The organism is Marinococcus sp. LNSP9103-4, from assembly GCF_056034345.1.
In genome coordinates this window covers 1-115,343 of the sequence record NZ_JBQLIA010000008.1, presented here as the reverse complement: position 1 = coordinate 115,343, position 115,343 = coordinate 1, and the positions used below count along the sequence as shown (strand labels likewise).

Annotated in this window: 111 protein-coding genes, 2 tRNA genes, 1 other RNA gene and 1 other annotated feature; of the genes, 92 read left to right on the top strand and 22 right to left on the bottom strand. The window is 47.9% G+C overall.

Features of this window, described 5'->3' with window-relative positions; translation table 11 throughout:
* The first annotated feature begins 20 nt into the window (after positions 1–20).
* A complete protein-coding gene (gene yyaC / locus ACTRXG_RS07930) occupies positions 21–743 on the top strand; it encodes a spore protease YyaC (RefSeq protein WP_474261237.1) in 723 nt (240 codons plus the stop codon).
* Here the strand turns inward: yyaC and ACTRXG_RS07925 are convergent.
* Positions 681–1,391 carry a DUF554 domain-containing protein gene (locus ACTRXG_RS07925; protein ID WP_474261236.1) on the bottom strand — a complete coding sequence of 237 codons (711 nt, stop codon included), beginning with the start codon at positions 1,389–1,391 and terminating at the stop codon, positions 681–683. The genes yyaC and ACTRXG_RS07925 overlap by 63 nt on opposite strands.
* Before the next feature lie 277 nt (positions 1,392–1,668).
* Between ACTRXG_RS07925 and ACTRXG_RS07920 the strand changes: the two genes are divergently transcribed.
* Positions 1,669–2,127, top strand: coding sequence for a GNAT family N-acetyltransferase (locus ACTRXG_RS07920; RefSeq protein ID WP_474284536.1), 459 nt, complete (start codon positions 1,669–1,671; stop codon positions 2,125–2,127).
* Between the two features lie 75 nt (positions 2,128–2,202).
* On the opposite strand, the gene ACTRXG_RS07915 is transcribed toward ACTRXG_RS07920, so the two are convergent.
* From ACTRXG_RS07915 to rpmH, 9 genes are all read right to left on the bottom strand, one after another.
* Positions 2,203–3,051 (bottom strand): ParB/RepB/Spo0J family partition protein, encoded by an 849-nt coding sequence (locus ACTRXG_RS07915; RefSeq protein WP_474282716.1) that lies wholly within the window; start codon positions 3,049–3,051, stop codon positions 2,203–2,205.
* Positions 3,032–3,805: a ParA family protein gene (locus ACTRXG_RS07910; RefSeq protein ID WP_022792953.1), complete on the bottom strand. Its 774-nt coding sequence runs from the start codon at positions 3,803–3,805 to the stop codon at positions 3,032–3,034. Before ACTRXG_RS07910 ends, ACTRXG_RS07915 begins: the two co-directional genes overlap by 20 nt.
* Before the next feature lie 40 nt (positions 3,806–3,845).
* Positions 3,846–4,688 (bottom strand): nucleoid occlusion protein, encoded by an 843-nt coding sequence (gene noc, locus ACTRXG_RS07905; protein WP_474284535.1) that lies wholly within the window; start codon positions 4,686–4,688, stop codon positions 3,846–3,848.
* Positions 4,689–4,804: 116 nt separating this feature from the next.
* The gene (rsmG, locus tag ACTRXG_RS07900; protein WP_474284534.1) at positions 4,805–5,518 is read right to left on the bottom strand and encodes a 16S rRNA (guanine(527)-N(7))-methyltransferase RsmG; all 714 of its coding nucleotides are present in this window, start codon (positions 5,516–5,518) and stop codon (positions 4,805–4,807) included.
* A 130-nt stretch (positions 5,519–5,648) separates the two neighbouring features.
* Positions 5,649–7,529, bottom strand: coding sequence for a tRNA uridine-5-carboxymethylaminomethyl(34) synthesis enzyme MnmG (gene mnmG, locus ACTRXG_RS07895; RefSeq protein ID WP_474284533.1), 1,881 nt, complete (start codon positions 7,527–7,529; stop codon positions 5,649–5,651).
* A 46-nt stretch (positions 7,530–7,575) separates the two neighbouring features.
* On the bottom strand, positions 7,576–8,952 hold the full coding sequence (gene mnmE / locus ACTRXG_RS07890) for a tRNA uridine-5-carboxymethylaminomethyl(34) synthesis GTPase MnmE (RefSeq protein WP_322525348.1): 1,377 nt from the start codon (positions 8,950–8,952) through the stop codon (positions 7,576–7,578).
* Between the two features lie 219 nt (positions 8,953–9,171).
* Entirely contained in the window at positions 9,172–9,807 is a 636-nt protein-coding gene (gene jag / locus ACTRXG_RS07885) for an RNA-binding cell elongation regulator Jag/EloR (protein ID WP_474284532.1), read from the bottom strand.
* A gap of 227 nt (positions 9,808–10,034) precedes the next feature.
* Positions 10,035–10,397 (bottom strand): ribonuclease P protein component, encoded by a 363-nt coding sequence (gene rnpA / locus ACTRXG_RS07880; protein ID WP_474261229.1) that lies wholly within the window; start codon positions 10,395–10,397, stop codon positions 10,035–10,037.
* Between the two features lie 100 nt (positions 10,398–10,497).
* Positions 10,498–10,635, bottom strand: coding sequence for a 50S ribosomal protein L34 (gene rpmH / locus ACTRXG_RS07875; protein WP_079474470.1), 138 nt, complete (start codon positions 10,633–10,635; stop codon positions 10,498–10,500).
* A gap of 624 nt (positions 10,636–11,259) precedes the next feature.
* Between rpmH and dnaA the strand changes: the two genes are divergently transcribed.
* From dnaA to ACTRXG_RS07805, 14 genes are all read left to right on the top strand, one after another.
* Positions 11,260–12,600, top strand: a complete 1,341-nt coding sequence (gene dnaA / locus ACTRXG_RS07870) for a chromosomal replication initiator protein DnaA (RefSeq protein ID WP_474261228.1) — start codon at positions 11,260–11,262, stop codon at positions 12,598–12,600.
* Positions 12,601–12,746: 146 nt separating this feature from the next.
* A complete protein-coding gene (gene dnaN, locus ACTRXG_RS07865; protein WP_322525344.1) occupies positions 12,747–13,889 on the top strand; it encodes a DNA polymerase III subunit beta in 1,143 nt (380 codons plus the stop codon).
* A gap of 202 nt (positions 13,890–14,091) precedes the next feature.
* On the top strand, positions 14,092–14,316 hold the full coding sequence (gene yaaA / locus ACTRXG_RS07860; RefSeq protein WP_022792944.1) for a S4 domain-containing protein YaaA: 225 nt from the start codon (positions 14,092–14,094) through the stop codon (positions 14,314–14,316).
* Positions 14,317–14,326: 10 nt separating this feature from the next.
* Entirely contained in the window at positions 14,327–15,445 is a 1,119-nt protein-coding gene (gene recF / locus ACTRXG_RS07855; RefSeq protein WP_474284531.1) for a DNA replication/repair protein RecF, read from the top strand.
* A 13-nt stretch (positions 15,446–15,458) separates the two neighbouring features.
* Complete coding sequence (remB, locus tag ACTRXG_RS07850; RefSeq protein ID WP_022792942.1) at positions 15,459–15,743, top strand: extracellular matrix regulator RemB; 285 nt, start codon at positions 15,459–15,461, stop codon at positions 15,741–15,743.
* Positions 15,744–15,825: 82 nt separating this feature from the next.
* Positions 15,826–17,742, top strand: a complete 1,917-nt coding sequence (gene gyrB, locus ACTRXG_RS07845) for a DNA topoisomerase (ATP-hydrolyzing) subunit B (RefSeq protein ID WP_474284541.1) — start codon at positions 15,826–15,828, stop codon at positions 17,740–17,742.
* 119 nt (positions 17,743–17,861) lie between these two features.
* Positions 17,862–20,330 (top strand): DNA gyrase subunit A, encoded by a 2,469-nt coding sequence (gyrA, locus tag ACTRXG_RS07840; protein WP_474284530.1) that lies wholly within the window; start codon positions 17,862–17,864, stop codon positions 20,328–20,330.
* A 156-nt stretch (positions 20,331–20,486) separates the two neighbouring features.
* Positions 20,487–21,515, top strand: coding sequence for an HD-GYP domain-containing protein (locus ACTRXG_RS07835; protein ID WP_474284529.1), 1,029 nt, complete (start codon positions 20,487–20,489; stop codon positions 21,513–21,515).
* Between the two features lie 193 nt (positions 21,516–21,708).
* Complete coding sequence (gene guaB, locus ACTRXG_RS07830; RefSeq protein WP_474284528.1) at positions 21,709–23,166, top strand: IMP dehydrogenase; 1,458 nt, start codon at positions 21,709–21,711, stop codon at positions 23,164–23,166.
* 177 nt (positions 23,167–23,343) lie between these two features.
* Positions 23,344–24,618, top strand: coding sequence for a D-alanyl-D-alanine carboxypeptidase family protein (locus ACTRXG_RS07825; RefSeq protein ID WP_474284527.1), 1,275 nt, complete (start codon positions 23,344–23,346; stop codon positions 24,616–24,618).
* 143 nt (positions 24,619–24,761) lie between these two features.
* Entirely contained in the window at positions 24,762–25,646 is an 885-nt protein-coding gene (gene pdxS, locus ACTRXG_RS07820) for a pyridoxal 5'-phosphate synthase lyase subunit PdxS (RefSeq protein ID WP_091615168.1), read from the top strand.
* 24 nt (positions 25,647–25,670) lie between these two features.
* Complete coding sequence (gene pdxT, locus ACTRXG_RS07815) at positions 25,671–26,261, top strand: pyridoxal 5'-phosphate synthase glutaminase subunit PdxT (RefSeq protein WP_474284526.1); 591 nt, start codon at positions 25,671–25,673, stop codon at positions 26,259–26,261.
* A 2-nt stretch (positions 26,262–26,263) separates the two neighbouring features.
* Positions 26,264–26,484 (top strand) — a binding site (T-box leader).
* A gap of 62 nt (positions 26,485–26,546) precedes the next feature.
* Positions 26,547–27,827, top strand: a complete 1,281-nt coding sequence (gene serS, locus ACTRXG_RS07810; RefSeq protein ID WP_474284525.1) for a serine--tRNA ligase — start codon at positions 26,547–26,549, stop codon at positions 27,825–27,827.
* Positions 27,828–28,166: 339 nt separating this feature from the next.
* Complete coding sequence (locus ACTRXG_RS07805; protein WP_022792933.1) at positions 28,167–28,625, top strand: Lrp/AsnC family transcriptional regulator; 459 nt, start codon at positions 28,167–28,169, stop codon at positions 28,623–28,625.
* A 52-nt stretch (positions 28,626–28,677) separates the two neighbouring features.
* On the opposite strand, the gene ACTRXG_RS07800 is transcribed toward ACTRXG_RS07805, so the two are convergent.
* Positions 28,678–29,049, bottom strand: coding sequence for a DUF3899 domain-containing protein (locus ACTRXG_RS07800; RefSeq protein WP_474282200.1), 372 nt, complete (start codon positions 29,047–29,049; stop codon positions 28,678–28,680).
* Between the two features lie 271 nt (positions 29,050–29,320).
* On the opposite strand from ACTRXG_RS07800, the gene ACTRXG_RS07795 reads away from it, so the two are divergent.
* The 15 genes from ACTRXG_RS07795 to ACTRXG_RS07725 all read left to right on the top strand — a co-directional run bounded on the left by ACTRXG_RS07795 (position 29,321) and on the right by ACTRXG_RS07725 (position 41,763).
* Complete coding sequence (locus ACTRXG_RS07795) at positions 29,321–31,024, top strand: peptide ABC transporter substrate-binding protein (RefSeq protein ID WP_474261218.1); 1,704 nt, start codon at positions 29,321–29,323, stop codon at positions 31,022–31,024.
* 146 nt (positions 31,025–31,170) lie between these two features.
* Positions 31,171–32,097, top strand: a complete 927-nt coding sequence (gene opp3b / locus ACTRXG_RS07790; RefSeq protein ID WP_474284524.1) for an oligopeptide ABC transporter permease — start codon at positions 31,171–31,173, stop codon at positions 32,095–32,097.
* Between the two features lie 6 nt (positions 32,098–32,103).
* Positions 32,104–33,258 carry an oligopeptide ABC transporter permease gene (opp3C, locus tag ACTRXG_RS07785; RefSeq protein WP_474284523.1) on the top strand — a complete coding sequence of 385 codons (1,155 nt, stop codon included), beginning with the start codon at positions 32,104–32,106 and terminating at the stop codon, positions 33,256–33,258.
* A gap of 18 nt (positions 33,259–33,276) precedes the next feature.
* Positions 33,277–34,329: an ABC transporter ATP-binding protein gene (locus ACTRXG_RS07780; RefSeq protein ID WP_474261216.1), complete on the top strand. Its 1,053-nt coding sequence runs from the start codon at positions 33,277–33,279 to the stop codon at positions 34,327–34,329.
* A gap of 2 nt (positions 34,330–34,331) precedes the next feature.
* A complete protein-coding gene (locus tag ACTRXG_RS07775; protein ID WP_474261391.1) occupies positions 34,332–35,264 on the top strand; it encodes an ABC transporter ATP-binding protein in 933 nt (310 codons plus the stop codon).
* 126 nt (positions 35,265–35,390) lie between these two features.
* A tRNA-Ser gene (locus tag ACTRXG_RS07770) sits at positions 35,391–35,483 on the top strand.
* A gap of 83 nt (positions 35,484–35,566) precedes the next feature.
* Entirely contained in the window at positions 35,567–36,052 is a 486-nt protein-coding gene (gene tadA, locus ACTRXG_RS07765) for a tRNA adenosine(34) deaminase TadA (RefSeq protein ID WP_474284522.1), read from the top strand.
* An 86-nt stretch (positions 36,053–36,138) separates the two neighbouring features.
* Positions 36,139–36,309 carry a YycC family protein gene (locus ACTRXG_RS07760; protein WP_322525327.1) on the top strand — a complete coding sequence of 57 codons (171 nt, stop codon included), beginning with the start codon at positions 36,139–36,141 and terminating at the stop codon, positions 36,307–36,309.
* An 87-nt stretch (positions 36,310–36,396) separates the two neighbouring features.
* An RNA gene (gene ffs / locus ACTRXG_RS07755) (signal recognition particle sRNA large type) lies at positions 36,397–36,662 on the top strand.
* Positions 36,663–36,814: 152 nt separating this feature from the next.
* Positions 36,815–38,566, top strand: coding sequence for a DNA polymerase III subunit gamma/tau (gene dnaX / locus ACTRXG_RS07750; RefSeq protein WP_474284521.1), 1,752 nt, complete (start codon positions 36,815–36,817; stop codon positions 38,564–38,566).
* 18 nt (positions 38,567–38,584) lie between these two features.
* On the top strand, positions 38,585–38,896 hold the full coding sequence (locus ACTRXG_RS07745) for a YbaB/EbfC family nucleoid-associated protein (RefSeq protein WP_022792923.1): 312 nt from the start codon (positions 38,585–38,587) through the stop codon (positions 38,894–38,896).
* Positions 38,897–38,907: 11 nt separating this feature from the next.
* Positions 38,908–39,504: a recombination mediator RecR gene (gene recR, locus ACTRXG_RS07740; protein ID WP_091615138.1), complete on the top strand. Its 597-nt coding sequence runs from the start codon at positions 38,908–38,910 to the stop codon at positions 39,502–39,504.
* Positions 39,505–39,514: 10 nt separating this feature from the next.
* A complete protein-coding gene (locus tag ACTRXG_RS07735; RefSeq protein WP_474284520.1) occupies positions 39,515–39,745 on the top strand; it encodes a YaaL family protein in 231 nt (76 codons plus the stop codon).
* 93 nt (positions 39,746–39,838) lie between these two features.
* Positions 39,839–40,729: an ROK family protein gene (locus ACTRXG_RS07730; RefSeq protein ID WP_474284519.1), complete on the top strand. Its 891-nt coding sequence runs from the start codon at positions 39,839–39,841 to the stop codon at positions 40,727–40,729.
* A gap of 191 nt (positions 40,730–40,920) precedes the next feature.
* Positions 40,921–41,763 carry an aldo/keto reductase gene (locus tag ACTRXG_RS07725; protein ID WP_474261205.1) on the top strand — a complete coding sequence of 281 codons (843 nt, stop codon included), beginning with the start codon at positions 40,921–40,923 and terminating at the stop codon, positions 41,761–41,763.
* A 71-nt stretch (positions 41,764–41,834) separates the two neighbouring features.
* Here the strand turns inward: ACTRXG_RS07725 and ACTRXG_RS07720 are convergent, their stop codons facing one another.
* From ACTRXG_RS07720 to betB, 3 genes are all read right to left on the bottom strand, one after another.
* Complete coding sequence (locus tag ACTRXG_RS07720) at positions 41,835–43,043, bottom strand: iron-containing alcohol dehydrogenase (protein ID WP_474284518.1); 1,209 nt, start codon at positions 43,041–43,043, stop codon at positions 41,835–41,837.
* A gap of 102 nt (positions 43,044–43,145) precedes the next feature.
* Positions 43,146–44,831, bottom strand: coding sequence for a choline dehydrogenase (betA, locus tag ACTRXG_RS07715; protein WP_474284517.1), 1,686 nt, complete (start codon positions 44,829–44,831; stop codon positions 43,146–43,148).
* Between the two features lie 207 nt (positions 44,832–45,038).
* A complete protein-coding gene (gene betB, locus ACTRXG_RS07710; protein WP_474261202.1) occupies positions 45,039–46,505 on the bottom strand; it encodes a betaine-aldehyde dehydrogenase in 1,467 nt (488 codons plus the stop codon).
* 343 nt (positions 46,506–46,848) lie between these two features.
* On the opposite strand from betB, the gene cudC reads away from it, so the two are divergent.
* The 5 genes from cudC (at position 46,849) to ACTRXG_RS07685 (ending at position 54,287) form a co-directional block, all read left to right on the top strand.
* Complete coding sequence (cudC, locus tag ACTRXG_RS07705) at positions 46,849–47,418, top strand: choline uptake/conversion transcriptional regulator CudC (RefSeq protein ID WP_474261201.1); 570 nt, start codon at positions 46,849–46,851, stop codon at positions 47,416–47,418.
* A gap of 72 nt (positions 47,419–47,490) precedes the next feature.
* Positions 47,491–49,128, top strand: coding sequence for a high affinity choline transporter 1 (locus ACTRXG_RS07700; protein ID WP_474284516.1), 1,638 nt, complete (start codon positions 47,491–47,493; stop codon positions 49,126–49,128).
* A 383-nt stretch (positions 49,129–49,511) separates the two neighbouring features.
* Complete coding sequence (locus ACTRXG_RS07695; RefSeq protein ID WP_474284515.1) at positions 49,512–51,230, top strand: ABC transporter ATP-binding protein; 1,719 nt, start codon at positions 49,512–49,514, stop codon at positions 51,228–51,230.
* Between the two features lie 155 nt (positions 51,231–51,385).
* Positions 51,386–53,356, top strand: coding sequence for a methyl-accepting chemotaxis protein (locus tag ACTRXG_RS07690; protein WP_474284514.1), 1,971 nt, complete (start codon positions 51,386–51,388; stop codon positions 53,354–53,356).
* Positions 53,357–53,486: 130 nt separating this feature from the next.
* A complete protein-coding gene (locus tag ACTRXG_RS07685) occupies positions 53,487–54,287 on the top strand; it encodes a carotenoid biosynthesis protein (protein ID WP_474282224.1) in 801 nt (266 codons plus the stop codon).
* A gap of 135 nt (positions 54,288–54,422) precedes the next feature.
* Here ACTRXG_RS07685 and ACTRXG_RS07680 read toward each other — a convergent pair whose 3' ends face one another.
* Positions 54,423–54,689: a hypothetical protein gene (locus tag ACTRXG_RS07680; protein ID WP_474284513.1), complete on the bottom strand. Its 267-nt coding sequence runs from the start codon at positions 54,687–54,689 to the stop codon at positions 54,423–54,425.
* Between the two features lie 120 nt (positions 54,690–54,809).
* Positions 54,810–55,454: a DsbA family oxidoreductase gene (locus tag ACTRXG_RS07675; RefSeq protein ID WP_474261193.1), complete on the bottom strand. Its 645-nt coding sequence runs from the start codon at positions 55,452–55,454 to the stop codon at positions 54,810–54,812.
* A 186-nt stretch (positions 55,455–55,640) separates the two neighbouring features.
* On the opposite strand from ACTRXG_RS07675, the gene ACTRXG_RS07670 reads away from it, so the two are divergent.
* The 3 genes from ACTRXG_RS07670 to ACTRXG_RS07660 all read left to right on the top strand — a co-directional run bounded on the left by ACTRXG_RS07670 (position 55,641) and on the right by ACTRXG_RS07660 (position 57,129).
* A complete protein-coding gene (locus tag ACTRXG_RS07670; RefSeq protein ID WP_474284512.1) occupies positions 55,641–55,925 on the top strand; it encodes a YolD-like family protein in 285 nt (94 codons plus the stop codon).
* On the top strand, positions 55,922–56,104 hold the full coding sequence (locus ACTRXG_RS07665; RefSeq protein ID WP_474261191.1) for a hypothetical protein: 183 nt from the start codon (positions 55,922–55,924) through the stop codon (positions 56,102–56,104). The genes ACTRXG_RS07670 and ACTRXG_RS07665 overlap by 4 nt, the downstream gene beginning before the upstream one ends.
* 119 nt (positions 56,105–56,223) lie before the next feature.
* Positions 56,224–57,129 carry a Gfo/Idh/MocA family protein gene (locus ACTRXG_RS07660; RefSeq protein WP_474261190.1) on the top strand — a complete coding sequence of 302 codons (906 nt, stop codon included), beginning with the start codon at positions 56,224–56,226 and terminating at the stop codon, positions 57,127–57,129.
* Positions 57,130–57,177: 48 nt separating this feature from the next.
* Here ACTRXG_RS07660 and ACTRXG_RS07655 read toward each other — a convergent pair whose 3' ends face one another.
* Positions 57,178–57,942 (bottom strand): DeoR/GlpR family DNA-binding transcription regulator, encoded by a 765-nt coding sequence (locus ACTRXG_RS07655; RefSeq protein ID WP_474261189.1) that lies wholly within the window; start codon positions 57,940–57,942, stop codon positions 57,178–57,180.
* Positions 57,943–58,343: 401 nt separating this feature from the next.
* Here ACTRXG_RS07655 and ACTRXG_RS07650 point away from each other — a divergent pair, with 401 nt between their 5' ends.
* Positions 58,344–59,330 (top strand): endo-1,4-beta-xylanase, encoded by a 987-nt coding sequence (locus ACTRXG_RS07650; RefSeq protein WP_474284511.1) that lies wholly within the window; start codon positions 58,344–58,346, stop codon positions 59,328–59,330.
* Positions 59,331–59,344: 14 nt separating this feature from the next.
* A complete protein-coding gene (locus tag ACTRXG_RS07645; protein WP_474284510.1) occupies positions 59,345–61,612 on the top strand; it encodes a glycosyltransferase in 2,268 nt (755 codons plus the stop codon).
* A 92-nt stretch (positions 61,613–61,704) separates the two neighbouring features.
* Here ACTRXG_RS07645 and ACTRXG_RS07640 read toward each other — a convergent pair whose 3' ends face one another.
* Entirely contained in the window at positions 61,705–62,562 is an 858-nt protein-coding gene (locus ACTRXG_RS07640; RefSeq protein ID WP_474284509.1) for a YihY/virulence factor BrkB family protein, read from the bottom strand.
* 169 nt (positions 62,563–62,731) lie between these two features.
* On the opposite strand from ACTRXG_RS07640, the gene ACTRXG_RS07635 reads away from it, so the two are divergent.
* A complete protein-coding gene (locus ACTRXG_RS07635) occupies positions 62,732–63,004 on the top strand; it encodes a DUF3219 family protein (protein ID WP_474284508.1) in 273 nt (90 codons plus the stop codon).
* Between the two features lie 22 nt (positions 63,005–63,026).
* On the opposite strand, the gene ACTRXG_RS07630 is transcribed toward ACTRXG_RS07635, so the two are convergent.
* Positions 63,027–63,935, bottom strand: a complete 909-nt coding sequence (locus ACTRXG_RS07630; RefSeq protein WP_474284507.1) for a sulfotransferase — start codon at positions 63,933–63,935, stop codon at positions 63,027–63,029.
* A gap of 124 nt (positions 63,936–64,059) precedes the next feature.
* Positions 64,060–64,626 carry an LOG family protein gene (locus tag ACTRXG_RS07625; RefSeq protein ID WP_474284506.1) on the bottom strand — a complete coding sequence of 189 codons (567 nt, stop codon included), beginning with the start codon at positions 64,624–64,626 and terminating at the stop codon, positions 64,060–64,062.
* Between the two features lie 121 nt (positions 64,627–64,747).
* Between ACTRXG_RS07625 and ACTRXG_RS07620 the strand changes: the two genes are divergently transcribed.
* The 3 genes from ACTRXG_RS07620 to ACTRXG_RS07610 all read left to right on the top strand — a co-directional run bounded on the left by ACTRXG_RS07620 (position 64,748) and on the right by ACTRXG_RS07610 (position 67,349).
* Positions 64,748–66,181, top strand: a complete 1,434-nt coding sequence (locus ACTRXG_RS07620) for an aminotransferase class I/II-fold pyridoxal phosphate-dependent enzyme (protein ID WP_474284505.1) — start codon at positions 64,748–64,750, stop codon at positions 66,179–66,181.
* Between the two features lie 6 nt (positions 66,182–66,187).
* Positions 66,188–66,835 carry a dTMP kinase gene (tmk, locus tag ACTRXG_RS07615; protein ID WP_474284504.1) on the top strand — a complete coding sequence of 216 codons (648 nt, stop codon included), beginning with the start codon at positions 66,188–66,190 and terminating at the stop codon, positions 66,833–66,835.
* A gap of 88 nt (positions 66,836–66,923) precedes the next feature.
* The gene (locus ACTRXG_RS07610) at positions 66,924–67,349 is read left to right on the top strand and encodes a DUF948 domain-containing protein (protein ID WP_022792890.1); all 426 of its coding nucleotides are present in this window, start codon (positions 66,924–66,926) and stop codon (positions 67,347–67,349) included.
* Between the two features lie 35 nt (positions 67,350–67,384).
* On the opposite strand, the gene ACTRXG_RS07605 is transcribed toward ACTRXG_RS07610, so the two are convergent.
* Complete coding sequence (locus tag ACTRXG_RS07605) at positions 67,385–68,719, bottom strand: TolB family protein (RefSeq protein WP_474284503.1); 1,335 nt, start codon at positions 68,717–68,719, stop codon at positions 67,385–67,387.
* 265 nt (positions 68,720–68,984) lie between these two features.
* On the opposite strand from ACTRXG_RS07605, the gene ACTRXG_RS07600 reads away from it, so the two are divergent.
* From ACTRXG_RS07600 to rsmI, 11 genes are all read left to right on the top strand, one after another.
* Positions 68,985–69,314 (top strand): cyclic-di-AMP receptor, encoded by a 330-nt coding sequence (locus ACTRXG_RS07600; protein ID WP_322525299.1) that lies wholly within the window; start codon positions 68,985–68,987, stop codon positions 69,312–69,314.
* A 16-nt stretch (positions 69,315–69,330) separates the two neighbouring features.
* Positions 69,331–70,320: a DNA polymerase III subunit delta' gene (gene holB / locus ACTRXG_RS07595; protein ID WP_474284502.1), complete on the top strand. Its 990-nt coding sequence runs from the start codon at positions 69,331–69,333 to the stop codon at positions 70,318–70,320.
* A gap of 2 nt (positions 70,321–70,322) precedes the next feature.
* Positions 70,323–71,138, top strand: coding sequence for a PSP1 domain-containing protein (locus ACTRXG_RS07590; RefSeq protein ID WP_322525628.1), 816 nt, complete (start codon positions 70,323–70,325; stop codon positions 71,136–71,138).
* A gap of 32 nt (positions 71,139–71,170) precedes the next feature.
* Positions 71,171–71,539, top strand: a complete 369-nt coding sequence (gene yabA / locus ACTRXG_RS07585; protein WP_462868267.1) for a DNA replication initiation control protein YabA — start codon at positions 71,171–71,173, stop codon at positions 71,537–71,539.
* 98 nt (positions 71,540–71,637) lie between these two features.
* On the top strand, positions 71,638–72,117 hold the full coding sequence (locus ACTRXG_RS07580; RefSeq protein ID WP_474282244.1) for an N-acetyltransferase family protein: 480 nt from the start codon (positions 71,638–71,640) through the stop codon (positions 72,115–72,117).
* Positions 72,114–72,995 (top strand): aldo/keto reductase, encoded by an 882-nt coding sequence (locus ACTRXG_RS07575; RefSeq protein WP_474282246.1) that lies wholly within the window; start codon positions 72,114–72,116, stop codon positions 72,993–72,995. Before ACTRXG_RS07580 ends, ACTRXG_RS07575 begins: the two co-directional genes overlap by 4 nt.
* A gap of 126 nt (positions 72,996–73,121) precedes the next feature.
* Positions 73,122–74,840 (top strand): ABC transporter ATP-binding protein, encoded by a 1,719-nt coding sequence (locus ACTRXG_RS07570; RefSeq protein ID WP_474284501.1) that lies wholly within the window; start codon positions 73,122–73,124, stop codon positions 74,838–74,840.
* Positions 74,837–76,669, top strand: a complete 1,833-nt coding sequence (locus ACTRXG_RS07565; RefSeq protein ID WP_474261175.1) for an ABC transporter ATP-binding protein — start codon at positions 74,837–74,839, stop codon at positions 76,667–76,669. Before ACTRXG_RS07570 ends, ACTRXG_RS07565 begins: the two co-directional genes overlap by 4 nt.
* 40 nt (positions 76,670–76,709) lie before the next feature.
* Positions 76,710–77,450 carry a tRNA1(Val) (adenine(37)-N6)-methyltransferase gene (locus ACTRXG_RS07560; RefSeq protein ID WP_474284500.1) on the top strand — a complete coding sequence of 247 codons (741 nt, stop codon included), beginning with the start codon at positions 76,710–76,712 and terminating at the stop codon, positions 77,448–77,450.
* A complete protein-coding gene (locus ACTRXG_RS07555; RefSeq protein ID WP_474284499.1) occupies positions 77,437–77,724 on the top strand; it encodes a GIY-YIG nuclease family protein in 288 nt (95 codons plus the stop codon). Before ACTRXG_RS07560 ends, ACTRXG_RS07555 begins: the two co-directional genes overlap by 14 nt.
* On the top strand, positions 77,693–78,559 hold the full coding sequence (gene rsmI, locus ACTRXG_RS07550) for a 16S rRNA (cytidine(1402)-2'-O)-methyltransferase (RefSeq protein ID WP_474284540.1): 867 nt from the start codon (positions 77,693–77,695) through the stop codon (positions 78,557–78,559). Before ACTRXG_RS07555 ends, rsmI begins: the two co-directional genes overlap by 32 nt.
* A 41-nt stretch (positions 78,560–78,600) precedes the next feature.
* Here rsmI and ACTRXG_RS07545 read toward each other — a convergent pair whose 3' ends face one another.
* Positions 78,601–78,894 (bottom strand): AbrB/MazE/SpoVT family DNA-binding domain-containing protein, encoded by a 294-nt coding sequence (locus tag ACTRXG_RS07545; protein ID WP_022792877.1) that lies wholly within the window; start codon positions 78,892–78,894, stop codon positions 78,601–78,603.
* 452 nt (positions 78,895–79,346) lie between these two features.
* Between ACTRXG_RS07545 and ACTRXG_RS07540 the strand changes: the two genes are divergently transcribed.
* From ACTRXG_RS07540 to lysS, 36 genes are all read left to right on the top strand, one after another.
* Entirely contained in the window at positions 79,347–79,535 is a 189-nt protein-coding gene (locus ACTRXG_RS07540; RefSeq protein WP_474284498.1) for a hypothetical protein, read from the top strand.
* A gap of 8 nt (positions 79,536–79,543) precedes the next feature.
* A complete protein-coding gene (gene metG, locus ACTRXG_RS07535) occupies positions 79,544–81,535 on the top strand; it encodes a methionine--tRNA ligase (protein ID WP_474284539.1) in 1,992 nt (663 codons plus the stop codon).
* A gap of 18 nt (positions 81,536–81,553) precedes the next feature.
* A complete protein-coding gene (locus ACTRXG_RS07530) occupies positions 81,554–82,318 on the top strand; it encodes a TatD family hydrolase (RefSeq protein ID WP_474284497.1) in 765 nt (254 codons plus the stop codon).
* 88 nt (positions 82,319–82,406) lie between these two features.
* On the top strand, positions 82,407–82,973 hold the full coding sequence (gene rnmV / locus ACTRXG_RS07525) for a ribonuclease M5 (RefSeq protein WP_091615040.1): 567 nt from the start codon (positions 82,407–82,409) through the stop codon (positions 82,971–82,973).
* Positions 82,970–83,848, top strand: coding sequence for a 16S rRNA (adenine(1518)-N(6)/adenine(1519)-N(6))-dimethyltransferase RsmA (gene rsmA, locus ACTRXG_RS07520; protein WP_474284496.1), 879 nt, complete (start codon positions 82,970–82,972; stop codon positions 83,846–83,848). Before rnmV ends, rsmA begins: the two co-directional genes overlap by 4 nt.
* 120 nt (positions 83,849–83,968) lie before the next feature.
* The gene (locus ACTRXG_RS07515) at positions 83,969–84,223 is read left to right on the top strand and encodes a Veg family protein (RefSeq protein ID WP_022792872.1); all 255 of its coding nucleotides are present in this window, start codon (positions 83,969–83,971) and stop codon (positions 84,221–84,223) included.
* Between the two features lie 251 nt (positions 84,224–84,474).
* Complete coding sequence (ispE, locus tag ACTRXG_RS07510) at positions 84,475–85,338, top strand: 4-(cytidine 5'-diphospho)-2-C-methyl-D-erythritol kinase (RefSeq protein ID WP_027847189.1); 864 nt, start codon at positions 84,475–84,477, stop codon at positions 85,336–85,338.
* 59 nt (positions 85,339–85,397) lie between these two features.
* Positions 85,398–86,240: a pur operon repressor gene (purR, locus tag ACTRXG_RS07505; RefSeq protein WP_474261167.1), complete on the top strand. Its 843-nt coding sequence runs from the start codon at positions 85,398–85,400 to the stop codon at positions 86,238–86,240.
* Entirely contained in the window at positions 86,237–86,614 is a 378-nt protein-coding gene (locus ACTRXG_RS07500) for a RidA family protein (protein ID WP_322525282.1), read from the top strand. Before purR ends, ACTRXG_RS07500 begins: the two co-directional genes overlap by 4 nt.
* Positions 86,615–86,955: 341 nt before the next feature.
* The gene (spoVG, locus tag ACTRXG_RS07495) at positions 86,956–87,252 is read left to right on the top strand and encodes a septation regulator SpoVG (protein ID WP_091615031.1); all 297 of its coding nucleotides are present in this window, start codon (positions 86,956–86,958) and stop codon (positions 87,250–87,252) included.
* A gap of 185 nt (positions 87,253–87,437) precedes the next feature.
* Positions 87,438–88,826 (top strand): bifunctional UDP-N-acetylglucosamine diphosphorylase/glucosamine-1-phosphate N-acetyltransferase GlmU, encoded by a 1,389-nt coding sequence (glmU, locus tag ACTRXG_RS07490; RefSeq protein ID WP_474261165.1) that lies wholly within the window; start codon positions 87,438–87,440, stop codon positions 88,824–88,826.
* A gap of 16 nt (positions 88,827–88,842) precedes the next feature.
* The gene (locus ACTRXG_RS07485) at positions 88,843–89,793 is read left to right on the top strand and encodes a ribose-phosphate diphosphokinase (protein ID WP_091615026.1); all 951 of its coding nucleotides are present in this window, start codon (positions 88,843–88,845) and stop codon (positions 89,791–89,793) included.
* 126 nt (positions 89,794–89,919) lie between these two features.
* Positions 89,920–90,588: a 50S ribosomal protein L25/general stress protein Ctc gene (locus ACTRXG_RS07480; protein WP_474261164.1), complete on the top strand. Its 669-nt coding sequence runs from the start codon at positions 89,920–89,922 to the stop codon at positions 90,586–90,588.
* A gap of 233 nt (positions 90,589–90,821) precedes the next feature.
* On the top strand, positions 90,822–91,376 hold the full coding sequence (gene pth, locus ACTRXG_RS07475) for an aminoacyl-tRNA hydrolase (protein WP_474261163.1): 555 nt from the start codon (positions 90,822–90,824) through the stop codon (positions 91,374–91,376).
* A gap of 82 nt (positions 91,377–91,458) precedes the next feature.
* Complete coding sequence (mfd, locus tag ACTRXG_RS07470) at positions 91,459–94,998, top strand: transcription-repair coupling factor (RefSeq protein ID WP_474284495.1); 3,540 nt, start codon at positions 91,459–91,461, stop codon at positions 94,996–94,998.
* 25 nt (positions 94,999–95,023) lie between these two features.
* A complete protein-coding gene (locus ACTRXG_RS07465; RefSeq protein ID WP_474284494.1) occupies positions 95,024–96,586 on the top strand; it encodes a putative polysaccharide biosynthesis protein in 1,563 nt (520 codons plus the stop codon).
* Positions 96,586–98,070: a bifunctional methyltransferase/pyrophosphohydrolase YabN gene (gene yabN / locus ACTRXG_RS07460; RefSeq protein ID WP_474284493.1), complete on the top strand. Its 1,485-nt coding sequence runs from the start codon at positions 96,586–96,588 to the stop codon at positions 98,068–98,070. The genes ACTRXG_RS07465 and yabN overlap by 1 nt, the downstream gene beginning before the upstream one ends.
* A 2-nt stretch (positions 98,071–98,072) precedes the next feature.
* Positions 98,073–98,327 carry an RNA-binding S4 domain-containing protein gene (locus ACTRXG_RS07455; RefSeq protein WP_091615012.1) on the top strand — a complete coding sequence of 85 codons (255 nt, stop codon included), beginning with the start codon at positions 98,073–98,075 and terminating at the stop codon, positions 98,325–98,327.
* Positions 98,328–98,548: 221 nt separating this feature from the next.
* Positions 98,549–98,941, top strand: coding sequence for an FtsB family cell division protein (locus tag ACTRXG_RS07450; protein ID WP_474261159.1), 393 nt, complete (start codon positions 98,549–98,551; stop codon positions 98,939–98,941).
* Positions 98,942–99,070: 129 nt separating this feature from the next.
* The gene (locus ACTRXG_RS07445; RefSeq protein ID WP_322525271.1) at positions 99,071–99,508 is read left to right on the top strand and encodes a S1 domain-containing RNA-binding protein; all 438 of its coding nucleotides are present in this window, start codon (positions 99,071–99,073) and stop codon (positions 99,506–99,508) included.
* A 147-nt stretch (positions 99,509–99,655) separates the two neighbouring features.
* Positions 99,656–99,732, top strand: a tRNA-Met gene (locus tag ACTRXG_RS07440).
* Positions 99,733–99,898: 166 nt separating this feature from the next.
* The gene (locus tag ACTRXG_RS07435) at positions 99,899–100,660 is read left to right on the top strand and encodes a threonine/serine exporter family protein (protein ID WP_322525270.1); all 762 of its coding nucleotides are present in this window, start codon (positions 99,899–99,901) and stop codon (positions 100,658–100,660) included.
* A 24-nt stretch (positions 100,661–100,684) separates the two neighbouring features.
* Positions 100,685–101,137, top strand: a complete 453-nt coding sequence (locus ACTRXG_RS07430) for a threonine/serine exporter family protein (protein WP_022792856.1) — start codon at positions 100,685–100,687, stop codon at positions 101,135–101,137.
* Positions 101,121–102,491 carry a tRNA lysidine(34) synthetase TilS gene (gene tilS, locus ACTRXG_RS07425; RefSeq protein WP_474284492.1) on the top strand — a complete coding sequence of 457 codons (1,371 nt, stop codon included), beginning with the start codon at positions 101,121–101,123 and terminating at the stop codon, positions 102,489–102,491. Before ACTRXG_RS07430 ends, tilS begins: the two co-directional genes overlap by 17 nt.
* 218 nt (positions 102,492–102,709) lie before the next feature.
* Complete coding sequence (gene hpt, locus ACTRXG_RS07420) at positions 102,710–103,252, top strand: hypoxanthine phosphoribosyltransferase (RefSeq protein WP_027847186.1); 543 nt, start codon at positions 102,710–102,712, stop codon at positions 103,250–103,252.
* A 67-nt stretch (positions 103,253–103,319) separates the two neighbouring features.
* Positions 103,320–105,356: an ATP-dependent zinc metalloprotease FtsH gene (gene ftsH, locus ACTRXG_RS07415; protein WP_474277734.1), complete on the top strand. Its 2,037-nt coding sequence runs from the start codon at positions 103,320–103,322 to the stop codon at positions 105,354–105,356.
* Between the two features lie 215 nt (positions 105,357–105,571).
* Positions 105,572–106,465: an Hsp33 family molecular chaperone HslO gene (gene hslO / locus ACTRXG_RS07410; RefSeq protein WP_298786971.1), complete on the top strand. Its 894-nt coding sequence runs from the start codon at positions 105,572–105,574 to the stop codon at positions 106,463–106,465.
* Between the two features lie 109 nt (positions 106,466–106,574).
* The gene (gene cysK, locus ACTRXG_RS07405; RefSeq protein WP_474284491.1) at positions 106,575–107,507 is read left to right on the top strand and encodes a cysteine synthase A; all 933 of its coding nucleotides are present in this window, start codon (positions 106,575–106,577) and stop codon (positions 107,505–107,507) included.
* Positions 107,508–107,741: 234 nt separating this feature from the next.
* Positions 107,742–109,205 carry an anthranilate synthase component I family protein gene (locus ACTRXG_RS07400; RefSeq protein ID WP_474284490.1) on the top strand — a complete coding sequence of 488 codons (1,464 nt, stop codon included), beginning with the start codon at positions 107,742–107,744 and terminating at the stop codon, positions 109,203–109,205.
* A 27-nt stretch (positions 109,206–109,232) separates the two neighbouring features.
* Positions 109,233–109,820 (top strand): aminodeoxychorismate/anthranilate synthase component II, encoded by a 588-nt coding sequence (gene pabA, locus ACTRXG_RS07395; protein ID WP_474284489.1) that lies wholly within the window; start codon positions 109,233–109,235, stop codon positions 109,818–109,820.
* Between the two features lie 2 nt (positions 109,821–109,822).
* Entirely contained in the window at positions 109,823–110,659 is an 837-nt protein-coding gene (gene pabC, locus ACTRXG_RS07390) for an aminodeoxychorismate lyase (RefSeq protein WP_474261151.1), read from the top strand.
* Between the two features lie 27 nt (positions 110,660–110,686).
* Positions 110,687–111,529, top strand: a complete 843-nt coding sequence (folP, locus tag ACTRXG_RS07385; protein WP_474261150.1) for a dihydropteroate synthase — start codon at positions 110,687–110,689, stop codon at positions 111,527–111,529.
* Positions 111,522–111,884, top strand: a complete 363-nt coding sequence (folB, locus tag ACTRXG_RS07380; protein ID WP_474261149.1) for a dihydroneopterin aldolase — start codon at positions 111,522–111,524, stop codon at positions 111,882–111,884. Before folP ends, folB begins: the two co-directional genes overlap by 8 nt.
* Positions 111,884–112,399 (top strand): 2-amino-4-hydroxy-6-hydroxymethyldihydropteridine diphosphokinase, encoded by a 516-nt coding sequence (gene folK / locus ACTRXG_RS07375; RefSeq protein ID WP_474261148.1) that lies wholly within the window; start codon positions 111,884–111,886, stop codon positions 112,397–112,399. The genes folB and folK overlap by 1 nt, the downstream gene beginning before the upstream one ends.
* Positions 112,400–112,431: 32 nt before the next feature.
* Positions 112,432–113,421, top strand: coding sequence for a tRNA dihydrouridine synthase DusB (dusB, locus tag ACTRXG_RS07370; protein WP_322525259.1), 990 nt, complete (start codon positions 112,432–112,434; stop codon positions 113,419–113,421).
* A 127-nt stretch (positions 113,422–113,548) separates the two neighbouring features.
* Positions 113,549–115,051 (top strand): lysine--tRNA ligase, encoded by a 1,503-nt coding sequence (lysS, locus tag ACTRXG_RS07365; protein ID WP_474284488.1) that lies wholly within the window; start codon positions 113,549–113,551, stop codon positions 115,049–115,051.
* The last annotated feature ends 292 nt before the right edge of the window (positions 115,052–115,343 follow it).

Sequence of the window (115,343 nt, the reverse complement as noted above, 5' to 3'; positions counted from 1 at the left end):
CTGGAAAGGAGTTATCTGCTATGGGGAAAAAAGCTGTTTCACGTGAAGCCTACCGTACTCACTGCCACGTCAGCATGGATGAGCCCGGAAGTGCTGGAGAGCTGGCGGACTGCCTGACCGGTCACATCCGGGAGCGTGTCACAGATGAAGATATCATCCTGGTCTGTATTGGCACAGACCGCTCCACCGGAGATTCTCTAGGGCCTTTAACCGGAAGCAAGCTTCTTGAAAAGCAACTGGAAAACTTTTATATATACGGCACTCTCCAGTACCCGGTACATGCTGTTAATTTAGAAGAAACGCTTTCGATCATTGCTGCAGAGCATCCGCATGCTTTTATTATCGCTGTAGACGCCTGTCTTGGTTATCTTCAGAATGTAGGGAAAGTTACTTTGAATGAAGGAGGAGTAACTCCAGGAGCTGCCATGAAAAAGAAGCTTCCAATGGTTGGAGATATGCATATTAACGGCATAGTAAATGTCAGCGGAATGATGGAATACTTCGTACTGCAAAATACCAGGCTGTATACTATCGACACAATGGCTTCTTTAATAGCAGAAAGCTTCCTTCTTGCCGACCGGTCAATCTCAACGCAGCATGTCCTGAAGGAGGAAGAAGCCACCACCCCTCCGTTAACTTTCCATAACGAGGACGACCATGTCCGCTTCCTCCGGGAGGCTTCATCCGCCGAACAGACGGATAATAAACACAAAAAAAGCCACCATCGGTATCGCCGGAAGTAGATTTGCCACCCGGATTTCTAAAAGACCTGCCAGCTTTAAGCCGATAGCAATAATCATCACGCCGCCGGTAGCCGTCATTTCAGTAATAAAGGTATCCATGGCCTCCTGCGGCACCAGCCTATCAATTTGGACGGCAAAGAGGGCAATGGACCCCTGGTAAATAACGACTGGGATAAACGAAAATAACACCCCGATCCCCATCGTCGTTGTAAAAATAAGCGCTGAAAATCCGTCCAGCATTGATTTTGTAAATAACACATCGTGCTCCTGGCGCAGCCCGCTGTCCATTGCTCCAAGCACTGCCATAGCTCCCACCACATATACCAGCGTGGCAGTTACAAAACCTTTGGCTACTGTGTTCTCTGTACCGCTGTTTCCCATTCGTTTTTCCACCCACTGGCCGACCGACTCCAGACCATCTTCGATTCGCAGGCGCTCTCCTGCCCAGGCTCCAGTTACCAGACTGCCCACGACAATTAAAAATTGTTCTGTCTGCAGTCCCATCTGAATGCCAAGAAGAACAACCGCCAGCGCCAACGCCTGCATAATGGTTGTTTTCATTCTTTCCGGTATACGGTGAAACAATAACCCCATTAATGATCCAATAATAATAGTCACTCCGTTGACCAATGTTCCTGTCAGCACCATAAATGTCCGCTCCCTTTTCCCATTTGTTTCTTTATTTCTCTCTGTATATTCTTTTGAAATCCTTTGTGGATACGCTGATAAGTGCAGTCCAACTGCCGGAAGCAACGGTGAGTCTCTTCATCCTGTGCTTTTGGCTATTGATTTTTGTGCCTTTTGGGCTGGTTTTAAATATTTTACTATAAAATGAACTGGAGCGGGCTTGCCCTAAAAGGCAAAGGTTACATAGCTGATGTCTTTTATCGTTCTTTCTGCCCTTTCATTTTAAGGAGAGATTATAATGATCGTCCTTTTACCTAATCATAAATACAATACCGCTAAAAGTATACTTGCTCTGCAGCAGCAATCCTACCATACAGAGGCTGTGCTTATAGACAATTTTGATATCCCTGCTCTAAATGAAACGGTGGAAGCTATCCGGGCATCGAAGGAAACCTTTATTGGTTACTTTGTGGAGGGGGAGCTTTGCGCTTTTATTGCTTATGAATACCAGGAAAAAAAGCTGCAAATCACAAGACTCGTCGTCCACCCGGATTTTTTCCGGAGGGGCTTTGCCTCTTATTTACTGAAATATCTATTAAATCACCATCTGGATACTTTAATTTACGCTTATACAAGCGAAAAAAACCAGCCGGCTATCGATCTTTACCATTCATTTGGATTTGTCATTTCCCGCAAATTCAGCCTTTCCGACGGGCATCCCATGGTAGTACTTGAACGCCATTCCTCCTACGCCTGATACTTCGTCCCACCCTCCGCCTTTTAAGCCATGCAAAATAGAAAGGACTCCCGGGTAAAACCGGAAGCCCTTTCCTTATTCTTTTTCTTCACTCAGAAGCTGAAGAATCCGATCCAGGTCCTCATCCGAAAAGAATTCGATTTCAATCTTTCCTTTGTTTTTTCCCTGCTGAATAGAAACGGAGGTACCAAAATATGATTGGAGTTCCTCAGCTTTTTGTTCAAGGAAAGGAGAGGCCGGCTGTTTTGGCTTTGTTTCACGTGGAACACCCTCGTTCATCTGCTGAACAAGTGCTTCCGTCTGCCTGACATTGAGTGCCTGTTTAACAATCTGTTCGCTTACCTTCACCGCTAGCTCTTTCTTTTTCAATCCAAGAAGCGTTCTGGCGTGTCCCATGGAAATTTCCTTGGTCTCAACGAGCTTTTGCACTTCTGCCGGCAGCTGCAGAAGCCGGATATAATTGGCAATGTGCGGTCTGCTCTTTCCGAGCCGCTTGGACAGTTCATCCTGAGTAATGTCGAGTGATTCCACCAGACGCTGATACGCATGGGCTTCTTCTAATGGATTCAGATCTTCCCGCTGCAGATTTTCAATTAACGCGACTTCCATCATCCGCTCATCGCTTAAATCTTTTACAATCGCCGGAATTTCTTTTAGGCCTGCCGCTGAGGCAGCACGGAACCGCCGCTCTCCCGTAACAATATCGTACCCTTTAATACTTTTGCGAACGAGAATTGGCTGCAAAACACCGAACTCCGCCACAGATTGCTTCAGCTCTTCAATCGCTTCTTCTTCAAATCGTTTTCTCGGCTGATAAGGGTTCGGCCGTAATTCCTGTACTGGTACGGCAGTGATTTGATCTTCGTTGCCGCCTGTTTCTTCCGGGAAAAAAGCGTTCAATCCTCTACCTAGACCTTTGGCCACCAGCAACCACTTCCTTTGCTAATTCTAAATAGACCTCGGCACCCTTAGACTTTGCGTCGTACATAATAATTGGAAGACCGTGGCTTGGAGCTTCCCCAAGACGTATATTCCGGGGAATAATCGTTTCGAATACTTTTTCCTGAAAATATTTTTTTACTTCTTCTATAACCTGGAATCCGAGATTGGTCCTTGCGTCGAGCATTGTAAGCAGGACTCCTTCGATTTCCAGATCATGGTTTAAGTGCTTTTGCACAAGCCGGACGGTATTGAGCAGCTGGCTCAATCCTTCGAGGGCGTAGTACTCGCACTGCACAGGGATTAAAATCGAATCCGAAGCGGAAAGCGCGTTGATCGTTAAAAGCCCAAGGGAGGGAGGGCAATCGATTATTATGTAGTCGTACTGCGCCGCCACATCCTCCAATGCATTTTTCAGTCTGATTTCCCGGGAAATAGTGGAGACCAGTTCAATTTCTGCCCCGGAAAGCTGGATGGTGGCAGGTACTACGTCCAGTTGTTCCAAGGCTGTTCCCCGGACAATATCACGAATATCTGTGTCTTCAACGAGAACGTTATAAACGCACTTTTCAACGTCCCCTTTTTCAATGCCCGCCCCGCTGGTAGCATTGCCCTGCGGATCAATGTCCACGAGAAGCACCCGCTGTCCTACATGTGCCAGACAGGCACTAATATTTACTGCTGTTGTTGTTTTCCCAACGCCGCCTTTCTGGTTGGCGATAGCAACAGTTTTTGCCATCGATACACCTACTTTCCCAGTTCCATGCTGTTCTTCTTGTTTACTGCTTCGATTTTGGTATTCGAATGGTTACCTGATAATAACCATCATAGTCTTCTTCATCCGTATCAATTGCCATGCCGCTTTTCGTCACCATGTCTATCGACTCCCGGATCGTATTTAAGGCAATACGGGTATCTTTGGATACGTGCTTTTTCGGCTGCCTTGTCTTTTTTGGCTTTGGATCAAGCAAAGCAGCAATCCTGTCTTCCGTCTGTTTCACGTTCCAGTCCTTTTCAATGGCCTCGTCAACGATACGATCCTGGCGCTCCGCCTCCGGCAGCTTCAGAAGGGCTCTGGCATGCCGTTCAGTAATTTCTTTTTCTGAGAGCTTCTCCTGAACGTATTCAGACAGATGCAGCAGACGGAGCTTGTTAGCAATGGTCGACTGACTTTTTCCCAGCCGCTGCGCCAGACTTGCCTGCGTGAGCTGATTCATTTCAAGCAGCCTGGCGTATGCAGCTGCCTCTTCAAGCGCTGTTAATGCTTCCCGCTGCAGGTTTTCAATAAGCGCAATTGAGGCCGTCTGGGTATCATTAAATTCTTTCACCAGCGCCGGGATCTCTTTCCATCCAATCTTCTGCGAAGCGCGCCAACGCCTTTCGCCAGCAATAATCTCATAGCCTCCGGACTGCTTTCTGACCGTTATTGGCTGCAGAAGGCCGTGCGTCTGCAGCGATTGAGCTAATTCCGAAAGCTTTTCATCCGAAAAGATGGTCCGTGGCTGAAAAGGATTCGCCATGATTTGATGGATGGGAATCATTTTAACTTCGTGTTCATTAATGCCGCTTTTTTCAGCCTGGTTGTCTCCCAGACCGAACCATTTTTGAATCGACTGTTTCATACCCGTATATCACCTCACTTAAAAACTGCGGCCCATGATGTTTCACTAGTGGATTTCGTACATTTGCTCTTTCATTCTATCACGTTTCTAAGGGTTGTCGAATGAGCCATGGGTGATTATAAAGGATTTTTTGCCGGGGTACCTGGTTTTCTCGGATACGCTTTTGGGGTCTTTTTCCTTTTTTCGAATGCTAAAAGCACCCGTTCGCTCTCTTCTTCAGGCAGTTTCATTTTCTTCGGGGCCAATGCTTCTGCTTCTAATTTTAACAGGGCGTTTTCTGCCTCAAGCAGTTCTTCTTCCCCGCTGGCTCCCTTCCAAGCAATGAAAACACCTCCCGGCTTTACAAACGGCAGGCAGAGCTCGAGCAGTACTGGCAGCTTAGCCACAGCACGGGCACTCGCTGCGTCAAACTGATCCCGGTACGTCTTTTGACGAGCCAGCTGCTCCGCCCGGTCATGGATAAGGGTCACTCCTTCAAGCCCAAGCTCACTGACGATTTCCTCTAAAAAACCGATACGTTTTTTTAAAGAGTCGACAATCGTAACCTGAAGCTCCGGTAAGCAGATCTTAAGAGGCAGACTTGGGAAGCCGGCTCCTGAACCGACATCGATCAGGGTTCCTTCTGCCTTAAAGGCCGAAAGGGAAGCTCCGGTAAGAGAATCATAAAAATGTTTTTCATATACCTCCCGTTCTTCAGTAATGCCTGTCAGATTCATGCGCTCATTCCATTCCACTAGCAGCTGATAATACTGCTCAAATTGCTTCTTCTGTTTATCGTCCAAAGAAATATGTATGGCTTCAAGCCATTCCGGAAACGTTTCTTTACTCATTCTTTTCTTTCCTGCCCTTCACTGGATAATACGACAACGCTCACACTCCTGGTGTTTACCTCTTAGCAAAACGGCGTTGTCTTAAAAAAAGCCCCTGCTTTCAGTAAGCAGGGGCTTTTATCACGCACTGTTACGTTGTTGCCATACGGCCCTGTTCAATATACACAAGCAGTATAGATATATCGGACGGATTCACCCCGGATACACGGGATGCCTGTCCAACAGAAAGCGGACGTACTTCTGAAAGCTTTTGTCTCGCTTCAATCGCAATACCCGAGATGGAGTGGTAATCGATGCTCTCTGGAATTTTTTTCTCTTCCATTTTTTTCATCCGCTCGACCTGTTCAAGCTGTTTAGAAATATATCCTTCGTATTTTACCTGAATTTCCACCTGTTCGGCTACATCCGGCGCAATAGACGAAGGCGCGTCTGCAAATGGAGCAACGTCAGCATAACCAATTTCCGGCCGCTTCATCAGGTGGGCCGCCGAAGCTGCTTCCTTCATCGCTGTTGAACCGCGGGAAATGAGCATATCATTAATTTCTTCATGCGGCTTCAGGGTAAAGCTCTCCAATCGTTTTTTCTCAGCCTCGATCGATTCTTTTTTATGCACAAATCGTTCGTAGCGGGCCTCCGGAACCAATCCGATCTCATGACCGATATCGGTTAGACGCAGATCGGCATTGTCATGACGTAGAAGCAGGCGGTATTCCGCTCTCGATGTTAACAGGCGGTATGGTTCGTTGGTGCCCTTAGTGACCAGATCATCAATAAGTACTCCAATATACGCATCCGAACGGTCAAGGATGACGCCTTCCTTGCCCTGTGCTTTGCAGGCTGCATTGATTCCGGCCATAATCCCCTGCCCGGCAGCTTCTTCATAACCCGAAGTACCGTTAATCTGACCGGCCGTAAAGAGACCTTCCACGGTTTTTGTTTCAAGGGTCGGCCACAGCTGCGTCGGAACAATTGCATCGTATTCGATCGCATATCCCGGGCGCATCATTTTTACGTTTTCAAGTCCCGGGATCGTTTTGAGTATGCCGAACTGAATGTCCTCCGGAAGACTGGTTGAGAGCCCCTGCACATAAACTTCATCTGTATTTCTGCCTTCGGGTTCGAGGAAAATCTGGTGCTTCGGCTTGTCGTTAAAACGGACAATTTTGTCTTCAATTGAAGGGCAGTACCTCGGACCAGTTCCTTCGATCATACCGGAATACATTGGGGAGCGCTGCAGGTTGTTTGTAATCAGCTCATGCGTTTCTGCGCCGGTATAGGTGAGCCAGCACGGGAGCTGATCAGTAATGAATTCCACCGTTTCGTAGGAAAAGGCCCGCGGCTGCTCGTCGCCGGGCTGGATCTCTGTTTTGCTGTAATCAATGGAATTACTGTTCACCCGGGGCGGAGTGCCGGTTTTGAACCGGACCATATCGAGCCCGAGCGCTTTAATGCTGTCCGATAAATTGATGGCAGGCTGCATGTTATTCGGACCACTTTCATAAGCGAGTTCTCCGAGAATAATCTTGCCGCGCAGATAGGTGCCCGTTGTCACTACGACCGAGGAAGCATAATAGCTCGCACCAGTATTAGTGACTACGCCTTTACATACGTTATCTTCAACGATCAACTCCTCCACCAGTCCCTGGCGGATCGTTAAATTGTCTGTGTTCTCAAGGGTCCGCTTCATTTCCTGCTGATAGAGAAATTTATCAGCCTGCGCACGGAGCGCCTGAACAGCCGGTCCCTTTCCTGTATTAAGCATCCGCATCTGGATATGAGTTTTGTCAATATTTTTAGCCATTTCTCCGCCGAGCGCATCAATTTCGCGGACGACAATGCCTTTTGCCGGCCCTCCTACGGACGGGTTGCACGGCATAAACGCTACGGCATCCAGGTTCAGCGTCAGCATCAATGTATTGGCTCCCATGCGTGCAGAAGCAAGCCCTGCTTCTACGCCCGCATGTCCGGCGCCGATGACAATCGTGTCATAATTTCCTCCGTTGTAACTCATTACAGTTCCTCCTTCTAGTATTACCCTCCGCCTGCAGCGGGTGTATCTATTTTCCGAGACAAAACTGGGCAAACAGCTGATCAATTAATCCGTCGTGCACATTTTCCCCGACAATTTCTCCGAGCTGTTCCCAAGCCCGGGTAATATCAATTTGTACCATGTCTACTGGTACTCCCATTTCCACGGCTTCCAAAGCGTCATTCACCGAACGTTTTGCCTGATTCAATAACCCAATATGACGGGCATTGGACAAATAATTCATGTCCGCTGCCTCCACCCCTTCATCAAAAAAGAGGTGGGCAATTGCTTCTTCAAGACTGTCGATGCCTTCATCATTCAGAAAAGAAGCGGCAATAATCGGCCGCCCAGAGGTATACTCCCGGAGTTCTTCCTCATCGACCTGTTTAGGAAGATCCGTTTTATTCATTATAACAATAACATTCATGCCCTGAACTGCCTGAAATAATGCTCGGTCTTCATCGGAGAGCGGCTCTGCACTATTGATGACAAGAAGAATCAGCTCGGCTTCCTGCAGCACCTGGCGGGAGCGTTCTACGCCGATCTTTTCCACAATATCTTCAGTTTCACGTATACCGGCGGTGTCAATTAAACGAAGCGGCACCCCCCGGACGTTTACATACTCCTCGAGCACGTCTCTTGTGGTGCCGGGCACTTCCGTTACAATTGCTTTGTTTTCATGTACCAAATTATTCATCAGGGAGGATTTTCCTACGTTCGGCCGGCCGATAATCGCTGTGCCAAGTCCTTCACGCATGATTTTTCCCTGCCGGGCCGTTACGAGCAGCTGATCGATCTCTTCGCCGACAAACGAAACATTTTCTTTCAAAACATTTGTCGTCACAACATCAGCATCAAATTCAGGGTAGTCAATGTTCACTTCCACATTGGCTACTGTTTCAAGAAGCTTCTGGCGAAGCTTACGGATGCGTTCAGAAAGCCTTCCTTCAACCTGCTTTAAAGCACTCTGCATCGCCCGGTCGGTTTTAGCTCTGATCAGATCCATGACACCTTCCGCCTGCGTCAGATCAATACGCCCATTTAAAAATGCCCGTTTCGTAAACTCTCCAGGCTCCGCCAGCCGCGCTCCCTGACTTAATACATTATCAAGGACACGATTGACCGAAACCAGTCCTCCGTGACAGTTAATTTCCACGATGTCTTCTCTTGTAAATGTTTTTGGAGCCCTGAGGACAGAAATCATGGATTCTTCAATCACGGAGCCGTCCGCTGGGTCGATAATATGCCCGTAATGGATCGTATGGGTTTCCACGTCATGAAGAGATTTTTTGCCCTTATACACATGATCCGCAATATTTAGCGCTTCGTCTCCGCTCAGGCGGACAATCGCAATAGCCCCTTCCCCGCTCGGAGTCGAAATCGCGGCAATTGTATCTGTTTCCATTCATCAACCCTCCCTGGGTTTTTCTTCATCTATTAGACACACGAAAAGGACGACACCTTTTTCGGCATCGCTTTCGTCAGTTTCCTTATATGCTTCTAACTAAATAGAATATCATATGAAAGCAGTTCGAAAAAGGTTTTTATCCACATGTGGATAACCTGTGTACATCTGCCTGTTTCTTTTAAAAAAACCGCCCGGCAGTCCAGGCGGCAATTTGTCTCATTTTAACTTTTCTTTTGCACCAGGTGTAATTACTACGTGACGTCTTGGTTCTTTTCCTGAAGACATTGTTTCAATATTTTTATGCTGATGCAGGGCCTGATGAATAATTTTTCGTTCCGCTGCGTCCATAGGCTCAAGTTTAATTGCTTTGGCTTCCCGGAGCGCTTTTCCGGCCATCCGCTCTGCAAACCGCTGCAGCGATTCTTTTCGTTTCCCACGGTAATTTTCAGCATCAAGTACTATATGCTGCTTGGCGTTAGCATGCTTATTGGCGGCTGTATTCGTAAGATGCTGGAGCGCATCGAGGGTCTTTCCACGCTTTCCAATCAGAAGGCCGAGAGAAGAGCCTTTGATCTCCATCGCGGTATGCTTTCTTGAGATCTGTACTTCCACTTCTGCTTCTACGTTCATAGCCTGAATCAGATCTTTTAAGTATGCAGCCGCTTCCTCCACAGGGTCGATTCGAAGGGATACTTCTACGAAAGCCTGCTTCGCTCCAATGCCGAGAAATCCTTTTCTTGGTTCTTCAAGCACCTGGTACTCGATACGGTCTATTGTTGTTTCCCACTCCCGCACAGCTGTATTTAAAGCTTCTTCTACTGTTTTCCCCGAAACCTTCATCGATTGGTTCACCGTTACCCCGCCCTCCTCGTTCCTTACGTTTCTTAAGTACCCGATTTTCGTTTATTACGGGCATGTATATGCTTATGCTGCACATACATGTATGTGTACAGTGATTTTGAGTTTATTTACGCACGGTCCTTGTAAACAATTTCTTCAGCACCAGCAGGAATCCCTCTATTTTAAAAGTATTTTTCGCCCCCAGCCGCAGCCGGCCAGAAGCGAAAACAACTTTGTGTCTACTTGTTGGGCTTTGCTTTACCTGAGTTTAACAAACCGGCTTTTTTAAATACATGGGTCAGACTTTTTTTTGTTTCATGGTAATCCATATCCGCTACCGGTTTCCTGGCTATTACTACCAGGTCATAGCCTCCGGGGATCCGGGGCTCAAGCTCCGATACAGCTTCACGCAGATAACGCTTGATCCGGTTGCGCATGACGGCGTTTCCCATCCGCTTGCTGACGGTAAGTCCTGCCCGGTAATGAACCTGTTCCTCTTTTTTTAAGGTATAAAGCACAAATTGCCGGTTGGCAAAGGAAGTTCCGTGCGCAAAAATATAGCTGAATTCGTGATTCTTTTTTAAACGATTGTGCTTTTTCATCACCCGGCTCCCCCTTTTCCTATAAAAACCACCGGCATTTTTATTTTTCTTTCCGGCTGAAGACAGAAAAAAAGACCACTGGATAAAATCCGTGGCCTTCTTATGCAGATAATACTTTTCTACCTTTACGACGACGATTTTTCAAAACCTGACGACCGTTCTTTGTTCCCATTCTCGCACGGAAACCGTGTACTTTTTTACGCTTCCGGTTGTTAGGGGTAAATGTTGGTTTTCCCATAGTGTATCGCACCTCCTTAAGGAGTAATAAACGTTCGAAAACATTCCCGTAAATTATATAGAGAATAAGAAAAACTGTCAACCACCCCCTGGCCGATACCGCTGGCTGTTTTTCCTGCATTTGTGCACAGCAATTCTTTTCTGCTGTGTGGATAAATAAAAGCGAACATAAAAAATGCCCACAGCGTTATGAACAACCTGTACACATAATCTAGTGCTGTGGATAGTTTCTATACACAAGTTCTTGAGTTTGTGGATAAACAAATATGTTCCCGTTGTTATTCATCTTTTTATTTGCTATCATGGATTAAGTTTCTGTTAATAACATTCCATACAATGCAACCTTATCCACAGCTGTTGATAACTTTGTGGATAATTTTCCACAGCCATTGGACAATGTTATTCACAGCCCTGTGCATTATGTGTATTTCTTTTTTTACATAATTTTATTATTATTGCACAATAATTTTATAACGCATACAATATGCATCTCCCGCATATTCACTTATTGGGTTTCTTTCTTTCACCATGATAAGATAGAAGCCTTTTCTGTCTTTCCAGCGATTTGAGTCTCCAGCCAAACCATTGTATACTGCTAAACCTGTACGAGAGGAGTGCGTCCTTATTGGAAAATATTACTGATTTATGGAACCAGACATTGGAACTAATGCAGGAAAAAGTAAGTAAACCAAGCTATGAAACGTGGTTGAAAGCGACAGAGGCCTCGGATCTTCAAGGAGATACCGTAATTATTGAAGCACCGAATGAGTTTGCCCGCGACTGGCTTGAGAGCCGTTATACAAACCTGATTACGGATGCTTTAGAAGATATTACCGGATCCGCGCTGCAGGTGAAATTTGTGATCCCGCAGGCTGAAGTTCCGGTTGAAAATGAACCAGCGCCCCCAAAAGCAGCTCCGTCCGGCTCCAGCCAGGACCCTCCAAAGAGCATGCTGAATGATAAATATTCATTTAATACTTTCGTGATCGGCTCCGGGAACCGTTTTGCCCACGCTGCATCGCTTGCAGTAGCCGAAGCGCCAGCCAAAGCGTACAATCCATTGTTTATTTACGGCGGTGTCGGCCTTGGAAAAACCCACTTAATGCATGCCATCGGTCATTACGTTATTGATCATAATCCAAATGCCAAAGTTATGTACCTGTCCTCTGAAAAGTTTACCAATGAATTCATCAATGCTATCCGGGACAACAAAGCTGTGCATTTCCGGAACAAATATCGAAACGTCGATGTACTGCTTATTGACGATATTCAGTTTTTAGCAGGAAAAGAGCAGACCCAGGAAGAGTTTTTCCACACCTTCAATGCTCTTCATGAAGAAAGCAAACAAATTGTCATTTCCAGCGATCGTCCGCCAAAGGAAATACCAACGCTTGAAGACCGGCTCCGCTCCCGGTTTGAATGGGGATTAATCACTGATATCACGCCGCCGGACCTCGAGACTAGAATTGCTATTCTGCGCAAAAAAGCGAAAGCGGAAATGCTCGATATTCCAAACGAAGTCATGCTCTATATTGCCAATCAAATTGATACAAACATTCGTGAACTCGAGGGGGCACTCATCCGTGTCGTCGCTTATTCTTCGTTGATCAATCAGGACATGAATGCTGACCTTGCGGCTGAAGCTTTAAAAGATATCATTCCTACCGCCCAGCCTAAGACAGTCACCATTGAGCATATCCAGGAACGGGTGGCTACCCAGTTTCAGATGCCTGTGCCGGAATTAAAAGCAAAAAAGCGTACAAAGAGCATTGCTTTTCCGCGTCAGATCGCCATGTATCTGTCACGGGAAATGACGGATGCCTCTCTGCCGAAAATCGGTGAGGCTTTTGGCGGCAGAGACCACACAACCGTCATTCACGCCCATGAAAAAATATCAAATCTGATGTCGACAGATACAGAACTGCAAAAAACTGTCCAGGGGATCATCGATCAATTACGCACATAGGTGTGGATAACGAACCGAAGTTATACACAACTTACTCACAGGGTCAAATGCCCGATTTAGCAGTTCAAATCTTATTTATCCACATTACTAACAAGCCCTACTACTATTACTACTTTAAAAACAATATATATAAAGGGAGATGACCTATGCATTTCACCGTCGATCGAGATCAATTTGTGCAACATGTACAAAACGTAAATAAAGCTGTCTCCTCCAGAACGACAATTCCAATACTGACCGGAATTAAAATCGTTGCAGCTGCTGATGGCGTAACGTTAACCGGCAGTGATTCTGATATATCCATCGAAACGTTCATTCCTACAGAGGAAAACGATAATCAGTATGTTCAGGTGCAGGAGCAGGGGAGCATTGTACTCCAGGCCCGTTTTTTTGCAGAAATAGTAAAAAAGCTTCCGGGAGAAGAAATTGAAGTCGTCGTACAGGACCAGTTCGCGACTACGATCCGTTCCGGCTCTGTCGTATTTAACCTGAACGGTCTGGATCCAGAAGAATACCCACGGCTTCCAAAGCTCGATGATACAAATATGTTCCATCTGCCGCAGAGCTTACTCAAGGATATGATCCGCCAGACGGTTTTTGCCGTGTCGGCCCAGGAAACGCGACCAGTGTTGACAGGTGTAAACCTTGAAAGTGAGAACGGAGAACTGATCTGTACTGCTACAGACAGCCACCGGCTCGCTCTACGGAAAGCAAATCTCGAAGCAGGTTCGGATGCACCTGACCTATCCAATATTGTCATTCCAGGCAAAAGCCTGAATGAGTTAAGCCGTCTGTTGAGCGATGATGATTCCACCGTGGAAATCATTATTACGGAAACCCAGGTAATGTTCCGTTTTCCGCATCTCCTGTTTTATTCCCGGCTTCTTGATGGGAAATATCCGGTCACAAAAAATATGATTCCTTCTGAAACGAAAACCGGGGTGGAGCTGTCTACGAAAGAATTACTGCAGTCACTTGACCGGGCACTGCTGCTTTCAAGAGAAACAAAAAACAACGTGATCAACTTGAAAACACTCGGGGACGGAAGGGTGGAGATCAACTCCGTTTCCTCCGAAATTGGGAAAGTGACGGAAAACATCGATTGTGATAAAATAGACGGAGAAGAACTTCGCATTTCGTTTAACGGAAAAAATATCACAGACGCTCTGAAAGTAATCGACAGTGAAAAAATTCATATTCAATTTACCGGGGCAATGAGCCCATTTGTGGTGCGGCCAACAGACCATGATCAGATGCTGCATTTATTTTCGCCGGTACGCACGTATTAAAAGTTGAACAATTATACGGCCTTTTGTATAAAACAGGAGGCCGTTTTTCTTATGTTATGCTGACAGGGAATATGAAACGAATAGTGCGATATACTGGCATTTTCCGCTTATTTTTAGTAAAATATAGAGTATGAATGAAATATGTTCGGAAACAGGCAGAAGTAATAATTATGCTTTAATATCCGGCGTCGGGAGGATCGATATGGGAGAGGCGATTAATATCACAACCGAATATATAACACTCGGCCAGTTCCTCAAAGAAGCTGGAATCATCGATACAGGTGGTATGGCAAAGTGGTTTCTCTCTGAATTCGCTGTAGAAGTGAATGGAGAAGAAGAAGCCCGCAGGGGGAGAAAGCTGTATCCAGGGGACGTAGTGGAAGTCGAAGAGAACGGAAGCTTCACTATCGGTACCGGCGAAGGATGAGCACAGGCCTGTGTATGTAAAAAACATTCGGCTCAAGCAGTATCGCAACTACGGTGATATTGCCTTGCAAATAGAGAACACTGTAAACGTTATTGTCGGGGAAAATGCCCAGGGAAAAACAAACCTGATGGAAGCTATTCATATGCTTGCTTTTGCGAAATCCCACCGGACCTCCAAAGACAAGGAACTGATTGGCTGGAACCACGAATTTGCCCGTATCGAAGCTTCAGTAGAGCGGGAGCAGCGTCATGTTGACCTCGAAGTTATTCTTTCGGCTAAAGGAAAAAAAGTAAAAAAGAATGGCATCGAACAAAAAAAGCTAAGCGAATATATAGGTGCATGCAACGTCGTCATGTTTGCCCCGGAGGATTTAAACCTTGTAAAAGGCGGGCCGAATATGAGGCGGCGTTTTATTGATATGGAGATTGGCCAGATCAGTCCGGTGTATCTTCACGATCTTTCCAAATACCAGCGCATTCTAAAGCAGCGTAATCAGCTGCTTAAGGGCATGTTTCCCGTGCCGAGCAGGGAGCAGGAATTAACACTTGAGGTTATCGATGAACAATACATCGAAGCAGCCGTGAAAGTAATCCAGCGGCGTTACGGATTTTTGCAGCAGCTTGAAGGCTGGGCCTCAGAGATTCATACACGGATCACACAGGGCCGGGAGCAGCTTGAACTGCAGTATGACCCTTCCGCAAACATTCATGCGGAAATGGAAGCCTCAGCGCTCGCTGAACAGCTGCGGACAGAGCTTGAGCGCCGCAGGGAAAATGAAATCCGCCGTGGACTGTCACTTGCCGGACCGCACCGGGATGAAATGAAGCTTCTGGTCAACGAAAGGGACGTACAGACTTACGGCTCCCAGGGCCAGCAGCGAACAGCTGCATTATCGTTAAAAATGGCAGAGATAGAGCTGATCCGCGCTTACGTAGGAGAGTATCCGATCCTGCTGCTTGATGACGTACTCTCTGAACTCGATCAGCATCGGCAGTCTCATTTACTGGACGCGATCCAGGGAAAAGTACAGACCTTTGTTACAACAACAAGCATTGAAAGCATCAAGCACGAGACAATCGAGCGGGCAACCGTATTTACTGCCCGCCAGGGACAATTGGAAAAACAGTAGGTGGTGAATCACATTGTTTATACATTTAGGCGACGGCACCGTCATACGTTCAAAAGATGTCATTGCGATTTTAGACAGCAACAGTCAGGATTCTTCAAGTATTACAAGACAGTTCCTGCAGGCGGTCGAAAATGACGATAAAGAGCAAATTGCAGATTCCGAAGCAAAGTCCGTCGTGGTTACAAAAGAGAAGGTTTATTTCTCTCCTATTTCTTCGTTAACGCTGAAACGCAGATCGCAGATTATTTCAGAATATGATGAATATCATGAAGAAATACAGTCAGCCAAAGAGGACTGAGCTTATAAAGACATGAAAACGACAGCATGTATTTACGGACTACACGCGAGATTTGATCCCGCAGGAAGCGAAGGTGAACAGATTGTCGATGAATCAAAATTCATATGATGAAAGTCAAATCCAGGTACTTGAAGGACTCGAAGCAGTCCGGAAGCGCCCAGGCATGTATATCGGCTCTACAACGTCCAGAGGACTTCACCATTTAGTGTGGGAGATTGTTGATAACAGCATTGATGAAGCCATGGGCGGCTATTGCGACCAAATATATATTACGATCGAAAAAGACAACAGCATCACCGTAGAAGACAACGGCCGCGGTGTTCCTGTCGGCATGCACGAAAAAATGGGACGGCCGGCCGTGGAGGTTATTATGACCGTGCTTCACGCCGGCGGTAAATTTGGCGGCGGCGGCTATAAGGTTTCCGGCGGTCTTCACGGTGTTGGTGCGAGCGTGGTGAACGCTCTTTCCGAAACGCTTGATATCGAAGTGCACAGGGAAGGCGAAATCTATCAGCAGGCTTACCGCCGCGGTATCCCGCAGCACGACCTTGAAAAAGTCGGCAAGACAGATAAACGGGGCACAAAGATCCGTTTCAAACCGGATTCGGATATCTTTGAAGAAACGACCGAGTTTGAATTTGAAACGCTCACCACCCGTGTACGGGAACTCGCGTTTCTCAACCGGGGACTCCATATTACATGTACGGATAAACGCCCGGAAGAAGAGCAGGTGCAGACCTACCATTACGAAGGCGGTATTGCTTCGTTTGTGGAATACCTGAACCGTCAGAAGGACACGCTCCACAAAGAGCCGATTTTTCTTGAAGCGAACCGCAACGATATTCAGGTGGAAGTGGCGATGCAGTACAACAATGGATATACGAGTAATGTATATTCGTTTGCGAATAATATTAACACCCATGAAGGCGGAACCCACGAGTCCGGATTCCGGACGGCGCTGACGAGAGTTATTAACGACTATGCCCGCAAAAACAGCCTGTTCAAAGAAAACGATCCGAACTTAATCGGAGACGATGTGCGTGAAGGACTGGTCGCGATTGTCAGCGTGAAAATTCCGGATCCGCAGTTTGAAGGGCAGACAAAAACAAAGTTAGGGAACGGGGAAGCCCGTACCATTACAGATTCATTATTCTCGGAGCATTTTTCGAGGTTTATGAGTGAAAATCCGGACACGGCGAGGACGATCGTAGAAAAAGGGCTGATGGCCTCAAGAGCCCGGGATGCTGCGAAAAAAGCACGGGAATTAACCCGTCGTAAAAGTGCCCTCGAAGTCAGTTCCCTGCCGGGAAAACTGGCCGACTGCACCTCGAAGGATGCGGCGAGCAGTGAAGTATATATCGTCGAAGGGGATTCTGCCGGCGGTTCAGCCAAACAGGGAAGGGACCGGCATTTCCAGGCTATTCTGCCGCTGCGCGGAAAAATTCTGAACGTGGAAAAAGCACGTCTGGATAAAATTCTTGCCAACAATGAAATCAGAACCATTATTACAGCTCTCGGAACAGGAATCGGCAACGAATTTGACATCGAAAAGGCCCGCTATCACCGGATTATTATTATGACGGATGCCGATGTGGACGGAGCCCATATCCGGACACTTCTGCTAACCTTCTTTTATCGTTATATGCGGCCGCTGCTTGAAAGAGGATATATTTATATTGCCCAGCCGCCTCTGTACAAGGTCCAGCAGGGTAAATACGTTCGCTATCTCTTTTTCGAGCGTGAGCTTCAGCCTGCCCTGGCCGAGCTCCCGGCGCAGCCAAAACCAAATCTTCAGCGCTATAAAGGGCTCGGGGAAATGAATCCGACCCAGCTTTGGGAAACGACTATGGATCCGGATTCGAGAACGACGATGCAGGTTACGCTGGAAGACGCAATGGTGGCCGATGAAGTGTTTGAAACACTGATGGGCGATCACGTAGAGCCGCGTCGTGACTTTATCCAGGAAAACGCGCATTACGTACAGAACCTCGACGTGTAAGAGCCGGCATTAAGGTGAAACAAAGAAACCCCCGCGGAAGATTAAAGCGGGGGTTTCTATCGAATACAGCAGAAACAGGCACTCAAGCCTGCTGGAATAGAAAGTAGGAGGTTACTGCAATGGCAGAAAACGAATCCAGAGTCACGGAGATTGGTATTGGCGAGGAGATGCGCACCTCGTTTTTGGATTACGCGATGAGTGTTATCGTCAGCCGGGCTCTCCCGGACGTTCGTGACGGGATGAAGCCCGTGCACCGGCGTATTTTATTTGCAATGAGTGAGCTCGGCATGACGCCGGAAAAGCCGTTCCGGAAGTCCGCCCGTATCGTTGGGGACGTTATCGGTAAATACCACCCGCACGGCGACTCCGCGGTTTATGAAACAATGGTGCGTATGGCGCAGGATTTCAGCTACCGCCATCCAATCGTTAACGGACACGGGAACTTCGGGTCCGTGGACGGGGACGGAGCAGCAGCAATGCGTTATACCGAAGCAAAAATGTCTAAAATATCGCTTGAAATGGTCCGCGATATTAACAAAGACACAATTGATTATCAGGAAAACTATGACGGTAACGAGCGGGAGCCTGTGGTTCTGCCGGCGCGTTTCCCGAACCTGCTCGTTAACGGCACGTCCGGAATTGCTGTGGGTATGGCTACCAATATTCCGCCGCACCGTCTTGAAGAAGTTATTGACGGGGTACTCGCCCTGAGTGAAGACCCTGATATTACGGTAGAAGAGCTGATGGAATATATCCCCGGGCCGGATTTTCCGACAGCTGCTTCCATTTTAGGCCGCTCCGGTATCCGGAAGGCTTATCAGACGGGCAAAGGATCAATTATTATCCGTTCGCACGCCTACATTGAAGAGGATAAAAAAGGCAAGGAAACAATTATCGTAGATGAGCTGCCATATCAGGTGAACAAAGCCCGGCTGGTGGAGCGTATTGCAGAGCTGGTGCGCGATAAAAAAATCGACGGCATTACTGATCTGCGCGACGAATCAGACCGTAACGGCATGCGGGTCGTCGTGGAAGTACGAAGAGATGCCAACGCCAACGTTATTTTAAATAACCTATACAAGCAGACGGCGCTGCAGACGAGCTTTGGTATTAACATGCTGGCTCTTGTGAACGGCCAGCCGAAGGTGCTTAACCTCAAAGAATGTCTGTATCACTATCTCGAGCATCAAAAAGTAGTTATCAAGCGCCGGACTGCTTTTGAACTTCGAAAAGCAGAGGCCCGTGCCCACATTGTGGAAGGTCTGCGGGTGGCGCTTGACCATCTCGATGCGGTAATTGAGCTGATCCGGGGATCGGAAACAACGGAGATCGCAAGAAATGGTCTGATGGACAACTATGATTTGAGTGAAGATCAGGCACAGGCTATTCTAGATATGCGGCTGCAGCGTTTAACCGGCCTTGAGAGAGACAAAATTGAACAGGAGTACCGGGAGCTGATGGAGCGCATCCGGGAGCTGAAGGAAATTTTGGCTAACGAAGAGCGGGTGCTCGAAATCATCCGGGAAGAGCTTACCGAAGTGAAGGAAAAATTCGGTGACGACCGGCGGACACGTCTGGAAGCCGGAGAGAATTCCATCGAAGATGAAGACCTTATTCCGCGGCAGGACGTAGTGGTCACTATCTCGCACCAGGGCTACATTAAACGTATGCCGATTGATACGTACCGGAGCCAGCGCCGCGGCGGACGGGGCGTGCAGGGAATGGGGACGAATGAGGATGACTTTGTAGAGCATCTGCTGACGACCAATTCCCACCAGACGATTCTTTTCTTTACCAACAAAGGGAAAGTATATCGTTTAAAAGCTTACGAAATTCCTGAATTAAGCCGTACGGCTAAAGGGATTCCGTTAATTAATCTGCTTCAGATCGATAAAGGCGAATATATCAGCACGGTGATTCCGATCGAGGAATTTTCGGAAAACGCCTATCTATTCTTCCTGACGAAAAAAGGAATTTCGAAAAGAACTGTGCTTTCGGCCTTTTCAAATATCCGCAAGGGCGGCCTGTTCGCTATTAACGTCCGGGAGGACGATGAGCTTCACGGCGTGCGTCTCACCTCCGGCGACGATTCCTTAATTATCGGCACAAAGCAGGGAATGTCCATTCACTTTGATGAAGAGGACGTGCGCTCGATGGGTCGGACGGCTTCCGGAGTTAAAGCCATTTCGCTTCGCGAAGATGACGAAGTAGTAGGTATGGATATTTCAGTGGAGAATGAAATGATACTAATGGTAACAAACAAAGGCTATGGGAAGCTTACCTCAATTGAAGAATTCAGTAAGCAGAACCGGGGCGGCAAAGGGTTAAAAGCGATTAAACTGACAAGCCGTACGGGAGAACTCGCAGCGATGCGTTCGGTGCCATTGGACATCGACCTGATGGTGATGACCATTCAGGGAGTGGTGATCCGTATGCAGGTAGACGATGTTTCGAGACTCGGCCGGTACGCGCAGGGCGTGCGCCTCATCCGTCTCGATAAAGGCGAAGCTGTTTCTACAGTGGCTCCCGTAATTGAACATGAAGCCATCGAAGAAGAAAACGTTCCAGCAGAATCAGAGGAAGAATAGTTCGAAGTCCAGCCGTATCCTAAACGGCTGGACTTTTTTTGCGTGGAAATTGGAATTTTATTCTAAAAACCATCATAAGAACAGGGAAAATAGTGGTATTTTCCGAGGAAAATAGTAAAATATAAGTATTATATTAGGAGAAATGGAGTGGTCTCCATGCGGATACATATTAATCAGGCAGTGCCTGGATGCGTCCTGATGAACGATATCTATGCAGTGAACGAAACACCGGTGGTCAGAAAACAAACGGCGCTGACAGAGCATTTAGTCGATATTATCAAACAGTTTCTTGTGGAGTATATTGATGTAAAGCCGGTGCTTGTCAACGGTGATCCTTTTTCTCCAGCTGAAGAGGCTGAGACAGCCACGCGGCATCATCAGCCGGGATTTGAAGACGTTTATGATACAGCGGTGGAAGCGCATGAAGCGATGTGGCGCTCGTGGACAGCCGGAGCCCCCATCGAAATGAAAAAAGTACGTGCCGTTTGTGCTCCCCTGCTCGAGGATATTGAAGAAAACGCTTCTCATATATTTACCAGCTATCAGTTTGCAGAACAGGAAAAGTACGAGAGTCATCATGCGGTATCAGTGGCGCTTTTGGCTGCACTGCTGGCTAAAAAGCATGGCTGCAGCCGAAAGGAATGGCTCGGAGCGGCGCTCGCCGGCCTCTTGTGTGACGCTTCCCTAGCCAGAGTTTCTGCCGCAGAGCGTCAGAAGGCGGGAAAGCATCCGATTCAGAGCTACCAGATGGCAAAGGCTACCGGTATGCTCAGTGATGAGGTATTGCTGGCTATTTTGCAGCACCATGAACGTGAAGATGGAAGCGGGTATCCATTCGGAATGAAAAGCGGCAAAATATATGTGCTGAGCAGCCTTGTAGCAGCGGCGGACATGTATCACGCCATGGCAGGCGAGCGATTGGAGAATGAGGGAAAATCGGCTTTTCATGCAATGCGTGAGTTGACGGTGCAGTCGTTTGGAAAGCTCCCTCCCGCCGTCGTCGAAACATTAACAGAGCAGTTCATTACTGTAATGACCGGAAAGAAGGTGCAGCTCGCCGACGGCAGCTCTGCCTCTATCGTGCACCTGGACCGCCGTGAGATAGAATACCCGCTGGTTCAGCTTGATAAAGATGGTCAGGTCGTCCAGCTAAATGAAAAGTCAGCCATCCACCATGTGATTTAGCATGGTGGATACAGCTTTGAAATCCTTTACATAATTATTAGCGCCTGTTTATAAATTTTCGGAAAAATAAAACATATTCCTTTTACTTCTGAGACTGGCCCAAACGTGATAAGATATTAGAAATAAATATAGTTACAGGCAGCAGGACAGTGAGAAATCCTGTAAAACCAACCATTTTGAAGGAGGAAGATTCGTGCGAGCAGATAAGTTTTCCCAAGAAGGTCTAACATTTGATGACGTTTTATTGTTACCGGCAAGATCTGATATTCATCCAAGGGACGTATCAGTACGGACATCGTTAACCGATAAGCTTCCTTTAAATATTCCTGTTGTAAGTGCTGGAATGGATACAGTGACGGAAGCAGATATGGCGATTGCGATGGCACGGGCCGGCGGTCTAGGTATAGTGCATAAAAACATGTCTATCGAAGCCCAGGCAGAAATGGTGGATCAGGTGAAACGCTCAGAAAGCGGAGTTATTACGAATCCTTTCTTCCTTCACCCGGACCACCAGGTGTTTGATGCAGAACATCTAATGGGGAAATACCGCATTTCCGGTGTACCGATCGTTGACGAGAACCAAAAGCTGGTGGGAATCATTACGAACCGCGATCTCCGCTTTATCGAAGACTATTCGATTGAAATCAAAGAAGTAATGACCGCCAACAATCTCGTTACAGCACCAGTGGGAACCACGCTTGAGGAAGCGGAGAATGTACTGCAGAAACACCGGATTGAAAAGCTTCCGCTTGTAGAAAAGGATGGCACGCTGAAAGGCCTAATTACGATTAAAGACATCGAGAAGGTCATCGAATTCCCTCATTCGGCCAAGGATCCCCAGGGAAGACTTCTCGTCGGAGCGGCTGTCGGGGTGAGCGCCGATACGGATAAACGTGTGGAGGCTCTGGTTAAAGCAGAAGCCGATGCAATTGTGATCGATACTGCCCACGGTCATTCCAAAGGCGTACTCGACAAAATTGCAGAAATCCGCAGCAGCTACCCTGATGTCGTGCTGATCGTGGGCAATGTGGCCACAGCTGAAGGAACCAGGGATTTAATCGAGGCAGGCGCGGACATTGTAAAAGTCGGCATCGGTCCGGGCTCCATATGTACAACCCGCGTGGTAGCCGGCGTTGGCGTTCCGCAGATCACTGCTGTGTATGAATGTGCAGAAGAAGCGGATAAGCATAACGTACCGATTATCGCCGACGGCGGAATCAAATATTCCGGCGATATCGCCAAAGCTCTGGCTTCCGGTGCTCATGCAGTGATGCTCGGCAGCCTGCTTGCAGGAGTGACAGAAAGTCCTGGAGAGCGTGAAATTTATCAGGGCCGCCAGTTTAAAGTTTACCGCGGCATGGGCTCGATGAGCGCTATGGAGCAGGGAAGCAAGGACCGCTATTTCCAGGAAAACAGCCAAAAGCTTGTACCTGAGGGCATTGAAGGCCGTATTCCTTATAAAGGCCCGCTGAAGGATACGATCCACCAGCTGCTTGGCGGCTTGAGGGCCGGTATGGGCTATTGCGGCACCCCGACCATCTCATCTTTGCGTGAAGATGCCCGCTTCGTTCGGATTACCAATGCCGGCCTGCGGGAAAGTCACCCTCACGACGTGCAGATTACGAAAGAAGCACCAAACTACTCTTCCTAAGAACGAAGGACGGGGGCCGGCGGCTCCCGTCTTTTTTATGCCGAGAGATATTTCCCGGGAAATATCTTTGGACGCTGTCGAGTGCAGGCGGCTTTATAAAAGGAACAATGGCAGGTATGTTTTAAAATGGGGCTGTGGTAAAATATGCGATAGCAAAACACCACGGAGGTGCAGAGATTGAAGAGAAATAAGTTGAAAACAGCAGGTGTTTCCTGCGTGGCGGCTGCAGCCATCTGGACGTTCGGCAGCGTGCCGGCTCAAGCGGCAGAGCCTGAGATAGAAGCAAGCGCTTCTATTATGATAGATGCAGATACAGGCCAGGTAGTTTTTGAAGACAATACCGATGAACTGCTTTCTGCGGCCAGCATGTCCAAAATGATGACAGAATACATAGTAAATAAAGCAATCGAGGACGGCGACATCAGTTGGAACGATGAAGTAGCAATCAGCGATAAAGTGCGCGAACTTTCTCTTCAGACAAATTTATCAAACGTCCCTCTTCGCCAGGACGAAACCTATACGGTCGAAGAGCTCTACGAGGCTATGGCTATTTACTCCGCGAACGGTGCAACGATAGCTCTGGCAGAACATATCGAGGGCAGTGAGGCAGCTTTTGCCGACCGGATGAATCAGCAGGCCGGAGAGCTGGGTATGGAAAATTATGAATTCGTGAATGCGACCGGGCTGAATAATTCCACGATGAGGGGTTATGCACCGGAAGGCAGCGAAGAAAATGCAGAAAACATGATGTCGGCAAACGATACTGCCCTTTTGGCTTACCATCTTTTGGATGAGTATCCTGAAGTGCTGGAGGTGGCTGGCATTCCGAAAAAAACATTCAAAGAAGGCGCGGAAGAACCAATCGATATGATTAACTGGAATAAAATGCTTCCAGGGCTCGAACAGGAATACGAAGGAGTGGACGGGCTGAAAACAGGCACCACTGATCTGGCCGGCAATGCTTTTACCGGAACGATTGAACAGGACGGAAACAGATATATATCGGTAGTGATGGATGCAGAAACGAAAATGTCGCGCTTTACCGAAACGGCTAAACTGTACGATTATGCCGGACGCGAGCTTGAACGCCGGACACTCGTGGAGAAGGGCGCAGAGATCGATGGGGAATCATCCATTGAAGTTGAAGGCGGACAGGAAGAAAGCATAGACGTGAAAGCTGGAGAAAAGCTGGAGCTGATTTCGTCGGAGGAAATAGAACCGGAATATGAAATTGCTGTTTCTAAAAATGAAGCCCCGATCGAAAAGGGAGAAGAAGTCGGCACAGTGTTCGTCACCAACAGCGAAGCCTCATATGTGCAGGGCGGGACGAGCCGTACAGAAGTACCTCTGACAGCAGATGAAGCCGTGGAGGAGCGCGGGTGGTTTGGAAATATTGTGCAGAGTGTCAGTAACCTGTTCAGCAGCGTCCGGCACGCAGATGCTGATAAATAAAAGCCGGCAGAAAAGCTTTTTCAGCTGCAAACAAGATACTTTATCCCGACATAGTATAGTGTTACAATAGGGCTACTGAGTGTTATTATTACACCGCTAAACCGGTGGCAATAGATAGAATAATGGAGCTGGAGGGCTGAAGTATGGCAGAGAGAGGAACAGACCGTGTTAAAAGAGGCATGGCTGAAATGCAAAAGGGCGGCGTTATTATGGACGTCGTTAACGGAGAACAGGCGAAAATCGCCGAAGAGGCAGGAGCAGTAGCCGTTATGGCACTGGAACGGGTGCCATCGGATATTCGTGCTGCCGGCGGCGTAGCCCGCATGGCAGATCCTACAATTGTTCAGGAAGTGATGGACGCTGTATCGATTCCTGTAATGGCAAAAGCACGTATCGGCCATATCGTGGAAGCACGGGTGCTCGAATCGCTGGGCGCTGATTATATTGATGAAAGCGAAGTGCTTACACCAGCGGACGATGTATATCATATGGATAAATCAGAGTACACGGTGCCGTTTGTCTGCGGAGCTCGTGATCTCGGTGAAGCGACCCGCCGTATTGGTGAAGGGGCTTCCATGCTGCGGACAAAAGGGGAGCCGGGCACCGGCAACATTGTGGAAGCAGTACGCCATATGCGCTTGATCCAGTCTCAGATCCGTAAAGTAATCGGCCTCTCGAAGGACGAATTAATGACAGAAGCGAAAAATCTTGGCGCGCCGTACGAACTGCTGCTTCAAATTCGCGAAGAAGGACGCCTTCCAGTCGTTAACTTTGCAGCAGGCGGCATAGCAACACCAGCTGACGCTGCTTTAATGATGCAGCTCGGCGCCGACGGGGTATTCGTAGGCTCCGGTATTTTCAAATCCGAATATCCGGATAAATTCGCCCGGGCCATTGTAGAGGCGACGACTCACTATGAAGACTATGAGCTGATCGCGAAGCTGTCCAAAGGACTGGGTACTGCAATGAGCGGGATGGATATTTCCCAGCTTGAAGGCTTTGACCGCATGCAGGACCGTAGCCAGTAATATAAATGCAGGGGGTTTTTACTCATGATGAAAATCGGCGTTTTAGCTCTTCAAGGCGCTGTTCGTGAACATGTCAAAAGTTTAGAGGCCCCTGATACGGAAGTTATTATCGTAAAACGGCCGGAACAGCTTGAAGAAATTGATGGATTGGTCTTTCCGGGCGGCGAAAGCACGACGATGCGGCGGCTGGTGGAAAAATATCAATTTTTTGAACCGCTGCAGGCGTTTGCCAAAGCAGGAAAACCAGTGTTTGGCACATGTGCCGGATTGATTTTAATGGCTACCGATGTGGTGGGCGAACCGGAAGGTCATCTCGAGCTGATGGATATGACGGTTCAGCGTAATGCGTTCGGCCGCCAGCGTGAAAGCTTTGAAACCGAGCTTTCCATTCGCGGAGTCGCGGATGACGTCGAAGCGGTATTTATCCGGGCTCCGTTAATTACGGAAGTTGGACAGAATGTCGAAGTGCTTGCAGAATATAAAGATGAAATCGTGGTGGCACGGCAGGATCATCTGCTTTCCTGCTCCTTTCATCCGGAGCTGACGAACGACCGCAGATTTCATCAGTATTTCGTACAGATGGTACGTGAAGCACAGGCGGCAGTAAATGTATAAATATAATCGTGTTGATGGACAATAGTACTTTTGCCTTTTTCTTCAGAGAGTCGGTGGCTGGTGTGAACCGATGAAATGGCAAAAGGAATCCCGTCCGGAGTAAAACGGTGAACGTAAGTAGCCGTTTTCGGCTCGTCCCCGTTAATGGATGATAGAAGAAGCCGGCAGTAATGTTTACTGCAACGAGGGTGGCAACGCGGGAAATTAAAGTCTCGTCCCTGATTCACAGGGACGGGGCTTTTTTATAATATATGAACAGCTACTATTATGAAGGAGGCATCAGCTATGCTGGACCCTAAACGATTGCGAAACGATTTTGATGCAGTAAAAGAGCAGCTTTCGAAACGGAACGAAGATATCAGTGAACTGGATTCCTTTGAAGAACTCGACCGTGAGCGCAGGGAACTGATCCAGGAGACAGAGGAGTTAAAACAGCGGCGCAACACCGTATCCGATGAAATCGCAGCTAAAAAGAAAAACAAAGAAGACGCCGATGAACTGATTACGGAAATGCGGGACGTATCAGGCAGAGTAAAAAAACTGGATGAACAAATCCGTGAAAAGGATGAACGTCTGCAGCAGATTCTGCTTTCCATTCCAAATGTTCCACATGAAACAGTTCCGGTTGGCGAAGATGAATCGGATAACGAAGAGGTAAGAGCATGGGGAGAGACGCCGGTATTTGGTTTTGCCCTGAAGCCGCACTGGGAGCTTGGCGTAGAGCTGAATATGCTTGATGCTGAGCGGGCTGCCAAAGTAACCGGAAGCCGGTTCATGTTTTATAAAGGAGCAGGGGCCCGTCTTGAACGGGCGCTGATTCAGTTTATGATGGATTTGCACAGCGATGAACACGGCTATGAAGAATTGATTCCTCCGTATATGGTGAATCGCGACAGCATGACCGGTACTGGCCAGCTGCCAAAATTTGAGGAGGATGCTTTTCAAATCCGGGAAGAGGACTATTTTCTCGTACCAACGGCAGAAGTGCCTGTCACGAACATGCACCGCGAAGAAATTCTCGCGGGACAGGAGCTGCCGAAAGCCTATACTGCGTTCAGTGCCTGCTTCCGTTCTGAAGCAGGCTCAGCAGGGCGCGATACTCGCGGCTTAATCCGCCAGCACCAGTTTAATAAAGTGGAGCTTGTACGGTTTACGACGCCGGAAGATTCCTATGAAGAGCTTGAAACATTAACCGGCCATGCGGAGAAAGTACTGCAGCTGCTCGAGCTTCCGTATCGCGTGATGAACATGTGCACGGGAGACTTAGGCTTTACGGCAGCAAAGAAATATGATATCGAAGTATGGCTTCCGAGCTATGAAGATTACAAAGAAATTTCGTCCTGCAGTAATTTTGAGGATTTCCAGGCCAGGCGCGCAAACATCCGCTTTAAGCGGGACCGCGATGCGAAAACAGAATTTGTGCATACGCTAAACGGCTCAGGGCTTGCGCTGGGACGAACAGTGGCAGCGATCATGGAAAACCATCAGCAGGAGGACGGCAGCATTAAGATTCCTGAAGTGCTTCGCGGATATATGGGCAACAAAGAGTATATTACAGCAAAATAAGCAGACTTCGATAAAACTCTGGACGCTTTAGGCGGCCAGAGTTTTTTATAGTTATGCAAAATACTTTCGAAGATACGATTGTAATGAAATCGATTACATTGTAGTATGGGAAGTATCTTCGGGCTGTTTTCGAATTATATAGCGTTATATAATCTTACAAAAAAATTCATAAAATTCTTTCACGAATATTGCAATAATAAGAACAATTACTTATAATTACGTTAATCCACCCGGGGAAATGTTACGAAATTACTAAATTGATCTGCGGTTGTCTCGGTGATTCGTAATAAAGGATGCAAGGTCATCAAGGTGAGAATGGGAAAAAGAGAAGGGATGCCAATGAGCGTTTCATTAGATCAGGTAGATATGTCGATACTCGGATATCTGCAGGCTAACGGCAAGGAATCATACAGTGAAATTGCCCGCTGTCTGGGAGTGAGTGAGGGGACTGTTCGTTCAAGAATTAACAAAATGCTCCGGCACAATGTCTTTGAATTTATCATACATACCAATCCGAACAAAATTGGGCTAGATGTGCAGACGATCATCGGGCTGAGCACAAAGCTCGGGATGCAGGACGAAATTGCGAGTAAGCTTCAGCGCTTTTCCGAAGTGCGATTTGTCGGTGCTTTCTCTGGTAATCATGATTTAATTTTACAGGCTTATTTTAGAAATAACGAGGATTTAGTGAATTTTGTTAACAGAGATTTAGCACAGATCGACGGAATTTTGAATGCCGATGTAAACGTTGAATTAAAACAGTATAAGGATTCGTTTTCTTACCTTACTCCTGAATGAAAATAAACATTAAAGGTGGTGGTACCACGGGCGCAGATAAAGCCGGGCCAATTTAATTTGCTGCGTAGTATACAGCAAGCAGCAAAAGATCCAGGATAATCAGCGCTGTTGTTTGAATGAAAAGCATACGGAAAAAAGAAATCTGAATGACTTCAGAAGGAGCAAGCCGTTGTTCCCAGCCTTGAGTCGAAGGTCTGGAGGGAGCAAGGCGGTGAGCCACTTTTCGAAAGCTGTGGGTAATGGCATCGAAAAATCCTCCGCGCATTACAAACGCTGCAATGAAAATGATTAGATAAAACAGACCTACATAAAACACATAATTGATCACATTCAGCAGTTCAAAGGCCGGAGAAAAAATGAAAAACAGCAGGCCGGCAGCTATTAAATTAGCGGCAAATACAAAGAGATTCAGCTTCCAATGCATAAACGGGACTCCTTTAGGAATTTTATAATGCCCATTATTATAGCACAATTGCTGTCCACCGCTGAATAGGACCTTTCATTTACGAATAATTGCCCTGCAGATAAAAACATTAATGCTTTTCGTATAGACAAAGCGAATAAATTTTCATTTTCGAAAAAAATTAAAAAATTAATGAAAATATTCGCAATTTCTTGTATACTTTGTAAATGCAGAGATAACAGAAATTTTACACAATAAAATAACGAAAGTTTTGGGGAGGTCAACATATCTTATGAAAAAGACAAAAATGACAGTATTAGCTTCTGCATTAACAGCAAGCACAGTGCTCGCAGCGTGTTCCGGCGGCGGGGGCGGAGAGTCCGGCGGAGACGGAGGCAACGGCGGTGGTGACGGAGGCGGCGAAGGCCAGGCAAGCGGGGATCAGGTAGTCAACCTGGCGCAGTCTGCGGATATTCCTTCCATGGACCCGTCACTCACCACGGATACATATGGTATTCAATGGACAGGGGAAATTTATGAAGGCCTTTACCGCCTGGGTGAAAACGGAGAGACAGAAGAAGGGATTGCCATGGGAGAACCGGAAGTGAGTGATGATGCGCTTACGTATACATTTAACCTCCGGGAGGATGCCACCTGGACAAACGGCGACCCTGTCACAGCTCAGGATTTCGTTTATTCCTGGCAGCGTGCCGTGGATCCGGAAACGGCTTCTGAGTATGGCCCTTACATGATGGGCGGCGTTATCGACAATGCTACCGAGATCAGTGAAGGCGAGGCAGACCCCGAAGAACTGGGAGTCGAAGCCGTGGATGATTATACGCTTGAAGTAACACTTGAAAAAGCGACACCTTACTTTGAATCATTAGCTACGTTCCCAACCTTCCTTCCATTAAATGAAGAATTTATTGAAGAGCAGGAAGATGATTATGCCCTGGGACCAGACAGCATGATGACGAACGGCCCGTTCACAATGGAAGAGTGGAATCAGGGTGAAAGCATGACGTTTGTGAAAAATGAAGACTACTGGGATGCAGACGCTGTGCAGCTTGAAGAAATCAACGTACAGGTTGTAAAAGAAGTATCCACTGGCGTTAACCTTTACGATACTGGCGAAGTGGACCGTGCAGGAGTTAGTGCAGAATTTGTGGACGAATACAGCACGGAGCAGGATTTCCGTACGGTAGAGGAGCCGACTGTTTTCTATCTTAAAATGAATCAGGAAGGCAATGAAGCCCTCGATAATGAAAATATTCGTAAGGCTATCCAAATGTCTGTGGACAAAGAAGGATTAACGAACACGATTCTAAACAACGGTTCTATTCCTGCTGAAGGCTTAATGCCTGCAAACTTTGTGTTCAGTCCGGATGGTGAAGAAGACTTCCGCGAGCAGAATGGAAACCTTGCTGAAGTAAACAAAGAAGAAGCTCAGGATCTCTGGGAACAGGGGCTTGAAGAAGTCGGCACCGACAGTGTAGAGGTTGGCTTCCTGGGAGATGACACAGAAACAGCTCAAAACACTAACGCCTATATTAAAGAACAGCTGGAAACCAACCTTGAAGGCTTGACTGTTGATGTTCAGGAAGTGCCTTTCCAGGAACGCCTGGACCGTGACACGAACATGGATTACGACATGCAGTTTGCTGGATGGGGACCAGACTACGTGGATCCAAACACATTCATGAACCTGTTTGAAACTGACGGCGAAAATAACCATATGGGCTACTCCAACGAAGAATATGATTCCCTTCTTGAAGAAGCAAACAGTGATTTGGCTACAGAGCCTGAAGCACGCTGGGACAACTTCCTCCAGATGGAACAGATTCTTATTGAAGAGGATGCCGCAATTTCACCATTGTACCAGCGCTCCCAGGCTTATCTCTGGAACCCGGCGCTGCAGGGAGTTATCGTAAACTCTGCCGGTCCTGATTTTGAATACAAATGGGCCTACATGAACGAAGACGCGACAGAAGAATAAAAATTAAATAAAATAATATTTTCAGGGGGCAAGAGAGTATATCCATGATAATTGGCTTATACTCTCTTTTCCCTTGTTTCCTGTTAATTTACAAATATGAGCAGCAAAGAAAAACATCATGAAATCTCCAAGGAGGAAAAAAGCACATGGCTCGTTACATTGTCACAAGAATTGTCTACATGGTGATTACCCTCTTTATTATCGCCAGTATTACATTCTTTCTTATGAAATTAATGCCGGGGACACCGCTGAGCGCTGCCGACCGCCTGCCGGAAGCCCAGCAGCAGATTGTGCTGGAGCAGTACGGATTAGATAAACCGGTGCCGCTGCAATATGTTGACTACATGCTTGGCCTGGTCCAGGGAGACCTGGGGGTTTCTTTTCAGTTTGATAACCGGGACGTTTCCTCAATACTTGAGAACCGTATCGGCCCATCCCTGCAGCTCGGGATTCAGTCGTTAATCATAGGTTCTATTTTAGGCGCTATACTCGGGCTGATTGCTGCTATTTTTCATAACGGTATTTTAGACTTTGGTTCCACGCTGCTTGCGGTTATTGGAACTTCTATTCCCTCCTTTATTTTTGCAGGGCTGCTTCAATATTACTTAGGTGTGCAATGGCAGGTGCTGCCGGTCGCCACGTGGGGCACGTTTGCCCACACTATTATGCCGACAATTGCTTTATTAATATTCCCTATGGCGATTTGTGCGAGGTTTATGCGTACAGAAATGCTTGAAGTACTTAATAAGGATTATATTATGACAGCTAGAGCCAAAGGGGTTAAATGGTCTTCTGTAATTTTGAAGCACGGGCTGCGCAATGCGCTGATCCCATTAATTACAGTGCTCGGTCCGCTTGCGGTCAGTCTGTTGACTGGAACGCTTGTTATCGAGCAGATCTTTGCGGTGCCGGGGATCGGGGAACAGTTTGTCACAGCTGTAACGACTAACGATTATCCAATGATTATGGGAACAACGCTGTTTTTCAGTTTCTTGTTCGTTCTGATTATTTTAATCATTGATATTCTTTACGGCATCATCGATCCGAGAATCCGCCTGGATGGAGGGAAATAAGATATTATGCAGCACGAAAATGATAAAGAAAAAAAATATAATAAGGAATTGTTTTCCCCGGCAGATGTCAATGAGGGGGAAACAGAGAAAATCAACCGTCAGAGCCGGACGTTCTGGCAGGATGCGTTCCGCGCGCTGCGTAAAAACGTAGCAGCTATGATTTCTCTGGCCGCTTTAGTGTTAATTACGCTGCTCGCGATATTTGGCCCAATGATGAATGAATACACGCCGAGAGAGCAGGATTTATCGAGGTCCAATCTGCCTCCAAAGGCACCTGTTTTAGAAAACATTGGGTTTTTAAATATGGACGGCCAGGAAACCTATGTATTCGAGCATATCTCCGCCGAGCAGGCGCAGATGAACGCTGAAAGCCGTTTCGGTGAAGGGGACTACGTAGAATATGAAACGCTGAGTGAAGGCGACGGTTCGGTAGGGTCCGCCCAGGTTCAGGCGAGTGTTGATACTTATGCAGAAGCCGGGGTGGAAGAGAACTTTTGGTTTGGTACAGACCGGCTCGGTCGTGATCAGTGGACAAGAACGTGGGACGGTACAAGGGTATCGCTCTACATTGCCCTGATTGCGACGCTGCTTGATTTGTTTATCGGTGTTGCCTATGGCGGTATTTCCGGCTTCTTTGGCGGAAGGACAGATAACATTCTGCAAAGAATACTCGAAATTCTCTCCGGTATACCGAATTTGGTCATATTAATTCTGATGATTGTCGTACTCGATCCGGGTATCCTTTCCATATCGCTTGCGATTGCGATTACCGGATGGATCGGGATGTCTCGTATCGTCCGGGGAGAAATTCTTAAGCTGAAAAACGAAGAATTTGTGCTGGCTTCTCAGACGCTCGGTTTATCTAACTCCAAAGTTATTACAAGGCATCTGGTGCCAAATACATTAGGCTTAATCATTATAAACACGATGTTTACAATTCCGAATGCGATTTTCTTCGAAGCTTTTCTGAGCTTTATCGGCCTTGGACTGCAGGCGCCGAATGCTTCGCTCGGGGTGTTGATTGATAACGGCTTTGATGCTCTGCAGACTACGCCGCACGTATTAATATTCCCAGCCGTCGTGCTGTCGGTGTTAATGATTGCCTTTAATATTCTGGCTGACGGTATGCGTGATGCGTTTGATCCGAAGATGCGCGATTAGAATGTGGGAGGAACGAACATGAGTAATGAGACCATTTTAGAAGTGAAAAATTTAAGTGTTTCCTTTAAAACCGCCAACGGTGAAGTTCAGGCGGTAAGAGACATTAGTTTTTCAGTCGGAAAAGGGGAAACGCTGGCGATCGTAGGCGAGTCCGGATCGGGTAAATCGGTGACGACAAAAGCGCTGATGGGCCTGCTTCCGGCGCCGAAGGGTTATATTAAAAACGGCAATATTCTATACGGGGATGAGGATTTTGCCAAGCTGAGCGATAAACAGATGACCAAATACCGGGGCAAGGATTTTGCGATGATTTTCCAGGATCCGATGACGTCCCTGAACCCGACGATGAAGGTAGGAACGCAGGTGATGGAAGGGCTGCGGATGCACCGCGGCATGAACAAAGAGGAAGCGAAGACAGAAGCGGTGCGGCTTCTGGAGCTGGTCCGGATTCCGGATGCGAAGGCAAGGATGGATCAATATCCACACCAGTTTTCGGGCGGTATGCGCCAGCGGGTGGTCATTGCTATTGCACTTGCCTGCGACCCGAAGGTATTGATCGCAGACGAGCCGACAACAGCGCTCGACGTAACGATTCAGGCTCAGATTCTCGATATCATGAAAGACATCCAGCAGGAGTTTGAAACCTCGATCATTTTCATTACGCATGACCTGGGTGTTGTGGCAAATGTGGCGGACCGGGTGGCAGTTATGTATGCTGGTAAAATTGTAGAAATCGGTTCTGTTGATGAACTCTTTTATAACCCCAAGCATCCGTATACATGGGGCCTCCTAGGCTCCATGCCGACAGTAGACCAGCGCGAGGAAGAGTTGTTTGCCATCCCGGGGACGCCTCCGGATCTGCTTCATCCTCCCAAGGGAGACGCTTTTGCTCCCCGGAACCGGTACGCGCTGAAAATCGATTATGAAGAGCAGCCGCCGATGTTTCAGGTCTCTGAGACGCATTACGCAGCGACATGGCTGCTGCACGAAAACTCACCGGATGTACAACCACCCGCCTCAGTACAGCAGCGCATTGAGGAGATGGACGGGAAATGGGAGGCAGGACAGTAGATATGAGTGATGAGAAATTACTGGAAATCAAAAATCTGAGTCAGCACTTTAAAACAGGCAGAAAGAGTGTCGTTCGGGCAGTCGATGGCTTGAATTTTGATATATATAAAGGTGAAACGTTTGGCCTTGTAGGAGAATCGGGCTGCGGAAAGTCAACGACCGGGCGCTCGATTATCCGCCTGTATGAAGCGACTAGCGGCGAGGTTTTGTTCAAGGGAGAAAATGTGCAGGGGAAAAAATCCAAGGCGGAGCTGAAAAAATTTAACCGCCAGATGCAGATGATTTTCCAGGATCCATATTCCTCGTTGAACCCGCGGATGAAGGTCATTGATATTATCGCGGAAGGCATTGATATTCACGGACTTGCAAAGGATAAAGAGGAGCGGCGTCAACGTGTGTATGATCTGCTAGAAACGGTCGGGCTGAGCAGGGAACACGCGGAGCGCTATCCACACGAATTCAGCGGGGGCCAGCGCCAGCGGATCGGGATCGCGCGGGCGCTTGCTGTGAAGCCGGAATTTATCATTGCCGATGAACCTATTTCGGCTCTCGATGTGTCGATTCAGGCACAGGTCGTTAACTTAATGAAAAAGCTTCAGCGGGAAGAGGATTTAACGTACTTGTTTATTGCCCACGACTTGTCCATGGTAAAATATATCAGCGACCGTATCGGTGTCATGTATTTTGGACGTCTGGTAGAGCTTGCTTCGAGTGAAGAGCTTTACAGAAATCCACTGCACCCGTATACGAAATCGCTTCTATCCGCGATTCCACAGCCGGATCCGGTACACGAACGCACAAGACGCCGGCTTGCTTATAACCCGGAAGATCATGACCAGAGCGAAGAGCCTGAATTCCGGGAAGTAACAAAGGATCACTACGTGCTGTGCACAAGTAAAGAATTTGAAGAGATGCAGCAGCAGGCACCGGTATAAAATATATCTCCCCGTTCCATAAGCCGTAGAGGAACGGGGAAATTTTCTTTCTGTATGGGTTGATCAACGGTTGGGCCTGTGCTATGATTATCGTTGTCAGTCACCAAGCTACATATTTTTCAGCACGGAGGAGTACCCAAGTCTGGCTGAAGGGAGCGGTCTTGAAAACCGCCAGGGGCTTTGCGGCCCGCGGGGGTTCGAATCCCTCCTCCTCCGCCATTAATTTACCAGTGATAACTGCCCGAGACGGCAGTTTTTTTTAACGCCACTATCCGTTACGAGTGAAAAGAGGGCAGACGGTAATGGATCTACATACATATTGGATGCAGGAAGCCATCCGCGAGGCAGAGCAGGCAGAAGCAGCTGGAGAAGTGCCGATCGGTGCGGTCATCGTTTATCAGAATGAAGTGATCGGTCGGGGACGGAACAGGCGTGAGGAAGATCAGCAGGCCTCTGCTCATGCTGAGATGATTGCCATTCAGGAAGCCTGTACGTTTTTAAACAGCTGGCGGCTTGAGGAATGCACGCTTTACGTTACGCTTGAACCGTGTCCGATGTGCGCAGGGGCTATTGTGCAGTCCCGGGTGCCTTCCGTCGTTTTTGGAGCGTACGACCCAAAGGCAGGCTGCGCCGGAACGCTGATGAACCTGCTTCAGGAGGAGCGCTTTAATCACCGCTGTGACGTCATTCCCGAAGTTGAAAGCACCACCTGTGCAAGTCTTCTCACGTCATTTTTCCGGCGAATGAGAGATAAGAAAAAGAATAAAAAGAAAGAAAACGGGGAATAGCTCTACAGTCGTTTAATTCTATTTGGAATATAGAAGCAGGCCGTGCTATATTTAACAAAATTATTGAATAAACAGGAGGTTTTCCAGTGCGTTCAAATCAATTTACCGTGGAAACGGCGCAAAAGCTTTCCGAAAAGCTGAATGTTCCGGCTGAGCAAATCATGCATACACCACCTCATCTGATTAAAGAAAAAATTGCCGAATGGGAAGAAAAAGAAGTCGGTAAAAGCTCTTGTAAATCCATGTCTGCCGATTAAACTTCACCGGTTGCATATTATCGAAAAAATAGATATACTTATTAATGCGCTTCAATTAGAAGTGCCTAAATATAGTGAACCCATTTGCCGTGCTAAGTGGGGAGGTAGCGGTGCCCTGTACTTGCAATCCGCTATAGCAAGACCGAATCCCTTTCCGAGGCTTTATTTTTGTAGGGTCTGCCCTGCGTAAGTGGTGTTGACGTCCAGGTTCTGCGCAACGGAAACCCGCGAACCCTGTCAGGTCCGGAAGGAAGCAGCAGTAAGCGGACTCTTCCGTGTGCCGCAGAGCTGCCTGGACCGAGCAAACTGCGCAGGTAACGCTTATGAAAATATTGTCGAAGAAAGGTGCACGGCTCTATAAACATATCAGCTAAACGATTCCGTTTCAGGGGTCGTTTTATTTTTATATTTGCATGCCTCCTCAGGTCGTTTGAGTTTTGAAAATACCTTTATAAATAGGTATAATGGACAGAGGAAGAAACGGAAAAGAAGGGGGGAAACATGGTTGGGCTATCAAGCTTTATACCGGATGTGGCGGCCGCAGCTGCTCGAAGACGTAGTGGGCCAGGAACATATTACAAAAACGCTTCAAAACGCCCTCGTGCAGGAAAAATTCTCCCATGCTTACTTATTCAGCGGTCCAAGAGGAACAGGAAAAACGAGTGCCGCTAAGATCTTCGCCAAAGCAATTAACTGTGTGCAGGCTCCGACAGCTGAACCATGTAACGAGTGTGATGCCTGCAGAGGCATTATGGACGGTTCAGTCGTTGATGTGATAGAAATTGACGCTGCCTCCAATAACGGAGTGGATGAAATTCGTTATATCCGCGAAAACGTGATTGCCGCTCCGAGGGATATCCGTTATAAAGTGTATATTATCGATGAGGTGCACATGCTGTCGACCGGGGCTTTCAATGCGCTGCTGAAAACATTGGAAGAGCCTCCGAAGCATGCTGTTTTTATTTTGGCTACCACGGAGCCGCATAAAATTCCGCTTACAATTGTTTCCCGCTGTCAGCGTTTTGATTTTAAGCGTATCCAGCCGGAGACGCTGGTCGAACGCATGAAATATATACTTGAGGAGCAGCAGGATTCGGCAGAGGAGCAGGCACTTTACCTGATTGCCCGGGCGGCGGAAGGTGGAATGAGGGATGCCCTCAGCCTGCTTGACCAGGCAATGTCGTTTGCTGAAGATGCGGTACAGGCAGAAGACGTACTGGCCATTACTGGTGCCGTTTCGCAGCAGTTTTTGACAGATACCGTGCGTGCATTGAAGGAACAGAATACAGCTGAAGCGGTGCAGGCAGCTGACCGTCTGGTAAAGGAAGGCAAAGATCCGGTTCGTTTTATGGAAGACATCATCTACTATCTCCGGGATATGCTGCTGCACCAGGCAGCTCCGGGGATGCAGGAGCTGCTGGACCGGGCTACACTTGATCAGGAATTTGAATCCCTGTCTTCTGATGTCCCGGCAGAATGGATTTACCAGATGATTGATCAGTTAAATAAAATTCACCAGGATATGCGCTGGTCGAGTCATCCTAAAATCTTTTTGGAGGTTGCGCTGATTCAGTCCTGCCACCTCTCTTCCGGCGGTACCGCCCCGGTGGCAGAAAGCAGTATTTCGGATGACAGAACTGAGCGTCTCGAAAACCGTATTGCGTCGCTTGAAAAAGCATTGAAAGAAAAACCAGGGCCCCCGGCAGCTTCGGTTCAGGAAGCTCCGGCAGCTGAAGAGCCGAAGCCGGAGCCGGCCAGGCGTGCTTCCAAAAAAGGAGCTTCTTCTTCCCCGTCACAGGGTAAAGTCAAAGAGATTCTAAAGACAGCGACGAAGCAGGACCTGCAGGACCTGGCCAATCAATGGAACAATGTGATGAATGCGATGCGGGCGAGAAGCGTGCCCGGACATGCCTGGCTGAACAACTCTAAACCAGTGATTGTGAATGAAACAGCCGTGCTTTTGGCTTTTAAAAACGAAATGCACCGCAACATGATTGAAACAAAGTTCCGCCAGGAAGTTATCGACGCCCTTCGGGAAATCACAGGGAAAGAACTGGAGCCATACACGATCCTTTCAAATGAATGGGAAAGGGTTAAGGAAGATTATAAGCAGCATCAGCAGGAAAATGGAACGGAAGCAGCAGAGAGCGAAGAAACCGAAGCTCCGGAAGATTCACAGGAAGAGGCGCCGGATCCGTTGGTGGAAGAAGCAGTGAAGCGCTTCGGCTCTGATTTTGTCGAAGTTGTGGATCACTAATATGAGGAGGAATTTATAATGAAAAACCAGGCAAATATGATGAAGCAGATGCAGAAAATGCAGAAGGATATGCAGAAAGCTCAGGAAGAACTGAAGGAAAAATCGGTAGAAGCAACTGCCGGCGGCGGAGCTGTAAAAGTAGTAGCTTCCGGGGATAAACAGATTTTAGACATTGAAATTGACGAAGATGTTGTTGATCCGGACGATGTTGAAATGCTTCAGGACCTTATGCTTGCAGCAATGAACGAAGCGCTGAAGAAAGTGGATGAGCTTGTTGAGCAGGACATGGGGAAATTTACTAAAGGAATGAACATTCCCGGAATGTTCTAGGAGGAGATCAGGTGCAGTATCCGACACCTATTTCGCAATTAATCGACAGCTTTATGAAGCTGCCCGGCATCGGCCCGAAAACGGCCGGCCGGCTGGCTTTTTATGTATTAGATATGAAAGAAGACGATGTTCTCGAATTTGCCAAAGCGCTTGTTAATGCAAAACGGGAACTGACGTATTGTTCGGTCTGCCACCACATTACTGATACGGATCCATGCTATATCTGTCAGGACAAGCAGCGTGACCGCTCTATCGTATGCGTCGTGCAGGACGTTAAAGACGTTATAGCGATGGAAAAAATGCGGGAATTTTCAGGGCTGTACCACGTGCTGCACGGGGCGATTTCCCCGATGGACGGTGTCGGGCCCGAGGATATTAACGTGCCGGATCTGTTAACCCGGCTGCAGGACGAGCAGATTCAGGAAGTGATCATCGCGACGAACCCGACTATTGAGGGAGAAGCTACAGCTATGTATATTTCGAAGCTGTTAAAACCAACTGGTATGAAGGTGACAAGAATTGCTCATGGTCTGCCAATCGGCGGGGATTTGGAATACGCTGATGAAGTAACATTATCAAAAGCCATTGAAGGACGTCGCGAGCTGTAGGGGGATCTGTATGCCATTGAAAAAGAAGCTTAAAAAACAGGAGCTCGAACGGCTGAAGGACCATCTCTACGATGCGAAGGAAAAAATGGAGCAGTATCAGCAGCTGTTGAATAAAAGCGTGGAGCCGTCGGAAGAGCTTACGATCCAGTTTAAAATTCATCAGGCCAAGTATGTTTTTTTACTCAAAGAAGCAAGGCATCAGAGGTATGAAGTAAAAACAAGCCCGTTTATTCGGAATTAATACAAAAAAGCCGCTTTAGGCTTCTGGGATATCCGGAATCTGAAGCGGCTTTTTACATAAATTTAAGGGCTGTTTCCAAAAGTGAGGATAGGGATGGATACTTATTTAGCTGTAGATATAGGCGGTTCATTTATTAAATACGGGCTTGTATCTGAACATGGAGATATTGTTCAGGAAGGAAAAATCAAAACACCTGAAACTATACGCGATTTAAAGAAAGAAGTAGGGCATTTGGCAGAACAGCCGACTCCCTTAAAAGCTGTGGCGGTTAGTCTGCCTGGGGCAGTTACTGGCACAGGCTTCATTGAAGGCTCAAGTGCTCTGCCTTATTTACACGGACCGAATATTAAAGAATTGTTTGAAGAAGCGACCCTGCTCCCTGTTTATATGGAAAATGACGCGAACAGTGCGGCTTACGCAGAAGTATGGAAAGGAGCAGGGACACAGGTGCGGGATATGCTTGCTGTGGTTATCGGCACAGGTATCGGCGGAGCCATTGTAAAAAACGGGGAGTTGCATCGCGGCGCTCATCTGCATGGCGGGGAATTTGGTTATATGCTTTTAAACAGTGCAGCTTCGGGTGAAGAAGACACCTGGAGCAGCCTTGCTTCCACGCAGGCATTAGTGCAGAGATTTGCCAAAGCAAAACAACATCCTGTAGAGAAATATTCAGGAGAAGAAGTCTTCCATTTGGCAGATAAAAAGGACCCGGACGCTCTCAAGGCAGTAGATGAATTTTATTATTATCTGGCAGTCGGAATTTATAATCTTCAGTATATGTATGATCCGGCGCTAATTACGATCGGTGGCGGTATTAGTGCCAGAGAAGACCTTATCGAGCACATCAACGGTAAGATAGATGTTATTTTGAAGCACCTGCCAATAGCTACTTTAAAGCCTGAGCTTGCTGCTTCCAGATTTCGCGAGCATTCCAATCTGCTTGGAGCGGTATATCACGCCATACGTGAGCAGAAAGAGCGCTGAAACAGAGATAAGACTTTTGGATATTTCGCTGCAAAGCGTATAAGCTGTGCCGGAATGTTTGTTTTCGGGAATTTTTAAAAATACTGTATTTCTGTCTTTGCTCAGGTTAATAAACCTTCCGGAAAGGGAAGAGAACTACCGAACAAAAGCATGAACATATTTCGAGCTTTCAGGGAAAGGATGAGTTATTGATGAATAGTTCAATTCCGGAAATCCGTCTGAATGATGGCCTGACGCTTCCAGTCATCGGTTTTGGGACCGCGGCGGTGATTGGAAACGAGGGCGCTAATGCTGTGGACCGGGCGATTCATGCAGGCTATCGTCTGATCGATACGGCATACAACTATGAAAATGAGGGTACGATAGGAGAAGCTGTGCGTCGCAGCTCTGTACCGAGGCAGGAGCTCCGGATAACGTCCAAGCTGCCAGGACGCTATCAGAAATATGAAAAGGCCGTGCCGGCAATCCAGGAATCGCTGTACCGCGCAGGGCTGGATTACTATGATCTGTATTTGATTCATTGGCCGAATCCGAAGCAGGGGCATTACGTTGAAGCATGGCAGGCGTTGATTGAGGCTAAAAAATGGGGGCTTGTCCGCTCCATCGGGGTATGTAACTTTTTGCCGGAACACCTGGAACATCTTGAAAAAGAGACAGGCGTGAAGCCGAGCATCAATCAAATTGAACTGCACCCGTATTTTAATCAGGAAGAATCAAGAAAATGGCACGAAAAGCATGACATCCAAACCGAATCCTGGAGTCCGCTGGCAAAGGCGAGCGATGTACTGCAGGATGAAACGCTTCGTAAAATAGCAAATAATCATAATAAAACGGTATCTCAGATTATTCTGCGCTGGCATTACCAGCTGGGCACAATACCGATACCGAAATCGATGTCGCCCCGCCGGCAGATTGAAAACCTTTCGATCTTTTCCTTTTCGCTCGATGAGCGCGAAATGGAAATGCTTGCTTCGTTGACTCAGCCGGACGGGCGCATAAATGATCAGGACCCAGCGGTATACGAAGAGTTTTAAACCTGTGCTATATAATATAAAAAAGCCGGAAAGAGGGCGCTCCTCTTTCCGGCTTTTGCGTAAGGATAATATTAAACGGTTTTTGGCACCTGATGGAAGCAGCGCTTGTAGATCCACTCGTAGTCGGACACTTTCAAGTCGCGGGGATTGCCCTCTGTCTGCGGGTCATTCATTGCTTCTTTGGCAAGACGCTCGGTCATGTCAGGATTTACACCCTGCTCTTCCAGAGAAGGAATGTCGAGCTCTTCTGCGAGATCATACATATACTGGACAGAAGCTTTAGCTGCTTCTTCGGTGCTCATGCGTGCGGTGTCGATGCCAAATGCCTGGGCAACACGTGCAAAACGCTCCGGGGCACCTTTCCAGTTGTATTCCATTACCGGTCCCATCATAGCTGCGACGCACTGGCCGTGTGCTACTGGAATCATACCGCCAAGTGTCTGGCTCATGGCATGCGCAGCACCAGCAGATTCACTGCCGTAGGAAAGACCTGCAAGCATTGCAGCCTGTGCCATGCCGTAGCGGGCTTCAAGGTCTTCACCGTCGGCATAGGCACGGCGGATGTATTTTGCAGCGTACTCAATCGCAAGCAGCGCGACCGCATCTGTCACAGGCTGGGCGAATTTCATTGTATAGCATTCCACTGCGTGAGCAATCGCATCAATACCGGTCATGGCAGTTACATGCGGAGGCATGGAAACATGCAGCTCCGGATCAATGATGGTTACGTATGCCGGGATGAGCGGGCCGCCAGTGTTAAATTTAAATTCGCGGTCTTCGTCTGTGATCACCGCCCACTGGGTTACTTCAGAGCCAGTGCCTGCTGTTGTCGGTACAGTGATGAATGGAGGAATGCGGCGCTCCAGCGGCTTTTTGCCCTCAGCAGCTTCATAATCTAAAATCGAGCCTTCGTGGGTAGCTTCAACGCCAATCGCTTTTGCGGTATCCATCGAGCTTCCGCCGCCGACAGCAATCAGACCATTGCAGTTTTCTGCTGTGTAAAATTTGGAGCCTTCTTCAATAAGGCGTACGGGAGGGTTCGGCTCTACTTTGTTAAAGAGAACGACCTCTACACCGGAAGCTTCAAGGTTTTCGATAACAGGCTTTGTTACGCCTGCATTATGGATACCCGGGTCAGTGACGAGCAGTACTTTGTCAGAGCCGAGGGCTTTGATTTCTTCACCAATATGTTTGATGGCACCGATGCCGTGTTTGATTGCTGTTGGCATTTCAAATGTGTGATAGCTTAACATGCTTTCGACTTTCATGTTCATGCTCATGGGAAAATCCTCCTTAATGAATGAAAAAAGATCCTTTTTTCCAAAGCGAGGGCTTTTACAAGAAGCTGCACTGGATAAAAAGAATCCTTTTTATATTTTATTTTAGGACTTAATTGTCCCTGCATCCGACGGATCAACGCCGTGACGATAAAATTTTGTATGCATCGGTTCGAGCGGCTCACGCTCAAGGATCAGGTCCGCTGCTTTTTCAGCGATCATGAGTACCGGTGCATGAATGTTTCCGTTCGTCACATAGGGCATGACGGAGGCATCCACGACGCGAAGATTGTCGACACCATGTACTTTCAGCGTCTTCGGATCAACAACGGCCATTGGGTCTGAAGCAGGCCCCATTTTCGCAGTACCGCTCGGGTGCAGCGCCGTTTCGGCATCATTCGCAACCCATTCCAGAATTTCTTCGTCTGTCTGTACAGCGTCCCCTGGAGCGATCTCTCCAGAATTGAATGGTTTCATGGCTGGTTGTGCCATGATTTCACGGGAAATGCGGATCGCTTCAACCCATTCGCGTCTATCCTGCTCCGTGGAAAGGTAGTTGTACACCATGCTTGGATGCTCCCTTGGATCCCTGGAGCGGATCTTCAGGCTTCCTCGTGCATCAGAATACATTGGCCCAACGTGCACTTGGAATCCGTGCTTTGTATCTGCTTTCTTGCCGTCATAGCGTACTGCTACCGGGAGAAAGTGGAACATTAAATTCGGATAAGGAACAGTCTCGTTAGAGCGGACAAAGCCGCCTCCTTCAAAATGATTCGACGCTGCGGGACCTTTACGGCCAAGCAGCCACTGCAGGCCGATCCAAGGCATTTTCAACTTATTCAAGCTTGGCTGCATGGAAACCGGCTGCGGGCAGGAATACTGAATATATGCTTCCAAATGGTCCTGCAGATTTTCACCGACACCCGGCAGATCAACGACCGGCTCGATTCCAAGCGAACGCAGGTGTTCTGCGTCCCCGACACCGGAAAGCTGAAGCAGCTGCGGAGAATTGATCGCGCCACCGGAAAGAATGATCTCTCCTGCGTTCACCTTCAGCGTTTTGCCGTTGTGTTGATAGGTTACACTTTCTGCCTTTGTCCCGTTAAAATCTATGCTTTCAACAAACGCACGGGTTCTTACGGTAAGGTTTTTCCGATTCATGACCGGGTGTAAAAATGCCCGGGAAGCAGACATTCTTCTGCCTTTATGGATATGCTTATCAAATGGCCCGAATCCTTCCTGGCGGTAACCGTTCACGTCCGGTGTGCGCGTATAGCCTGCTTCTACAGCTGACTCAAAAAACGCCTCGAACAACGGGCTCGTTGCTGGTCCCCGTTCCAGCTTAAGCGGACCGTCCTGACCTCGGAACTCGTCTCCTTCTTCAGCTGCCAGCGCGTTTTCCAACCGCTTGAAGTATGGAAGACAGTGCGCGTAGTTCCACTCCTCCATACCTTCGTCTGCACCCCATCGTTCATAATCGAGGGGATTCCCGCGCTGATAAATCATGCCGTTAATAGAGCTGGATCCGCCGAGTACTTTTCCTCGCGCATGCTTAATGCGCCGGCCGTTCATGTATGGTTCCGGATCAGACAGATACTTCCAGTCATAGAGACTCTTTCCTGCAGGGAACGGCAGCGCCGCCGGCATCTGAATCAGTAAGTCCCACGCATAGTCACTTCGCCCTGCTTCTAGTACAAGCACGCTATTATTTCTATCTGCGCTTAACCGGTTCGCAAGTATAGATCCTGCACTTCCTCCACCAATAATTACATAGTCAAATGTTTCACTCATATTGTGCACCCCCAAAGATTTTCTTTGTTTAACGATGTGTGTGAAGCTATATAATAACTTTTGATCCAACTATGTTATTTCGTGGAGAGTTATTAATAAAATGATACTTACTCAACATAAAAAAACGAGAAATGATTTATAGAGTTTATGTCTATAGGAAGGCGTCAGCCCGCGTAAGCGGAAGACGCCGTATTTTTTGCTGGTTTTTTAGAAAAAATTCAGAGCTTCCGGGTTCGTGTTACGGAAGATGTGTTTGGTTTCGGTGTACTCTTCCATGCCGACCTTGCCAAGCTCACGGCCGATGCCGGACTGCTTGTAGCCGCCCCAAGGCGCCTGGGCAAAATAAGGATGGAAGTCATTGATCCAGACGGTGCCAAGACGGAGGCCGGAGGCCACCCGCTCGGCTTTGCTGATGTCGGTGGTAAACGTAGCGCCGGCAAGGCCGTACACTGTGTCGTTCGCTTTTTCCACGGCTTCTTCTTCCGAAGTGAAGGTTTCCACGGTAAGTACCGGGCCGAAGATTTCTTCCTGCACAATTCTCATGTCGGAGCGGCAGTCAGTAAAGATTGTCGGCAGAAGAAAGAACCCTTTTTGGAGCGTTTCGTCGTCTGGGCGTCCGCCGCCGACCGCAACGGTTGCTCCTTCCTGTTTACCGATGTCGATATAGTTTTCGACCTTGCTCAGGTGCTCTGCGGAAATAAGCGGTCCCATCTGTGTTTCTTCATTCTGACCGCTGCCGAGACGAATGTTTTTCACCCGATCAACGATCGCGTTAACGAAATCGTCATGGATAGATTCCTCCACCAAAAGCCGTGCTCCGGCGGAACAAACCTGTCCGGCATGAAAAAAAGCGGCGTTTAGCGCCTGGTCCACGGCAAGATCGAAATCCGCATCGGCAAAAACAATGTTAGGGTTTTTACCACCGAGCTCAAGGGCGATTTTTTTCATATTGGAGGTGGCGGACTGCATGATTTTACGGCCGGTTTCAATACCGCCTGTAAAGGAAATCAGGTCCACGTCCACGCTTTCAGAAAGCTCCGCACCGACGTCGGTGCCTTTTCCGAGCACAAGGTTGGCCACGCCTGCCGGAAGACCGGCTTCTTCCATCAACTGAAATACCTTGACGGTCGTAAGCGGCGTAATTTCACTTGGTTTGACGATAATGGTGTTTCCCGTTGCAATAGCCGGTGCGATCTTCCAGGATGCCTGCAGCAGCGGGTAGTTCCAAGGGGTGATTTGACCGCATACGCCGACAGGTTCACGGACAACTTTGCTGTCGGAATTGGGCAGTGGAGAAGCGATATATTCGCCGCCGTCTTTATCAGCAAGTCCGGCAAAATAGTGGAACACTCCGGCGATATCGTCCATATCAGCACGGCTTTCGGTCATTGTTTTACCTGTATCGAGCGTTTCGAGCTCTGCGAGTTCTTCCTTATCCCGCTCAATGAGCTGGGCGACCTTTAATACATACGCTCCGCGCTCCGAAGCGGAAGTAGCGGCCCATGGTCCTTTGTCAAATGCCCGGCGGGCAGCCTGTACGGCTTTTACAGCGTCTTCACGGGAGCCTTCGGCTGCCTGCGTAATAACGCTTTGGTCAAGCGGATTAATAATGTCCCGGGTTTTGCCGTTAGCAGCGTCGACCCATTCGCCGTCAATATACATGCGAATATCCATATGTGTATGCCTCCTAGTCGTTAACTTTGTTAAAAAAATATTTAACGTTTTGAATAACCTAAATCTATCAGCTTTCAATTATCTTGTCAAAGACCTGCAGGGAAATTTTCATCCAGCGCCCGGAGTCATTACCCTGAAATAAATAAATTTTAAAATTTTTATTAGGCTCTCTCGCGCGTGCGAGTATATCCGAAGCCTTTTTATTTCCCGGGGAATGCACATAAAGATTACATTCCAATATTTTTGATTAGGCATTTGACAAGAAATTTTTATACGTTAAGATTAGATACTGTGAAGAAAATATTTAACAAATTGAATTTTTTTAATAGAAAAGGAGGGGCCCATGACGGATTCTCATCACCAGGATGAATGGAGGGAGTCACTCGAAGGCGCCAAAGATATTATCATTGATTCCCTGGCTGAAACCATGGATTTGTACGGTGTCACCAGAAGCGTTGGTACGTTGTATGGGACAATGTATGTTGAAGGCGATATGACGCTGGATGAAATGAGAGAAAAACTCGGAATGAGTAAACCGAGTATGAGCACTGGAGTACGAAAGCTTCAGGAGTTCAATGTTGTAAAGAAAACGCACCGGCGCGGAAAGCGAAAGCAGACCTACGTAGCCGAAAAGGATTTTTTCCGTTTTTTCACCAACTTCTTTGCCCAGCAGTGGGAGAGAGAAGTGCGGACGAATTTGAGCGCTATCGAAAGCGCCTGGGAACAATTGGATATGCTGATTCAGTCGGAAGAAGCAGAAGAATCCATAAAAGAAGAAGCCCGGGAGATTCAGCGAATTCTCAGCCAGTCGATCAAGTACTACAAATGGTTGAGTCGTCTCGTGGAGTCTATGGAAACAGGAGAATTATTTAAATATATTCCGATAGAAGAAGATGATGAAAAAGAGAGATAACAGTTTTACTTTATCTCTCCGGAAAATGTTTTCGAAATATTTAGAATTTTATAAAAAATAGAGGTGTTGCTCGTGATCGAGAAAAATTTAAACTTATTAAAGAGTCTAGGGTTTGTCCTTTTGGTAGCAGCAGTACTGATTTACATAATTGCCACTGGTGACGAAGTGATGTGGAGCGGCTTTATTGCCATGCTTGTTTTCTATGCTTTGATGTACTATGTCGGGGCCTATTTTGCCGCTAAAAAGTCTGATTCTCTCGATGACATGATGGTGGCTAAACGGAGTCTGCCGCTTGTTATCATGATTTTCACGATGGCCGCCACCTGGGTAGGAGGCGGTTATATTAACGGGACCGCAGAATCAACATATGCTGACGGCCTTGTATGGGCTCAGGCCCCGTGGGGTTATGCCCTCAGTCTCATTATCGGCGGTATTTTTTATGCGAGAAAAATGCGCCGCTACGAATTTAAAACCATTATTGATCCGCTCGAGCAGCGGTTTGGCAAGAAAATGGGCGGTCTGCTTTATCTTCCGGCGCTCCTGGGGGAAATGTTCTGGAGCGGCGCGATTCTGACAGCACTAGGCACGACGTTCGGTACTATTTTAGGGATCAATTTTACGACGTCGATTGTTATTTCAGCCATTATTGCGATTGCCTACACCGTATTTGGCGGCATGTGGGCGGTTGCCTATACAGATCTTTTACAGATGATTCTGCTGTTGGGTGGTTTGTTTCTTGTGCTGCCGTTTGCCTTTGGCAGCACCGACAGCCTGAGCGTAAACTGGAATGGTTATCAGGCGGATCTTGGCACCTATGCGAACCTTTTTCCGCCACTTGACGGGTGGAATCATCCGGAATGGGGCAACTATTTCTGGAACTGGTGGGACTATGCCTTTCTATTAATTTTCGGCGGCATTGCCTGGCAGGTGTATTTCCAGCGCGTGCTCTCCGCTAAAGATGAAAAAACCGCTATGTGGTTTTCGATCATTGCCGGTGTAGTATGTATTATTGCGGCTGTCCCAGCCGTTCTTATTGGTATAATCGGCTATAATGTCGACTGGGCGTCCTTTGGTACTTCAGCACCGGAAACAGCGGCCATGGTACTGCCGGAGGTGCTCCAGCATCTGACGCCGGGATGGGTAGCGGCGATTGGCCTCGGGGCTCTTGCAGCAGCCGTTATGTCTTCCATGGACTCCTCGATTCTGTCCGCATCCTCGATGGCTTCATGGAACATATACCGCCCGCTGCTTCGTCCGAAAGCCTCCAACGATGAACTGAAAAAGGTGATCAAGACCTCGATTGTGATTATCGGGGCGGCTTCTACCCTGATTGCTTTAAATGTTGGAAGTGTATATACTCTGTGGTACCTTGCGTCGGATTTGATTTTTTGTATTTTATTCCCGCAGCTGACCATGGCTCTGTTTTATAAAAATGCGAACGTGTATGGTTCCCTGACAGCATTTGTTGTATCTGTCTTTTTGCGCCTTGGCGGCGGAGAACCGGCGATCGGCCTGCCGGTCTTTCTTCCGTACCCAATGATTGAAGACGGGATTGTGCTTTTCCCCTTCCGTACGGTGATCGTTATTATCGCGTTTATTCTTATATTTGTGGTTTCTGAAGCTACAAAGAAAAAGGCTGTTCCAAAGCCGCTTCTCATGCCACATGAACGAGATGACAATGCAGCTTTAGAAAAACAGCCGTCTAAATAAAGTCAAAAAAAGAGCCTGGAAGCAGCAATGCTTTCAGGCTTTTTGGCGTACAGCGCCGCATATACAAAGAAAACAGCTTCTACAGCTGTATACTGAAGCTTAGGAAGTTTTCGGGAAGGTCAACATACCTGATGGCATTCAGTGTATCTATATTAACATATTTCCTTTGTTTGTCTATTAAACACAAAAAAGAATACCGATAATTAATGCTGTTTTTTAGCTAATATTTGCTTTCCATACCGATAAGCGCCTGTTTTCATATTATTTCATGGTTATTTGCATTATATGGAAATAACCAGGTAGAAAATGATTGAATTTCATCAGCATTTCTATACAATAAAAGAAGTATTTCAACGTGAATTTGATTAGAAGAGGAGACCCTGATGCTTAAACGTTTTTATTCCTATTACCTTCCTCATAAACAGCTGTTTTTCATCGATTTTTTCAGCGCGATCGCTGTTGCAGCCCTGGATCTGGTCTTTCCGCTTGTTGTCCAGTGGTTTATTGATTCCCTGCTTCCCCAGGAGGATTGGAACCTCGTCGTGTGGGTCTCAGCCGGCCTGCTTGCCATCTATTTATTCAGTGCCTACCTGCAGTACATCGTCAATTATCTGGGGCACAAGCTTGGCATTAATATTGAAACGGATATGCGGCGGGAGCTGTTTAAGAGCGTTCAGGGCCAGTCATACCGATTTTTTGATAATACGAAAACCGGCCACATTATCAGCCGTATCACTAACGATTTGTTTGATATTGGAGAGCTTGCCCATCACGGGCCGGAGGATTTATTTATTGCCGTTATGACGTTTGCGGGCGCTTTTACGATTATGTTTTCGATTAATCCGCAGCTTGCCCTTGTTGCTCTTGTGTTTGTGCCATTTCTGATTGCGCTTATTACCTATACGAATATTCAAATGAACAAAGCGTGGACAAAAATGTACGCAGAAATCGGCGACGTGAACGCCCGGGTGGAGGACAGCGTCTCAGGGGCGCGTGTAGTACAGTCCTTTACAAACGAAGCCTTTGAAATCGACCGGTTTGCCAAAAACAACAATCGCTACCGGCGGGCTAAGCTCTCGGGCTACCGTACGATGGGACACACTACGGCGACTATTTTCTTAACGACCCGTCTTATGATTCTGGCAGTGCTTGTTTACGGTGCGTGGCTCGTTTACACAGGTGCCATTACAAACGGTGAGTTCGTCGGCTTTATTTTGTACGTGAACGTGCTCTTCAAACCGATAGAAAAAATCAGTGCGATTTTAGAGCTGTATCCGAAGGGCATGGCCGGCTTTAAACGGTTCGTGCAAATGACAGATGCAGAAAAAGATATTGTCGACCACCCTGATGCAGTAGAAGCTCCGGTGCTTACAGGTGACATCAGGCTTGAAGGTGTCACATTTGGGTACCATAAAAGCCAGCCGGTGCTCCGGGACATGAACGTAACGGTACAAGCTGGAAAAACAGTTGCCTTTGTCGGCTCTTCCGGGGCCGGGAAGACGACGATCAGCTCGCTGATTCCGCGCTTTTACGACGTGGACGCCGGTGCTGTGACAATTAACGGTATAGACATCCGGAAGATGACAAAGGCATCCCTTCGTTCCCAGATCGGCATGGTGCAGCAGGATGTGTTTTTGTTTAACGGCACGTTGAAGGAAAACATCGCTTACGGGCGATTGACGGCTGAGGAGGAAGAGATTGAAGAAGCTGCCCGGCTGGCGAACCTGGACGGGTTCGTAGAGGAGCTTCCGGATGGGTATGAAACAGAAATCGGCCAGCGGGGGTTAAAGCTTTCCGGGGGCCAGAAGCAGCGGATTGCAATTGCCCGGGCTTTCTTGAAGAACCCGCCGATTTTAATTTTGGATGAAGCGACCTCAGCGCTCGATACGGAAACCGAGGCACTGATTCAGCAGTCGTTGACCCAGCTGGCGGAGAACCGGACGACGATTGTAATCGCCCACCGGCTTGCGACGATCCGGCATGCCGATAATATCGTGGTGGTGACCGGCGGCCGTATTGCTGAGCAGGGGACGTATGAAGAGTTAATCCGTAAAAACGGCGTTTTTGCTTCGCTGAACAGTGTACAGCTTGAATATCAATAAAATGTTTTCCTCTCCTGAATTTATATGGAGAGGATTTTTTTATGCCAATGCAAAATAAAAACAGCTTGGAGAACAAAGAATTGCAAAAATGAACCGATAGATAATAGTAGAGGGCCTATTACATAGAAAAATATATTTTAGAAAAGAGGATGCCTATGCTGCAATCATTAACGCTGCGAAAAAAATTATACATCTCGTTTTTACTCGTACTGCTGGTGCCAAGTATTATTATCGGCTTCAGCTCCTACACGTCTGCCAAAAATGAAGTCAGGAGCCAGATGAATAGCAATGCCGGGGAAAGCGTTGGTCTTATTAACCAACAGGTGGATGAAGAAATGAATGCAAGAATTGCTGATATCAGCCATTACGCCGGCCTCGTCACCGAAGAGTCATTTACCGATCCTGAAGCCGAAGAACGTATGCTCAACACCTTTAATGACTATATTCAAACACATGGCAAGGTTATTTCCATCTACACGGGCTCGAATGAAGGAGAAACACTGTTTGCATCGGATCAGGGGGAGCTGCCGGAGGATTATGATCCAACCGAACGTCCATGGTTCCAGGAAGCAGTCGAAGCCGGGGGTGAGGCAGTACTTACTGATGTTTATGTAGATGCAGCAACAGAAGCCCAGATCGTAACGATTACCCAGCAGCTGGATGACGGCTCGGGGGTAATGGCTATTGACTACGATTTATCCTCCCTGGAGTCTCTGACAGCAGGAGCGGCCATTGGTAAAGAAGGATATGTTGTATTGGCGGATACGCAGGGCAATTATATGGTTAACCCTAACGCAGAACCTGGAGAACCTATGGAAGAAAACGTCTACAGCCAAATCGACGGTAAGAGTGACGGCCATTTTTCGTACACGCTGAATGGGGAAGCAAAGGAAATGGAATTTATAAAGAATGAAACAACCGGCTGGACGGTCGGCGGCACGATGTATACAAGCGAGTTTCAGGAAGCAGCAGCGCCGATTCTCTGGAGAACCGGTATCGTCATTGCCGCTGCACTCCTTGGGGGCCTTCTGTTTGTCTACTTTATCGTAAAAAATATTTTAAAGCCGATCCAGCGTCTTCAGGCTTCTGCTGAAAAAATCAGCCGCGGTGATCTGACCGGGCAGGTGGAAGTAAACAGCAACGATGAAATTGGAGCACTCGCCGCAAGCTTTAACCATATGGTGGAATCTCTACGGGGCATTCTCACTAAGCTTTCTGCGTCTGTGGAGCATATGAGTTCATCGTCAGAGCAGCTGAAAGCAAGCTCGGAGCAGACCTCGCAGGCGACAAGCGAAGTAGCTGTCGCTACCGAACAGGTGGCAAGCGGAGCAGAAAGACAGACGGAAAAAATTGAACATAATAGCGCCGCGCTTGAAGAAGTGACCGGCGGAGTGAAAAAAATTGAGGAACGGACGGACAACGTGCTTCAGCTGTCAGCTGAAACAGCAGAAAGGGCCCGCGAAGGCAGCAGGTATGTAGAAAGCAATCTCTCCCAGATGCAGGATATCCATCAATCTGTTACTGCCTCCAATCAGGTGATTCAGGCTTTGTCGGACCGCTCCAAGGAAATTGGCGGCATTCTTGAGGTTATTACCGGCATTGCGAGTCAGACTAACCTGCTTGCTTTAAACGCAGCCATTGAAGCAGCACGGGCCGGAGAACAGGGAAAGGGCTTTGCCGTCGTCGCGGAAGAGGTGCGAAAGCTTGCTGAGCAGTCCTCCACTTCGGCAGAACAGATTGGTACGCTGATTAAAAGCATTCAAAATGATGCAGAGCAGTCTGTAATTCAAATGGAGGGCGTATCAAAAAATGCAGAGCAGGGGCTGACCGTATCCGAGGACACCTCTAAACAGTTTCAGCAGATTCTTGACAGCATGGAGCATATGGCTCCAAAGATCGAAGAAGTGACTGGAACGATCCGGAGCATGGCCGGAAGCGTTGAGCGTATTTCGCATTCGGCTTCTGATATCTCTTCGATCGCCCAGGAAAACGCGGCTTCCTCCGAAGAGGTGGCGGCGTCCACGCAGGAGCAGCTCGCCTCGATGCAGGAAATATCCTCTGCGGCCGAAACGCTCGCTTCCATGGCAGAGGACCTTCAACAGGAGGTCAACTATTTTAAAATATAGAGATAATATTAGTTACAGGCAGAAAATCCTTCGGGGTTTTCTGTTTTTTTTATAAAATACAGTTAAAACAAGTATTACCCGGGAAATAGACAGGGGCATCCATTAATAGTCTGTAACTTCAGGAGGGGCCATGAGAAACTTACCGTTCGACATAGGTTTATTTCGTTTTTTTATCTTTTGGTACATATGCGGCATCGTGCTGCTGACGTTTGATTTGCTCCCGGTATGGCTGGAATGGGCAAACGCTGTTTTTCTGTATTTAACCGGAGTAATTGGTGCTTTTTTTCTGATTCGGTCTTACGGGGGGAAAACCGGAGGCGGGCTGACTGCCGTTATTTTTCTGCTTTCGATGTTTCTTGAAGGGATCGGTGTGCAGCTGAATCTCTTTTTTGGAAGCTATGAATATGCTTCTGATTTCGGGGCGATGGTTCTAGGGGTGCCGCTGACGATTGGAGCAGCCTGGGTGGCCATCGTTTCTGGGTCACATGCGTTAATGCTTTATATTCTGGGCATGCTTCCACGCCTGCGTGGATGGGTATCGTTTATTCTTTATGTGCTGCTGGGAGCACTTTTAGTCACCGGAATTGATTTTGTACTCGACCCTGTGAACTATCTGGTGCAGGGGTACTGGATATGGAATGAAGGCGGCTGGTATTATGATATTCCGTTTTCGAATTTCCAGGGATGGTTTATTATTGGCTTTCTTCTGCATACGATTATGTATTTGGTTCTTCACTTTCAGGGGAGGTTGTTTGACGTGTCGGCTTATTGGCAGCCGCGCACTGCTGCTTTATATGTTCTGCTTACCTTTATGTTTACCGTGCTCGCACTGTTAAATGCTCTTTGGCTCGCCGGGGCGATTGGAATTGGTATCATGATTTTTTGTTTTGTGGTGCTTACAGGCAAAAAGCAGCAGGTCCAAAGAAAATAACAAAACGTTAACAGGTTCTTCACACAAGCGTTACATTAAGGGCTTAATATAGGAGGTGTTGATCCCCCCAGGTTCATCCCGCTGGACAGGGGACCCCTCTATGCTCCTTCCCGTATCCCGGGGAGGCTTTTTTTATTAATCTAAAACGTTAAACAGCCTGGGAAGGGGGATGAGCTCGAGCGTCGTGTTTATTCGGGGGTCTGTAGTGGTTTGTTCTTCTAATCTGGCACAGTAAATTAATTGTTCCTCTTCAAGAAAATAAAGAGAGTCCTTTACTTTCCGCTCCTGAGTGCTGGTTAAATGCACTACGACCGGTTCGTTTCTTTTCAAAGCAGTTTTGGCAGCAGGGGCTGCATGTTTGTTTAGTTTATGGAGCGCACGATTCACTTTAACAGCAAGCATGGCGCAGGCCTCCTATATTACAATTATGGGAATAAGTTTCCCTGTGCGCAGGCGTATTAAGCTTTACTTTCGTCCTATCTTTATACAAAAAGCCCTTCCGGAAAGGAAGAGCTTCTCCTGCTATGCCTGCTGCTTTTCATCCCAAACCTGCTGCAGTGCCTGTTCAAATGTTTCTGCCGGCTGGGCACCGGAGAGGGTGTACGTTTCATCGAATACATAAAAAGGAACTCCGTCAATTCCTATATAGGAAGCTTCCTGTAAATCTTTCTGTACGCTGGGGGTGTAGGCATCCAGCTCGAGCAGCTCTTTCGTTTCCTCCTCCACAAGGCCGACATCTCCTGCGAGTGCGGCAAGGGTGTCGATATCTGCAATGTTTTTGGATTCGGTAAAATATGCGCGCAGAAGGCGCTCAGTCATGCGGTTGTTTTTACCGCGTTCTGTGGCGAACTGCAGCAGCCGGTGGGCGTCGAAGGAATTAGCCGGTACTGCTGTGTCCATGTTGTATTCCAAACCAATATCCTTCGCCTGATCGGTGAGCTGCCGGTGAAACGCAAGCACCTGCTCCCGGTCCATGCCTTTTTGTTCAGAGAGAAAGGTATGAATGTCCGAAGCCGGATTTTTTGGCATCTCCGGGTTCAGCTGAAAGCTGTGATAGACCACCTGCACCTGGTGCCTGAAAGACATGTTTTCCAAAGCGGTCTCAAAGCGCCGTTTTCCTAAATAGCAAAACGGGCACATTACATCAAACCAAATATCTACCTGCATGCTTTTCCTCCTTTAAAATACGCTATGTCCAGTATGAAGAAAAAATTTTTTTCTGCCTACAGAAATGCTTACAAAGAGCGGTTTTTTCTGTTCAGTTAGAAAACCAGGAAAAAAATATCCTTTTCTCGAACGTACGTTCTTGTATAATGGAAGTAATATACTTCTCTTTGAAGGGATGTGAGGCTGATGAATGAAGAACAAAAAACAATCGCCCGTATGATAGCGGCGGAATGGGAAAAAGAAACGGAGGACTGGAAACAGAAGGAACGCCTTCTCCGTAAAGCCTGGGCAGAAAAGTATGAATTGAGACTGCGCTGGAAAAACGAAGAAAATGATGTAGAAACGACAGGGACGTGCACGTATATTGATCACATTAAGCGGCTTATTCACTGGAAGGACGAGCAGGGCAGTTATTATAATATTTCCTTTGACCGGATCCTTTCCGTACAAAAAGGGTGGGAAGAGTTGTGAAAAACGAAGAACTCGCTATGCTCTCCGCTTATCTGGACAAACAGATTGATCATTTAACCAGCCGCACACCCTACAGCAAAGAAGATGATCTGCTGTGTCTGGGCGGGCGGCTTGCTTACCAGCAAATTCGTGCTGAAGTACAGAAAATAGCAGAACAGAAAGAAAATTACTATAAATAATCTGCTGGAAAAACGGTGAAGAAACAATTTATGGTATTCTGAGAAAAGAAGGTATTCAAAATTGTTCTGTTGGTTTTGAAACCGTTATCTTGATGAACTCAGGCCCGGGAGGGGACACCATGAAAATAGGAATGATTGGCATCGGGGACATTGCGAAAAAAGCGTATCTCCCCATTTTAAGCAACTTAAAAGATGTAGAACTGCACGTGTATACAAGAAACCCGGACACGTTAAAAGAAATTGCTGATACGTATACGATACCTCACACGTATCAGCAGATGGACGAGTGGCTGAGCTGCGGTATGAAAGCAGCATTTGTGCATACAGCGACCGTAGCGCATGAGCCTATTATTGATGCGCTGCTCGACATGGGCATCCACGTGTATGTGGACAAGCCTATTACGTACCACGCCGAATCTGCCCAGCGGCTGCTTACCAAAGCCAAGGAGAAGCGGCTGCTGTTAATGACAGGCTTTAACCGCCGGCATGCACCTTCCTATCAAAAGCTGATGGAAGCAGAGGACACGAATATGATTATCGTTCAAAAGCATCGGGGTCATCAGGCAGTGGATGCACGCACGTTTGTGTTTGACGACTTTATTCATGTGATTGATACGATTTTGTATTTGTTCCCGGAAACAATTGAGAACATGACGGTGAGCGGTAAAGGAGAATATGATCTCTTGCACCATGTGACGCTTCAGCTTGAGTCACCAAATGTGACAGCGCTCGGTATTATGAACCGCGAAGCCGGCACCTCCCTGGAACGTGTAGACGTGATGAACCAGGAGCAGACGCTGACGGTAAGTAATGTCCGGGATGTCAGTGTGCATAAAAATAAAGACATTTGGCACCAGGGAGAAAACGACTGGGAATCCACGCTGAAAAAGCGCGGCTTTGAAACTATTATTACAACCTTTCTGGCCTTTGTGGAACAGGACATTATACCGGAATATATGTATGAACAGGCCTGGGAAACCCATCAAATGGCTGAAGATGTTGTGCAGCACCTTACCAGCTCTTAAATCAAAGCTCTGTCATCCCTGCAGCCACAGCAGAGAGACAGAGCTTTATTATGAAGGAAAAATAACATTGATATCATGCTGCCCGAAAAAATCGAGCCACTCATCCGTTGGTTTTTTGTTGGTTACCAGGCAATCCACCTGCTCAAAAGGAAATGTTTTGACCAGGGAGACAGCTCCGAACTTTGTATGGTCAACAAGCAGAATAACCTGCCGGGCCTGATTCTGCATGTACTGCTTTAAATCAGCTTCCGGCTCATTCGTATCCATGATGCCCTGCGTCATGGAAATACCTTTACAGCTGACAACAGCTGCATCTACGTTGTACTGCTGTACTGAACGAATGGCTGAAGGTCCCACCAGAGAGCGCGAGTTTTTCCGAAGGCTTCCTCCGGTAGAAAATACGTCAAAGGATGAAAATGCAAAGTCCTGAAGAATAGATACGCTGTTTGTAATAATGGTGAGATGATCCTTGGACTGCTGAAGCACCTGCAGTGCCTCATAGACCGTGGAACTCGTGTCGGCCATAATGGAAGAGCCGTCCTTGATAAGCGGCGGAGCGAGCTGCGCAATGATTCTTTTTTCTTCCAGATTAATCGTATTTCTTGTCTGGTATGGAAGGTCTTCACTCGTGCGTTCATTGAGCGTGGCTCCTCCGTAATTACGGGTAACAATGCCTTCACGTTCAAGCTTTTCCAGGTCACGGCGAATCGTTTCCTCAGTAACGTTAAACGTTGAAGCGAGGGGAGCGACGAATACTTTTTTATCACTGTAGAGGGTGGATAGAATCTTTTCTCTTCGTTCAAAAGCGAGCATATATGGTCCTCCTTATTACAGCTGCAGTCTTAATTTTACTAGTTACACTATAAGCATAAATCAGGCAGGAATACAGGTTTTTTAAGCAAAAATCTTTAAAAACAAAGAGTTTTTATACATAAAAGCTTCGCAGTTCAACATAATTTGCTTCCCGTTTTAAATTTACGGATATAGAAACAGATGGAAATTATCAATGGAAAAGTGTGGGTTAAAGCTTCTTAACGCATCGAAATAATGATATCATTAAGTATAAATACATACGTAATTGGAAAAAAAAGTTATAAATTCAGCCTTTATAATGACAATGCACAAAAGGAGAAAATGCTGTTTTGAAGAAGGTCTTTTTTGTAACAGCCGGGCTTCTGATCTTACTTATGGCAGGGGCAGGAGGGTGGTTTGCAGTGAAATCAAACGCTTCACTTGGTACAAACGCGGAGAATTCCGGGCACTATATAGGTGCTTCGGTGCGCTGGGATCCGCTTTCAGACAATGAAAAGTATAAAGATCTGCTCGTTGAAGAATTCAGCAGTGTCACGGTGGAAAACGAGATGAAGATGGAAGCCGTACAGCCTGAACCGGGCAATTACAGCTTTCAAAAAGCAGATGAAATTGTAGAGACTGCTGAACAAAATGATATGAAGGTCCGAGGCCACCCGCTGGTATGGGGCGAAGCGCTTCCTGGTTGGGTTCATGAAGAGGTAGTGGATGAACAAAGCGCTAAAGCAGTGCTGAAGGATCATGTGCAGACCATGGCCGGGCACTATAGCGGACGCGTACAGGAATGGGACGTCGTTAACGAAGCCTGGAACGACGACGGAAGCTACAAAGAAACAATCTGGTTGGAGTACATAGGGCCGGAATATATTCCTCTTGCCTTCGAATGGGCACGCGAAGCGGCTCCCGAAGCAAAGCTCTACTACAATGATTACGGAAATGAAATGAAAAATGAAAAAACGGATGCTATGTTTGAAGCCTTAAACAGCTGGAAAAACGAGGGCGTACCGATTGATGGTATTGGCATGCAGACCCATATTGATGCTGCCGATCCGAGATTTTCCCGGGAAAAGATGCAGGAGAATTTTAAGCGTTGGGGAACGGCTGATTTTGAGACTGCCGTAACCGAAATGGATGTAAAGCTGCAAAATCTGGATTCTCCCCGAGAGGAACGTCTGGAGAGGCAGGCAGATATTTATGCAGATGTAACGAGCATCTGTATGGAAGAGGAGTCCTGCAGCGGCCTTACCGTCTGGGGAGTTGGTGATGCAGAAAGCTGGGTCACCGAGCAGGAATCAGAAAGCGGGGAGCCGCTGCTGTTTGACAGCAGCTGGGAAGTGAAGCCTGCATATGACCGCATGAAACGAACATTTATTTTTAACCATATACTTTGACAGGAGGGCAGGGCATGAATGACACATTCTTGTATATTGTAGCAGCAGAGATAATTGTACTAATGCTGCTGTATTTTTCAGCAAAAAAATGGACATGGTCCCGGCACATACTGCTCTCCCTTTTTCTTATCGTCAATGCTGTCTATCTTTTCTGGAGAGCGGCCGAAACGATTCCTACACTGGGCATCATCAGCTTTATCGCAGGAATCCTGCTGTTGGCCACAGAAATAATGGGCTATTTCCAGGCAATCATGTTTACGATTTTATCCTGGAAACCATTCAAACGAAAACATATTCCGCTCTCAGAGCTGGAAAGCCTGCCTACAGTCGATGTGTTTATCGCCACATACAACGAACCGGAAGATCTTCTGAAGCGAACCATGACTGCATGCACAATGATGCGCTATCCTGAAGAGCTGCTTAGGGTGTACGTCTGCGATGACGGAAAAAGAGAGTCTGTGCGCCGTCTTGCAGAAAGCCTAGGTGTAGGCTACATTTCCCGTCCCGGCAACGAACACGCCAAGGCTGGCAATTTGAATGATGCGTTAACAAAAACCGACGGAGAAATAGTCGTTACGATGGATGCTGACATGGTGCCGAAAGCCGAATTCCTCGAGCGCACCGTCGGACAGTTCACGGACGAAAAAGTTTCGTTCGTCCAGGCACCGCAGGTATTTTATAATGCAGATCCTTTTCAGTACAATTTGTTTTTTGAAGACAACATCACTAACGAGCAGGATTTTTTCATGCGCCGGCTTGAAGAAGGAAAAGACCGCTTTAACGCTACTATGTATGTGGGCAGTAACGCCCTGTTCCGCAGAAAATCGCTCGAGGATATCGGCGGATTTGCCACTGGAGTGATTACTGAAGATATGGCGACTGGAATGCTGCTTCAAACCGGGGATCAAAAGACGGTATTTGTAAACGAAACCCTCGCCGTCGGGCTCGCACCGGAAACATATGCCGACCTTTTAAAACAGAGAGACCGCTGGTGCCGGGGCAATATTCAGGTCACCCGGAAATGGAATCCCATGAAAATCAAAGGCCTCTCCTTTATGCAGCGGCTGCTGTATATGGATGGTATCAACTACTGGTTCTTCGGCGTTTATAAAATGATTTTCCTGCTGGCACCGCTGTTGTTTTTGATTTTTTCGATTTACAGCCTGAACGCAGATTTTGAAACGCTTGTGCTTTACTGGCTGCCGGCCTTTCTTTCATCCCAGCTGGCCTTCCGGTTAATGTCCGACCAAAAACGGACCGTGCTCTGGAGCCATGTTTATGAAGTAGCCATGGCCCCGTACATGGCAGTCTCGGTAATTACGGAAGCGTTTATGCGGAAAAACATCAAGTTTAATGTCACAGCCAAGGGGATCCAAAATGACCGCCGTCAGTTTTTGTGGAGGGTCAGTATTCCGTATTTGGTGCTGCTTGCGCTCACCTTTATCGCACTGGCGAGAGTGGTGCTGCATTTCGCCACGTCTCTAACATTTTTTCAAAACGAAGACGTACTGTACATTAATATTTTCTGGATCCTTTATAACGCTGTAGCTCTTGTACTGGCATTAATGGTTTCAGTGGAGCGTCCGCGTTTTCGCGGAGCTGAACGGCACAAAGTAGACCTGGAAGGTACTGTGTCAGCCGGGGGGAGAACGCTTCCGTGCAAGGTGCTGGATCTTAGTGAAACCGGGGTGCGTTTTGAAGTAGCACACCCGGAAGCAAAATCCTGGCTTTCACATGAAGAACACTTTACGCTCAGCGCCGGCCCGATTAACCGCCTCCACGTGCATAAGCTGTGGGTGGGCGGCGAGGCAGAGGCCATGGCTGCTGCCGGAGGTAAATTTCAAAATGTGACCTTGGAACAGTACCGGAGTTTAATCCAGGTCATGTTTTTGGAAATGACCGATATTTATACGAAACGTATTTACGAGCGTTCTTCGCTTGGAAGAGCCTTTCTGAAGTTTTTCAGGGGCACGGAAAAACAGCCGGCCCAGGCAAAACGGATGGCTGTCCGGGAACAGGTGAATATGTCGGCAACTGTAAAAGTAAACAACGTTATTTATGAAGCGGTAGTCAAGGACTACAGCATGAGCGGCTGCCGGGTGCAGGTGAAAAACGTCAAAAGCATTCAGCCGGGAGATATTGTCTATATTTCCGGGAGGGAGGATCATTTTCCCGATAACTACGCGCGTACCCAGTGGATTCAGCAGCGGGGCCGTAAAACGTGGGTAGGAATGCAGTTTTTACAGGAAAGCAGCAGCAGTCAGTCGACAGGAACCAGCTGATCAAAGCAAAAAGGAAGGCTCCTATCCGCCAGGAGCCTTCCTTTTTTAAATAAGCTTTTAGAAAAAAATGAACAGTCCGGGTTTATACGGGCTTAAGTTTCTTCCCTTGTGTCCGGAGGTGTGGAAGATTTGTCCTGCCCGCGCCGGCGGTGATAAATAACGTTCAGTTCAGCACCGATCATTAAAATCATGCCGGTCAGGAAGAACCAAAGCATTAGAATAATAATACCTCCAAGGCTTCCGTAGGTGGCAGAGTAGTTGCCGAAGTTGCTGACATAAAAGGAAAAAGCGAGAGATATCAGCTGCCACAGCACCGCGGCTGTGATAGCGCCCGGCAGAATCTCCTTCCATTTCAATTTTTTGTTTGGAGCAAAACGATACAGTACGAGAAGCACAGCAGACATTATAGTCAGGGCGACGACCCACCGGAGAATTTGAAAAAGCAGCTCGGTCTGAGGCGGGAGGCTGACGACAGAGCTGATAAAATCAATGATCAGGTTGCCGAATATAGGGAGAATAAGAGCGGCAGCAAGTGCAATAATCATGCCGAGCGTCAGCGCAATGGAAAGGCCCCGGACTTTAATGAAGGAGCGCGTTTCTTCAATATCATATGCAGTGTTAGAAGCATTAATGAAGGCGTTGATCCCATTTGAAGCCGACCACAATGCGCCGATCAGGCCGATGGTGAAAAGTCCGCCCCTTGGGGTTTCAACGATACTCAGAATGTTTTCCTCGAGCACAGAGGTCATGCCGCTTGGGGCCGTATTCTGCACAAGCGTGACGACGGCCTGGGAATCAATATTAAGAAGGGGGAGAATGGTAAGTATTAAAATCATCATTGGAAAAATGGAAAGCAGGTAATAGTAGGATTGGGCGGCGGCTAGTAACGGGACATCGTCCTTTTTAAATTCGCCCATGAGTTCTTTGGCATAGGATTTGATGGTGTTCATATGTTTTACCCCTCTCTTTGCAGCTTGGTGATACGTAGTTATACAAAGCCTTTCCTTACCGTACCACCAGGAGGGCAGGCTTAAACTGGCGGGGCAAGAACTGGGCGTAATTATTGTAACGGAAGGTTTTATGGGGCAGAATGAAGCAGAGAACAAAAGGAGGAAAAAAATGATTTATATTAATAGCCGTGCGTTTCAGGAAGAGGCATTGTTAAGAAACGATCGCACGGAAGAGGGAAAACGGCTCGTTGAATTTACGTTTCAGGTTACTCATGAGGAGTATCACGATGTGACGGTATTATTGTACGAAAATGACTTTAATGTGCAGGCGGGGGCAGCAGAACCATTTCGGGCGGAGATTTTGCAGTATTCCACAGATACGGTGAATCTTTATGAACCTGGGAGCAAAAGCCGCTATACGCTCGCCCTGATTGAAAAATAACCGAAGAGCCCAGGCTCTTCGGTTAGCTTTTGGAATAATCCTTAATGTGATAGGCTTCGGCAAGCTTTTCATTATCTTTCTGGTATTTCAGCTGCAGCACTTTTTGAAGATTCACAGGGAGCGAGTACCTTTTATAATGAAGGGCAAAGCTCGCGTTATTCTGCAGCAGTCGCCGCGGGGATACAATACCAATCTTCGGTATGTCGACAACGGGAATTTTACCATTTGGATTCAGCGGTGTTTTAAAGAAATAATTCAACTTGCGGGCGATTACCGCCTGCATGACTCCGTAGCTGCGGTTCAGCTTTGAGCGGTTGTATTTTGGCACACGATCGATGCCCATATACTGAAGCAGCTGCAAAATTTGACCGTATTCATCATTGCGGAAGTTTTCATACTGCAGCAGGTAATAGTTATCCGCTCCGAAAAGCTCTTCTATTTTTTGGAGATAGCGGTAATAGTGATAATGATCCAGAATGCCGTGGTCCTCCCAGTCTTTAAACAAAGCCTTGGCACTCTTGTATCCGCCCTGATGGAGATATTGAACGTAGAGAGAGGTCAGCAGGTCAATTTGATCCCGTACACCGACGATAATATGGGTATCATACGTATCTGCCGGAAAAGTGCGGCGGAGGTCTTCAAGCACCTTTAGATTGTTTTTTGATTTTTTTTGGGAAAATGGACTGCCGGAGAGGCCTTCATAGGAAATAAGCACGGGCTTGTCCGGGTGCATAAATGCTTCAATATTTGTGCGGATGGTATAAATATTTTCATCGCTCAGCCGTTTCAGCCGCAAATCATACAGCTCCTGATCGATGCGCTTTTTTCGTATGTATTTGATTTCCTGTTTTAGTTTGGGATAGACATTCTGCTGTAGAAACGTAGTGGCTGTCTTATGAAAACCGATATGTATAAACACTTTTTTTCGCATAGGTTCCTCCGCATAGTTTGTTTAATTATTATTATCATAACGAAAAATAAGGTGCTCCGCAAAGCGTTTACCCGGCTGGAGTAATAATGAATAAAAAAAGAGCACAGGCACAGCTTTATGCCTGTTACTCGTAGGACTTCTTTTCGAGCTCCGGATTTTCGCTGAGCTGCTGAAGAAGCTCTTCCGGAGAGTCAGAAACGATAATTTTATCGCGGTGGTCGGCAGGGAGAAACTGCTCCTGTTCCATATGGTTGAAAAATTGAAGCAGGTGATCATAATAGTGATGAATGTTTAAAAGCGCACACGGTTTTTGGTGCACGCCGATCTGAGCCCATGTAAACATTTCAAAAAACTCTTCAAGGGTCCCGGGCCCGCCCGGCAGCGCTATGAATCCATCAGCCAGTTCGGCCATTTTGGCTTTTCGCTCATGCATCGTAGATACTTTATAAAGCTTACTCAAGGAAGGATGGGCAATCTCCCGTTCAACGAGTTTATCCGGTATAACTCCTATCACTTCACCGCCGGCTTCGAGCGCAGCATCTGCGAGGCGGCCCATCGTTCCTACATTGGAGCCGCCATAGACCAGGGTGCACCCGGAGGAGGCTATTTCTCTGCCAAGAGCTGCTGCTGAATCTTTATATATAGGATCGCCTCCAAGGCGGGAGCCGCAAAATACAGCAATGCTTTTCATCAGGCATCTCTCCTTTAATATCTCAATCATTGAATAGTATAGCACGAGTAAAAAAAGAGAAAGAACAGCCAAATTTTCATGTTAAGATAAAAAATAGAGGCGAAAAGGGAGAGTGGTTGTCATGGTTTGCCAACAGGAGCAGCCTATAGTTCGCATGGTGCAGCAGCATATGGCCGGCCGGCCGGTCTCCTTTCACGTGCCCGGGCATAAAAGCGGCACTGTTTTCCCGGCGTCGCTACAGGAATGGAAAAACATATTTCCTTACGACCTGACAGAAATCACCGGGCTCGATGATCTTCATCAGCCTGAAGAAGGAATTGCAGAAGCGGAGCATTTAGCGGCGGAAGTGTTTGGGGCCGAAAAAACGTGGTTTCTAATTAACGGTTCTACGACGGGGAACCTTGCGATGGTGATGGCCGCCTTTTCTCCGGGAGACGAGGTGCTCGTGCAGCGCGATGCTCACAAATCAGTGATGAATGCGTTGAAGCTTGCCGGTGTCCGGGCGGTATTTGCACGGCCGGAAATCGATGAATATACGCAGCTTTCCATCGGTATTTCCCGGGAAATACTGGTGGATGCGTGGAGTCGTTATCCCTCGTTAAAAGGGGCGGTCATCACTTCTCCTTCGTATGAAGGATGGAGCAGTGATATATCCTCTCTTGCAGAGTTCGTACACGGGCATGAAGGAGTATTGCTGGTGGATGAAGCCCACGGAGCCCACTTTGCGGCAAGCCCGCTGCTTCCGAAGGAGGCTCTCGCCCAGGGGGCGGATGTGGTCGTCCAGTCCGCGCATAAAATGCTGCCGGCTCTCACGATGAGTGCGTATCTGCATGTGTCCGGCTCCCGGGTTTCCCGTGAACGTCTATCCTATTATCTGGGGATGCTGCAGTCGAGCAGTCCTTCATATCTGCTGCTCGCTTCACTCGATGCGGCCCGTCACTACGTACATACAATACAGCATGAGGGGTGGAGCCCCGAACAGCTTTCCGCTCAAAAGCAGCAGCTTGAAGCGGTCATCGGCAGCAGGCTGATACAGCCGCCAGAGCACGTAGATGCGGATCCGTTAAAATGGATAGTGCCGGTGCCTGAAGGGTATACAGGATGGGAGGTGCAGGAAGCCCTCGAGCAGGAGCACATCTATTCAGAGCTTGCCGGCAGCAGCTACCTGCTGTGGACTCTGCCCCTGACCAGTGAACATATCAACATTCCATTAAATGCAGTCAAGAAAGTATGGGAAGGGCTTGAACCCCGGCACGGGAGCATGGGCCAGTCCTTTTCCATGTTTGAATTGTTTCCCCGTCTCTCCGAAGGCGTCTGGAAAGAAGAACCCGGCGAAGAAGAATGGATCATGCTTGAAAGCGCAGAGGGAAGAATTGCAGCAGCGCCGCTGGTGCCCTATCCCCCGGGAATCCCTCTCTGGCTTGAAGGAGAATACGTGGATGCCGGAAGAATTCGCTATGCCCTTGACCTTCTGCAGAACGGGGGGCGTCTGCAGGGTGGCAGTCAAAAAGATAGCCGCTTTTTAGTAAAAGTAAAACATAGGAAGAAAGGATAGAGTCATATGCAGGACACGAATAAAGGGAAGTTCATTACGTTGGAAGGAGGAGAAGGGTCCGGAAAGTCTACAATTATTACAGCTCTCGAAAAGTGGCTGCAGGAAGAGGGGTTCAAGGTGTTAAAAACGCGGGAGCCCGGAGGTATCCCGATTGCTGAAAAAATCCGGAGTCTGGTGCTTGATCCGGAATATTCAGAGATGGATGCGCGCACAGAGGCACTGTTATACGCCGCAGCGAGACGCCAGCACTTAGTGGAGCGGGTTTTTCCGGCTTTGGACGAAGGAGCTGTGGTGCTCTGCGATCGTTTTGTGGACAGCAGCCTCGCCTACCAGGGGGCAGCCAGGGGTCTTGGCATAGATGAAGTGGCAGCTGTAAATGAATTTGCGATTGAAGGACGTATGCCTGATCTTACGCTGCTGCTTGATGTAGATCCTGAGGAAGGGATAGCAAGAATTCAGCGGGCCGAAGCAAGGGAATGGAACCGCCTGGATAATGAAGCAGCGCGTTTTCATACGAGGGTACATGAAGCGTATATGACGCTAGCGGAGAAATACCCGGACCGTATTAAAAAAATCGATGCCGGACAGCCGCTTGAAGAAGTAATTAAAGAATGCAGGGAAAAGGTACAGGCCTACCTGAACGTAAAAAGTTGAGAAAAAATACAAATTCAGTACATACAATAAAATAAAAACGGGAAAAGGCATTTAGGAAAATATCGCAAGTAAGGAAGGAGCCGGACAGATGATTGCTATTTTGTATGTGAGTATCGCTATCATTGTTTTGGCACTTGTCTGGTTAGTTATCGGTGTTGTTCAGGCTGTTAAAGCAGCATCTTCCCAGATGAAGACCATCAATGAAACAATGGAACGGATTCAAAAGAAAACAGACGGCCTGATTAATGAGTCGGAAACACTGACCCAGCGCCTGGAGGTTATTAACGATTCCGTCAACCGGGATATGGAGACGATCCAGGAGCTTACGAATACGCTCAAGGGCTCCAAAGAAGCCGTAGGAAAATATCACATAGCGACGCGTGCTGTAGCTACCGAAACGCTTCATGAAAATCAAAAGCGTACGAAAGAAAATGAACAGGTGGCACAAATACGTGACATCGGCGACACGGTAGTCGACCTGTACGCTAAATGGAAAAACCGTAAACAAGCATAGAAAAAAGCAGCAGGGGCCCGCCCCTGGCTGCTTTTTTACTGGGAGGAAGCTCTATACTCGCGCATGTTCAGCCGGTACGATTGAATACCGGCGAACAGAAATAAAACACCTGTGCAGATAAAGAGAGGAACGACAAGTCCAGAGCAGATGGCAGCGAGCCATGGATAGGAGGTCTCTCCAAAATGGCAGAAGCCCCACAGCCCCAGGGCAACAGCAGTACTTGCCGCTCCGACCAGAAACGGACGGTATTTTTTATACGCAGCAATAATAAACCAGCTGCCAAACAAAGTGTAGAAAAAACCAATTACATATACGTTGACTGCTTTCTGGGCTGCTCCGAGTCCTGCGGTGAGCAGCGACTCTCCGGCGTGATTCATATTAACCGGCACCACTTCATCGGTCCCGGATCCGCTGTTCACAATGCGCAGTTCATACTCTGCCGGCTCCTCCGGCCAGTTTTTCTGATGCATGTAGGCAATATCATCTGACTGATGAAAAAAAGAAGGAGAATCAATATTATTTTCATGGTCGGTTAATCTTTTGGCCTGCATATCCTCAAGATCATATAAAAACAAATCGTACTGGTAGTTGGGCTCCTGGCTGGAAGCAACGTTGGTTGTATAGGCATAGAGGCTTTCTGACGGTGAAGCTGTCGGGTTGTACAGCCCCCCGGGAAGGTTGTTCGCAAATTCGATATGCTCCTCATATACTTTATTGTTCAGGGTCTTCATTCCCACATGCATTTCATCATCGGGGCCTTCGGTGTAAGTATACAGAAGCATATTGCCCGTAGCGTCCGGAGAGATGTTTCCCATTAAATATTTGCTTTCACTGGTGATCTTTTTGTAAGATCCTCCGCTGGCAGGCATGGAATAAATGCTAAATCCTTCCTCTGTGCTCCGGTCTGCGGATTTCCAGGCGTCGGCTGGCATTCCTAAAAAGTAAATGAGCCTGCCATCCGGTGAGTAGGCAGCATCACGTACATGAAGCTCACTGCCGGTTAACCGTTCATGCTGACTGCTTTCTGTCTCTGCTGTATAAATAGAGCGAATTGAATCATTTTGTTCCGATAAAAATAGAATATCCTCCGGCGAGTGCGGATGGAAAGAAGGAGAAAATTGCGGCTGCTTTAGGTCAGTAAGCGGCTCGGGATTTTCGCCATCAGTAGCGGAGGTATATATTTTCTCCTGGCCGTCCGTGATATAGGTGAACGCTAATTTGTCATCAGAAGGAGCGACGGACAAGCTGCTTCCCATTCCGTCAAAGGACCGGTAAGGGTCTTCTGCCTTGGAATAGCCAATAGCTGTAGAACTTATTAATAAAACGGCGGTAATAAGTACAGCCCGGATCAGCCAGCGGGGAAAGCGCATGAGTCCAACTTCCTTTCTTCGTTAATCTGATGGTTCGGTAATGCCATAAATAGGAAACTGTTACTTGAAGTATTCCATATTTTGCTTTCAGCTTCAATTACAGTGTATTTATTCCCAAATATTGATCAAAAGGTCTTAGGCTTAAGTATTGAATTCAGCATTCAAAAAATGGCTGTTTCGTTGGTATGCTTCACTTTTTACTGTATATACAGTAAAATAAAAATAATAAATATTGTGGATTTGGACGAAATAGGAGGTACGGAGCATGAAGCTGTTAGTGGCTGTGGTGCAGGATAAAGATAGTAACCGGTTGTCTAATGCGCTGGTGGAAGCAAATTTTCAGGCGACCAGGCTCGCGAGTACTGGCGGGTTTTTGAAAGCCGGAAGCACTACGTTTTTAATCGGTGTGGAAGATGAGCAGGTGGATGAAGTAAAAATGGTCATCCAGGAAAACTGCAAAACCCGGGAACAGCTCGTCGCTCCTGTTTCGCCTATGGGCGGAAATGCGGATTCCTACGTTCCCTACCCTGTGGAAGTACAGGTCGGTGGAGCGACCGTTTTTCAATTAAACGTGGAAGAGTTTGAAAAATATTAAAGACGGAGAGATTAACATGAGTTGGGAAGCCATGCAGGAAGAACAGCCTACAGTAATGTCGCTGTTGGAAAGAAGCATGAACAAAGACCGCGTGGCCCATGCTTATATATTTGAAGGAAAAGCGGGTGCCGGCAAGCGTGAAACAGCGCTTCTGATGGCACAGCGCTTTTTTTGCATAGAAAACAACGGCCCGGTGCCGTGCGGAGAATGCAGGGAATGCCGAAGAATCACGCACGGGAATCATTCGGAAGTAATGTTTTTACAGCCGGAAGGCGCTTCAATCAAAAAAGCACAGGTAGAAATGCTTCAAAAAGAATTCACCTATAAAGGAATGGAAGCCCGTTTAAAAATTTATATTATCGAAGACGCTGACCGTATGACGGCCAGTGCAGCCAACAGCCTGCTGAAGTTTCTCGAAGAACCGGAAAGCCCGACTCTCGCCATTTTATTAACGGAGAATGCTCATTTTCTGCTGGACACGATTCAGTCCCGCGCCCAAAAGATTGCGTTTTCTCCTCCCTCCGTGGAGCGTCGCCGCCATTTGTTTCAGGAAAGGGAAGGTACAGGGGAAATTGCGGCCGGCCTGCTTGCAAAACTGCCTCATGTCCCTGAGCGTGAAAACGACGCAGCACAGGCTGAGTGGATTGTACAGGGCCGAAATCTAGTGATACAATTAACGGAAGAGGTGCATCAGCGCCTTCACAGTGCACTATTGACACTGCAGGATAAATGGCTTGTACATTTTTCAGATAGAGAAGAACTGGACATCGGCTTAGATATGCTGCTTTTTTGGTATCGCGACCTCCTGTCGATCACATACGGTTCGGATGACATCACATACTTCGATCAAAAAGCGACGTTGGAACGAGTAGCCCTTCGTTTTTCAGAGATGGAGGTCGTTGCCCGACTGCAGGCAATTTTAGAAGCAAAGCGCCGGCTCCGGGCTAACGCGAATGCGCAGCTTCTGATGGAACAGCTGCTGATCCAGTTACAGGAGGGATCATGACATTGCATGATGTAGTAGGCGTCCGGTTTAAAAAGGCGGGAAAGATTTATTACTTTTCCCCGAACGGCCATGACGCACAGGTAGAAAGCTGGGTCATAGTAGAAACGGCCAGAGGAATTGAGTACGGGAAAGTAGTGCTTGAAAATAAGCAGGTCAGCGGCGACGACGTCGTATTGCCGCTTAAAAAAGTTATGAGGCTTGCCGATGAGGATGATCATGCTGCTGTGAAAGAAAATAAACAGCTTGAGCAGGAAGCATATGATCTCGGCTGCGAAAAAATTGCGACGCACCAGCTGGATATGAATCTGGTGAATGTGGAATACACCTTTGACCGGAATAAAATTTTGTTTTATTTCACGGCGGAAGGACGGGTGGATTTCCGTCAGCTGGTGAAGGATTTAGCTTCCCAGTTTCGTACAAGGATTGAACTCCGGCAGATCGGGGTCCGGGACGAAGCCAAAATGCTCGGCGGGATCGGCCCGTGCGGAAGAATGCTTTGCTGTTCGACCTTTCTCGGGGATTTTGAGCCGGTTTCCATTAAGATGGCAAAAGATCAGAATCTTTCCTTAAATCCGGCAAAGATTTCCGGCCTGTGCGGCAGGCTTATGTGCTGTCTGAAATATGAAAACGATCATTATGAAACAGCCAAGCGTGAAATGCCGGACGTTGGAGAGCATATTAATACCCCGGAAGGCAAAGGAAAGGTAGCCGGTATTAATATTTTAGAACGTCTCGTACAGGTGAACTACGCAGAAGAAGAGAGAGTATTGGAATTTTCGTTGGATGAGCTGCTTGATGAAGGCTTCATCGCAGGATAACAGTTAAACGGACGGAGAAGGTGGGGGTGCGAGTGGATAAAAAAGAAATCTTCTCCCAGGTGATTCATATGGAAGAGCGGATTGGAAGGCTCCATGATGAACTGGGAGAGCTCAAAGAACAGCTGGCGATGCTTATTGAAGAGAACCAGGCACTCGTACTTGAAAATCAGCATCTGCGTCAGCGGGTGGAAGACAGCGGTGAGGAAATTCAGGAAAAGGAATTAGCCGGAGGGACGTCCCAGCCGGGTCCGAGCCGCATTCAGACGAGCAGTATGGGGGAGGGCTATGACAACCTCGCCCGCTTGTACCATGAAGGCTTCCACATTTGTAATATGCATTACGGCAGCCTGCGGACGGACGGAGACTGTTTATTCTGCCTCTCGTTTTTAAATCAAAAATAAGGAACAAGCAATCTGGAACCGCCTGTCTGTAAAGACAAGCGGTTTCGTTTATATCTTCAGAAGACAAAGTGATGCATTTTCAGCGAGGAGGACATGCAATGATCAGGCCTGTACGAGAGGAAGACTATGAAGCGGTGCGCGGGGTTGCTGAGATCACGTGGGAGCATACGTATGAAAATTTAATACCAGCCCGGGCAAGAGAGGCGTTCATTGAAGCTGCTTACTCTAAAAAAATGTTTGATGTTAAGCGTGGGGAATCCATATTTTTAGCGGCGGTTAGCGAAAGTGTTCTGATAGGCTATATTAACTTGCTCCAGCAGGAGGAAGCAGAGCTCGCAGCTCTTTACGTACTGCCCCGGTATCAGCGCGCCGGCTGGGGACAAAAGCTGTTCGACGCCGGGATGGAATATATTTCTGCTGAAAAGAAAACGATGACAGTGTACGTGGAAGAGGGAAACACCCGGGCTGAAGCTTTTTATGAAAAGCAGGGCTTCCGGGAAACAGAGCGCTTCACAGAAATGTTCATGGAAACGCCGTTAAAAACAATAAAGATGGAGAGAGGATTGAATCATCAATGAGTGATATTTCAAAAACCATCAAAGAACACGTTCAAGGTCGCACGGTGACCCTCCGGGACGGCACAGAGCTTCCGTCGCTTGGTCAGGGCACATGGCATATGGGAGACAATGCCGGGCTGAGAGAGCAGGAAATAGAAGCACTGCGGACAGGACTTGATTATGGAATGACGGTGATTGATACAGCCGAAATGTACGGGGGAGGTAAAGCAGAGCAGCTGGCCGGAGAGGCATTGGAAGGAAGAAGAGAGGAAGCCTTTCTCGTTTCCAAGGTTCTTCCCAATAACGCAGGCGGCGAGAAGCTTGAAAAGGCGTGCGAAGGATCACTTAGCCGTCTCGGGGTGGAACAGCTGGATTTGTATTTACTCCACTGGCGCGGAAGCGTGCCTCTCAAAGAAACCGTGAAGGGTATGGAAAAATTAAAAGCAGATGGAAAAATCAAACGGTGGGGCGTTTCCAACCTCGATACCCGGGAGATGAGGGAACTGCTCTCGCTCGAACACGGAGGTAATGCTGTCTGCAATCAAGTATTATATCATCTGGCTTCAAGGGGGATTGAATTTGATCTGATGCCTTGGATGAAGGAGCAGCGGATGCCGGTAATGGCATACTGTCCACTTGATCAGGGAGGAGGGCGTACGCTTGGGGAAAGCCGGACCCTGCAGAGAATCGCTGAACGCCGGGGCATGAGCCCGCTGCAGATTGCCCTCGCCTGGACCATTCGCTCAGGGATGGTGTTAAGTATTCCGAAAACCTCCAATCCGGAGCATGTGCGGGAGAATGCCGAGGCGGCTAGTATTACACTGACAAATGAAGAAGTCGAAATGCTAGATAGTGCTTTTCCGAAGCCGCAGACAAAGCAACCGCTCGATATCGTGTAGCTGCCCACCGGCCTTTTCGTATGAGAAGGCCGGTTTTTATGCTGGATCGAGAAGAAATAAGCTGCAGGCGTGTGCTAAAATATAAATAATTCTTTACGCGGGCAGAAATGTGCAAGGGGTCTTTTGATGAGAACTATTTTACGCTACGTTCGTCCTTATAAAGCAGCAGCGGTATTGTCTTTTTTTCTGCTTTTGATTGAATTATCGGTTGAATTATTTCAGCCGCTTCTTCTTGCGAGACTGATTGATGAAGGTCTGGCAAACAATGATATCGGCCTGGTCGTAAGCCTTGGGTTTGCGATGGCAGGTCTTGCCCTGCTCAGCTTTGGTGTCGGGGTACTAAACTGTTTTTTCGCAGATCACGTCGGGCACAGCACCGGCTTTGATCTGCGCAATGAAATGTATAAGCGTGTCCAGGAGTCGAGCCTGGAGAATCTGCAGGATTTCCCGCAGTCCTCGTTACTGACCAGGCTCACCAATGATATTACCCAGGTGCAAAACTTGATTGTAATGATGCTCCGGTTTATGCTTCGTTCGCCGCTTTTGCTAATTGGCGCGACAGTTATGGCTTTTGTGGTAAATGCCCGAATGGCGCTCGTACTGGTGATTTTTATTCCTTTTTTACTGTTGATCCTCGCATGGCTGATGACAAAGGGAATGATTTATTTCGGCAGTTTGCAAAAGCGTATCGATGCCGTAAACAGGGTGATGAAGGAAAACCTTGGCGGCCTTAGGCTTGTACGGGTTTTTGGCCGCGAGCAGCATGAAATTAAACGTTTTTTTGTGCAGAATGAAGCTCTCCAGGCGAGTGCTGTCAAAGCTTTTCGTTATACAGCTCTTACTTCGCCGATCCTTTTGTTTTTAATGAACGCAGCGATTGTGCTCATGCTTTGGATCGGAGGCTTTGCCGTGCAGAACAACGAGGCCCAGGTAGGTGAGGTGGTAGCGGTAGTGAACTATGCTGCAAGAATGACTGGCGCGCTTGGCGTTGTCGGCATGCTGATTACACTGCTTGCCCGGGCGAGAACTTCCGCCTCGCGGATTGAAGAAGTGCTCGAAGGTGCCGAAAAGGAAAATTCCGGCCAGGAGGACGTAAAAGAAGAAGGAAGTATAGACGTCCAGTTTGAGAATGTAACTTTTGCTTATAGCGACAGCCGGGTTCCGGCTCTGAATGATGTGACGTTTCACGTGAAACGCGGCGAGCAGATGGCGGTTCTCGGGGCGACCGGGGCTGGTAAATCTTCTTTGTTCCAGTTAATGCTTCGTTTGTATGAGCCGGTCAGCGGCCGTCTTTTTATTGATAATGCAGACACCAGGGATCTTAACATTGCTTCGTTAAGAACCCAGATCGGCTACGTCCCCCAGGAGGCAAAATTGTTTTCAGGAACGATTCAGGAAAATATTCAGTGGGGGCGTGAGGAAGCCGGAGCTGAAGAAATGAGCAGAGCGGTGGAGACGGCTCAGCTTGAGGAAACGATTCGGGCCCTGCCTGAGCAGGAGCAGACGATGATCGGCCAAAATGGCGTAAATCTTTCGGGGGGCCAGAAACAGCGGGTGACGATTGCCCGGGCATTGCTGAGAAACCCGGGGCTTTTGCTCCTCGATGACAGTACGAGCGCGTTGGATGCGGAAACGGAGGCACAGTTTCTGGAAGCGCTTGAAGCGTACCCGTGTACCTCCATTTTAGTAACTCAAAAGCTTTCTACGGCACTGAAGGCGGATAAAATGCTGCTTCTTGAGCACGGGGAAGTCATTGGATTCGGCACTCATGAAGAGCTGTATGAGGAGTCTGCATTCTACAGACAGCTGTATCAATCACAGTATGGGAAGGAGGCGGCGACATGAAAAGGCACTGGATTACCTCGCCGTTTCAATATAAACATCCGGACATTGATCCTTCCCAGGCAGACGACCGCCCGGACACTGACCAGATACAGAACTGGAAACGTACCACCGCCCGGCTCTGGTCTTATCTGTCCGTTCAGAAATGGCGGCTGACGGCTGTTTTTGTCTGCGTGCTTTTCACTGCCGCCTTTATGCTTTCGGGGCCGCTGCTGCTTGGTCATATCGTTGACCAGTATTTAGTGCCGCAGCGGCTCGAAGGGCTTGGAACGATACTGTTATTGTTGTTTGCTGTGTACGTTGGGTGGGGAGTCATGAGCACCATCCAGACTTATGTGATGATTTCTCTTGCCCAACAGGCCGTTTTTAAGCTTCGCTACCACCTTTTTTCTCATCTGCAGACATTGCCGCTGTCGTTTTTTGACAAACGGCAGGATGGCTCTATCATGAGCAGAATGACGAACGATATGGATAACATATCAACTACCTTAAACACCTCGGTCGTGCAGATCATGACCAGCCTGTTAACGTTTACCGGTATTCTCGTTATTATGTTAGTGATCAGCCCGCTTCTCACCTTTTTTACGCTTTTGTTTCTACCGGTCATGTTTTTGGGTCTGCGCTGGATTACCAGGCGGACCAGACTGTTGTTTCAAAAGCAGCAGCAGGCGGTCGGGGCAGTGAATGGGTATGCTGAAGAAACGATTTCCGGCCAGTCGATCGTGAAGGTATTTTCCAAAGAGCCGCGCGTCATGAAGAACTTTGAACAGGAAAGTGAAACCCTTCGTCATGCAGGATTTTGGGCTCAGACGTATTCCGGTTTTATCCCGAAATGGATGAATTTTTTAAACAATATTAATTTCGCGATTACGGCAGGAGCCGGAGGAATTTTGGCGTATTATGGTGTCGGTGCAGTTACTATTGGTACGATCGTGATTTTTGTGGAATATTCCCGTCAGTTTACCCGGCCGTTGAACGACCTGGCGAATCAGTTTAATGCTCTGTTTGCGGCGCTTGCCGGGGCAGAGAGAATTTTTTCGTTTCTGGACGAAAAGGCGGAGGATCACCGGGAGGAGAGAGGAACAGCCAAGACTGTTTCCGGGGAAGTAAAGTTTCAGGAAGTTACGTTTGGCTATGAAAACGAAAAGGTGCTCCGCGGCATTGATTTTCATGTGAATGCCGGCGAGACAGCTGCTTTTATAGGCCCTACCGGTTCCGGGAAAACGACCGTTATGAATTTAATTATCGGTTTTTACACGGCGGAAGCCGGAGAGATTTATGTGGATCAGACACCTCTTTCTGAATGGAATATTAAACATCTTCGGAAGCAGATGAGCGTAGTTCTGCAGGATGATTTTCTGTTTGAAAAAACGGTAATGGAAAACATACGCTACGGTAATCTGGAGGCTACGGATGAAGAAGTAATAGAAGCGGCAAAAGCGGCCAACGCCCATGCATTTATCGAGCGGCTGCCGGAAGGTTACCAAACGATGCTTGGGAAGGAAGGAAGCGGGTTCAGTCACGGGCAGCGGCAGCTGCTTTCCATCGCCAAGGCAGTGCTGTCCGACCCGAAAATTCTGATTCTTGATGAGGCAACGTCAAGCGTGGACACAGTAACGGAGATGAGAATACAGGAGGCGCTGGGGCGCTTAATGAAAGGCCGTACTTCTTTTGTAGTGGCGCACCGCTTAAATACCATTGAAAAAGCAGATACCATCTACGTAATGGACGATGGAGAAATTGCAGAACAGGGAACGCACAGAGAACTTCTTCGAAAGCAGGGACGATATGCAGCTTTTCAGGAGGCCAATCAGCAGAAGGTGGATATATGAAAAAAAATGTGAATCAATTCAAAATCAGGGGGCGCAGGCAGTGAAAGAGGTATTTCAGGCAGGAGAGAGAGTCGACTATACCCCTTCGAGGAAGCCTATTATTCAGCATGAAAATGCTTTTGCGTTTTCCATTGACTCGGTGCTGCTTGCGTACTTTTGCTCTGTGCCGAAAACTGTTGGGAAAATTATCGATCTTGGGACCGGCAACGGGATTATTCCTCTGTTATTAACAGAGCGGAGCCGCGTTCCTGTTACAGGTATAGAAAGACAGCCGGAGCTGTGTGATATGGCGGCCCGGACGATGGTGATGAACGGAGCGGAAGGGCAGGTTACTGTTCAGCAGGAAGATGTACGGACGGTTCGTTCCAGGTATCACGGGGATCAGTGGTCGCTGGTGACGTGCAATCCTCCTTATTTTGATACCGCCCGGGAGACAATGAAAAATAAGCAGGAAAAGCTGGCAAACGCACGCCATGAGGAGCACGGAAGTTTGGAAGAATTTGTCCGTTCCGCTGCATTTTTAGCCAAGCAGAAAGGAAAAGTGGCTATAGTTCTTCGTCCGGAAAGGCTTGCAGAGCTGTTTAGCTACTACCAGAAATACCGGATCGAGCCGAAGCGGATGCAGTTTGTGCATCCAAAGGCAGGGCGGGCGGCAAATATTGTGATGGTAGAGGGAATAAAAGCAGGCAGGCCCGGTTTGGAATGCCTTTCCCCGATTATTGTATATAAGGCGGACGGAGAGTATACAGAGGAGTTTCGGGCGTACTATGGAACAAAATAAACATGTTGTCTATATACTGCAATGTCGGGACGGGAGCCTCTACACCGGCTATACAAACAATCTGCAAAAGCGGCTGGAAGCCCACAATGCAGGCCGGGGGGCAAAATATACGAAGGGTAGGGGGCCTGTGCGGCTCGTTTATCATCAGAGGTTCCCTACAAAAAAAGAGGCGATGCGGGAGGAATACCGTATTAAGCAGCTTCCCCGCAGTCACAAACAACGGTTAATGAAGGAGGGGCATGATGACCCAGCAGTTCAGCTTTCAAGCTACTGAAAATACCGGCATGCTTTACCTAGTGCCAACACCGATCGGGAATTTAGAGGATATTACTTTTCGGGCTGTCCGCATACTTCAGGAAGCGGAATATATTCTGGCTGAAGATACGAGACAGACAAAAAAGCTTACCCAGCACTATCAAATAGATACGCCTTTAGAAAGCTATCACGAACATAACAAGCGTCAAAAACAGGAAAAAATTCTGCAGTGGCTTACAGAGGGAAAACAGGTGGCGATAGTAAGTGATGCAGGCACACCGCTGGTATCTGATCCTGGTGATGAACTCGTGCAAAAATGCATTGCGCAGGGAATACCGGTAGTGCCGCTGCCGGGTGCAAGTGCTCTTCTGCCAGCTCTGACGGCTTCCGGACTCGGGGGCGGCGGCTTTTATTTTCATGGATTTCTGCCGCGCAAGAAAAAAGAGATACGAATGGTTCTGCAAAAGCTTCCGTCAGGAGTACCGGTTGTTTTGTATGAATCACCCTACCGCCTCCTCGGGACGATCCACTTTCTGCATGAAGAGTGGGGGGACGTGCCGGCAGTCGTGGCAAGAGAATTAACGAAAAAATATGAAGAGTTTGTCCGCGGCACCCTGCTTGAAGCAGCCGCTGCTTTTGAAGACAGAGACATTAAAGGGGAATGTGTATTAATTGTAGAAAAACCTGTTTCGGATGAATCCGGAGAAGAGGAACACGGGCCGATGGAGGAGGAAGTCCGGAAGTATGTGGAAGCGGGGGCATCGAGCAAAGAAGCGATTAAAAAAACTGCCCAGCGCCGAAATGTTAAAAAACAGGAAGTATATGCAGCTTACCACGGGTTAAATAAATCATAAAAAAAGAGCCTTCCCCCGAAAGGAAAGGCTTTTTCGTGAACTTAAGCGTTCGACTTATGGTTTTGCACGTAATCCTGAAGATCTTTAATAATTGCTTCAGCACCCTCAGGGGAAAGAATAATTTTACCATCGGCAAGAGATAAGTTGTCATCCGACACTTCTCCGGTTACCTGGCAGGTCATGTTTGGTTTATATTTCTTCAATACAATGCGGTCATGATCCACATAAATTTCAAGAGCGTCTTTCTCTTGGATTTCAAGTGTGCGGCGGAGTTCAATCGGAATGACTACGCGCCCTAATTCGTCAACCTTACGTACGATACCTGTTGATTTCATTGGTAGGTCCTCCTTAAATTCAGCTTTATTCGTCAAAATTCGACATTTTCTATCTGTACGCTAACAATACCAATGTTTTCTAATACCGTCAACGAATTTGAATTATGATTTCTGTGAAATTTAACAAAAATTTCAATCACTTATACAGAAATAAATTCTTTTATACATCTATTTATATATTAATTTTAAAAAATTAGAACTTAATCAGCCCGCTTATGTATAAAAAACCATAAAAATTTATAATAGGGAAATATTTACTTGGGCCAAACTAATTTTGTCGAATTGTCGAATGAAAATATTTTTGACGAAAAGGGAAAAAACACATAGTATATTAGTGTAGAAAATATTGGCCCGACGAATGGATGAGTATCTACAGAAGCCGGCACAGAGAACCGGGAATGCTGAAAACCGGTGCGGCGGAACTAGAGAATATGGTCCGGGAGGGCGTCCGTGTGAGCTGTAACAGTAAAGACGGGCCGTCAGCGGCGTTAACGCTGAACTTCCGGGGGCCGGATGCGCCTGGAAATAAGCCGTTGTTTGTAAAAACAGCGGAAATTTGGGTGGTACCACGTGAGCGCAGCTTTCGTCCCTTTGACGGACGGAGGCTTTTTTATATTGGAAAAGAATTTACGCGCCTTTGAAGGAGGACATAAATATGCCAGAAGAAAAGAATACTTTTTATTTAACGACGCCGATTTATTATCCGAGTGGAAAGCTTCATATTGGACATGCGTATACGACAGTAGCCGGAGATGCTCTCGCCCGCTACAAGCGCCTGAGAGGCTACGATGTAAAGTACTTAACCGGAACTGATGAACACGGGCAGAAAATTGAAAGAAAGGCGGAGGAAAACGGGGTCAGTCCGCAGCAGTTCGTCGATGATGCAGCGCAGAACATTAAGCAGCTGTGGGACAAATTAAATATTACCTACGATGATTTTATCCGCACGACTGAAGACCGTCACCGTGATGCTGTACAGATCATCTTTGAAAAGCTGAAAGAAAACGGCGATATCTATCTGAGCGAATACGAAGGCTGGTATTCGGTGCCGGACGAAACCTTCTATACAGAAACCCAGCTCGAAGAGAAACAGTACGATGAAGCAGGCAACGTAACCGCCGGTATCAGTCCGGAAAGCGGCCACCCGGTAGAGAAGGTGCGGGAAAAATCGTATTTTTTCAAAATGAGCAAGTATGCGGACCGCCTGCTTCAGTTTTATGAAGATAATCCGGAATTTATCCAGCCGGAATCCCGTAAGAATGAAATGATTAATAACTTTATCAAACCGGGTCTCGGGGATTTGTCCATTTCAAGAACGACCTTTGAATGGGGCATTCCTGTCAAAAGCGACCCGGAGCATGTAGTGTATGTATGGATTGACGCATTGAGCAACTACATCACCTCGCTCGGCTACACGACAGAGCAAGACGAAGAATACCAAAAATACTGGCCGGCGGATGTGCATATTGTCGGCAAGGAAATCGTGCGTTTCCATACTATTTACTGGCCGATTATGCTGATGGCCCTCGATCTGCCGCTTCCGAAGAAAGTGTTCGGCCACGGATGGCTTTTGATGAAGGACGGAAAAATGTCGAAGTCCAAAGGTAATGTGGTGGACCCGATTCCGCTTGTTGACCGCTACGGTTTGGATGCTGTCCGCTACTATCTGCTCCGGGAGGTACCGTTTGGCTCCGACGGAGTGTTCACGCCGGAAGGGTTTGTGGACCGGCTGAACTATGATCTCGCAAACGATCTGGGCAATCTTTTAAATCGTACCGTGGCAATGATTAACAAATATTTTGACGGCTCCATCCCGGCTTATGTGAAGGACGCGAGTCCGTATGATGCTTCGCTGCTTGAGCTGATAGAGGCAACCGTCACTAAGGTAGAAAATGCGGTTGAAGAGATGGAGTTTTCAGTGGCTCTGACAGCCATATGGCAGCTTATCAGCCGGACAAATAAATATATTGATGAAACGCAGCCGTGGATTCTTGCAAGAGATGAAAGCGAGCGGGAAGTTCTCGGCTCCGTGCTTTACCATCTGGCGGAATCTCTGCGGGTAATCAGTATACTGATTCAGCCGTTTATGACAGAAACGCCGAAGAGCATCTGGTCGCAGCTTGGTATAGATAAAGAAATTACAGGCTGGGTAACGACAAAATCCTTCGCCCATATAAAAGAAGGCACCAGAGTAGCCGGTAAGGCCGTGCCTGTCTTCCCTCGTCTTCAGCAGGAGGATGAAGTGAAGTATATTATTGAGTCGATGGGTGGTACAGTGAAAGCAGAAGCAGAAGAGGAAGAGGAAACAGAAGAAAATGGGGAAATCACAATTGATGACTTTGGCAAAGTGGAGCTGAAGGTAGCGGAAATCATCGACGCAGAACCAGTCAAAAAGGCTAATAAGCTGCTTAAAATTCAGCTTGACGTAGGGGATGAGAAGCGTCAGGTCGTTTCCGGCATTGCAGAGCATTACACCCCGGAGGATTTAAAAGGCCGGAAGGTGATCTGTGTGACCAACCTGAAAGCGGTGAAGCTTCGGGGAGAATGGTCGGAAGGAATGATCCTGGCTGCTTCTAAAGGAAAAGAACTGACGCTTGCCACTATCGATCAGGCTCTTCCAAACGGATCGGTCGTGAATTAAAGAAAGGACGAGAATGTGATGCTTTTTGATACGCATGTTCATCTGAACGTAGAACAATTCGAAGGAGAAGTCGCAGAAACGATCGAACGGGCTAAAGAAGCCGGGGTTGATTACATGACGGTCGTCGGCTTTGACCGGGAGACGATTCCTAAAGCTATAGAACTGGCGGAAACGTACGATTTTATTTATGCAGCAGTCGGCTGGCATCCGGTCGACGCTGTTGACATGACCGATGAGGACCTGGAATGGCTTGAGGAACTCGCCGGCCATCCCCGGGTTGTAGCCCTCGGAGAAATGGGGCTCGATTATCACTGGGACAAATCCCCGAAGGATGTACAAAAAAAGGTATTCCGCCGGCAGATCCACCTGGCAAAGAAAGTGAACATGCCGATCATTATTCATGACCGCGAGGCCCATGATGATATTGTCGATCTGCTGGAAGAAGAAAATGCGGGAGAAGTCGGCGGTATTATGCACTGCTTTGGTGGCACTGCCGAAACCGCGAAGCGCTGTATGGATATGAATTTTTATATTTCCTTTGGCGGTCCGGTCACGTTCAAAAACGCAAAGCTTCCCAAGGAAGTAAGCAGGGAAATTCCGATGGACCGGCTGCTGGTGGAAACCGACTGTCCGTTTTTGGCCCCGCACCCATACCGGGGCAAGCGGAATGAACCTGCATACGTAAAGCTGGTAGCTGAAAAAATCGCAGAATTGAAAGAAATTCCGTATGAGGAATTGGCTGAACAGACGACAAAAAACGCTAAACAGCTTTTTCGTCTGTAAACGATGAACGGGCCCGCTCTTTCCATGAAAATGGAAAAGCGGGCTGTATCATAGCAAAAGACTAAATTGACTTAGAAGGAAGGTAACCGTGCGTATTTACGAATGTATCGTAGTGGAGGGCAAATCTGATACCGCAGCTGTCCGCAACGCGGTGGAGGCAGACACCATTGAAACAAACGGCTCGGCAGTAAGTGAGGAAGCGCTCCGCCGGATTGAACTGGCCAGGGAGCGGAGAGGGGTCATTATTTTAACTGATCCGGACGTTCCGGGCGAGAGAATCCGACGGATAGTCAGCCGGCGCGTGCCGGGGTGCAAGCACGCTTTCTTAACAAAAGGTAAAGCCTTCGGGAGCCCGGGCCAGAGTCTGGGGGTGGAGCACGCTTCTGCAGAAACGATCCGTGAAGCCTTAAGGCACGTGCGCAGCGAAAAAGAGCATCCGGAAGTGACAGCAGCAGTGACAAGGCAGGACCTCCTGGAGCTTGGGCTGTTCGCCGGAAGCGGCTCTAGAGATAAACGCGCCCGCCTGGGGGAAATACTGAACATCGGCTATGCCAATGGAAAGCAGTTTTTGAAAAGGCTGGAGATGTTTCAAATCAGCCAGGCTGAATTTACCGCAGCATATGAACAATTATTGGAAGAGGAGGAGAAGGCGTGAAGGATATAGCAACCCCGGGGCGGACGAAGGATATACTGGAAAGACACGGATTTGCGTTTAAAAAAAGCCTGGGACAAAATTTCTTAATCGACGCAAACATTTTAACGCGCATTGCCCAGGCAGCGGGCATAGAGCCGGAAGACGGGGTCATAGAGGTGGGTCCCGGCATTGGGGCCCTCACAGAGCATCTCGCAAAACAGGCCGGGCAGGTGGAGGCATTCGAAATCGACCAGCGCCTGTTTCCGATTCTTGAAGAAACGATGGCTCCTTATCCGCACGTCCGGGTGCACCACCGCGATATTCTGCAGGTGGACCTCGAGGCGTTTATTCATGAACACATGAGTGAGTGCCGAAGTGTATCCGTCGTAGGGAACCTTCCGTATTACGTTACCACTCCTATACTGATGGCAGTGCTTGAACAGAGGCTGCCGATTAAAAACATTGTGATCATGCTGCAAAAAGAAGTGGCAGAGCGAATGGAGGCCGTGCCCGGTACAAAAGCCTACGGATCTTTATCCATAGCGGTACAATATTTTGCGGAAACAGAAAAGGTGATGACCGTTCCGAAAACCGTTTTTATTCCGCAGCCGAGAGTCGATTCACTGATTCTCCGCCTGAGAAAACGTTCTGCTCCGCCAGTGCATGTAGTGAACGAGGAATTCTTTTTCCGGCTGGTGCGCGCATCATTTGTACAGCGCAGAAAAACCCTCTGGAACAATTTGCTGAACCAGCTGGCCGGAGCGGAGGGCAAAGGCAGACTGCTGCAGGCGTTTGAGCAGACTGGCATCGATCCGGGAAGACGTGGTGAAACGCTTTCCATGGAGGAATTTGCTCTATTATCCAATGAACTTGCTCCTTTTTATCAAGAATTTTAAGACATTCGGAAAAAGAAGATTTAGTAATTGACATTCAAATTAAAGAATTGGTATAATGAAAAATTTTTGACAACTAACCCGGGTTATGTTAACATGATTTTTAGTGAGGTGGGTTAGACAATGGGAAAAACATTGGTGGAGATTAAAGAAGCGTTGGATTTAAAAGTAGGTAAACGAGTTACGGTAATTGCTAATGGCGGACGCAAGAAAACCGTCGAACGTTCCGGGTATTTAGAGGAAACATATCCTTCCGTCTTTATTGTCAAACTGGACAGAGCCCAGCATCCTGTCGAACGTCTTTCTTACAGCTATACAGATGTACTCACCCAGACAGTCAAACTGTATCTAACGGAAGAAGAAGAGCTTCAGGCTTAACTAACACATACGAATGCAGTCCCCGGACAGCATACAGGCTTTCTGCGCTAAGCGGAAAGCTTTTTTCATTTTTAAAGCCATGTTGAAGAAAGAACAGCAAAAGGCTGGCGAAAGCCCGGTTTCCAAATTTACGTGCGCCTGCGGGAGTAAGGGAAGCTTTTCCTGCTGTACATGCTGCAGTTTTTCAACTAAAATGTTAGAAGGTTGAAAGTACGGTAAACGTGGAGGAAGATGAGAGAAGGAGAATGATGGTGAAGTTATCAAAAAAGGCTCCGGCGAAAATAAATCTGACGCTCGATGTTTTAGGTAAACGGGCAGATGGCTATCACGAAGTAAAAATGGTGATGGCCCAGGTGGATTTGGCTGATCGTCTGGAGTTTGAGCGAAGAAAAGATGGAAAAATTGTCGTGCAAATGTCAGAGGGCTTTCTTCCGGAAGACCATAGAAACCTGGCGTACCAGGCTGCAAAGCTGTTAAAGGATAAATACCGTATTGCTTATGGCGTGTCGATTTTCATACATAAAAACATCCCTGTCGCTGCCGGACTCGCCGGTGGCAGCAGTGATGCCGCAGCTACGCTGCGGGGAGTGAATGAGCTGTGGGAAATCGGCGCGGACATGGAGGAACTGGCAGAAATTGGGGCGCTAATCGGCTCGGACGTCTCCTTTTGCGTACACGGGGGAACGGCGATCGCTACCGGACGGGGAGAGCAGATTGAGCACATTGACCCGCCCCCGTCCTGTTGGGTAATTTTAGCTAAACCTCCTACAGGTGTTTCCACCGGGGAAATTTACCGCAGAATCGACGCAGCTAAAAAACGTCAGGAGATGACCCCGGCGATGGTGGAAGCGATTCGGAATAACAATTATGAACAGCTTTGCCGCTCTTTATCCAATACCCTTGAAGAAGTAACTCTGCCGCTTTATCCCGAAGTGGGGCAGATTAAAGCCCGCATGCTCGATTCCGGTGTGGATGCTGCACTGATGAGCGGCAGCGGTCCTACTGTTTTCGGGCTGGTGGATAAGGAAAGCAAAGTAAGCCGTGTGTATAATGCGTTGCGTGGTTTCTGCTCCCAAGTGTACGCGGTTCGCCTGTTGAACAACCGAAACGCTTGATAAAATCCGTATGAAAATGGTATATTCTTGCTAAATATTCGGATTTTACGGAGGTAAGCATGAAAAAACTGAAACGAAGCGGCCGATTGGTTGATATGACCAATTTTTTACTGCAGCATCCACATGAACTTATCTCTCTTGGTTATTTTACGGAGAGGTATGATTCCGCCAAATCCTCGGTAAGTGAAGATTTGACTATCATTAAAGAAATTTTTGAAACCCAGGGCGTTGGGGCACTGCGTACGGTAGCAGGCGCGAGCGGCGGCGTGCGATATGTACCAAAAGTGGAAAAAAGCACCGCAGAATTGTTTGTCGGAGACCTGTGTGAAAAACTGGAAAACAAAGAACGGCTGCTGCCTGGAGGGTATTTATATATGATGGATATCCTTGGGCGTCCACGTACGATGAACGAAGTGGGGAAAATGTTTGCTTCTGTTTTTGCGGACAGGCAGATTGATGCCATTGTCACTGTGGCTATGAAAGGCATCCCGCTTGGACACGCGATTGGTACGTATCTTGACGTACCTGTAAGTATTGTCCGAAGAGACCACCGGGTTACGGAAGGATCGACCGTGAGCATCAATTACGTGTCAGGTTCATCGAGACGCATTCAGACAATGTCCTTAGCGCGGAGGAGCCTGCCGGAAGGATCTAACGTCCTTGTAGTGGATGATTTCATGAAAGCAGGCGGTACGGTGAGCGGAATGATAGAGCTGCTGCAGGAGTTCCGGGCAAATGTGGCAGGCATCGGAGTGCTTGTGGAAGCTGAAGGCGCGGGAGAGCGTCTAGTGGATGATTACGTAAGCATTGCAAGAGTGGAAGAGGTAAACGAAAAGACAAAAAATATCCGTGTAGTTCCCGGTAATTTTCTAACAAAGCTCGAAAAGGAGAGATCACGATGAAGGAAGTATTTACTAAGCAGGCTCCAGAGGCCATTGGTCCGTATTCGCAGGGCATTAAGGTAAACAATGTATTTTACAGCTCCGGCCAGATTCCTTTAACGACGGCTGGTGAAGTTGTAAGCGGTGGAGTTGAAGAGCAGACGCACCAGGTTTTTCAGAATCTGCAGGCAGTACTTGCTGAAGCCGGTTCTTCGCTGAATCATGTTATTAAGGCAACCGTATTTATTAAAGATATGGATGAATTTCCGGTTATTAATGAAGTGTATGGTTCTTACTTTCAGGAGCATCAGCCGGCCCGTTCTTGTGTCGAAGTCGCCCGTCTCCCTAAGGATGTAAAAGTGGAAATTGAAGTTATTGCTTTACTGGCTTCATAAAAAACAGTGCTCTGTGCTGCCTTCGCGAATGGCAGCCGGGGTGCTGTTTTTTTGCGATATGGGTAGAAAAGAGCATAAAACAGGCCGATAAGAAGAATAACGGAAAGATTTTTAAAGACAGGACTTTTAGCTCGAGCAAAAAGATATGGTAACATACATGAAACATCGTTATACTGAATACATGTTTATATACTTTAAATCAAATATATCTGCAGACGATTTTTTGTCCGAGCAGGACTTTGCGGAATAATATAGAAATCAATAATCAGCCTCTTTACGCTTGATGCGAAAGAAGAGATACATATAGATGAAAGAGTTAATAAACCAAAGGTGGTGAAAACATGCAGGTAACAGATGTCAGGCTGCGCCGGGTAAATACTGATGGACGGATGAGAGCGATTGCTTCTATTACATTTGATGAAGAGTTTGTGGTCCATGATATTCGGGTCATTGATGGAAATAACGGTCTCTTTGTTGCTATGCCGAGTAAACGCACCCCTGATGGGGAATTCCGTGATATTGCCCATCCTATTTCGTCAGCAGCGAGAGAAAAGATCCAGTCCGCTGTATTGGCAGAATATGAGGAGCAGGAACAGCAGCCCGCAGAAAAAAATTTTAACGAAGCCGGCGCTTCGTAACTTCATACGTACCAGGGCAGCGATAACGGTCTCGATGGGGCCGTTATTTATTTTTGGCTGTAAACGAAATCGGGTGGATAGGTAAACGTTCATTATGTAGAATAGGTAATAGTGTATTCTTGAAAACCTACAGCTTTTAAGATATTATTCTTAATGGACAAAAATGCGCATATGGAGGAACCTACATGAACAATCGCTATGCCGTTATTTTAGCTGCCGGAAAAGGCACCCGCATGAAATCCAGTCTCTATAAAGTACTTCATCCTGTCTGCGGAAAACCGATGGTGGAGCACGTAGTGGATGAGCTCGAAGACGCCGGTGTCGATCAATTGGTGACGGTGACCGGCCACGGGGCGGAAGCTGTCGAAGAGCATTTAAAAGAGCGTACTTCCTATGTTCTTCAGGAGGAACAGCTTGGCACGGCTCATGCTGTAATGCAGACAAGGCAGATGCTTGAGGGGAAAAAAGGAACGACTATCGTTGCGTGTGGAGATACTCCACTGATCCAGGGGAGCACGATGCAGGCGCTGATGGATCATCATGAACAAACGGAAGCAAAAGCAAGCATTTTAACAGCCGTAGCAGACGACCCCGCCGGGTACGGACGGGTCATCCGGGGAAGCAGCGGGGAAGTTGTCCGTATCGTTGAACATAAGGATGCAGACGAAACGGAAAAAAGCATCCGGGAAATTAATACGGGGACCTACTGCTTTGATAATGAAGCCTTGTTTCATGCCCTCAGCCAGGTGGATAACAACAACGTTCAGGGGGAATATTACCTTCCTGATGTTATTGGTATCCTTCAGGAACAGGGAGAAACCGTATCTGCCTGGACCACCCCGGACTTTTCTGAGACAATCGGGGTGAACGATCGTGTGGCTTTATCCCAGGCTGAAAAAGCCATGAAGCGCCGCATTAATGAACATTGGATGCGCCAGGGAGTAACTATCATTGATCCGGAGAATACTTATATCTCCAAGGAATCTGTGATCGGAGCTGATACAGTAATTGAGCCCGGGACAATTCTCCGCGGCAGTGTACATGTAGGAACCTCCTGCCAGCTAGGCCCGCATTCAGAAATCAGCAACGCAGTAATTGGCAGCGAAACAGTGGTCCGTCAATCGACAGTGACGGACAGCGAGGTAGGAAACTCCGTACAAATCGGCCCTTATGCCCACGTCCGGCCGGCTTCGTCAATCGGTGATGAAGCCAAAATCGGCAATTTTGTTGAAATCAAGAAAGCCTCCATCGGACAGGGAAGCAAAACGTCCCACCTCAGCTACATTGGAGATGCAGAGGTAGGAAAAAATGTGAATATCGGCTGCGGCTCCATTACTGTTAATTACGACGGTATGGGCAAGCATTTAACGAAAATCGAAGATAACGTATTTATCGGATGCAACTCCAATCTTGTAGCTCCGGTAAACGTTGGGAAAGGCGCTTACGTAGCAGCAGGTTCCACTATTACTTCGGATGTGCCGGAGGATGCGCTTTCCATTGCACGGGCAAGGCAAACGAATAAAGAAAACTATGTAAGTGAAAAATTAAATGCAGATAAAAAGCAAAACAAGTGACGGAGGGAATTAAAAAATGTCCACGATGGATCGCTCCAATTTGAAAGTATTCACCCTGAACTCGAATCCAAGGCTCGCAGAGGAAATTGTTGAACAGATCGGTACAACAATGGGGCTCAGCTCTGTAAAACGATTCAGTGACGGCGAAGTGCAGATAAACATTGAAGAAAGTATCCGCGGCTGCGATGTCTTTTTGGTCCAGTCAACTTCAGACCCGGCCAATGAACATCTAATGGAGCTTTTGATTATGATCGATGCCATGAAGCGGGCTTCGGCAAAAACGATCAGCGTTGTCCTCCCTTATTACGGTTACGCACGTCAGGACCGTAAGGCCCGGGCGAGAGAGCCTATTACAGCAAAGCTGATTGCCAATCTGCTGGAGACAGCTGGAGCGACCAGAATTTTGAGCCTGGACCTGCACGCGACGCAAATTCAGGGATTCTTCGATATTCCGGTGGATCAGCTGCAGGGAGAGCCTATTTTGTCCCGTCACTTCAACGAAAAAGGCCTGGAAGATCTCGTTATTGTATCGCCTGACCACGGAGGCGTGGTGCGCGCACGCAGAATGGCAGACCGCTTAAAGGCTCCTATTGCGATTATTGATAAGCGCCGGCCGCGTCCAAATGTTTCAGAGGTTATGAATATCGTCGGTGACGTAAAAGGCAAAACGGCAATCATTATTGATGATATTATTGATACCGCCGGAACAATTACTCTCGCAGCGGATGCGTTAATCGAGTCGGGCGCAAACCATGTGTATGCGTGCTGCACCCATCCGGTACTTTCCGGCCCGGCAATAGAAAGAATCGAAAATTCCAGGATTGAAGAACTTGTCGTAACAAACTCCATCGTGCTCCCGGAAGAGAAAAATATCGATAAAGTAACACAGCTTTCCGTCGGCCCGCTTATGGCTAAAGCAATTATTAACGTCTTTGAGCAGACTTCGGTCAGCCGCTTGTTTAATTAATCTACAAGAAAATCAATGGTTTGAATAAGCCATTGATTTTTGATGTGGATTCTGGTATAATTCTGTCTCAAGTGGGCAAAATTACGCGAACACGTGAAAATAAAATTTAATTATGAGGTGAATACCATGGCTACGCAGTTAACTGCAGCTCGTCGTCCTGAAACAAAACAGTCAGTGACGAAAAAACTCCGCAGAGAGGGCACGATTCCAGCCGTTATTTATGGCAAGAAAACGGAAAGCCAGCCTATCTCTGTCGACAACGTTACATTCCTAAAAACGATCCGTGAAGCCGGGAAGAACGGCATCATTGATCTGACTATTGAAGGCGAAAACAAAAAGCACCAGGTCATCGTGCATGATATGCAGGTTGACTCCATCAAGGATTACTTTATCCATGTTGACTTCTTTGAAGTAGACATGACTTCCGAAATGGAAGCAGACGTTGCTGTAAGCCTCGAAGGCGAAGCGCCAGGGGAAAAAGACGGCGGCGTTGTCTCCCACATGATGTTCAATATTACTGTCAGCGCACTGCCTGCTGAAATTCCTGACAGCATCAGCGTGGACATTTCGACATTGAATGTCGGCGACTCCATTCAGGTAGCAGATCTTCCAGAAGGTTTGAACTACACGATTACGAGTGAGCCGGAAGAAACGATTGTTACTGTTCTTGTACCGGAAGAAGAGCCGGAAGAGCCAGGCGAAGAAGAAGCAGAAGAGCCTGAGCTTGTAGATGCGGATGAAGAATCCGAAGAAGGCGGTTCTGAAGAAGGCAGCAACGACAACAACAATTCATAATCACTGCACCAAAGCTGACGGAGGGCGTGCTGCCTTCCGTCATAAATAAAGATCGCAGGCGACTCTGTTTTACAGGCGCCCTGCGATCTTTATTTATGCTATGCTGTTAAGCTGAAATATCTTAAAATAAGACAAGCACTGTAATCGTTTTAAACGTCAAGAAGCAGTTTTTTTAGTACAATATGAAGAAGCAGCCTGAACATTATACGTACGAGGCAGAGCGGGGGACCAGCATGAAATTTATTGTCGGGTTAGGCAACCCGGGAAAAAAATATAAAAAGACACGTCATAACGTCGGATTTGAAGCTGTTGAAGAGCTCGCTTCCATGTGGAAGCTGTCATGGAAAAAGAGCAAGTGGAGGAGCGAAACTGCCGAAACAATGGCAGGGGGCGAAAAAGTGATACTGGTAAAGCCTTTGACTTATATGAATCTTTCGGGAGAAGCGGTGGGCCCGATGCTTGATTTTTATAAAGCGTCCCCGGAAGACGTTCTAGTTGTGTATGATGACCTGGATCTCGTTCCCGGCACGGTCCGCCTGCGTAAAAAAGGCGGGCACGGCGGCCATAACGGTATACGCTCGTTAATTGAACATCTGGGTACGAAGGAATTCAAGCGGCTCCGCATTGGCATTGGAAAGCCGGAGAAGGCTTCTGTGATCGACTATGTTCTCGGCACCTTTCCACCGGAAGAGAGAAAGCATATGGATGAGGCAGTCAAAAAGGCCGCAGCCTCGGCGGAAGCATGGAGCAGTAAATCATTTGATGAAGTGATGAACGAGTTTAATTAATAAAACGGGGTGGGACTGCCAGGTTCCGCTCCCCTTTTGCGTGATAAAAAAAAGAGATCGCCATAAACAGGGAGGAACGAGCATGAAGGGTTTACCATCGATATTGGCCTCCAATCCGGAGATCAGCGCAGTTATCAGCGACCTCCAAAACGGGGTTTCGGAGCAGCTGATTTCAGGGCTCAGCGGCTCGGCAAGAACGTTATTTATGACGCTTGCCCAGGAGAAGACGCAAAAGCCTCAGCTGGTAGTGACGCATACGTTGTATCAGGCGCAGAAGCTGTACGATGATTTGTTGGAATGGTCAGAAAAGGACGTATTAATTTATCCGGTCAATGAGCTTATTTCTGCTGAAATTGCGGTAGCGAGCCCGGAAATGAGGTCGCAGCGGATTGAAGTGCTCGACCGTCTGGTCAGCGGCTTTGACGGAATTATTGTAAGCCCGGTGGCCGGGCTGCGCCGTCTGCTGCCTCCGCCTGCTGTCTGGGAAGCAGCCCAGTGGCCGCTGCATAACGGGGACGATCTTGATCTGGATGCGTTTCAGCAATTTCTCTATGCTTCCGGCTACCAGCGGGCCGATATGGTGGCGGCTCCCGGTGAATTCAGCATTCGCGGCGGTATTATTGACATTTACTCGCTTACAGCGGACAATCCGGTGCGCCTGGAGCTGTTTGATACAGAAATTGATTCTCTTCGTTTGTTTAATCCGGAGGACCAGAGGACAATTGAACAGATTACTAAAGTGAATATTAGTCCGGCTCAGGAGACAATTCTTTATCCGGAACAGTTTCAGCGCGCAGCCTCGCAGCTTGAAGACAGCCTGGGCAAAACGCTGAAAAAGGTCAAGGACGAGACCGTGAAACAGAAGGTGCAGGAGCGCCTGTCGGAAGAGCGGGAGCAGCTGCTGCAGCACGTACGTTTTCAAAGTCTGTACAAATATATGCAGTTTTTCTATGAAGAGCCGGCTACCCTGAGCAATTATTTTTCCCCGGAAACGGTCTTTTTTATCGATGAAGTGAGCCGGGTACAGGAAACAGCAGAACGGCTGGATGAAGAAGAGGCAGAATGGCGGACAAACATGGTGGAGCAGGGGGAGCTGCCGGTAGAGATGCAGCTTTCGGTGCCGTTCCATACGCTTATGAAAAACATCGATTTTCCGAAGGTGCTTTTTTCTTTATTCACCCGCAGTTTATCCGAGTTTCACCCGCGCCGGGTGGCGAACGTCACGAGCAAGGCGATGCAGCAGTTCCACGGTCAGCTGCCGGTATTGAAAAATGAAATTGAACGCTGGCAGAACGGCGGATTTCGTATCGTTTTTGCCGCTGAGACCAAAGACCGGCTCGAACGGCTGCAGAGAATTCTCGATGATTACGGAGTAGAAGCAGAGCGCGCAGACAAGGATGGACCGTTTACGCCGGGACGGCCTGCTATTGTGCAGGGGCGGCTCGACAGCGGATTTGAACTGCCGCTGGAGAAGCTTGCCGTCATTACAGAGCAGGAGACGTTCACCAAGCAGGTGCGCCGCTCAAGACGCCGGGAAAAGCTGAACAATGCCGAACGTATCAAGAGCTATTCGGAGCTGCAGGTGGGAGACCTTGTGGTTCACGTGAACCACGGCATCGGGAAATACCTGGGGATGGAAACTCTGGACGTTGGAGGAGTGCACCAGGATTTCTTAAACGTGTCCTATGCGGGCAACGATAAACTGTATGTGCCGGTCGAACAGATTGACCAGGTTCAAAAGTATGTGGGGTCAGAAGAAAAGGATCCGAAAATCTATAAACTCGGCGGCAACGACTGGAAGCGTGTAAAACGCAAAGTACAGTCCTCTGTGGAAGACATCGCCGACGACCTGATCAAGCTGTATGCAGAACGGGAGGCTACGAAAGGGCACGCCTTTAACCGGTATGCAATGGAAGAGCAGGCGTTTGCCGCTACGTTCCCTTACCAGGAAACGGAGGATCAGATAAAAGCAATTGAAGAAATCCGTGAAGACATGGAGCGCGAACGTCCGATGGACCGCCTGTTGTGTGGGGATGTCGGCTACGGAAAAACAGAGGTGGCGATACGGGCAGCGTTCAAGGCAGTAATGGACGGCAAGCAGGTGGCCATTTTGGTGCCGACAACGATTTTGGCCCAGCAGCATTTCGATACGCTCACCGAGCGTTTTGCCGAGCAACCGATCAACATCGGCTTAATGAGCCGCTTCCGGACGAAAAAACAGCAGAACGAAACAACCCGGGGACTGAAAGCAGGAAGCGTCGATATTGTGATCGGCACGCACCGTGTGCTTTCCAAGGACGTACAGTTTCATGATTTAGGTCTGCTGATTGTCGACGAAGAACAGCGGTTTGGAGTTACTCATAAAGAGAAAATCAAACGGCTTAAGGCAAACATTGACGTGTTAACGCTGACGGCGACGCCAATTCCAAGAACGCTGCATATGTCGATGCTCGGTGTTCGTGATCTTTCAGTTATTGAGACCCCGCCGGAAAATCGTTTTCCGGTACAGACGTATGTGATGGAATACAATCCGACGCTCGTTAAAGAAGCCATAGAACGTGAAATCAGCCGTGGCGGCCAGGTGTACTTTATGCATAACCGGGTGGATAATATCAGCCGGATGGCTGACCAGATTTCGATGCTTGTGCCGGAAGCAGAGGTCGCCTACGCTCACGGACAGATGAATGAGCAGGAGCTTGAATCAGTCATGGTGGAGTTTTTAGAGGGCAACAAGGATGTACTGGTCACAACAACGATTATAGAAACAGGAGTCGATATCCCGAACGTGAATACGCTTATTATTAACAATGCTGACCGGATGGGACTTTCTCAGCTGTATCAGATCCGCGGCCGGGTCGGCAGGTCCAATCGCGTAGCGTATTCGTATTTCACGTACCAGCGCGACAAAGTGCTTTCTGAGGTTGCGGAAAAGCGGCTGCAGGCGATCAAGGAATTTACGGAGCTCGGCTCGGGCTTTAAGATTGCCATGAGAGATCTTTCCATCCGCGGCACGGGTAATCTGCTCGGTGCAGAGCAGCATGGCTACATTGAATCCGTTGGCTTTGATTTGTACTCACAGATGCTTAAAGAAGCTATTGAAGAACGTAAGGGAGATAAGCCGAAGCAGCAGGAGCCGGAGATGGAGATGAATATGAAAGCAGATGCCTACATCCCTGACTTTTATATTGACGACTCCAAGCAGAAAATAGAGATGTATAAACGCTTCCGTGGGCTTGAGACACTTGAGGATATGGAAGATCTGCAGAGTGAGATGATCGACCGCTTCGGGGAATACCCGGTGGAAGTGGAAAAGCTGTTTATTCTCAGTAATATTCGTCTGCGCGCGGAAGCTTCCGGAGTGGAGTCGGTTTCCCAGGAGGCTAACAAAACCATTATTCTGGTGAGTGAAAAAGCAAGCAGTGAAGCAGATGGTGCTTCGCTGTTCGGACTTGTAAATGATCTGGGACGTCATATAGGTATCGGGACCAGCGGGAAAAAGATTCAGATATCAGTGCAGCACCAGCGGCTCGAAGAAATGAAAATACTCACTTCTGTGCAGGCGGTCGTAAAAGGGGTACAGGAAGCAAAAAAAGAGCCGGAAGAAACAACGTCCACGAAATAGAGCGGGCGGATGGAAGGGACCGAAGATGACAAATGACAAACGCTCTTTCGCGCGTTTACTAAAAAGCGTTTCCCTGCTGACAGCAGCTGCCCTGATAGGAAAAGTATTCAGCGCTGTTTACCGGATTCCATACCAGAATATGACCGGAGATATTGGGTATTATGTTTACCAGCAGGTGTACCCGTTCTACGGTATAGCGATGATTCTTGCTCTTTACGGATTTCCGGCTGTACTGGCTGGTGAAATGATACAGCAGAAAAAAGCATCCGACCGGCTTGAAACGATGAAAGCGGCTGGAGTGGTGCTGATATCTGCAGGAGTATCGGCTTTTGTGCTTTTGTTTCTTTTTGCGCCTGTGGTGGCTGGATTCATGGGAGATGAACAGCTTACGCCGGTACTTCGTATGACTTCATTCGTCTTTCTCCTCGTGCCTGTACTTTCGCTTGGACGCGGATATTACCAGGGCAGAGGGAAAATGGAGCCGACAGCTTTATCGCATGTAGTAGAGCAGGTGTGCCGGGTAACCTTTATTTTGTTGTCTGCCTGGGCAGCAGTATCGGCTGGGCAGGGGGTATATAACGTAGGTGCCGGAGCTATGGGAGCTTCCATAGCAGGCGCCGGTGTTGGGGCTTTGATTCTGCTGTTTCTCGGGTGGTTTCAGCATCGTCGCAAACCACTGCCTTTTCTTTTTCGGGGAGCCGGAAACGAGTATAAAACAATGGTGAAAAAACTGCTTATCCCGGGGGTAGTTGCCTGTCTCGGTGCAATGGTGTTTTTATTTTATCAATGGATAGATGCGTTTACTGTAGTCCCCGGCCTTGAGGCTTACGGTGTTTCCGGACAGGATGCAAAAGAAACGAAGGGTGTTCTGGACCGGGCACAGCCGCTTCTCCAGTTCGGCACGGTAGTATCTACGGCGCTCGCAGCAGCTGTACTCCCTTCGCTGCGCGGACAGGAAGGAGTTTTCCTCGGTGGGCTTGCTCTTCGGATCAGTCTGGTTATCGGCGGAGCGGCGGCTGTAGGCCTTTATACAGTAGCTGACTTTGTGAATGTGATGCTGTTTGAAAACAGCAGGGGAACAGAGCTTATGGCTGCGCTCGCTATTTCACTTCTGTTTAGCGGATGGATTGTAACTGCGAACGCGATTCTCCAGGGGGGAGGCTATGTACGGATAGCTGCCGGATCAATAGTGGCTGGAGGAATCATAAAGCTCGTCGGAAATATAGTGCTTATACCGTCCTTTGGCGCAGTTGGTGCAGCTGCGGCAACGATCGGCGGCCTTGCTGTTACGAGCCTTCTGCAGGGAGCGCTTCTGCAGAAGTACCGGCTGATTTCCTGGCCTTCCCCCAGGTGGTGCGTCTGCTGGGTGACTCTTTTAGTCCTGCTTGGCGCTGGACTGTGGATGCTGCAGCTGCCTGCCGCCAGCGTAGACGCACGGACGGTCGCTGGCATGTGGGCCCTGGGTCTGGCCGGGGCCGGCGTGACATTGTGCCTTGCTCTTGTCAAAGGCTTAAAACTTTTCGAACGCCAGGAGTGGAACATATTTTCCGCAGGCGGAAATAAGAATGAAAAGAGGGGGACTTCCTAATGAATAATGCAGACACGCGACCAGTTATTACCATTTTAGGGCTCGGAGCAGGAGATGCCGGGCAGCTCCCCCTGGACGTTTACCGTCGTCTCCGCGCAGCTTCCTCTCTGTATTTACGTACCAGGGAGCACCCGGTAGTCAGAGAGCTTCAGGAAGAGCTGCCGGCGCATAAAACCTTTGACCAGGTCTACGAACAGACAGATTCGTTTGAAGAGGCATACGGAATAATGACGGAAGAGCTGCTTATGGCTTCCAAAGCTTCCGGGGAAATTTGTTACGCAGTCCCGGGTCATCCGCTAGTGGCAGAAATGGTGGTGCAGCACCTGCTTGAAGCAGAAAAGGCCGAAAAATGCCGGGTGGACATCGTGGGCGGACAAAGCTTTTTAGACCCTGTCTTTGCATCCCTGCGGCTGGATCCGAGTGAAGGCTTCCAGCTGCTGGATGCGACGGCGCTGAAAAGAGAAGACGTGCAGACCTCCACCCATTTGCTGCTTACCCAGGTGTACGATCGTATGACAGCTTCAGAGGTGAAGCTGACGCTGATGGAGCTGTATCCGGAAGAGCACACCGTACACATGATTTCCGGAGCGGGAACCGGAACAGAACGGCTTCAGAAGCTGCCGCTGTACGAGCTTGACCGCGAAGACTTTGTCGATAATCTAATGTCCGTTTATGTGCCGCCGCTGCCGTTTTCGGCCCGGTTCGGAGACTGGGACAAATTGCGCAGCATTATCGCCTCTCTCCGGGCTCCGGACGGGTGCCCATGGGACAGGAAACAAACGCACCAATCGCTGAAAAAATACCTGCTCGAAGAAACCTATGAAGTATTAAGTGCCATCGATGCTGAAGACGACGACAACCTGCAGGAAGAGCTGGGGGACATTTTGCTTCAGGTGATGCTTCATGCTCAAATTGGGGAAGAAGAAGGCTTTTTCACCATTGATGATGTGGTGGAATCAGTAACGGAAAAAATGATCCGCCGGCATCCACACGTGTTTGCAGAGTCAGCGGCGGCTACCCCGGAAGAAGTGAACACGCAGTGGGAACAGATTAAAAAAGCTGAAAAAAGCAAAGATGGCGAAGAGGATTCTGTACTAGCGGATATTCCGCAGGCAATGCCGGCACTAATGAGAGCCTACGAAATTCAGAAAAAGGCAGCAAAGGCCGGGTTCGACTGGGGCGATGATGCTCCGATGTGGGACAAGCTCCACGAAGAAATAGACGAATGGAAAGCGGAGCTTCGTGCAGAAAACGAACAAAACAGCTCAAAGGAATTTGGGGATATTTTATTTGTGCTCGTTAATCTTGCCCGGTTCTTTCGCGTACATCCGGAGGAAGCGCTCGAACAGACGAACCAGAAGTTTTTCCGTCGTTTTGCCTACATTGAGCAGAAAATGAATGAAGAAAACCGGCACTGGAAGGAAGAAAACTTTCTGCAGACAGCGGAAGCATGGTGGCAGGAAGCGAAGAAGGAGGAACGGTAACGGTGAGAATAGATAAGTTTTTAAAGGTGTCCCGGCTGATTAAGCGAAGAACTCTTGCAAAGGAAGTAGCTGCCCAGGGACGCATTACGGTAAACGGTAATCAGGCGAAAGCCGGAACGGAAGTAAAGCCTGGGGATGAAATCATCGTACGTTTTGCTTCGAAGACATTAAAATTAAGAGTGGAAGCCATTAAAGATACAACGAAAAAAGATGAAGCAGAATCGATGTATACACTGATGGAAGAAGAAAGCAAATAATACGAACGGCCGTTCCTTTTTGGGGCGGCTTTATTATTTAGTATGGAAGAAAACCTGCGAAAACAGAAAAAATAAAGCGAAAAACTGTAATAAAGAGGAAAAACCGTGTTGAAACTCTTTCGCTGCTCCGTTATGATTAACATAACTAAAATCGTAAACGGTTTATAAAGCGCTTGTTTTACAACAAAGCTTGCAGAGACAAGCGAAGGAGGAGCTCTTGATTGATTGAAGAAAAGAAAAAAGTAACAAACATTCATAGACCGCACTCCCACCAGCAGACACAAACAGATGCCCGTAAAGAAGCCTCAGTACAGAAGCAGCGCCGTGGATTGAAAAAAAGAATGACTGCTTTAACCGTTGTTACTGCCTTTGTCGTCATATTAATGGGAATTACTTTATTCTCACAGTGGCAGACCATTGCAGCCAATAATGAGGAGCAGCATCAGATGGAAGAGCAGATGGCGAACCTTGAGGATAAAGAAGCGGATTTAAATCAGCAGGTGGAGGATTACAACGACCTTGATTACATAGCAGAAGTCGCCCGGGAAGAGTATTATTTAACTAAAGAAGGGGAAACGCTTTATAAACTTCCGGAAAGCGATTCATCTAATTGACATTGTTTTTTGGCTTCGAGTATAATTACTTGGACACAGAGAAATTGAAAACGTGAGGCGTTTCTCTTTCTTTTGCACTAATCTCTTTTTATATTTCATATAGGATCCATAAGGAGGAGCATTTTTTAGATGGCAATTGAAGTGGGCAGCAAGATACAGGGCAAGGTTACCGGCATTACGAAGTTTGGCGCTTTTGTAGAAGTGGAGCCGGGAAAAACGGGTCTCGTTCACATTAGTGAAGTCGCGGATAAATACGTGGAAAACATCAGTGATTTTCTGTCCGTCGGGGATGAAGTGACAGTAAAGGTGATGAAGGTAGAGGATGATGGAAAAATCGGACTCTCCATCCGTAAGGCGCAGGACCGTCCTCAGGAAGAACGCCCGAAAAGCAGCGGCAGCGGTCGCCCAAAAAGCGGGGGAGACCGGCCACGTGGAGGATCGAAGCCTCCGCAGCAGCGTCCGGCAAGCTTTGAAGACAAAATGAGCAGCTTCATGAAAGACAGTGAAGAACGCCTGGCCACTATCCGTAAGCAAACTGAAAAACGAGGAAAAAAATCCCGCAAGTAATGCCGAAAGCTTCCAACCCTGGAGAGAGCCTGCCAACGCACGGCAGGCTCTCTTTGTTTGGGGAAATGCTTCAGCAGAAATTAATTTCATAGCGCATATTGACTTTTAATACAAAAACAATTTATAATCGTGAATGTCGCAATAAATGGCGGCGTAGCTCAGCTGGCTAGAGCGTACGGTTCATACCCGTAAGGTCGGGGGTTCGATCCCCTCCGCCGCTACCAAATTATAACTTGAATGCTTCCACTGCCAATTGGGCAGTGGTTTTATTTTGTTCCAGATAATTAAAGCGGTTTCACTGCTGAAAACTACTTTTGTTCCGCTGGCGAGTATTCTATACTTTAAGCGAAAGCACATTTACATATTAATTGAGGAAGGGCGGGGAGGCACGTGGAAAAAGCAGATGACATTATGGCTATGTGTCTGCATGCCGGACAGCTTATGCTCCGCTACGGTTCAGAAACGTTTCGGATAGAGGACACAATGCGGAGAATGGGCCGGGCTGCCGGAATGGAGCAGGTGAATACATTTGTGACGACAACAGCTATCTTTTTGTCGTTTAAATCGCCTGTAGACCAGCGTGATCATATACAGATGCTCCGAATTGAGGAGCGTTACCAGGATTTGAGCAAGGTGACCTCAGTCAACCAGCTGTCGAGGGAATACGTGAGTGGTCTTCTTACTTCAAGGGAAGTAAAGAAGCAGTTAAAAGAAATCGAAGAATCACCGATGAATTATCCTGTATGGTTCATTTACCTGGCTTCCGGTATTGGCGGGGGCGCTTTTTCTTATTTGATCGGCTCGAGCATTATGGATATGCTGCCGGCCGCACTTGGCGGACTCGTGACAGCGGTAGCGCTCGTACGCTACCAAATGAGGCTGAAAGTGAAGTTTTTCTCGGAGTTTCTGGCCTCATTCACGGGTGCTTTAATAGCCATGCTGATGGTGCAGATGGGACTTGTAATGAATACCAACCAGGTAATTATCGGCACGATTATTCCTCTTGTACCAGGTGTGCCGCTGACGAACGCGGTGCGTGATTTAATGTCGGGAGATCTGGTGGCAGGAGTAGCCAGGGGCGCCGAAGCGGCTGTCTCAAGCATGTCTATAGCAGGCGGTGTGGCAGTAGCACTCACAATTTTTTTCGTATAGACTGAGGAAAAGAGGGAAATAACGATGGCGATGTTTGCATTAGAGCTGGGCCTTTGTTTTGTCGCGACGATCGCTTTTGCGATTATTTTTAATATTCCGCTCCGGCTCGTCTGGTGGGGCGGGTTTATCGGTGTAGGCACGTGGGCGATTTATTCACTAATGCCGGTTTTAGGCCTGTCGCTCGTTTTTGCGGCGGCGGTAGCTGCATTTTTTGCTTCGTTTGTCAGCCAATGGTTTGCCCGGTTTATGAAAGTCCCGGTGACAACCTTCAGTCTCCCGGGAATCATTCCACTGATCCCTGGCAGCAGGGCGTATGAAACGATGCTTGCATTCGTACAGGAACGGTATTTATACGGACTGGAGCAGGGCGTGGAAACAGTGCTGCAGGCCATTGCAATTGCGGCTGGCCTCGTGTTCGCATTTTCGGTATTTTCTGTTGGCAAAGGGGTGGGCCAGCGTTATGAAACACATCGTTGAAGAATGGATCACCAGATGGGAAATGATACCACCGGGAGCGAAAGTACTCGCAGCGGTCTCCGGGGGCCCGGATTCCATGGCAGCTGCGTCCATCCTGAAAAGCTTACAGAGTAAATATGAATTCACCCTGGGAATTGCGCATGTAAACCATGGCTTCCGTCCGGAAACATCGAAATCCGAGGCGCAGATGGTGCGGACGTGGGCGGAGCATCAGCAGCTGCCTTTTTTTTCAGCGGCAATGTTTATGAAAGAAACCCCTGATGAAAAGGCGACACAGGCAGCGGCCCGGAAAAAAAGGTATGATTTCTTTTTCCGCACTATGGAACATTTTGACTACAGCGTGCTGATGACCGGCCATCATGCAGATGATCAGCTTGAAACGATGATCATGCAGGCAGCTTCGGGCCGGTCGCTTCTCGGTGAAGAAGGAATTGCCCCGAAGCGTGCAATGAACGGTTTGAAGGTTGCACGTCCTCTGCTTGGTGTGAAAAAAACAGAAATTCTGCTCTATTGCAAAGAGCACGGCATACCTTACGTGGAGGATGAAAGCAATGCTACGGACGATTACAGGCGCAACCGGGTGCGCCGCCACGTCATTCCGGCGCTGACAGGTGAATTTCCTTCAGTGCATCAGCACATGCAGAAAAAATATGAATGGCATAAAGAACAGCAAAACTATATGCGCAGCCAGGCAGGTGCTTCTCTCGATTTTTACGGAGAAAAGCTGGAACTTAATTATACAGCTGTAAGAATGGATTTTTTTCATGAAACCCCTCTTGCTTTACAAAGGGAAACGGTTTCGCTACTATTAAATTATTATTTTTCTGCAGAAGAAACAGGTATTTCGGCTTCTTTGGTGGATTCCTGTATCAGTCTGGCTTCTGCCGCCGGCGCTTCAGGAGAGCTTCATTTACCCGGGGGGATACTGGTCCGTAAATCTTACGATAGGCTGGAATTCTTATGCAGGGGAAAATCCGGCCCTTCTTTTCCTGAACTGGTCCGTATTTCTGACTACGGTAACTACAAATACGGCACCGGGGTCGTCAGGGTAAGTCGTGACCGTCCGGAGGATGCGGATTGGTGGGTGGCTGTCCCGGAAAGAATTCTTTCGTTCCCGATATACGTAAGACCCCCGCGCGCAGGGGACCGAATACATATACCAGGCATGAAGGAAGCGAAAAAAATTCATCGTCTGTTTATAGACGAAAAAGTTCCAAAGCATGAACGTGCGCACCGGCCCGTATTTACAGATGAAAAAGGGACTATTTTATGGCTCCCCGGCCTGCGTACCTCCTTTCGCTATGAAAAAGAATCAGCCTATTTCGTATGGAAAAAGCACTGGGCAGGCACGTGAAATAAGAAGTGACAATTTCGGAAAATTTGTTGTGCAGGGAAGCAAATTCCCTTTATACGTGCTATGATTGAAAATGGACCATTTTTAACAATGGCAGCTTATAACATGGTTGTAATGCTTCTGTTTTGTGACTATAGTTTTATAAAATAAAACAGCGGCTGTTAAAATTCAGCCCGGATGAAAGAATGAAATTCGCTTGGGAGGGTAAAGACATTCAGATGCACGACGAAATACAGGATATATTAATCTCGGAAGAAGAACTGCAGACAAAAATTAAAGAACTGGGCACAACGCTTACGGAAGAATATGACGGGCGTTTTCCTTTAGTGATCGGAGTTTTAAAAGGAGCACTTCCTTTTATGGCTGATATTGTCAAGCGCATGAACATTCATCTTGAGATGGATTTTATGGACGTTTCAAGCTACGCCGGGGGCACGGTTTCCACTGGGGAAGTTAAAATTATCAAAGACCTGGATACAACGGTTTACGACAGAGACATCGTAATACTTGAAGACATTATTGACAGCGGGCGCACGCTTAAATACTTAATCAGCCTCCTGCAGACCCGGGGAGCAAAGTCGTTAAAAGTGGTAACGCTCCTGGATAAGCCGGAGGGACGGGTAGTGGACCTTACCGCAGACCTGGTTGGCTTTACAGTGCCGGATGAATTTGTTGTGGGCTACGGTCTGGATTACGCAGAAAGATACCGGAATCTGCCGTATATCGGTGTATTAAAGCCCGAGATTTATCAAGGCGGATGATTAGGAACAGACAAGTGAATATGATACTATTATTGCAGCTTTCGATGTATGCAGGAGGAGGTCAGGAATGAACCGAATTTTTCGTAACACTGTGTTTTGGCTTTTTTTATTCCTGGTTATTATAGGGATTATCAGCTTTGCCCAAAACGATGGTGGAGATACAAATACAATCAGCAGTACAGAGTTCAATGAACGTCTTAGTGAGAACGAATTTGCTACTATTACGCTCCAGCCCGAGGGCGGAGTTTACAATGTAACAGCTGCCACCAGTGAAGATACTGAAAATGCGGAAACGTACGAGTCGTATATTCCGATGACAGATGAATCAACACAGCAGCTGCAGACAGCACAGGGGCCTAACGGCAACGCTGTCGAATTTGATACGCAGCCGGAAGAAGAAACGAGCGGCTGGGTTACTTTCCTTACAACGATGATTCCATTCATCATTATCTTCCTTCTGTTCTTCTTCCTGCTCAGCCAGTCCCAGGGCGGCGGCAGCAAGATGATGAACTTTGGTAAAAGTAAGGCGAAGATGTACCAGGAAGACAAAAAGAAGGTGCGTTTTAAAGACGTAGCCGGTGCGGAGGAAGAAAAGCAGGAGCTTGTAGAAGTCGTTGACTTTCTGAAAGATGCCCGTAAATTCTCCAACATCGGTGCCCGTATTCCAAAAGGCGTACTTCTTGTCGGTCCTCCGGGTACAGGTAAGACGCTGATCGCCCAGGCGGTCGCCGGAGAAGCAGACGTACCGTTCTTTTCCATCAGTGGTTCAGACTTCGTGGAAATGTTTGTCGGTGTCGGTGCTTCCCGTGTACGTGACCTTTTTGAAAACGCGAAGAAAAATTCACCGTGTATTATTTTCATTGATGAGATTGATGCAGTGGGAAGACAGCGTGGTGCCGGCGTCGGCGGCGGCCACGATGAACGTGAGCAGACGCTGAACCAGCTTCTGGTTGAAATGGACGGCTTTGCCGGCAATGAAGGTATCATTATCATTGCAGCGACTAACCGTGCCGACGTACTCGACCCTGCACTTCTCCGTCCAGGACGTTTTGACCGTCAGATTCTTATCGGCCGTCCGGACGTAAACGGCCGGGAAGAAATCCTTCAGGTGCATGCGCGCAACAAGCCGCTTGCAGAAGACGTTAACTTCCGGGCCATCGCACAGCGTACGCCTGGTTTTACCGGGGCGGACCTCGAAAACCTTCTGAACGAAGCGGCGCTTGTGGCAGCCCGTGCTGATATGCAGAAGATTAGAATGACGCATGTGGAAGAAGCGATTGACCGCGTTATTGCCGGTCCTTCGAAAAAATCACGCGTTATTTCAGAAAAAGAACGTAACATCGTGGCGCACCACGAAGCAGGCCACACAGTTGTTGGTATGAAGCTTGAAAACGCGGATATGGTGCACAAGGTAACCATCGTTCCGCGCGGCCAGGCCGGCGGTTATGCAATGATGCTTCCGAAGGAAGATCGTTACTTTATGACCAAGCCGGAGCTTCTCGATAAAATTGTCGGCCTGTTAGGCGGCCGTGTGGCAGAGGAAGTTATGTTTAACGAAGTGAGTACAGGTGCCCATAATGACTTCCAGCGTGCTACAGATATCGCCCGCCGCATGGTTACCGAATACGGTATGAGTGAAAAGCTCGGCCCGCTGCAGTTTGGCTCAAGCGGCGGCGGCCAGGTATTCCTCGGCCGTGACATGCAGAACGAACAAAATTACAGTGACGCTATCGCTCACGAAATTGATAATGAGATGCAAAGAATCATTATGGAATCGTATGAACGCTGTAAACAGATTCTTACGCAGTACAAAGACCGGCTTGAGCTTGTAGCCCAAAGCCTTCTGGAGCTGGAAACGCTGGATGCAGAGCAGATCCGTTCCCTTGTTGAAGATGGCAAGCTTCCAGAGGATCACTATTCGAATAAATCGGATGAAGAGATGGGTGCTACGAAAAGCGAAGAGCAAAAAAATGAAGAGGAGCAGGCTGACCACGTCCTAAAAGATGACAGCGGTGAATCTTCTTCGGAGGAAACCTCTTCTGAAGAAACGACAACTTCTTCGGACTCGGGCTCCGACAGCGACGATACGAACCGTCGTGACTAGCATGAAAGAAAGGGTGCCTTTAAGCGGGCATCCTTTTTTGTATGCTTAAAAGAGAGCGGATGTTTTTCTCCGCACGTTCTGCGGTATAGCATAAACAGAAAGCATGCGAGCGGATTAGTTGTTTTTCAATTGGTTTTGTACAATACTATGTATCAGGTTTTCAAAGATAATATTATGATATAGAGAGCAAGAGTGGAAAGGAAGGAATTAAATCAATGAAGGATTATTTAGTAAAGGCAACAGCGTTTAATCATCAGGTTCGTGCTTACGCCGTACACACGACAGAAATGGTGGATGAGGCGGTCAGACGCCACCAGGCATGGCCGACTGCTTCGGCGGCTTTAGGCCGGGCGATGACAGCGGGTTCCATGATGGGAGCGATGCTTAAAGGCGACGATAAACTGACCATTAAAATTGAAGGGCATGGGCCGATGGGTCCAATTATTGTCGACAGTAACTCTTCGGGTGATACGAGGGGATATGCCCACAACCTGCAGGTTCACTTCGATTTGAACGACAGCGGTAAACTGGACGTAGCCCGTGCCGTCGGAACAGAAGGAACCTTATCGGTCGTTAAAGATCTTGGCATGCGGGACATGTTTACCGGCAACGTTCCGATTGTTTCCGGTGAACTCGGAGACGATTTTACGTATTACTTTGCGAATTCCGAGCAGCTGCCTTCGTCTGTCGGTCTCGGAGTCCTTGTAAACCCGGATAACTCTGTGAAAGCAGCAGGCGGGTTTATTATTCAGGTTCTTCCTGATGCAGAGGAAGAATATGTAGCGCGTCTTGAGCAGCAGATACAGCAGATGCCGCCGGTCTCCAAGCTGATTGAACACGGTAAAACCCCGGAGGAAATTCTTCATATTATCCTCGGTGAAGAGGTGAATGTGCTCGATACCCAGCCGGTTCAATTTTCCTGCCAGTGCTCCAAGGAGCGGGTGGAAAATGCGATTATTTCTCTTGGTACCGACGAGCTCCAGGATATGATTGAAAAAGACGGAGGAGCCGAGACAACTTGTCACTTTTGTAACGAGGTCTATCACCTGGATGTGGATGATCTGGAGCGTTTGAAAGAGCGCACCTCTGAAATTGAAAACCGCTCCTAGATTATTTATGCGCCTTTTGATCTACAGATTGACAGAAGTTGACCAAATTGGTACGATTAAATTATAATAAAACCAATAAATTTACTTGGTATTTGAAGGAGGAGCATGAATGAAGGCTGCAAATAACGTTACAGAACTCATTGGAAATACTCCCGTAGTAAAACTAAACCGTTTAACCGGGGAAAATGATGCAGATGTTTATTTGAAACTTGAGTATATGAATCCAGGAAGCAGTGTTAAAGACCGTATTGGTCTTGCTATGATCGAAGCTGCTGAACGGGATGGCCGTTTAAAAGAAGGGGATACAATCGTTGAACCAACAAGCGGTAACACAGGCATCGGCCTTGCGATGGTAGCTGCTGCCAAAGGCTATCCGGCGGTGTTGGTAATGCCGGAAACAATGAGCATGGAGCGTCGCAATCTTCTTCGTGCATACGGTGCGGAACTGGTGCTTACACCAGGACCTGACGGCATGGGTGGTGCGATTTCTAAAGCGAATGAGCTTGCTGAAGAAAAAGGCTACTTTATGCCGCAGCAGTTCGAAAACGAAGCCAATCCGAAAATCCACCGTGAAACTACCGGCCGCGAACTGCTGGAGCAGATTGACGGGCCGATTGATTCCTTCGTTTCCGGAATCGGGACCGGTGGCACGATTTCCGGTGCAGGCGGCCTTTTGAAGGAGCACTATCCGGAGATGCGTATTGTAGGTATTGAGCCAGCAGATTCCCCAATTTTAAACGGCGGAAATAAAGGCCCTCACAAAATTCAGGGCATCGGTGCCGGTTTTGTACCGGGTACGCTGGATACAGACATTTACGATGAAGTAGCGGTAGCAACCACGGAGCAGTCGTTTGAATATGCCCGCCGCGCTGCCCGCGAGGAAGGCATTTTGGGCGGTATTTCTTCCGGATCGGCTATTTATGTGGCTCTTCAGGAAGCGAAAAAGCTCGGCAAAGGCAAAAAGGTCGTGACTGTTATTCCTAGTAACGGAGAGCGCTACTTGAGTACGCCTCTTTACCAGTTTGAAGACACTGTAGACTGAGATAAAAAATGTTTAAAAGTCCGTACCCTCAAAAAGGGACGGGCTTTTTTTATGGAAATAGCTTTAATGATGCGCTTTGGTTTATTTGGAGTGAATGGGAACGAAAAAGGGTAATGAAGCAAACGCAGCGTTCTGATTGTTTTTTTATAAAAAATTTCGTAGACTTGGTAGAAATGTAAAGAGAATTTTCTGTAAAAAAAGAGAGAATTGGATGAAACCGGGGGCATACACATAATGGATGAGCGACTGGCCCGAGGGCCTCAAGCAGGAGAATCATATACACAGACTACGACGTCGTTTTTTCAGACGAATGACCAGTTTTTTCAGGCGTTCGACTTTCTTGCCAGGGAAGAACCCTACCATGTGCTGCTTGAAAGTGGACGTCAGGGCGAACTCGATATCGCTGGCCTTTGCCCCTTTGCGGTAGTGGAAGGGAAAGATGGAGAGACGAGCCTTCATAGACATGGAAGTACTGAAATGCATGCAGGAGATCCACTTGAAGCATTGGCAAAATGGATGGAGCCGTACAATCTTCCAGAGGATCCGGATCTGCCGCCGTTCCAGGGGGGAGCGGTAGGCCAGATAAGCTACGATTATGTACGTTATATTGAACAGCTGCCGGAACTCGCGGTGGATGACCTTAGGATGCCGGATGCGTATTTTCTACTGTATGACCTGTTTTTCATTCATGATAAAAAAACCGGGGAAACGTGGGTATGGCATTTACATGCTGAAGGGGAAGACGCCGTTAAATTCGTCGAGAAATGGAAAAAAACATGGATGGAGGCGGCAGAAAAGTCTGCTGGACAGGAGCGTTCAGAATCGAAGGGGGCTGTATCTGCCGAAAAGTCGGTGCCCTCCTTTTCCGGGGAATTGTTCGGCGGAGCAGTAGAGCAGATTAAAGAGTATATTGCTGCGGGGGATGTCTTCCAGGTGAATTTATCCACTCGCCAGACACAGCTTTTGCATACCTCTGCCTTTCATATTTATCAAAAGCTGAGAGAGCTGAATCCCTCCCCCTATATGGGCTATATGCATACACCGGACTGGCAGACGGTCAGTGCCTCCCCGGAGCTTCTGGTAAAAAAACGGGGTGCGGAGGTGTCCACCCGCCCGATTGCCGGAACCCGTTCGAGAGGGAAGGACGAACAGGAGGATATGGCGCTTGAACAGGAGCTGATGGGCACAGAAAAAGAGCGGGCCGAGCATGTCATGCTCGTCGATCTTGAAAGAAATGATCTGGGCCGTGTCTGCCGCTATGGTTCTGTAAAAGTGGATGAATTAATGGCAGTGGAAAGGTATTCCCACGTGATGCATATTGTCTCTAATGTAAGAGGAATACTTGCTGAAACAGAGCAGGTGTATGATATGATAAGGGCAGTGTTCCCGGGAGGGACGATCACCGGTGCTCCGAAAGTACGGACAATGGAAATTATTGAAGAGCTCGAGCCGGTACGCCGGGGTTTTTATACAGGAGCGTTTGGCTGGATCGGCTACAACAAGGATGCAGAGCTGAACATTTCTATTCGCACCATGCTTGCCAAGGACGGGTACGCCCATGTTCAGGCAGGGGCCGGGATCGTTATCGACTCTGATCCAAAAGCAGAATACAAAGAATCAATCAAAAAAGCCAAAGCGTTATGGGAAGCGAAAAGACAGAGTGAAGCAGAGGCCGGCATCACCCACGAGCAGAGCTGAGACTAGAATAGAAAGGAAGATTTTCGCATGATTTTAATGATTGATAACTATGACTCGTTTACGTACAACCTCGTGCAGTACCTCGGAGAAATGGGAGAAGAACTCGAAGTGCGGCGCAACGACCAAATCACGGTGGAGGAGATTGCCCATTTGAATCCCGATATTCTGATGATTTCCCCGGGGCCCTGCAGTCCGGATGAGGCGGGGATCAGCGTCGAAGCGACACGCCGCTTTGCCGGTGAAATCCCGATTTTTGGTGTCTGCCTCGGCCATCAGGCGATTGCGCAGGCTTTTGACGGCGATGTTGTACGGGCGGAACGGCTGATGCACGGAAAAACATCGGAGATCCACCATGACGGTGTGAGTATTTATACCGATCTTCCAAATCCATTGACGGCTACAAGATACCACTCGTTAATTGTGAAAAGAGAAACACTGCCGGACTGCTTTGACATCACCTCTGAAACGGACGCCGGGGAGATTATGGGTATTCGCCATCGCACCCTTCCTGTGGAAGGAGTGCAGTTTCACCCTGAATCGATTATGACCGGTGAAGGGAAACAGATGCTCAAGCGCTTTGTGGATCGGCACCGGCAGTCGGAAGAGGTGCTGTAGTATTGTATGTATATATAGACGGTGAGGTAAAGAAGGCGGGCGAAGCTCGTCTTTCTGTGTTTGATCACGGTTTTATGTACGGGCTCGGCTTATTTGAGACGTTTCGGGTGTATAACGGGCACCCGTTTTTGCTGAATGCTCATATGGAAAGGCTCGAAGCCGGCGCAGAAGAGCTCGGCATTGTCTTCCGCTATGAACGCGAAACGGTGGAGGGAGAAATTCAGCAGCTGCTCGACGCCAATGGGCTAGAGAATGCCTACGTACGATATAATGTATCCGCAGGGCCCGGAAGTCTGGGGCTTCAAACGACTCCCTATCTTGAGCCGGTTATTGTTATTTACATGAAGCCGCTTCCGGCAGCGGGAGCAGAACCTATGCAAAAGGACGCCTTATGGCTTCAGCTGAGGCGCAACAGTCCGGAAGGCCGGGAACGCATGAAGTCCCACCATTATATGAACAACTGGCTCGCCAAGCAGGAAATAAAAGACCGTCCGGCGGCGGAGGGTATTTTCGTCAATAGCGGGGGATATGCTGCAGAAGGCATCGTGTCCAATATTTTCTGGCGGAAAAGAGATACTTTGTATACACCGGCAGTGGAGACAGGTATTTTAAACGGCATTACCCGTCAATTTGTGATACAGTTAGCACATGAAAATGACTACACCGTGGAGGAAGGCCACTTCCTCCCGCAGGATATAGAAACGGCAGAAGAAATGTTTGTCACGAATTCTATTCAGGAAATTGCAGCGGTCCGTGCCCTTGGGGATTATTATTTTCCAAGCTATTCAGCGGCCCGGCTGCTGCACCGCCGCTACCAGAAAGAAAGAGAGAGAAAATAACAGCTGGCACGGCAGGGAGGAGAGAAAATGCGCAATCAGGTAATGCGATGGAAGAATTGGGAGCTTGATTTTTCCTTAAAAACGTTTGTCATGGGGATTTTAAATGTGACGCCGGATTCCTTTTCTGACGGAGGCCGTTACAGCGAGGTGGAGCATGCTGTCGCGCAGGCAGAAAAACTGGTGGGGGACGGAGCGGATATTATCGATATCGGCGGGGAGTCCACACGCCCCGGGGCGGCATTTGTAGAAGCAGAAGAAGAGCAGCGGCGGATTGTCCCGGTGCTCGAAGCCCTGAGGAGCCGTATAGGCGTACCTATCAGCGTGGACACCTATAAAGCGTCCACCGCCGAGGCAGCTGTTAAAGCTGGGGCGGATATCATTAATGATGTGTGGGGAGCAAAAGCAGATCCCGACATGGCCCGGGTAGCAGCTGAATACGACGTGCCAATAATTTTGATGCACAACCGGGATAATACTGAGTACCAGGATTTGATGCCGGACATGATTCAGGATATTTATGAAAGCATAGCCATTTGCGAGAAGGCCGGAGTCAAAGCAGACCGTATTATTCTGGATCCCGGCATAGGCTTTGCAAAAACCTATGAGCAGAATCTGGAAGCGATGCGGAAAATGGATCAGTTTACGTCGCTTTCGTATCCCGTACTTCTTGGCAGCTCCCGTAAATCGCTCATATCAAAAACGCTTGAGCTTCCTGCCGACGACCGGGTAGAAGGAACAGGCGCTACAGTAAGCCTTGGTATTGAACGCGGGTGCGATATTGTCCGTGTGCATGACGTAAAAGAAATGACGCGCGTAGCCCGGATGATGGACGCTATGCTCGGAGTAAGAAAGGAGCATTCGGTTGGATAAAATTCATTTACAGGGAATGGAGTTTTACGCTTATCACGGAGTGTTTGAGGAGGAAAACAGGCTCGGCCAGCGCTTTCGCGTCAATTTAGTACTCGAAGCGGATCTAAAGCCGGCAGCGGCAGAGGATGACGTAGAAAAAAGCGTTAACTATGCCGAAGCATTCGAAGCGGTGAAAGATGCCGTGGAAAACCAAACATTCCGGCTGGTAGAAACTATTGCTGAAAAAATCGCTGAAACAATATTTGCGCGTTTTGAAATCGTTAAGCAGCTTCATGTAAAAGTGATTAAACCGGATCCTCCAATTCCGGGACACTACGATCATGTTGCCATTGAAATGACCAGGGTTCGTCCGTAATGCCCCAGGTTTTTATTGCCCTGGGGTCAAACCTCGGGAAACGGGAAGAGTATTTAAAGCGGGCGGTTCAGGCTATGCAAAAGGAGAAGCAGATGCAGCTGATAAAGCTTTCCCCGGTGTATGAAACCGCACCGGTAGGGGTGGTCGATCAGCCGCATTTTCTGAATATGGTTTCTGAATGGAGCACTGATTACGGACCGGAAGAACTGCTGGAGGCGCTTCACCGGATCGAGCATGAGCTTGAGCGCATACGTGAAGAACGATGGGGGCCGAGAACGGTGGACCTTGACATTCTTATCTATGATGAAGAAAATATGAACAAGGAGCATTTAATTATTCCGCATCCCCGGTTAACTGAGCGGGCCTTTGTTCTGGTCCCCTTTTTTGATATTGCCCCCGACCGTTTTGTTCACGAGGACAAGACGGTTCGTTGGTATGTAAAAAATCTGCCAGAGAAAGAACGGGCTGACGTAGTATACTGGGGCGAGCTGTCAATAGAAAACAACGACGCGTGAAAAATAAAGACAACACATAGGAGGTTGCTGTGGTGTTAAAAATTCGTGACATAGAAATGAATAACCCGGTGGTGCTTGCTCCGATGGCAGGAGTCAGCAACCCTGCTTTCCGGCTGATTGCGAAGGAATTTGGAGCAGGGCTTGTGTGCGCAGAAATGGTAAGCGACAAAGCAATACTGCATGAAAATGAAAAATCGATGCGGATGCTCTACGTGGATGAAAGGGAAAAGCCGCTCAGTCTCCAGATTTTTGGCGGGGACAAAGAAACGATGGCCGGGGCTGCTGAAGTAGTGGATCAGCATACCAATGCAGATATCATTGACATAAATATGGGCTGTCCTGTGCCGAAAATCACTAAGTGTGATGCAGGGGCCAAGTGGCTGCTTGATCCGGATAAAATCTATCAAATGGTAAAAGCAGCTGTGAACGCAGTAGATAAGCCCGTAACGGTAAAAATGCGGATGGGCTGGGATGACGAGCACATACTGGCTGTGGAGAATGCTCAGGCAATTGAGGCAGCCGGCGGCGAAGGCGTAGCGGTACACGGGCGCACCCGGGTGCAGATGTATGAAGGTGTGGCAAATTGGGAAATACTTAAGGAAGTAAAAGACGCCGTGAACATCCCGGTAATTGGCAACGGGGACGTCTCTACTCCCCAGGACGCCCAGGCGATGCTTGATACGACTGGAGTGGACGGAGTCATGATCGGCCGTGCCGCTCTCGGGGACCCTTGGATGTTTTACCGGACAGTACAGTATTTGGAGACAGGAAAGCTTGTAGAAGAAGAACCAACTCCAAAGGAAAAAATGGATGTGTGTATCGTGCATATGGATCGTTTGATAGAGTTGAAAGGTGAAGATGTGGCTGTGCGGGAAATGCGCAAGCACGTGGCCTGGTATCTAAAGGGCATGCACGGCGGCTCTAAGGTACGGGGTAAAGTAAATGAACTGAATACACGCGATGAAGTGGCGGAAACACTATATAATTTTGTCGGTTCTACGGAAGCTCCCAGTATGGCATAAGCATTTGCACGCAGAGCGGCTTCTTCCAGGGAAGCCGCTCTGTTTATGAGTGCTGGAATAAAACTGGAAACAAAAGGTATTATATAATAGAAGAAAAAATTAAAAGCGATCTAAAGGGGAGACTACTATGAGCCAGGATCAAGAGCTGAACGACCAGTTCCGTGTACGGCGTGAAAAAAGAGAAGCGCTGATTAATGAAGGGAAAAACCCATTTGGAGAACGCTTCGCGCGTACTTATGATTCAAAAACTATGCACCGGGAGTTCGACGCCTTCTCTAAGGAAGAGCTGAGCGAAAAAAATACGGATATTACGATAGCGGGGCGCATGGTCACTAAGCGTGGAAAAGGGAAAGCAGGATTTGCCCACCTGCAGGATCTTGAAGGGCAGATTCAGATTTACGTACGGAAAGACGAAGTCGGCGACGAAGCATACGAAGGCTTTAAGGATATGGATATTGGAGACATTGTCGGGGTGCGCGGCCGTGCATTTAAAACAAATGTAGGGGAATTATCTGTGCGGGCCACAGAAGTAACGCTCTTAACAAAGGCTCTTCGCCCGCTGCCTGATAAATACCATGGACTTCAGGACATTGAACAGCGCTACCGCCAGCGTTATTTAGATCTTATTGCAAATCCCGAAGTGAAAGATACGTTTATCATGCGGAGTAAGATCATCCAATCCATGAGAAATCATTTGAACCGTCAGGGCTTTTTGGAAGTAGAAACACCGATGCTGCATACAATACCGGGCGGAGCGTCTGCGCGTCCGTTTGTTACTCATCATAATGCTCTAGACATGGAGCTGTACATTCGTATTGCGATTGAATTGCATTTAAAGCGTTTGATTGTCGGTGGCATGGAAAAAGTATATGAAATTGGCCGCGTCTTCCGGAATGAAGGTATTTCCACCCGCCATAACCCTGAATTTACTATGATGGAATTGTATGAAGCCTTCGGAGACTATGAAGATATTATGGACCTGACCGAAAGCTTGATCGTACAGATCGCAGAAGATGTACTTGAGAGTACCACGCTCCAATACGGAGACGAACAGATTGAACTCGGTAATCAGTGGAAAAGAATGCACATTGTAGACGCTGTCAAAGAAGAAACCGGCGTGGATTTCTGGCAGGAAATGAGTGACGAAGAAGCCAGAGCGCTGGCTAAAGAACATAATGTGCCTATTCGGGAAACGATGTCCTTTGGTCATGTGGTTAACGAATTCTTCGAGCACTTTGTGGAAGAAAAACTAATTCAGCCTACTTTTGTTTACGGTCATCCGCTCGCTATTTCTCCGCTTGCAAAGAAAAATGAAAAAGATTCCAGATTTACAGACCGCTTTGAATTATTTATTGTAGGACGTGAACATGCAAACGCCTTTAGTGAGTTAAACGATCCTGTAGATCAGCGGGAGCGGTTCGAAAAACAGGTGGAAGAAAGAGAAGCTGGAGATGAAGAAGCTCATATGATGGACTACGATTATCTTGAAGCAATAGAATACGGACTTCCACCAACAGGAGGGCTCGGTATAGGCATTGACCGGCTGGTGATGCTGCTAACGAACTCTGCTTCTATCAGAGATGTGCTCTTGTTTCCGCAAATGCGCAGCCAGGTTTCTCACGAAGAGTAGACAGTTTTCTGCCGGCTTTCTGACTCGAAAGCCGGCATTTATATAAAAAATTAAAAGAAAATATAAAAATGGGTTGCGTACAAATAAGAAACGATGATATATTATTTTTTGTCGCCGTAAAGAGAGCGGCGGGCTGTTCAGGCAGCTGAAAAAAGTTATTGACTTAATAACGCTCCGGTGTTAGTATATAAAAGTCGCGAAAATAACGACAGATTGTTCTTTGAAAAGGAAAGACAAGCCAGAGCCCCAATCAAAAGCAACACATTTTTAGGGCATTTCGGATGCCACAGCA

Excerpts from the sequence above, each read along its gene's own strand:
- yyaC (WP_474261237.1), top strand. The coding sequence starts at position 21 with ATGGGGAAAAAAGCTGTTTCACGTGAAGCCTACCGTACTCACTGCCAC.
- ACTRXG_RS07925 (WP_474261236.1), bottom strand. The coding sequence starts at position 1,391 with ATGGTGCTGACAGGAACATTGGTCAACGGAGTGACTATTATTATTGGA.
- ACTRXG_RS07920 (WP_474284536.1), top strand. The coding sequence starts at position 1,669 with ATGATCGTCCTTTTACCTAATCATAAATACAATACCGCTAAAAGTATA.
- ACTRXG_RS07910 (WP_022792953.1), bottom strand. The coding sequence starts at position 3,805 with ATGGCAAAAACTGTTGCTATCGCCAACCAGAAAGGCGGCGTTGGGAAA.
- noc (WP_474284535.1), bottom strand. The coding sequence starts at position 4,688 with ATGAAACAGTCGATTCAAAAATGGTTCGGTCTGGGAGACAACCAGGCT.
- rsmG (WP_474284534.1), bottom strand. The coding sequence starts at position 5,518 with ATGAGTAAAGAAACGTTTCCGGAATGGCTTGAAGCCATACATATTTCT.
- mnmG (WP_474284533.1), bottom strand. The coding sequence starts at position 7,529 with ATGAGTTACAACGGAGGAAATTATGACACGATTGTCATCGGCGCCGGA.
- mnmE (WP_322525348.1), bottom strand. The coding sequence starts at position 8,952 with ATGGAAACAGATACAATTGCCGCGATTTCGACTCCGAGCGGGGAAGGG.
- rnpA (WP_474261229.1), bottom strand. The coding sequence starts at position 10,397 with ATGAAAAAGCACAATCGTTTAAAAAAGAATCACGAATTCAGCTATATT.
- rpmH (WP_079474470.1), bottom strand. The coding sequence starts at position 10,635 with ATGGGAAAACCAACATTTACCCCTAACAACCGGAAGCGTAAAAAAGTA.
- dnaN (WP_322525344.1), top strand. The coding sequence starts at position 12,747 with ATGCATTTCACCGTCGATCGAGATCAATTTGTGCAACATGTACAAAAC.
- yaaA (WP_022792944.1), top strand. The coding sequence starts at position 14,092 with ATGGGAGAGGCGATTAATATCACAACCGAATATATAACACTCGGCCAG.
- gyrA (WP_474284530.1), top strand. The coding sequence starts at position 17,862 with ATGGCAGAAAACGAATCCAGAGTCACGGAGATTGGTATTGGCGAGGAG.
- ACTRXG_RS07835 (WP_474284529.1), top strand. The coding sequence starts at position 20,487 with ATGCGGATACATATTAATCAGGCAGTGCCTGGATGCGTCCTGATGAAC.
- pdxS (WP_091615168.1), top strand. The coding sequence starts at position 24,762 with ATGGCAGAGAGAGGAACAGACCGTGTTAAAAGAGGCATGGCTGAAATG.
- pdxT (WP_474284526.1), top strand. The coding sequence starts at position 25,671 with ATGATGAAAATCGGCGTTTTAGCTCTTCAAGGCGCTGTTCGTGAACAT.
- serS (WP_474284525.1), top strand. The coding sequence starts at position 26,547 with ATGCTGGACCCTAAACGATTGCGAAACGATTTTGATGCAGTAAAAGAG.
- ACTRXG_RS07805 (WP_022792933.1), top strand. The coding sequence starts at position 28,167 with ATGAGCGTTTCATTAGATCAGGTAGATATGTCGATACTCGGATATCTG.
- ACTRXG_RS07800 (WP_474282200.1), bottom strand. The coding sequence starts at position 29,049 with ATGCATTGGAAGCTGAATCTCTTTGTATTTGCCGCTAATTTAATAGCT.
- ACTRXG_RS07795 (WP_474261218.1), top strand. The coding sequence starts at position 29,321 with ATGAAAAAGACAAAAATGACAGTATTAGCTTCTGCATTAACAGCAAGC.
- opp3b (WP_474284524.1), top strand. The coding sequence starts at position 31,171 with ATGGCTCGTTACATTGTCACAAGAATTGTCTACATGGTGATTACCCTC.
- opp3C (WP_474284523.1), top strand. The coding sequence starts at position 32,104 with ATGCAGCACGAAAATGATAAAGAAAAAAAATATAATAAGGAATTGTTT.
- ACTRXG_RS07780 (WP_474261216.1), top strand. The coding sequence starts at position 33,277 with ATGAGTAATGAGACCATTTTAGAAGTGAAAAATTTAAGTGTTTCCTTT.
- ACTRXG_RS07775 (WP_474261391.1), top strand. The coding sequence starts at position 34,332 with ATGAGTGATGAGAAATTACTGGAAATCAAAAATCTGAGTCAGCACTTT.
- tadA (WP_474284522.1), top strand. The coding sequence starts at position 35,567 with ATGGATCTACATACATATTGGATGCAGGAAGCCATCCGCGAGGCAGAG.
- ACTRXG_RS07745 (WP_022792923.1), top strand. The coding sequence starts at position 38,585 with ATGAAAAACCAGGCAAATATGATGAAGCAGATGCAGAAAATGCAGAAG.
- ACTRXG_RS07735 (WP_474284520.1), top strand. The coding sequence starts at position 39,515 with ATGCCATTGAAAAAGAAGCTTAAAAAACAGGAGCTCGAACGGCTGAAG.
- ACTRXG_RS07730 (WP_474284519.1), top strand. The coding sequence starts at position 39,839 with ATGGATACTTATTTAGCTGTAGATATAGGCGGTTCATTTATTAAATAC.
- ACTRXG_RS07725 (WP_474261205.1), top strand. The coding sequence starts at position 40,921 with ATGAATAGTTCAATTCCGGAAATCCGTCTGAATGATGGCCTGACGCTT.
- ACTRXG_RS07720 (WP_474284518.1), bottom strand. The coding sequence starts at position 43,043 with ATGAGCATGAACATGAAAGTCGAAAGCATGTTAAGCTATCACACATTT.
- betA (WP_474284517.1), bottom strand. The coding sequence starts at position 44,831 with ATGAGTGAAACATTTGACTATGTAATTATTGGTGGAGGAAGTGCAGGA.
- betB (WP_474261202.1), bottom strand. The coding sequence starts at position 46,505 with ATGGATATTCGCATGTATATTGACGGCGAATGGGTCGACGCTGCTAAC.
- cudC (WP_474261201.1), top strand. The coding sequence starts at position 46,849 with ATGACGGATTCTCATCACCAGGATGAATGGAGGGAGTCACTCGAAGGC.
- ACTRXG_RS07695 (WP_474284515.1), top strand. The coding sequence starts at position 49,512 with ATGCTTAAACGTTTTTATTCCTATTACCTTCCTCATAAACAGCTGTTT.
- ACTRXG_RS07690 (WP_474284514.1), top strand. The coding sequence starts at position 51,386 with ATGCTGCAATCATTAACGCTGCGAAAAAAATTATACATCTCGTTTTTA.
- ACTRXG_RS07685 (WP_474282224.1), top strand. The coding sequence starts at position 53,487 with ATGAGAAACTTACCGTTCGACATAGGTTTATTTCGTTTTTTTATCTTT.
- ACTRXG_RS07680 (WP_474284513.1), bottom strand. The coding sequence starts at position 54,689 with ATGCTTGCTGTTAAAGTGAATCGTGCGCTCCATAAACTAAACAAACAT.
- ACTRXG_RS07675 (WP_474261193.1), bottom strand. The coding sequence starts at position 55,454 with ATGCAGGTAGATATTTGGTTTGATGTAATGTGCCCGTTTTGCTATTTA.
- ACTRXG_RS07670 (WP_474284512.1), top strand. The coding sequence starts at position 55,641 with ATGAATGAAGAACAAAAAACAATCGCCCGTATGATAGCGGCGGAATGG.
- ACTRXG_RS07660 (WP_474261190.1), top strand. The coding sequence starts at position 56,224 with ATGAAAATAGGAATGATTGGCATCGGGGACATTGCGAAAAAAGCGTAT.
- ACTRXG_RS07655 (WP_474261189.1), bottom strand. The coding sequence starts at position 57,942 with ATGCTCGCTTTTGAACGAAGAGAAAAGATTCTATCCACCCTCTACAGT.
- ACTRXG_RS07645 (WP_474284510.1), top strand. The coding sequence starts at position 59,345 with ATGAATGACACATTCTTGTATATTGTAGCAGCAGAGATAATTGTACTA.
- ACTRXG_RS07640 (WP_474284509.1), bottom strand. The coding sequence starts at position 62,562 with ATGAACACCATCAAATCCTATGCCAAAGAACTCATGGGCGAATTTAAA.
- ACTRXG_RS07635 (WP_474284508.1), top strand. The coding sequence starts at position 62,732 with ATGATTTATATTAATAGCCGTGCGTTTCAGGAAGAGGCATTGTTAAGA.
- ACTRXG_RS07630 (WP_474284507.1), bottom strand. The coding sequence starts at position 63,935 with ATGCGAAAAAAAGTGTTTATACATATCGGTTTTCATAAGACAGCCACT.
- ACTRXG_RS07625 (WP_474284506.1), bottom strand. The coding sequence starts at position 64,626 with ATGAAAAGCATTGCTGTATTTTGCGGCTCCCGCCTTGGAGGCGATCCT.
- ACTRXG_RS07620 (WP_474284505.1), top strand. The coding sequence starts at position 64,748 with ATGGTTTGCCAACAGGAGCAGCCTATAGTTCGCATGGTGCAGCAGCAT.
- tmk (WP_474284504.1), top strand. The coding sequence starts at position 66,188 with ATGCAGGACACGAATAAAGGGAAGTTCATTACGTTGGAAGGAGGAGAA.
- ACTRXG_RS07610 (WP_022792890.1), top strand. The coding sequence starts at position 66,924 with ATGATTGCTATTTTGTATGTGAGTATCGCTATCATTGTTTTGGCACTT.
- ACTRXG_RS07605 (WP_474284503.1), bottom strand. The coding sequence starts at position 68,719 with ATGCGCTTTCCCCGCTGGCTGATCCGGGCTGTACTTATTACCGCCGTT.
- ACTRXG_RS07600 (WP_322525299.1), top strand. The coding sequence starts at position 68,985 with ATGAAGCTGTTAGTGGCTGTGGTGCAGGATAAAGATAGTAACCGGTTG.
- holB (WP_474284502.1), top strand. The coding sequence starts at position 69,331 with ATGAGTTGGGAAGCCATGCAGGAAGAACAGCCTACAGTAATGTCGCTG.
- ACTRXG_RS07580 (WP_474282244.1), top strand. The coding sequence starts at position 71,638 with ATGATCAGGCCTGTACGAGAGGAAGACTATGAAGCGGTGCGCGGGGTT.
- ACTRXG_RS07575 (WP_474282246.1), top strand. The coding sequence starts at position 72,114 with ATGAGTGATATTTCAAAAACCATCAAAGAACACGTTCAAGGTCGCACG.
- ACTRXG_RS07570 (WP_474284501.1), top strand. The coding sequence starts at position 73,122 with ATGAGAACTATTTTACGCTACGTTCGTCCTTATAAAGCAGCAGCGGTA.
- ACTRXG_RS07565 (WP_474261175.1), top strand. The coding sequence starts at position 74,837 with ATGAAAAGGCACTGGATTACCTCGCCGTTTCAATATAAACATCCGGAC.
- ACTRXG_RS07555 (WP_474284499.1), top strand. The coding sequence starts at position 77,437 with ATGGAACAAAATAAACATGTTGTCTATATACTGCAATGTCGGGACGGG.
- rsmI (WP_474284540.1), top strand. The coding sequence starts at position 77,693 with ATGACCCAGCAGTTCAGCTTTCAAGCTACTGAAAATACCGGCATGCTT.
- ACTRXG_RS07545 (WP_022792877.1), bottom strand. The coding sequence starts at position 78,894 with ATGAAATCAACAGGTATCGTACGTAAGGTTGACGAATTAGGGCGCGTA.
- ACTRXG_RS07530 (WP_474284497.1), top strand. The coding sequence starts at position 81,554 with ATGCTTTTTGATACGCATGTTCATCTGAACGTAGAACAATTCGAAGGA.
- ACTRXG_RS07515 (WP_022792872.1), top strand. The coding sequence starts at position 83,969 with ATGGGAAAAACATTGGTGGAGATTAAAGAAGCGTTGGATTTAAAAGTA.
- purR (WP_474261167.1), top strand. The coding sequence starts at position 85,398 with ATGAAAAAACTGAAACGAAGCGGCCGATTGGTTGATATGACCAATTTT.
- ACTRXG_RS07500 (WP_322525282.1), top strand. The coding sequence starts at position 86,237 with ATGAAGGAAGTATTTACTAAGCAGGCTCCAGAGGCCATTGGTCCGTAT.
- spoVG (WP_091615031.1), top strand. The coding sequence starts at position 86,956 with ATGCAGGTAACAGATGTCAGGCTGCGCCGGGTAAATACTGATGGACGG.
- glmU (WP_474261165.1), top strand. The coding sequence starts at position 87,438 with ATGAACAATCGCTATGCCGTTATTTTAGCTGCCGGAAAAGGCACCCGC.
- ACTRXG_RS07485 (WP_091615026.1), top strand. The coding sequence starts at position 88,843 with ATGTCCACGATGGATCGCTCCAATTTGAAAGTATTCACCCTGAACTCG.
- ACTRXG_RS07480 (WP_474261164.1), top strand. The coding sequence starts at position 89,920 with ATGGCTACGCAGTTAACTGCAGCTCGTCGTCCTGAAACAAAACAGTCA.
- pth (WP_474261163.1), top strand. The coding sequence starts at position 90,822 with ATGAAATTTATTGTCGGGTTAGGCAACCCGGGAAAAAAATATAAAAAG.
- mfd (WP_474284495.1), top strand. The coding sequence starts at position 91,459 with ATGAAGGGTTTACCATCGATATTGGCCTCCAATCCGGAGATCAGCGCA.
- ACTRXG_RS07465 (WP_474284494.1), top strand. The coding sequence starts at position 95,024 with ATGACAAATGACAAACGCTCTTTCGCGCGTTTACTAAAAAGCGTTTCC.
- yabN (WP_474284493.1), top strand. The coding sequence starts at position 96,586 with ATGAATAATGCAGACACGCGACCAGTTATTACCATTTTAGGGCTCGGA.
- ACTRXG_RS07445 (WP_322525271.1), top strand. The coding sequence starts at position 99,071 with ATGGCAATTGAAGTGGGCAGCAAGATACAGGGCAAGGTTACCGGCATT.
- ACTRXG_RS07430 (WP_022792856.1), top strand. The coding sequence starts at position 100,685 with ATGGCGATGTTTGCATTAGAGCTGGGCCTTTGTTTTGTCGCGACGATC.
- tilS (WP_474284492.1), top strand. The coding sequence starts at position 101,121 with ATGAAACACATCGTTGAAGAATGGATCACCAGATGGGAAATGATACCA.
- hpt (WP_027847186.1), top strand. The coding sequence starts at position 102,710 with ATGCACGACGAAATACAGGATATATTAATCTCGGAAGAAGAACTGCAG.
- ftsH (WP_474277734.1), top strand. The coding sequence starts at position 103,320 with ATGAACCGAATTTTTCGTAACACTGTGTTTTGGCTTTTTTTATTCCTG.
- hslO (WP_298786971.1), top strand. The coding sequence starts at position 105,572 with ATGAAGGATTATTTAGTAAAGGCAACAGCGTTTAATCATCAGGTTCGT.
- cysK (WP_474284491.1), top strand. The coding sequence starts at position 106,575 with ATGAAGGCTGCAAATAACGTTACAGAACTCATTGGAAATACTCCCGTA.
- ACTRXG_RS07400 (WP_474284490.1), top strand. The coding sequence starts at position 107,742 with ATGGATGAGCGACTGGCCCGAGGGCCTCAAGCAGGAGAATCATATACA.
- pabA (WP_474284489.1), top strand. The coding sequence starts at position 109,233 with ATGATTTTAATGATTGATAACTATGACTCGTTTACGTACAACCTCGTG.
- folP (WP_474261150.1), top strand. The coding sequence starts at position 110,687 with ATGCGCAATCAGGTAATGCGATGGAAGAATTGGGAGCTTGATTTTTCC.
- folK (WP_474261148.1), top strand. The coding sequence starts at position 111,884 with ATGCCCCAGGTTTTTATTGCCCTGGGGTCAAACCTCGGGAAACGGGAA.
- lysS (WP_474284488.1), top strand. The coding sequence starts at position 113,549 with ATGAGCCAGGATCAAGAGCTGAACGACCAGTTCCGTGTACGGCGTGAA.